At 71.2% G+C, this 111,362-nt stretch carries 110 protein-coding genes and 1 pseudogene (2 of these 111 only partly in view); 40 read left to right on the forward strand and 71 right to left on the reverse strand.

All coding sequences use genetic code 11. The features are described from left to right. Window positions 1-511, reverse strand: partial view of a TIGR03086 family metal-binding protein gene (locus ACIA8K_RS26110; protein WP_396063646.1) — the 5' portion only. It extends 56 nt beyond the left edge of the window; the window shows 511 of its 567 coding nt (coding positions 1-511); it begins with the start codon at window positions 509-511; its stop codon lies beyond the left edge, outside the window. A 64-nt stretch (window positions 512-575) separates the two neighbouring features. On the opposite strand from ACIA8K_RS26110, the gene ACIA8K_RS26115 reads away from it, so the two are divergent. Next, window positions 576-1,181 carry a TetR/AcrR family transcriptional regulator gene (locus tag ACIA8K_RS26115; protein WP_396063648.1) on the forward strand — a complete coding sequence of 202 codons (606 nt, stop codon included), beginning with the start codon at window positions 576-578 and terminating at the stop codon, window positions 1,179-1,181. A 5-nt stretch (window positions 1,182-1,186) separates the two neighbouring features. On the opposite strand, the gene ACIA8K_RS26120 is transcribed toward ACIA8K_RS26115, so the two are convergent. After that, window positions 1,187-1,810 carry a GntR family transcriptional regulator gene (locus ACIA8K_RS26120; protein ID WP_396063650.1) on the reverse strand — a complete coding sequence of 208 codons (624 nt, stop codon included), beginning with the start codon at window positions 1,808-1,810 and terminating at the stop codon, window positions 1,187-1,189. 131 nt (window positions 1,811-1,941) lie between these two features. Between ACIA8K_RS26120 and ACIA8K_RS26125 the strand changes: the two genes are divergently transcribed. From ACIA8K_RS26125 to ACIA8K_RS26140, 4 genes are all read left to right on the forward strand, one after another. Then, window positions 1,942-2,616, forward strand: a complete 675-nt coding sequence (locus ACIA8K_RS26125; RefSeq protein ID WP_396063652.1) for a nucleotidyltransferase domain-containing protein — start codon at window positions 1,942-1,944, stop codon at window positions 2,614-2,616. A gap of 222 nt (window positions 2,617-2,838) precedes the next feature. Beyond that, window positions 2,839-4,245 (forward strand): SDR family NAD(P)-dependent oxidoreductase, encoded by a 1,407-nt coding sequence (locus ACIA8K_RS26130; protein WP_396063654.1) that lies wholly within the window; start codon window positions 2,839-2,841, stop codon window positions 4,243-4,245. A gap of 62 nt (window positions 4,246-4,307) precedes the next feature. Continuing rightward, entirely contained in the window at window positions 4,308-5,147 is an 840-nt protein-coding gene (locus ACIA8K_RS26135) for an MEDS domain-containing protein (RefSeq protein ID WP_396063951.1), read from the forward strand. Then, window positions 5,144-6,052 (forward strand): anti-sigma factor RsbA family regulatory protein, encoded by a 909-nt coding sequence (locus tag ACIA8K_RS26140; RefSeq protein WP_396063656.1) that lies wholly within the window; start codon window positions 5,144-5,146, stop codon window positions 6,050-6,052. Before ACIA8K_RS26135 ends, ACIA8K_RS26140 begins: the two co-directional genes overlap by 4 nt. 93 nt (window positions 6,053-6,145) lie before the next feature. On the opposite strand, the pseudogene ACIA8K_RS26145 reads toward ACIA8K_RS26140, so the two are convergent. After that, window positions 6,146-7,288, reverse strand: a pseudogene (locus tag ACIA8K_RS26145) (glycosyltransferase 87 family protein); the annotation flags it as partial. A gap of 77 nt (window positions 7,289-7,365) precedes the next feature. Beyond that, complete coding sequence (locus ACIA8K_RS26150) at window positions 7,366-8,061, reverse strand: GAF domain-containing protein (protein WP_396063658.1); 696 nt, start codon at window positions 8,059-8,061, stop codon at window positions 7,366-7,368. A gap of 596 nt (window positions 8,062-8,657) precedes the next feature. On the opposite strand from ACIA8K_RS26150, the gene ACIA8K_RS26155 reads away from it, so the two are divergent. Beyond that, window positions 8,658-8,831: a hypothetical protein gene (locus ACIA8K_RS26155; protein WP_396063660.1), complete on the forward strand. Its 174-nt coding sequence runs from the start codon at window positions 8,658-8,660 to the stop codon at window positions 8,829-8,831. A gap of 621 nt (window positions 8,832-9,452) precedes the next feature. Here the strand turns inward: ACIA8K_RS26155 and ACIA8K_RS26160 are convergent. The 4 genes from ACIA8K_RS26160 to ACIA8K_RS26175 form a co-directional block, all read right to left on the reverse strand. Next, on the reverse strand, window positions 9,453-12,179 hold the full coding sequence (locus tag ACIA8K_RS26160) for a lanthionine synthetase LanC family protein (RefSeq protein ID WP_396063662.1): 2,727 nt from the start codon (window positions 12,177-12,179) through the stop codon (window positions 9,453-9,455). Window positions 12,180-12,186: 7 nt separating this feature from the next. Then, complete coding sequence (locus tag ACIA8K_RS26165) at window positions 12,187-12,378, reverse strand: hypothetical protein (RefSeq protein ID WP_396063664.1); 192 nt, start codon at window positions 12,376-12,378, stop codon at window positions 12,187-12,189. Between the two features lie 47 nt (window positions 12,379-12,425). After that, window positions 12,426-14,132 (reverse strand): BTAD domain-containing putative transcriptional regulator, encoded by a 1,707-nt coding sequence (locus ACIA8K_RS26170; protein WP_396063666.1) that lies wholly within the window; start codon window positions 14,130-14,132, stop codon window positions 12,426-12,428. Between the two features lie 193 nt (window positions 14,133-14,325). Next, complete coding sequence (locus ACIA8K_RS26175; RefSeq protein ID WP_396063668.1) at window positions 14,326-14,838, reverse strand: hypothetical protein; 513 nt, start codon at window positions 14,836-14,838, stop codon at window positions 14,326-14,328. Between the two features lie 88 nt (window positions 14,839-14,926). On the opposite strand from ACIA8K_RS26175, the gene ACIA8K_RS26180 reads away from it, so the two are divergent. Beyond that, window positions 14,927-16,423, forward strand: coding sequence for a beta-L-arabinofuranosidase domain-containing protein (locus ACIA8K_RS26180; RefSeq protein ID WP_396063953.1), 1,497 nt, complete (start codon window positions 14,927-14,929; stop codon window positions 16,421-16,423). 51 nt (window positions 16,424-16,474) lie between these two features. Here the strand turns inward: ACIA8K_RS26180 and ACIA8K_RS26185 are convergent, their stop codons facing one another. The 6 genes from ACIA8K_RS26185 to ACIA8K_RS26210 all read right to left on the reverse strand — a co-directional run bounded on the left by ACIA8K_RS26185 (window position 16,475) and on the right by ACIA8K_RS26210 (window position 22,286). Further along, entirely contained in the window at window positions 16,475-16,636 is a 162-nt protein-coding gene (locus ACIA8K_RS26185; RefSeq protein WP_396063670.1) for a hypothetical protein, read from the reverse strand. Between the two features lie 90 nt (window positions 16,637-16,726). After that, window positions 16,727-16,993, reverse strand: coding sequence for a hypothetical protein (locus tag ACIA8K_RS26190; protein ID WP_396063672.1), 267 nt, complete (start codon window positions 16,991-16,993; stop codon window positions 16,727-16,729). 127 nt (window positions 16,994-17,120) lie between these two features. Next, window positions 17,121-18,707 carry an ABC transporter ATP-binding protein gene (locus ACIA8K_RS26195; RefSeq protein WP_396063674.1) on the reverse strand — a complete coding sequence of 529 codons (1,587 nt, stop codon included), beginning with the start codon at window positions 18,705-18,707 and terminating at the stop codon, window positions 17,121-17,123. A gap of 5 nt (window positions 18,708-18,712) precedes the next feature. Next, a complete protein-coding gene (locus ACIA8K_RS26200; RefSeq protein ID WP_396063676.1) occupies window positions 18,713-20,368 on the reverse strand; it encodes an ABC transporter substrate-binding protein in 1,656 nt (551 codons plus the stop codon). Beyond that, window positions 20,365-21,363, reverse strand: a complete 999-nt coding sequence (locus ACIA8K_RS26205) for an ABC transporter permease (RefSeq protein WP_396063678.1) — start codon at window positions 21,361-21,363, stop codon at window positions 20,365-20,367. Before ACIA8K_RS26205 ends, ACIA8K_RS26200 begins: the two co-directional genes overlap by 4 nt. Continuing rightward, window positions 21,360-22,286, reverse strand: coding sequence for an ABC transporter permease (locus ACIA8K_RS26210; protein WP_396063680.1), 927 nt, complete (start codon window positions 22,284-22,286; stop codon window positions 21,360-21,362). The genes ACIA8K_RS26205 and ACIA8K_RS26210 overlap by 4 nt, the downstream gene beginning before the upstream one ends. A 204-nt stretch (window positions 22,287-22,490) precedes the next feature. On the opposite strand from ACIA8K_RS26210, the gene ACIA8K_RS26215 reads away from it, so the two are divergent. From ACIA8K_RS26215 to ACIA8K_RS26225, 3 genes are read left to right on the forward strand one after another with little or no spacing between them, the layout of a single operon-like run. Further along, a complete protein-coding gene (locus tag ACIA8K_RS26215) occupies window positions 22,491-23,318 on the forward strand; it encodes a basic amino acid ABC transporter substrate-binding protein (protein WP_396063682.1) in 828 nt (275 codons plus the stop codon). 11 nt (window positions 23,319-23,329) lie between these two features. Further along, complete coding sequence (locus tag ACIA8K_RS26220; RefSeq protein WP_396063684.1) at window positions 23,330-24,124, forward strand: amino acid ABC transporter permease; 795 nt, start codon at window positions 23,330-23,332, stop codon at window positions 24,122-24,124. A 5-nt stretch (window positions 24,125-24,129) separates the two neighbouring features. Further along, window positions 24,130-24,906, forward strand: a complete 777-nt coding sequence (locus tag ACIA8K_RS26225; RefSeq protein WP_396063686.1) for an amino acid ABC transporter ATP-binding protein — start codon at window positions 24,130-24,132, stop codon at window positions 24,904-24,906. 42 nt (window positions 24,907-24,948) lie between these two features. Here the strand turns inward: ACIA8K_RS26225 and ACIA8K_RS26230 are convergent, their stop codons facing one another. The 3 genes from ACIA8K_RS26230 to ACIA8K_RS26240 form a co-directional block, all read right to left on the reverse strand. Next, window positions 24,949-25,854 (reverse strand): pyridoxamine 5'-phosphate oxidase family protein, encoded by a 906-nt coding sequence (locus ACIA8K_RS26230; RefSeq protein ID WP_396063688.1) that lies wholly within the window; start codon window positions 25,852-25,854, stop codon window positions 24,949-24,951. A gap of 17 nt (window positions 25,855-25,871) precedes the next feature. Next, window positions 25,872-26,429, reverse strand: coding sequence for a TetR/AcrR family transcriptional regulator (locus tag ACIA8K_RS26235; protein WP_396063690.1), 558 nt, complete (start codon window positions 26,427-26,429; stop codon window positions 25,872-25,874). A 508-nt stretch (window positions 26,430-26,937) separates the two neighbouring features. Continuing rightward, window positions 26,938-27,810 (reverse strand): BTAD domain-containing putative transcriptional regulator, encoded by an 873-nt coding sequence (locus ACIA8K_RS26240; protein WP_396063692.1) that lies wholly within the window; start codon window positions 27,808-27,810, stop codon window positions 26,938-26,940. A 151-nt stretch (window positions 27,811-27,961) separates the two neighbouring features. On the opposite strand from ACIA8K_RS26240, the gene ACIA8K_RS26245 reads away from it, so the two are divergent. Beyond that, window positions 27,962-29,164, forward strand: coding sequence for a hypothetical protein (locus ACIA8K_RS26245; RefSeq protein WP_396063694.1), 1,203 nt, complete (start codon window positions 27,962-27,964; stop codon window positions 29,162-29,164). 424 nt (window positions 29,165-29,588) lie between these two features. On the opposite strand, the gene ACIA8K_RS26250 is transcribed toward ACIA8K_RS26245, so the two are convergent. After that, window positions 29,589-31,589: an ATP-binding protein gene (locus tag ACIA8K_RS26250; RefSeq protein WP_396063696.1), complete on the reverse strand. Its 2,001-nt coding sequence runs from the start codon at window positions 31,587-31,589 to the stop codon at window positions 29,589-29,591. Between the two features lie 436 nt (window positions 31,590-32,025). On the opposite strand from ACIA8K_RS26250, the gene ACIA8K_RS26255 reads away from it, so the two are divergent. Beyond that, on the forward strand, window positions 32,026-34,599 hold the full coding sequence (locus tag ACIA8K_RS26255) for an ATP-binding protein (protein WP_396063698.1): 2,574 nt from the start codon (window positions 32,026-32,028) through the stop codon (window positions 34,597-34,599). A gap of 130 nt (window positions 34,600-34,729) precedes the next feature. On the opposite strand, the gene ACIA8K_RS26260 is transcribed toward ACIA8K_RS26255, so the two are convergent. After that, window positions 34,730-35,278 carry a CGNR zinc finger domain-containing protein gene (locus ACIA8K_RS26260; protein WP_396063700.1) on the reverse strand — a complete coding sequence of 183 codons (549 nt, stop codon included), beginning with the start codon at window positions 35,276-35,278 and terminating at the stop codon, window positions 34,730-34,732. A gap of 17 nt (window positions 35,279-35,295) precedes the next feature. Here ACIA8K_RS26260 and ACIA8K_RS26265 point away from each other — a divergent pair, with 17 nt between their 5' ends. Beyond that, window positions 35,296-36,561: an MFS transporter gene (locus ACIA8K_RS26265; protein WP_396063702.1), complete on the forward strand. Its 1,266-nt coding sequence runs from the start codon at window positions 35,296-35,298 to the stop codon at window positions 36,559-36,561. Here ACIA8K_RS26265 and ACIA8K_RS26270 read toward each other — a convergent pair. The 3 genes from ACIA8K_RS26270 to ACIA8K_RS26280 are packed head-to-tail and all read right to left on the reverse strand — an operon-like array spanning window position 36,540 to window position 38,992. Continuing rightward, on the reverse strand, window positions 36,540-37,349 hold the full coding sequence (locus ACIA8K_RS26270) for a metallophosphoesterase family protein (protein ID WP_396063704.1): 810 nt from the start codon (window positions 37,347-37,349) through the stop codon (window positions 36,540-36,542). The genes ACIA8K_RS26265 and ACIA8K_RS26270 overlap by 22 nt on opposite strands. After that, the gene (locus ACIA8K_RS26275; protein ID WP_396063706.1) at window positions 37,346-38,254 is read right to left on the reverse strand and encodes a diacylglycerol/lipid kinase family protein; all 909 of its coding nucleotides are present in this window, start codon (window positions 38,252-38,254) and stop codon (window positions 37,346-37,348) included. The genes ACIA8K_RS26270 and ACIA8K_RS26275 overlap by 4 nt, the downstream gene beginning before the upstream one ends. 60 nt (window positions 38,255-38,314) lie before the next feature. After that, window positions 38,315-38,992: a hypothetical protein gene (locus tag ACIA8K_RS26280; RefSeq protein WP_396063708.1), complete on the reverse strand. Its 678-nt coding sequence runs from the start codon at window positions 38,990-38,992 to the stop codon at window positions 38,315-38,317. A gap of 245 nt (window positions 38,993-39,237) precedes the next feature. Between ACIA8K_RS26280 and ACIA8K_RS26285 the strand changes: the two genes are divergently transcribed. The 3 genes from ACIA8K_RS26285 to ACIA8K_RS26295 all read left to right on the forward strand — a co-directional run bounded on the left by ACIA8K_RS26285 (window position 39,238) and on the right by ACIA8K_RS26295 (window position 42,525). Beyond that, complete coding sequence (locus ACIA8K_RS26285; RefSeq protein WP_396063710.1) at window positions 39,238-41,598, forward strand: Hsp70 family protein; 2,361 nt, start codon at window positions 39,238-39,240, stop codon at window positions 41,596-41,598. Between the two features lie 42 nt (window positions 41,599-41,640). Then, entirely contained in the window at window positions 41,641-41,820 is a 180-nt protein-coding gene (locus ACIA8K_RS26290; RefSeq protein ID WP_396063712.1) for a hypothetical protein, read from the forward strand. Between the two features lie 81 nt (window positions 41,821-41,901). Next, entirely contained in the window at window positions 41,902-42,525 is a 624-nt protein-coding gene (locus ACIA8K_RS26295) for an NAD(P)-dependent oxidoreductase (RefSeq protein ID WP_396063714.1), read from the forward strand. A 65-nt stretch (window positions 42,526-42,590) separates the two neighbouring features. Here ACIA8K_RS26295 and ACIA8K_RS26300 read toward each other — a convergent pair whose 3' ends face one another. Continuing rightward, complete coding sequence (locus ACIA8K_RS26300) at window positions 42,591-43,277, reverse strand: SDR family NAD(P)-dependent oxidoreductase (protein WP_396063716.1); 687 nt, start codon at window positions 43,275-43,277, stop codon at window positions 42,591-42,593. Window positions 43,278-43,394: 117 nt separating this feature from the next. On the opposite strand from ACIA8K_RS26300, the gene ACIA8K_RS26305 reads away from it, so the two are divergent. Next, window positions 43,395-44,006: a TetR/AcrR family transcriptional regulator gene (locus ACIA8K_RS26305; protein ID WP_396063718.1), complete on the forward strand. Its 612-nt coding sequence runs from the start codon at window positions 43,395-43,397 to the stop codon at window positions 44,004-44,006. On the opposite strand, the gene ACIA8K_RS26310 is transcribed toward ACIA8K_RS26305, so the two are convergent. Both ACIA8K_RS26310 and ACIA8K_RS26315 read right to left on the reverse strand, forming a co-directional pair. After that, window positions 43,980-44,570 carry a TetR/AcrR family transcriptional regulator gene (locus ACIA8K_RS26310; RefSeq protein WP_396063720.1) on the reverse strand — a complete coding sequence of 197 codons (591 nt, stop codon included), beginning with the start codon at window positions 44,568-44,570 and terminating at the stop codon, window positions 43,980-43,982. The two genes, ACIA8K_RS26305 and ACIA8K_RS26310, sit on opposite strands and share 27 nt — an antisense overlap. Window positions 44,571-44,583: 13 nt before the next feature. Next, window positions 44,584-45,663, reverse strand: coding sequence for an amidohydrolase family protein (locus tag ACIA8K_RS26315; RefSeq protein ID WP_396063722.1), 1,080 nt, complete (start codon window positions 45,661-45,663; stop codon window positions 44,584-44,586). 83 nt (window positions 45,664-45,746) lie between these two features. Between ACIA8K_RS26315 and ACIA8K_RS26320 the strand changes: the two genes are divergently transcribed. Continuing rightward, entirely contained in the window at window positions 45,747-46,181 is a 435-nt protein-coding gene (locus ACIA8K_RS26320; protein ID WP_396063724.1) for a MarR family winged helix-turn-helix transcriptional regulator, read from the forward strand. A 67-nt stretch (window positions 46,182-46,248) separates the two neighbouring features. Here the strand turns inward: ACIA8K_RS26320 and ACIA8K_RS26325 are convergent, their stop codons facing one another. Further along, window positions 46,249-47,448, reverse strand: a complete 1,200-nt coding sequence (locus tag ACIA8K_RS26325; protein ID WP_396063726.1) for a S8 family peptidase — start codon at window positions 47,446-47,448, stop codon at window positions 46,249-46,251. Between the two features lie 270 nt (window positions 47,449-47,718). Further along, a complete protein-coding gene (locus tag ACIA8K_RS26330) occupies window positions 47,719-48,216 on the reverse strand; it encodes a hypothetical protein (RefSeq protein ID WP_396063728.1) in 498 nt (165 codons plus the stop codon). A gap of 427 nt (window positions 48,217-48,643) precedes the next feature. Here ACIA8K_RS26330 and ACIA8K_RS26335 point away from each other — a divergent pair, with 427 nt between their 5' ends. Beyond that, window positions 48,644-49,105 (forward strand): response regulator transcription factor, encoded by a 462-nt coding sequence (locus ACIA8K_RS26335; protein ID WP_396063730.1) that lies wholly within the window; start codon window positions 48,644-48,646, stop codon window positions 49,103-49,105. 27 nt (window positions 49,106-49,132) lie between these two features. Here the strand turns inward: ACIA8K_RS26335 and ACIA8K_RS26340 are convergent, their stop codons facing one another. Next, window positions 49,133-50,320, reverse strand: coding sequence for a cytochrome P450 (locus tag ACIA8K_RS26340; RefSeq protein WP_396063732.1), 1,188 nt, complete (start codon window positions 50,318-50,320; stop codon window positions 49,133-49,135). A gap of 338 nt (window positions 50,321-50,658) precedes the next feature. Between ACIA8K_RS26340 and ACIA8K_RS26345 the strand changes: the two genes are divergently transcribed. The 3 genes from ACIA8K_RS26345 (at window position 50,659) to ACIA8K_RS26355 (ending at window position 53,465) form a co-directional block, all read left to right on the forward strand. Next, on the forward strand, window positions 50,659-51,729 hold the full coding sequence (locus ACIA8K_RS26345; protein ID WP_396063734.1) for an SPFH domain-containing protein: 1,071 nt from the start codon (window positions 50,659-50,661) through the stop codon (window positions 51,727-51,729). Continuing rightward, entirely contained in the window at window positions 51,726-52,805 is a 1,080-nt protein-coding gene (locus tag ACIA8K_RS26350) for a hypothetical protein (protein ID WP_396063736.1), read from the forward strand. Before ACIA8K_RS26345 ends, ACIA8K_RS26350 begins: the two co-directional genes overlap by 4 nt. Window positions 52,806-53,021: 216 nt before the next feature. After that, window positions 53,022-53,465: a DUF6194 family protein gene (locus ACIA8K_RS26355; RefSeq protein WP_396063738.1), complete on the forward strand. Its 444-nt coding sequence runs from the start codon at window positions 53,022-53,024 to the stop codon at window positions 53,463-53,465. 152 nt (window positions 53,466-53,617) lie between these two features. Here the strand turns inward: ACIA8K_RS26355 and ACIA8K_RS26360 are convergent, their stop codons facing one another. From ACIA8K_RS26360 to ACIA8K_RS26370, 3 genes are all read right to left on the reverse strand, one after another. Beyond that, the gene (locus ACIA8K_RS26360; RefSeq protein ID WP_396063740.1) at window positions 53,618-54,619 is read right to left on the reverse strand and encodes an LLM class flavin-dependent oxidoreductase; all 1,002 of its coding nucleotides are present in this window, start codon (window positions 54,617-54,619) and stop codon (window positions 53,618-53,620) included. Window positions 54,620-54,635: 16 nt separating this feature from the next. Further along, complete coding sequence (locus tag ACIA8K_RS26365; protein WP_396063742.1) at window positions 54,636-54,926, reverse strand: ArsR/SmtB family transcription factor; 291 nt, start codon at window positions 54,924-54,926, stop codon at window positions 54,636-54,638. A gap of 74 nt (window positions 54,927-55,000) precedes the next feature. Then, window positions 55,001-55,423, reverse strand: coding sequence for a MarR family winged helix-turn-helix transcriptional regulator (locus tag ACIA8K_RS26370; RefSeq protein WP_396063744.1), 423 nt, complete (start codon window positions 55,421-55,423; stop codon window positions 55,001-55,003). Window positions 55,424-55,459: 36 nt separating this feature from the next. On the opposite strand from ACIA8K_RS26370, the gene ACIA8K_RS26375 reads away from it, so the two are divergent. Further along, on the forward strand, window positions 55,460-55,945 hold the full coding sequence (locus ACIA8K_RS26375) for a YbhB/YbcL family Raf kinase inhibitor-like protein (protein ID WP_396063746.1): 486 nt from the start codon (window positions 55,460-55,462) through the stop codon (window positions 55,943-55,945). Between the two features lie 53 nt (window positions 55,946-55,998). Here ACIA8K_RS26375 and ACIA8K_RS26380 read toward each other — a convergent pair whose 3' ends face one another. Then, entirely contained in the window at window positions 55,999-56,619 is a 621-nt protein-coding gene (locus tag ACIA8K_RS26380; RefSeq protein WP_396063748.1) for a hypothetical protein, read from the reverse strand. 86 nt (window positions 56,620-56,705) lie between these two features. On the opposite strand from ACIA8K_RS26380, the gene ACIA8K_RS26385 reads away from it, so the two are divergent. Then, the gene (locus tag ACIA8K_RS26385) at window positions 56,706-57,290 is read left to right on the forward strand and encodes a TetR/AcrR family transcriptional regulator (protein ID WP_396063750.1); all 585 of its coding nucleotides are present in this window, start codon (window positions 56,706-56,708) and stop codon (window positions 57,288-57,290) included. Between the two features lie 80 nt (window positions 57,291-57,370). Continuing rightward, a complete protein-coding gene (locus tag ACIA8K_RS26390) occupies window positions 57,371-58,486 on the forward strand; it encodes an NADH:flavin oxidoreductase/NADH oxidase (RefSeq protein ID WP_396063752.1) in 1,116 nt (371 codons plus the stop codon). A gap of 347 nt (window positions 58,487-58,833) precedes the next feature. Here the strand turns inward: ACIA8K_RS26390 and ACIA8K_RS26395 are convergent, their stop codons facing one another. The 3 genes from ACIA8K_RS26395 to ACIA8K_RS26405 all read right to left on the reverse strand — a co-directional run bounded on the left by ACIA8K_RS26395 (window position 58,834) and on the right by ACIA8K_RS26405 (window position 61,987). Beyond that, the gene (locus tag ACIA8K_RS26395; RefSeq protein WP_396063754.1) at window positions 58,834-59,298 is read right to left on the reverse strand and encodes a GNAT family N-acetyltransferase; all 465 of its coding nucleotides are present in this window, start codon (window positions 59,296-59,298) and stop codon (window positions 58,834-58,836) included. Between the two features lie 146 nt (window positions 59,299-59,444). Further along, window positions 59,445-61,478: an alpha-galactosidase gene (locus ACIA8K_RS26400; RefSeq protein ID WP_396063756.1), complete on the reverse strand. Its 2,034-nt coding sequence runs from the start codon at window positions 61,476-61,478 to the stop codon at window positions 59,445-59,447. A gap of 32 nt (window positions 61,479-61,510) precedes the next feature. Continuing rightward, window positions 61,511-61,987 (reverse strand): hypothetical protein, encoded by a 477-nt coding sequence (locus ACIA8K_RS26405; protein WP_396063758.1) that lies wholly within the window; start codon window positions 61,985-61,987, stop codon window positions 61,511-61,513. A gap of 130 nt (window positions 61,988-62,117) precedes the next feature. Here ACIA8K_RS26405 and ACIA8K_RS26410 point away from each other — a divergent pair, with 130 nt between their 5' ends. The 3 genes from ACIA8K_RS26410 (at window position 62,118) to ACIA8K_RS26420 (ending at window position 66,221) form a co-directional block, all read left to right on the forward strand. Then, window positions 62,118-63,131: a LacI family DNA-binding transcriptional regulator gene (locus tag ACIA8K_RS26410; RefSeq protein WP_396063760.1), complete on the forward strand. Its 1,014-nt coding sequence runs from the start codon at window positions 62,118-62,120 to the stop codon at window positions 63,129-63,131. 117 nt (window positions 63,132-63,248) lie between these two features. Then, window positions 63,249-65,717 (forward strand): rifamycin-inactivating phosphotransferase, encoded by a 2,469-nt coding sequence (gene rph, locus ACIA8K_RS26415; RefSeq protein WP_396063762.1) that lies wholly within the window; start codon window positions 63,249-63,251, stop codon window positions 65,715-65,717. A gap of 90 nt (window positions 65,718-65,807) precedes the next feature. Further along, window positions 65,808-66,221: a hypothetical protein gene (locus ACIA8K_RS26420; RefSeq protein WP_396063764.1), complete on the forward strand. Its 414-nt coding sequence runs from the start codon at window positions 65,808-65,810 to the stop codon at window positions 66,219-66,221. Window positions 66,222-66,692: 471 nt separating this feature from the next. On the opposite strand, the gene ACIA8K_RS26425 is transcribed toward ACIA8K_RS26420, so the two are convergent. The 5 genes from ACIA8K_RS26425 to ACIA8K_RS26445 form a co-directional block, all read right to left on the reverse strand. After that, complete coding sequence (locus tag ACIA8K_RS26425) at window positions 66,693-66,998, reverse strand: hypothetical protein (protein WP_396063766.1); 306 nt, start codon at window positions 66,996-66,998, stop codon at window positions 66,693-66,695. After that, window positions 66,995-67,297 (reverse strand): hypothetical protein, encoded by a 303-nt coding sequence (locus ACIA8K_RS26430; protein WP_396063768.1) that lies wholly within the window; start codon window positions 67,295-67,297, stop codon window positions 66,995-66,997. Before ACIA8K_RS26430 ends, ACIA8K_RS26425 begins: the two co-directional genes overlap by 4 nt. 58 nt (window positions 67,298-67,355) lie before the next feature. Next, entirely contained in the window at window positions 67,356-68,516 is a 1,161-nt protein-coding gene (locus ACIA8K_RS26435; RefSeq protein ID WP_396063770.1) for a hypothetical protein, read from the reverse strand. Next, complete coding sequence (locus tag ACIA8K_RS26440) at window positions 68,513-69,697, reverse strand: VWA domain-containing protein (protein ID WP_396063772.1); 1,185 nt, start codon at window positions 69,695-69,697, stop codon at window positions 68,513-68,515. The genes ACIA8K_RS26435 and ACIA8K_RS26440 overlap by 4 nt, the downstream gene beginning before the upstream one ends. A gap of 66 nt (window positions 69,698-69,763) precedes the next feature. Then, the gene (locus ACIA8K_RS26445; protein ID WP_396063774.1) at window positions 69,764-70,369 is read right to left on the reverse strand and encodes a TetR/AcrR family transcriptional regulator; all 606 of its coding nucleotides are present in this window, start codon (window positions 70,367-70,369) and stop codon (window positions 69,764-69,766) included. 64 nt (window positions 70,370-70,433) lie between these two features. Here ACIA8K_RS26445 and ACIA8K_RS26450 point away from each other — a divergent pair, with 64 nt between their 5' ends. Then, on the forward strand, window positions 70,434-71,558 hold the full coding sequence (locus ACIA8K_RS26450) for an FAD-dependent oxidoreductase (protein WP_396063776.1): 1,125 nt from the start codon (window positions 70,434-70,436) through the stop codon (window positions 71,556-71,558). A gap of 90 nt (window positions 71,559-71,648) precedes the next feature. Here ACIA8K_RS26450 and ACIA8K_RS26455 read toward each other — a convergent pair whose 3' ends face one another. From ACIA8K_RS26455 to ACIA8K_RS26475, 5 genes are read right to left on the reverse strand one after another with little or no spacing between them, the layout of a single operon-like run. After that, a complete protein-coding gene (locus ACIA8K_RS26455) occupies window positions 71,649-72,728 on the reverse strand; it encodes a hypothetical protein (RefSeq protein ID WP_396063778.1) in 1,080 nt (359 codons plus the stop codon). After that, on the reverse strand, window positions 72,725-73,708 hold the full coding sequence (locus tag ACIA8K_RS26460) for a hypothetical protein (protein ID WP_396063780.1): 984 nt from the start codon (window positions 73,706-73,708) through the stop codon (window positions 72,725-72,727). The genes ACIA8K_RS26455 and ACIA8K_RS26460 overlap by 4 nt, the downstream gene beginning before the upstream one ends. Before the next feature lie 2 nt (window positions 73,709-73,710). Beyond that, the gene (locus ACIA8K_RS26465) at window positions 73,711-74,037 is read right to left on the reverse strand and encodes a hypothetical protein (protein ID WP_396063782.1); all 327 of its coding nucleotides are present in this window, start codon (window positions 74,035-74,037) and stop codon (window positions 73,711-73,713) included. Continuing rightward, window positions 74,030-74,413, reverse strand: a complete 384-nt coding sequence (locus ACIA8K_RS26470; protein ID WP_396063784.1) for a YbaB/EbfC family nucleoid-associated protein — start codon at window positions 74,411-74,413, stop codon at window positions 74,030-74,032. The genes ACIA8K_RS26465 and ACIA8K_RS26470 overlap by 8 nt, the downstream gene beginning before the upstream one ends. Beyond that, window positions 74,410-74,679, reverse strand: coding sequence for a YbaB/EbfC family nucleoid-associated protein (locus tag ACIA8K_RS26475; protein WP_396063786.1), 270 nt, complete (start codon window positions 74,677-74,679; stop codon window positions 74,410-74,412). The genes ACIA8K_RS26470 and ACIA8K_RS26475 overlap by 4 nt, the downstream gene beginning before the upstream one ends. A 221-nt stretch (window positions 74,680-74,900) precedes the next feature. On the opposite strand from ACIA8K_RS26475, the gene ACIA8K_RS26480 reads away from it, so the two are divergent. After that, window positions 74,901-75,488: an RDD family protein gene (locus ACIA8K_RS26480; protein ID WP_396063788.1), complete on the forward strand. Its 588-nt coding sequence runs from the start codon at window positions 74,901-74,903 to the stop codon at window positions 75,486-75,488. Window positions 75,489-75,611: 123 nt separating this feature from the next. Here ACIA8K_RS26480 and ACIA8K_RS26485 read toward each other — a convergent pair whose 3' ends face one another. Beyond that, window positions 75,612-76,409 carry an SDR family NAD(P)-dependent oxidoreductase gene (locus ACIA8K_RS26485; protein WP_396063790.1) on the reverse strand — a complete coding sequence of 266 codons (798 nt, stop codon included), beginning with the start codon at window positions 76,407-76,409 and terminating at the stop codon, window positions 75,612-75,614. A gap of 73 nt (window positions 76,410-76,482) precedes the next feature. On the opposite strand from ACIA8K_RS26485, the gene ACIA8K_RS26490 reads away from it, so the two are divergent. Continuing rightward, the gene (locus tag ACIA8K_RS26490) at window positions 76,483-76,899 is read left to right on the forward strand and encodes a MarR family winged helix-turn-helix transcriptional regulator (protein ID WP_396063792.1); all 417 of its coding nucleotides are present in this window, start codon (window positions 76,483-76,485) and stop codon (window positions 76,897-76,899) included. Window positions 76,900-77,000: 101 nt separating this feature from the next. Here the strand turns inward: ACIA8K_RS26490 and ACIA8K_RS26495 are convergent, their stop codons facing one another. Both ACIA8K_RS26495 and ACIA8K_RS26500 read right to left on the reverse strand, forming a co-directional pair. Then, window positions 77,001-79,247 (reverse strand): FdhF/YdeP family oxidoreductase, encoded by a 2,247-nt coding sequence (locus ACIA8K_RS26495; RefSeq protein WP_396063794.1) that lies wholly within the window; start codon window positions 79,245-79,247, stop codon window positions 77,001-77,003. 69 nt (window positions 79,248-79,316) lie between these two features. Next, window positions 79,317-80,213 carry an alpha/beta hydrolase fold domain-containing protein gene (locus ACIA8K_RS26500; protein WP_396063796.1) on the reverse strand — a complete coding sequence of 299 codons (897 nt, stop codon included), beginning with the start codon at window positions 80,211-80,213 and terminating at the stop codon, window positions 79,317-79,319. A gap of 58 nt (window positions 80,214-80,271) precedes the next feature. Here ACIA8K_RS26500 and ACIA8K_RS26505 point away from each other — a divergent pair, with 58 nt between their 5' ends. Further along, window positions 80,272-81,384, forward strand: a complete 1,113-nt coding sequence (locus ACIA8K_RS26505; RefSeq protein ID WP_396063798.1) for a glycosyltransferase — start codon at window positions 80,272-80,274, stop codon at window positions 81,382-81,384. Window positions 81,385-81,406: 22 nt separating this feature from the next. On the opposite strand, the gene ACIA8K_RS26510 is transcribed toward ACIA8K_RS26505, so the two are convergent. Both ACIA8K_RS26510 and ACIA8K_RS26515 read right to left on the reverse strand, forming a co-directional pair. Next, window positions 81,407-81,886 carry a sigma-70 family RNA polymerase sigma factor gene (locus ACIA8K_RS26510; protein ID WP_396063800.1) on the reverse strand — a complete coding sequence of 160 codons (480 nt, stop codon included), beginning with the start codon at window positions 81,884-81,886 and terminating at the stop codon, window positions 81,407-81,409. An 81-nt stretch (window positions 81,887-81,967) separates the two neighbouring features. Then, window positions 81,968-82,201, reverse strand: a complete 234-nt coding sequence (locus ACIA8K_RS26515; RefSeq protein ID WP_396063802.1) for a DUF418 domain-containing protein — start codon at window positions 82,199-82,201, stop codon at window positions 81,968-81,970. Window positions 82,202-82,638: 437 nt separating this feature from the next. On the opposite strand from ACIA8K_RS26515, the gene ACIA8K_RS26520 reads away from it, so the two are divergent. After that, window positions 82,639-82,815 carry a hypothetical protein gene (locus tag ACIA8K_RS26520; protein WP_396063804.1) on the forward strand — a complete coding sequence of 59 codons (177 nt, stop codon included), beginning with the start codon at window positions 82,639-82,641 and terminating at the stop codon, window positions 82,813-82,815. 124 nt (window positions 82,816-82,939) lie between these two features. On the opposite strand, the gene ACIA8K_RS26525 is transcribed toward ACIA8K_RS26520, so the two are convergent. The 3 genes from ACIA8K_RS26525 to ACIA8K_RS26535 are packed head-to-tail and all read right to left on the reverse strand — an operon-like array spanning window position 82,940 to window position 85,517. Further along, window positions 82,940-83,587, reverse strand: a complete 648-nt coding sequence (locus ACIA8K_RS26525; protein ID WP_396063806.1) for a response regulator — start codon at window positions 83,585-83,587, stop codon at window positions 82,940-82,942. Beyond that, entirely contained in the window at window positions 83,584-84,693 is a 1,110-nt protein-coding gene (locus ACIA8K_RS26530; RefSeq protein WP_396063808.1) for a sensor histidine kinase, read from the reverse strand. The genes ACIA8K_RS26525 and ACIA8K_RS26530 overlap by 4 nt, the downstream gene beginning before the upstream one ends. Then, window positions 84,690-85,517, reverse strand: coding sequence for a lysostaphin resistance A-like protein (locus ACIA8K_RS26535; RefSeq protein WP_396063810.1), 828 nt, complete (start codon window positions 85,515-85,517; stop codon window positions 84,690-84,692). Before ACIA8K_RS26535 ends, ACIA8K_RS26530 begins: the two co-directional genes overlap by 4 nt. A gap of 462 nt (window positions 85,518-85,979) precedes the next feature. Here ACIA8K_RS26535 and ACIA8K_RS26540 point away from each other — a divergent pair, with 462 nt between their 5' ends. Beyond that, a complete protein-coding gene (locus ACIA8K_RS26540; RefSeq protein WP_396063812.1) occupies window positions 85,980-86,732 on the forward strand; it encodes a GNAT family N-acetyltransferase in 753 nt (250 codons plus the stop codon). 46 nt (window positions 86,733-86,778) lie between these two features. Here ACIA8K_RS26540 and ACIA8K_RS26545 read toward each other — a convergent pair whose 3' ends face one another. Together ACIA8K_RS26545 and ACIA8K_RS26550 are read right to left on the reverse strand one after the other, a co-directional pair. Then, entirely contained in the window at window positions 86,779-87,234 is a 456-nt protein-coding gene (locus ACIA8K_RS26545; RefSeq protein ID WP_396063815.1) for a cupin domain-containing protein, read from the reverse strand. Window positions 87,235-87,299: 65 nt separating this feature from the next. Further along, entirely contained in the window at window positions 87,300-88,340 is a 1,041-nt protein-coding gene (locus ACIA8K_RS26550; protein ID WP_396063817.1) for an SGNH/GDSL hydrolase family protein, read from the reverse strand. A 59-nt stretch (window positions 88,341-88,399) separates the two neighbouring features. On the opposite strand from ACIA8K_RS26550, the gene ACIA8K_RS26555 reads away from it, so the two are divergent. Beyond that, window positions 88,400-89,389, forward strand: a complete 990-nt coding sequence (locus tag ACIA8K_RS26555) for a hypothetical protein (protein WP_396063820.1) — start codon at window positions 88,400-88,402, stop codon at window positions 89,387-89,389. Between the two features lie 181 nt (window positions 89,390-89,570). Beyond that, the gene (locus ACIA8K_RS26560; protein WP_396063822.1) at window positions 89,571-91,382 is read left to right on the forward strand and encodes a LamG-like jellyroll fold domain-containing protein; all 1,812 of its coding nucleotides are present in this window, start codon (window positions 89,571-89,573) and stop codon (window positions 91,380-91,382) included. Between the two features lie 27 nt (window positions 91,383-91,409). Here the strand turns inward: ACIA8K_RS26560 and ACIA8K_RS26565 are convergent, their stop codons facing one another. The 10 genes from ACIA8K_RS26565 to ACIA8K_RS26610 all read right to left on the reverse strand — a co-directional run bounded on the left by ACIA8K_RS26565 (window position 91,410) and on the right by ACIA8K_RS26610 (window position 98,778). After that, window positions 91,410-92,009 carry an HD domain-containing protein gene (locus ACIA8K_RS26565; protein ID WP_396063824.1) on the reverse strand — a complete coding sequence of 200 codons (600 nt, stop codon included), beginning with the start codon at window positions 92,007-92,009 and terminating at the stop codon, window positions 91,410-91,412. A gap of 374 nt (window positions 92,010-92,383) precedes the next feature. Beyond that, a complete protein-coding gene (locus tag ACIA8K_RS26570; protein ID WP_396063826.1) occupies window positions 92,384-92,605 on the reverse strand; it encodes a hypothetical protein in 222 nt (73 codons plus the stop codon). 13 nt (window positions 92,606-92,618) lie between these two features. Beyond that, complete coding sequence (locus tag ACIA8K_RS26575) at window positions 92,619-93,623, reverse strand: GTPase (protein ID WP_396063828.1); 1,005 nt, start codon at window positions 93,621-93,623, stop codon at window positions 92,619-92,621. A 16-nt stretch (window positions 93,624-93,639) separates the two neighbouring features. After that, window positions 93,640-94,299, reverse strand: coding sequence for a GTPase (locus ACIA8K_RS26580; RefSeq protein WP_396063830.1), 660 nt, complete (start codon window positions 94,297-94,299; stop codon window positions 93,640-93,642). A gap of 182 nt (window positions 94,300-94,481) precedes the next feature. After that, on the reverse strand, window positions 94,482-94,967 hold the full coding sequence (locus ACIA8K_RS26585) for a GNAT family N-acetyltransferase (RefSeq protein WP_396063832.1): 486 nt from the start codon (window positions 94,965-94,967) through the stop codon (window positions 94,482-94,484). 142 nt (window positions 94,968-95,109) lie between these two features. Then, the gene (locus ACIA8K_RS26590) at window positions 95,110-96,237 is read right to left on the reverse strand and encodes a hypothetical protein (RefSeq protein WP_396063834.1); all 1,128 of its coding nucleotides are present in this window, start codon (window positions 96,235-96,237) and stop codon (window positions 95,110-95,112) included. Further along, complete coding sequence (locus tag ACIA8K_RS26595; RefSeq protein ID WP_396063836.1) at window positions 96,237-96,626, reverse strand: hypothetical protein; 390 nt, start codon at window positions 96,624-96,626, stop codon at window positions 96,237-96,239. Before ACIA8K_RS26595 ends, ACIA8K_RS26590 begins: the two co-directional genes overlap by 1 nt. A 65-nt stretch (window positions 96,627-96,691) precedes the next feature. Beyond that, window positions 96,692-97,297 carry a zinc-binding dehydrogenase gene (locus tag ACIA8K_RS26600; protein ID WP_396063838.1) on the reverse strand — a complete coding sequence of 202 codons (606 nt, stop codon included), beginning with the start codon at window positions 97,295-97,297 and terminating at the stop codon, window positions 96,692-96,694. 30 nt (window positions 97,298-97,327) lie between these two features. Further along, window positions 97,328-97,795 (reverse strand): DUF427 domain-containing protein, encoded by a 468-nt coding sequence (locus ACIA8K_RS26605; protein ID WP_396063841.1) that lies wholly within the window; start codon window positions 97,793-97,795, stop codon window positions 97,328-97,330. A 50-nt stretch (window positions 97,796-97,845) separates the two neighbouring features. After that, window positions 97,846-98,778, reverse strand: a complete 933-nt coding sequence (locus ACIA8K_RS26610; RefSeq protein ID WP_396063843.1) for a GlxA family transcriptional regulator — start codon at window positions 98,776-98,778, stop codon at window positions 97,846-97,848. A gap of 71 nt (window positions 98,779-98,849) precedes the next feature. Here ACIA8K_RS26610 and ACIA8K_RS26615 point away from each other — a divergent pair, with 71 nt between their 5' ends. Further along, entirely contained in the window at window positions 98,850-99,767 is a 918-nt protein-coding gene (locus ACIA8K_RS26615; RefSeq protein ID WP_396063845.1) for a saccharopine dehydrogenase, read from the forward strand. Window positions 99,768-100,132: 365 nt separating this feature from the next. On the opposite strand, the gene ACIA8K_RS26620 is transcribed toward ACIA8K_RS26615, so the two are convergent. Further along, window positions 100,133-100,516, reverse strand: coding sequence for a hypothetical protein (locus ACIA8K_RS26620; RefSeq protein ID WP_396063847.1), 384 nt, complete (start codon window positions 100,514-100,516; stop codon window positions 100,133-100,135). A 106-nt stretch (window positions 100,517-100,622) separates the two neighbouring features. Next, entirely contained in the window at window positions 100,623-101,165 is a 543-nt protein-coding gene (locus ACIA8K_RS26625; RefSeq protein ID WP_396063849.1) for a DUF4240 domain-containing protein, read from the reverse strand. Between the two features lie 87 nt (window positions 101,166-101,252). Between ACIA8K_RS26625 and ACIA8K_RS26630 the strand changes: the two genes are divergently transcribed. After that, complete coding sequence (locus ACIA8K_RS26630; RefSeq protein ID WP_396063851.1) at window positions 101,253-103,550, forward strand: putative bifunctional diguanylate cyclase/phosphodiesterase; 2,298 nt, start codon at window positions 101,253-101,255, stop codon at window positions 103,548-103,550. 76 nt (window positions 103,551-103,626) lie between these two features. On the opposite strand, the gene ACIA8K_RS26635 is transcribed toward ACIA8K_RS26630, so the two are convergent. From ACIA8K_RS26635 to ACIA8K_RS26645, 3 genes are all read right to left on the reverse strand, one after another. Further along, complete coding sequence (locus ACIA8K_RS26635) at window positions 103,627-104,133, reverse strand: LURP-one-related/scramblase family protein (protein ID WP_396063853.1); 507 nt, start codon at window positions 104,131-104,133, stop codon at window positions 103,627-103,629. A 40-nt stretch (window positions 104,134-104,173) separates the two neighbouring features. Next, complete coding sequence (locus tag ACIA8K_RS26640) at window positions 104,174-105,379, reverse strand: pyridoxal phosphate-dependent aminotransferase (protein ID WP_396063855.1); 1,206 nt, start codon at window positions 105,377-105,379, stop codon at window positions 104,174-104,176. A 162-nt stretch (window positions 105,380-105,541) separates the two neighbouring features. Next, the gene (locus ACIA8K_RS26645) at window positions 105,542-107,146 is read right to left on the reverse strand and encodes a beta-1,3-glucanase family protein (RefSeq protein ID WP_396063857.1); all 1,605 of its coding nucleotides are present in this window, start codon (window positions 107,144-107,146) and stop codon (window positions 105,542-105,544) included. Window positions 107,147-107,370: 224 nt separating this feature from the next. Here ACIA8K_RS26645 and ACIA8K_RS26650 point away from each other — a divergent pair, with 224 nt between their 5' ends. Both ACIA8K_RS26650 and ACIA8K_RS26655 read left to right on the forward strand, forming a co-directional pair. Continuing rightward, window positions 107,371-107,721 (forward strand): DUF6204 family protein, encoded by a 351-nt coding sequence (locus ACIA8K_RS26650; RefSeq protein ID WP_396063859.1) that lies wholly within the window; start codon window positions 107,371-107,373, stop codon window positions 107,719-107,721. 1,094 nt (window positions 107,722-108,815) lie between these two features. Further along, window positions 108,816-110,810 (forward strand): Hsp70 family protein, encoded by a 1,995-nt coding sequence (locus ACIA8K_RS26655; RefSeq protein WP_396063861.1) that lies wholly within the window; start codon window positions 108,816-108,818, stop codon window positions 110,808-110,810. A gap of 62 nt (window positions 110,811-110,872) precedes the next feature. Here ACIA8K_RS26655 and ACIA8K_RS26660 read toward each other — a convergent pair whose 3' ends face one another. Next, window positions 110,873-111,362, reverse strand: the 3' portion of a protein-coding gene (locus ACIA8K_RS26660; protein WP_396063863.1) for a hypothetical protein. The gene runs 158 nt beyond the window's last position; 490 of the gene's 648 nt are visible here — the last part of the coding sequence; its start codon lies beyond the right edge, outside the window; it ends in the stop codon at window positions 110,873-110,875.

Genomic DNA, 111,362 nt, shown 5'->3' on the forward strand with positions numbered 1-111,362 from the left:
GGGCCGGGGCGTCGTCGCCGATCGGGACCTCCGGGCCGAAGGGGAGGCCGTCGCCGCGGAACTCGGGTTGCACTGTGGCCCGCAGGACCGTGAGCGTGTGGGCGCAGGCGGCCGGGTCCGGATTCCAGGGCTGGCCGGTGGCGCGGGCGAGGTCCCAGCCGTGGCCGAGCGCCTCGGCCTGGAGCAGGTCCAGGACCACGCTCGTGGGATATGCGCCGCCGAGTCGAGGCACGTTTACCGTGGCGTCCGGGCGCGCGCTCCGTACCGCGTCGGCGAGGGTGTTGATCTGGTCTTTCGCGGTGCTGGGGTCGGGGTGGGCGTCCGGGTCGGGGCGGTCGGTGCCGGACGGGTCGCGCAGCGCCGCGTCGAAGTAGTGCAGCCAGCCGAGCAGGTGGCCGCGGAGGGTGTGCACGTCAAGGCCGGTGCACGGGGTCGGCAGGGTCTCCTGGTCCGGGGTGATGGAGCTGGTCACGCGGTCCAGATCGTCGAGCACGGTAAAGATCGCAGTCATCGGCGTATCCCTCTGATAGGTGGCTATATCGAGAAGAGTATGCCATCAGGTTAGAATGCTTACCGTGACCTCCTCAAGCCGGCGCACCGAGTACGCCGCCGCCACCCGCCAGGCGATCCTGGACGCCGCCCGGCAGCTGTTCGTCGAGCGTGGATACTTCGAGACCCGGGTCGAGGACATCGCACGCGCGGCCCGGGTCGCCGCCCCCACCGTCTACGCGGCCGGCGGCGGCAAGAGCGGCCTGCTCCGCACGCTGATTGAGGAGGGCACCGGCGACAGCGAGACGAACCTCGACACGATCGTCGCCGCCCACACCGACCCGGCCGCGCTGCTCCGCTTCATCGTCGACGGCACAAGCGCCACCTTCGAGGAGTGGGCGCCGCTGATGCGCCAGGTCACCGACGCCGCCCCCCAGGACCCCGCCGTCCGGGAAAGCCTCGAACTCGCCCGTGCCAGCCTCCGCGACGGCCTCTTCCTGGTCGCGAACCGCCTGGCCGAGCTGGGCGCGCTCCGGGACGGCCTCGAGGCCGTCCCCGCGAGCGACCTGCTGTGGTACTTCCTGGGCAACCAGTCCTATTTCACGCTGACCGGCGACCTCGGCTGGTCAGCTGCGGCCTCCGCCGACTGGCTCCACGACCGCCTGGCCGAGGTTCTCTTCCCGCGCCCGTGACGGGGTCAGAGCACGCCCTGATGCCGCGCCAGATGCCGCTCCAGAACCGTCAGATAACCGGCCCCGTCGTGCGCCGCGAGTAGCCGTGCCAGATCCTCGTGCTCGTCCAGGGCCTCGTCCGGCTTGAGCCCGCCGACGGTGAAAACCTGGTGGAAGAGGCGCAGCTGGCGGTCGCGGAGGAGGTCGTAGAAGTGCGCGGCGATGCGGTTGCCCGAGAGCGAGATGACCGCGCCGTGGAAGTCGCAGTCCGCGACCACGTAGGCGTTCAGATCGTCGCCGTCCAGGGCCTCGCGCTGGTAGCCGAGCGGCGACCGCAGCGCGGCGGTGATCCGGGCCGGGTCGACGCGATCGGCGACCACGCGGGCGGCGGCGGTGCGCTCAAGCGCGCCCCGCATCTCCAGCACGTCGCGGGCCTCGCCGGGCGGAATCGCGGTGACGACCGCGCCCTGCCGGCTCGACAACGTCAGCAGCCGCTCGGCCTCCAGCCGCAGAAACGCCTCGTGCACGGGGGTGCGGCTCAGCTCCAGGGCGGCGCAGATCTGGCCCTCGCTGAGCCGCTCGCCACCCACCAGCTCGCCCCGGATGATGCGCTCCTTCATATATGCATATGCGCGCTCGGCCGCCGTCATCCCGTCACCCTATCGCGGCCGATACACCCCAACCCCAAGATCAAATCCCGTTGAGGGTACGACCCCGACCCCGATTTCCGCCGAGCAGAGGTATTCCCGCCCCGCGTCGCAGATCGGGCAGAATCGGGTGGGTGGACGCGCTGACCGACGCCCGGGACCTGGTGACCGACCGCTTTCCGGACGCCACCTGGGCTCTGCTCACCGGCAGCGTGCTCGGGCCGTACCGGACGCCCGGCTCCGACCTCGACATCGTGGTGCTGCGCGAGACCGGCGCCGCCTACCGGGAGAGCCTCTACTTCCGCGGCTGGCCGGTGGAGCTGTTCGTGCACACGCCGTCCCGGCTGGCCGGCTTCCTCGCGAGCGAACGGGCCAGGCGCAAACCGAGCACGCACCGCATGATCGCCCACGGAGTCCCGCTGCTCGGCGACCCCGGCGATCTGCCGGCGCGGTGCGCGCGGGCGCTCGCGGACGGCCCGCCGCAGCTGACCGGCGCCGAGCTCGACCGCCTGCGGTACGGCCTGACCGACCTGCTCGACGACCACCGCCACGCCACCGACCAGGGCGAACGGGCGGTGATCGCCGCCACGCTCTGGACCGGCGCGGCGGACCTGGCCCTGTCCGCAGCCGGTCGGTGGGTGAGCCACGGCAAGTGGCTCCTCCGCGACCTCCGTGACCTCGACGCTGACCTCGCCGCCCGCTGGCTGGCCGCCCGCGACGACCCGTCCCCCGTCGCGGAGGAGATCCTCGCCCGGGTCGGCGGCCCACTCTTCGACGGTTACCGCGCGGAGGCGCCACCGCCCGGTTGATGAGGGAGCCGCGCCGACGGAGGTGCAGGCCGGTCAGGGGAGCAGCAGCGACCTGCCTGCCGGCCCGCGGCGGCGCCGGGATTGCGTGGGGTCAAGCCTGCCTCTGTGCGTGGTGTGGGAGCTCCGGCCGTACCCGTGAGGGAGGTGGTTCTGTGGGGTTGGGGGTGATGCGCGCGTCACCGGTTTTTCGTGTGACCGGCCCGGCCAAGTACAGTCGCCGTCGTGAACGGCACGGTGACGAACGGTCTTGACCCGCAGCGACTGGCCCTCTGCCTTGAGGTGATCGCGGAGGCTGAGGCGCTTCCGCCGGAGCATCCGGATGCGGTCGCGGTCCGCCGGGCCACGGCCGGCCTGTTCAAGACCACGAAGCTGCAGCGGCGCAAGGAGCGGCGGGACGCGGTGCTGTCCGCGGACCGCGCGGTGACCGAGTCGACCGCGACCGGCGCGCCCGGGCGGATCGACGACGAGACCGCGGGGCTGCCGCTGCAGACCCGGGCGAAGGGTGAGACCGCTGGCGTGCTGAAGCAGCCGCGTGGCTGTTACACCTGCAAGAAGCGCTACACCCAGGTCGACGCGTGGTATCACCAGCTCTGCCCGGACTGTGCGGCGCTCAACCACAGCCGGCGGGACGCGCGCACCGACCTGACCGGGCGGCGGGCGCTGCTCACCGGCGGCCGCGCCAAGATCGGCATGTATATCGCGCTGCGGCTGCTGCGCGACGGCGCGCACACCACGATCACCACCCGGTTCCCGCACGACGCGGTGCGCCGGTTCACCGCGATGCAGGACAGCAGCGACTGGCTGCACCGGCTGCGCGTGGTCGGCATCGACCTGCGGGACCCGGCGCAGGTGGTGGCGCTTGCCGACTCGGTCGCGGCGGCCGGCCCGCTGGACATCCTGATCAACAACGCGGCCCAGACGGTACGCCGCCCGGCCGGCAGCTACGCAGCGATCGTGGCGGCCGAGAACGCGCCGCTGCCGGCCGGTCCGCTGCCCGAGGTGGAGTTCCTCGGCGGCAGGTCCGCGGCGGGCGAGCTGACCGGAAGTGATCAGGCCCCGCTGGTGAGCGCGCACAACGTGACCGCGATGGCGTTGACCGCGGGTTCCACGCTCATCGACGCGGGCGGCCTGGTGCCGGACATCGCGTCCACGAACAGCTGGAGCGACCGGGTGCACGAGGTGCCGCCGATGGAGCTGCTCGAGGTGCAACTGTGTAACGTGACCGCGCCGTTCGTGCTGGTCAGCCGGTTGCGTGCGGCGATGGCCGCGTCCCCGTTCCCGCGCCGGTACGTGGTGAACGTGTCCGCGATGGAGGGCATCTTCACCCGCGGCTACAAGGGCGCCGGCCACCCGCACACGAACATGGCGAAGGCCGCGCTCAACATGCTGACCCGCACCAGCGCCGACGACATGTTCACCGACGGCATCCTGATGACGAGCGTCGACACCGGCTGGATCACGGACGAGCGCCCGCACCCGACGAAGATGCGGATGCGCGACGAAGGCTTCCACGCGCCGCTTGACCTGGTCGACGGCGCGGCCCGCGTCTACGACCCGATCGTCCGCGGCGAACAGGGCGAAGACCTGTACGGGTGCTTCCTGAAGGACTACGCTCCGGCGGCCTGGTAGACGCCCGTGGGTCGGGTGCGCCGACGATATCCTGGACAGATTCGCAGGTGGAGGAGGTGACGATGATGGTGGAGACGCTCCGCCCGGGTGACCACGTGTGCTGGACGGTCGGTACCGACGACGAGCAGCTGCAGGTGACGTCGCGGTACATCCGGGACGGCCTGGCCCGCCGGCACCGCATCGTCTACTTCACGCACGCGATGATGCCGCAGGCCGTGTCCGCCGGGCTGGAGGCCAGCGGTGTTCCGGTCGCGGCGGCGGTCGCGGCCGGCCAGCTGCGGATCAGCTCCTCCACCGGCGGCTACCTCAAGTCCGGCGGGTTCGACGCGGCCGCGATGCCCGCCGCGTGGGCCGCCGAGCAGGACGCAGCCCGGGAGGCGGGCTGGAGCGGGCTGCGCGCGATCGGGGACATGTCGTGGGCGGCCTCGCAGCTCCCCGGCACGGAGGACCTTCCCGCGTACGAGGCCCAGGTCAACAGGGTCTTCGCCGAGGGGTACGCGATGGCGCTGTGCCTCTACGACCGGCGCCTGTTCACGCCCGCGGAACTCACCGGCACAATCTCCGCGCACCCGTGCGCGAAGGGCGCGGACGACGGCGAGCTGTGGGAGCCCGCCCTGCGCATGCGGTACACCACCGACCCGTACCGGCTGACGCTGCACGGCGAGATCGACGCCGCCAACCGGGACGCGGTCGCGGCCATGCTCGCCACGCTTGCCGGGGAGTCCGCCGCCGCCGGCCTGCCCGGTGAGGTCGACCTGTCCGGGGTCGCGGTCTACGACGTCTCGACCGCCACCCGGCTGGTCCATGCGCGCGAGGCCGGCACGATCCGCCTCGTCGGTGCGACGCCGCAGCTCACGAAGTTGATCGGCTTGATCTCGGCGACGGCCGGAGGCCTCGGGTGACCATCGGCCTGTGCCACGAGGCGCTCTTCTACGACAGCGACGCCACGTTCTGTGACGCGCTGCTGCCGTTCGTGCACGACGGGCTGGACGAGGGGGACGCGCTTGTCGTCGCGGCCCGCGCGGACAACGTGACGCTGATCCGCGACGCGCTCGGCACGGACGCGGGCCGGGTCGTCTTCCTCGACCGCGACCAGTGGTACCGGCGGCCCGCGGTGACGCTCGCCGGCTGGACCGCACAGCTGGCGCAGGCCCGGACCCGCGGGCACGCGCGCGTCCGGATCGTCGGCGAGGTCGCGTTCGGTGCACTCGACAAGCACCAGGCCTGGACCAGGTACGAGTCCGCGGTCAACGTGCTGTTCGCGGACGCGCCCGCCTGGATCGTCTGCCCGTACGACACCCGCGCGCTCCCCACCCAGGTCCTCGCGGACGCGCTGCGCACCCACCCGGTCGTCCGCGACCCGGCCCGCCGCGACAGCCCCGGATACCTGCACCCGGCCTCGCTGCTGACGGAGCTGGTCGAGCAGCTGCCGCCGGTCACCGGCCTCCCGCTGCTGGACCGTGTCCTGCACGACGTCACCGACCTGAGCGCGGCCCGTCAGGCGCTTCGCGTGATCGCGGCCGGCTGGCCCGAGGAACTGCTCGAAGACCTGCAACTCTGCGTCACCGAGATCGCGGTCAACGGCTTGCGGCACGGCACCGGCGAGCGCCGACTACGCGTCTGGCGGCACGGCGACTCGGTGGTCTGCGAGGTCACCGACGAGGGCCCCGGGCCGACGGACCCGCTGGCCGGCTATGCGGCTCCGGCCGGCGCCGGCCTGGGCGGGCGCGGGCTGTGGATCGTCCGCCAGCTCTGTGACGCGGTCGCGATCGACGGCGGCCGCATCCGGATCGCGCTCAGCGCCTGAGACACGGGTCAGCAGGCCGCGCAGGCCGAGCAGGAGCAGCGGGTAGACGAAGTAGCCGAACCGGGTGGACGGCGCGAGGCTGAAGATCAGCGACCAGATGACGACCATCTGCAGGACCGCGGCCGACACCGTACGTGCGGGGCGTCGCCACAGGTAGACGGTGATCGAGGCCATCAGCGACACCAGCAGCACAATGATCAGGACCTTGCCGGTGGACTCGGACGCGGCAACCACCTGGCCGGGCATCGGGCTGGCAGCAGTGGTCTGCTGCGGCGTCAACCGCAGCGGGAACAGGACCATGTTGTGCACCAGGTCCCGCGGGCCGGCCAGCATCGCCGGGGCCGTGACGACGCTGGATCCGAGCGCCGCCAGCACGCCCGAGCCGGCGAAGGTCAGTGCCGGCCGCCACCCGCCGCGTGCCAGCAGTAGCGGGACCAGCACGAGCGCGGCCGGCAGCGCGGTCACCTTCATTGCGCACGCCACGCCCAACGCCATGCCGGCCAGGCGGAGGTGCTCGCCGCGCGCGAGCAGTGCCACGCTGAGCACAAGCAGGCCCAGCACCGGCAGGTCGGTGCCGCCGAGGACCAGCGGCAACGCCAGCACGGGGGAGGCGAACGCCGCCGCCAGCCGGCGCAGCGGCCGGTCCGCCCTCAGGTGGCGCAGCGCCGCGTAGCCGAGCAGCGCGGCGGTCAGCGCGAACCAGGTGCGCGGATTGGCGGCCCAGCCGTCCAGTCCCAGCGCGTGCGGCAGACCGAAGATCGACAGCGGCGGCCCGTACGGGTTGAGCGACTCGGGCCCGGTCAGCTGATCCACCGGCAGGTAGGGGCTGCCGTGCGCCAGCAGCAGCCGCCCGGCCCGCTTGATCACGGTGAGCGGGCCCAGCCCTGCGGTCGACATGTCCCGGCCGCCGGTCACCATCCACACCAGCGGCGCCACGACCGCGAGGAGCAACGCGACAGCGGTGGCGGCCGTCCGTGCCGCGGGGCGCCGCCACACGAGCGTGATCCCGGCCGCCAGGACGTAACCACCCGCGGCCCAGCGGCCCCAGGACGCCTGCACCTCCTGCCCGGAGAACGCGCCGACCCCGCTCGCGAACACGGCGGCCGCCGCATATCCGGCTGCCCGCCACGCGACGGAATCGGTGCGCCCGGCGGCATGCACTGCCCAGGCCGTGGCCGGTAAAGATCGCGAAACATTCACGCCAGGAGCATGTCGGCCGGGCTTCGGCCCGCACATCCGTCCGCGGCCGGAGCGATATCCGGCCGCGGACAGACCTCGATCCCTCCGTGGTACGACTTTCGGCCGAGCCGATCTCAGCTACGGTTCTCCCACGCGCGGGTGGCCGTGCTGCGGATGACGCTCAGGCGCAGTTCGAGCTCGTCTGTGACAAGTGCGGCAAGGTGTTCAAGCGCCTGCAACTGGCGCGGGGTGGCCTGGCGGGGCCGGTTGTCGATAACGTTTACCGTGCCGAGGCGGTAGCCGTCGTGGGTGCGGATCGGGGCGGCCGCATAGAAGCGCAGCCCGAGCTCGCCGCGCACCAGCGGATGGGCGAATGTGCGCGGGTCGACGGCCGCATCGTTGATCACATAGGTGTCGTCGCGGGCGATGACCGAGGCGCACAGTCCCGGCTCGCGGCCGACCTCACGCACGCCGACGAGCCCCTGGCAGGCGGCCAGCCACACACGATCGTGCTCGACGAGCGAGACGGTCGCGATCGGGGTGTCGAAGATTGTGCCGGCCAGGAACGCGATCCGGTCGTAGGCGTCCTCCACCGGCTGATCGACGAGCACGTAACGGCGTACCGCGTCGAGTCTGCGTTGTTCGATTTCTTGGGCGGTGTCGAGGTATTCATAAACGTTGCCGCCGGTTGTCACAGTCGCCGCCTCACACAATCGGTTGGTGGATGGCCGCGAGTGTAGAGAGCAATTCAGCGCCGTTTCGGTAATGCGGCCCGCTGACATGCAAACCACGCTTTGCCGTGATTCTCGTGGCCCGATCAGGTGAACCACCGGTCGCGCTCCGTCGCGAACGTGATCCGGTGCGTGCTGATCGTTGACGGTACCCAGGGATCGCCGTTGAGAAACCGCGCGCCGAACGGCGATCCTGTCGGGGCCGTTAATGCGCATCCGTGGGTGGTGCGCCGACCTGCTGCTCGCGATCCGAACTCCCGGCACCACTGTCCTTGCTCGCCGGTAGAAGATCAAGATGAGCATCGAGGCGGCGACTCGCGGCAGTGGAGAGTGGCGGTTTCGAGGCGGTCTCGTCGTGGGATGGGAAGTCGGCCCGCGTCTTGCGGCTTTTGTTCCGTTAGCCAGGGACAAGAGCGTGGCTGCTCGGCGTGATCAAGCTTTAGGTGACGTTCCGTGACGGCCGCGGTGGGTCAGGCAGCCTGGCAAGCAATTGATCGATGCGGCAGGGCTGAATGGTCATCCCTCGAATGTACTGGGGAGTGGTTATCCGGCCCGGATAACCACTCCCCAGTACATTCGATTCTGATCTCTGTTGGCAGGGCTCTGCGGCGAGGCGCTTTATGGTGAAATATCGGGGCGCGCAGTGCCCGACTTTTGGTCACCCTGCGCAAAGGCGACCTGCCGCCATAATGTCGGTGGTCGCGGTGGTCGCGGTGGTCGCGGTGGTCGCGGTGGTCGCGGTGGTCGCGGTGGTCGCGGTGATCCTGGCGAACCCGGCCCCGCCAATGCCGCAGCCAAACCGCCCGGCTCTCACCGTCCAAGCCCTTCGATTCGATGCCGATTTTGACCTTCGCCCCGCCCCCTTGTAAAGCGATCATGCGCCGCACCCCGATATCGGCCGCTCACTGAGGTTCGCGGTCAAGGCGCGAGTCGGGCACTCCGCGCCCGAAATTTCGTTATATGGAAGCCTCTGACGCGCGCACACCCAGACCGAGGAAAATCAGTAATGAGCGATGTTCGCCTTAAGCCCCACGGCAAGGTCGACCGTGCGATTAGCTGGTCATGGTGCTCACCCACGAATCACCGCCGCCCCGCTTGACCCTCACTGACGCGAGTCTCGGCTTCGACGCCGGTCTTTGATTTGTTTTCCGTCTCGCGGCGGTGATGTGGCGCGCCGCGATGCCGGCCGCCCGCTGCGATCCGCTTCAGAACAGCACCGAACGACGAAGGCCGTCACCGGCCCACGCGGCCTTCCGGAGGCAGCGACACGCAGTTCTGACCAGGTGCCTAGAAGGCTGAGCACCTGTCCAAAGGTTCTGTTCGTAACCAACGGCACCGAAGCGAGGAGGGTCGGCGCTTGCGCTGGTCGGCGGACTGGGGGCCTTCCGGAGCTAGCGACAGGACTTCTGACCAGGTGCTTCGGTGCCTTAAGGGCCAGGTGCCCAGAAGGCCAGGTGCCCAGAAGGCCAGGTACCCAGAAGGCCAGATGCCTAGGAGGGCAGGTCCGGGGAGGCCGGGTCGTCGAGGCGGCGGAGGAAGGTCAGGATGCCGGTGTAGCCGGAAGACCAGGACAGCGGCGCGTCCTGCCGGTCCAGGTCGATGAAGCGCGGATCGTCGTCCGCCCCGTGGCTGCGGCGTATCAGCTGGCGTGCCACCTCATGCGCGTCGTCCAGGCAGGAGGCCTCGCCGGTGTGCCGCGCGCAGTCGACCAGGTAGGTGCCGACGCCGGCCAGCCCGCAGCACTGGCTCGGGTTCTGCATCCGCGGGATCCACGACGCGCACACCTCCGCCGCCTCCAGTGCCAGCGCGGCGAACCGGTTGTCGCCGAGCACGTCCGCCGCGCGCAGCATCGTCCCGCCGATGCCGGACAGTCCTTGGCACCAGGAGACCGCGAGCGGCACCGCCTCCCGGCCGCGGGCGCGCACGATCAGGTTCGCGGTCGTGTCCGCGAGCACGCCGGCCCGCTTCGCAGCCTCGTCGCGGATGCCCTGGTCACCGGTCCTTGAGGCATAGCGCAGCAGCAGGTCGAGCACCCCGGCGGTCCCGTGCGCATAGCTGGACGCGGGGTCGGTGCTCGGCGTCTGCTCCCCGGTGACCGACATCCGCACCGTGTCGGCCGCGAGCAGCGCGTCCACGCAGGCCCGGGCGGCCGGCACATCGTCGAGCAGTAGATGGCCGATGCCGCACCCGGCGATGCCGGTGATGACGTCGTCGTGTTCGTCCTCCGTGTCGAACGCCCGCTCCGGCCCGGCCGCGTCCGGATCACCCATCCGCACCCGGAACAGCAGCGTCCCGGTCGACCCGAGGAAGAGACCGGGCGGCCGAGGCGCCCGCCGGTCACCCGCGATCGCGTGTTTCAAAAGATCATCAAGCAGCGGGGGTACGCCGTGCGCCTCCCGATGGTGAAGCAACTCCAGCCCCAGCCCCGCGCTTCCGGTGTAGAGCGTCCCGTCGAACGACGCGAACCCCGGCGCACGCAGCACCCGCGCGGCCGTCTCGTCCAGCACGATGCGAAGCACCTTCCGCCGCAGCTCCGCCACGTCCGGCGTCCGCCCACGCGCCCCGGTCAGGTGCGGCGTGTGTCCGGGTGGCTCGGACGGGTGCCGCATCAGCTCCGCCATGTGCTGCTCGTGAGTGGGCGCCTCGGCTGATTCCGCCAGCTGCGGCGCCTGCGCTGGCATGTGCCGCCTGTGCAGGAGCGGCTCGTTCTCCTGGGCCGTAATCTCCACACGCGACATGCGCTCCGCTATGTGCTGCTCGCGTGTCAGCGGTCTGATCGTCTGCGTGCGAGCCTCCACATAAGACATACCACCGGGGCGCACGGCAGCGGGCGGCAACGGACTCTCGGCGTACCCTCGGCGGCTTTTGATTGGTTCTAGAGGGGCGCCGTCGGCGAGGGAGTGGAGTGCGGCGAGTGCGCGTGGGGCGTCGCCGCTGATCAGGTCGTGCAGCAGGGGGGCCGATGCGCCGAAGAGGGCGGTCAGGGAGGAGCGCATGCGGGCGGCGGCCAGCCCGTCGGTGGTCTCGCCCTGCACCGGCAGCAGGCCGGTCGCGGCGAAGGAGAGGGTCATGCCGAGCGCGTGCGCGTCGTCCTCCGGCCGGGCGGCCGCGCCGCGCATCTGCCGCGATGGAGCGAATCCCATGGTGCCGCCGCGGGGGTGCAGGCCGTGGAGTGCGGAGATGCCGAAGTCGACGAGGCCCGCGCGGTCGCCGGAGAGCACCACGTTCCGCGGGGTGAGGTCGCGCATGATCACGTCGCGGTCGTGCAGCGCGCGGATGATCCGGGCCAGGTCCCGGCCGAGCGTGCCGACCGGCAGGCCGCCGCGGATCAGCGCGCGGGCCTGCAGGTTCTCGTCGCCGAGGTCGGTGCTGACCAGGTATTCGTCGGCGCCGTGGGCGAAGTGGTCGAGGAAGCGTGGCACGCCGTCGACGTCGCCGAGCGCGGCGAGGACGCGGCGTTCGTTGCGGAGCCGGGTGCGGGAGTCGGTGCCGTCGCCGGAGTCGCCGACGAACGAGCGGGCCTGTTTGATCACCACGGGGGCGCCGGTTGCCGTGTCCGTCCCGCGGAACACGTCGCCGTGTGCGGCGCGCAGGATGCCGCGCTCGACGCGGTACCGGCCGGCGAGCAGTTCCGGTTCCGCGGCCTCGTGCCCGAACGGGTCGGTGACCCACTCGGGCTGCCGGTAGTGCAGTTCCGCGGCCGCGTCGAAGCGGGCGCCGTCCGGGCCGGGGATCTGCACGCTCATCATGCCGCGCTCGCCGCGGAACCACTGCGCGACGAACGGGCCGTAGCGGTAGTAGACCGGCGCGTCCGGTGCGACCCGGCGGTCGGAGAGGATGCGCGGGCCGACCCGCCCGCGCAGCAGGCCGGCGAGCGCGAGGCCGAGCTTGCGGACGTGTTCGGGCGCGGGGTAGATCGTGAACGCCTTGCCGACAGTGGCCGGCATCTCCCAGCCCTGGTTCATCACCGCGAGCACGTCAACGCCGGCGGCGAGCTTGAAGGGGTGCCGACCGGCCAGCAGGTACGGCACCAGCACCGCGGCCAGGTCCGGCAGGTCCGCGGCCCGGCACGAGACGTGCAGCTTCCAGCCGTGGTCCGGAAGCCGCACGGCTCGCACCGCGTGCGTCCACTGTGGTGTCGCGGAGACGGTGAACTCGTGGTCGTACGCGCCGGACACCAGGTCGCGGACGTACGGCGCGGACAACCAGCCCGTCATCGCGTCGTCAGGAGATCGTGTGGCCGGTGGCCGCGCAGACGTCGGTTCCCTGCCGGCAGGTGCCGCAGGTAGCGGGGCAGCGGTCGGCCGCGGCGACCGCCTCCTGCACCACGTCGAAGGGGACCTCGGGCTCGCCCATGAGGGCGCCGAACGTACGCGGGGTGAGTTCCTCGAGAGCGGACTGGAGTGCGACTGGCATGGCTTCTCCTCCTCGTCACATTTGTCGCCGGACGGTAACAACGGCCGCTAACTATCCGCTAAAAGCTCCCTGACCAGTGCATGCAGCCGGTACGAGTCCGGCGCCCGCTGCTCCACCAGGTGCTCATCAAGCAGCGTCTCCAGCCCGTCCGCGACCGCGCGGGCGTCGCCACCGCCGTGCGCGGCCACCGCGTCCGCGGTCACGTCCGTGCCCGGCAGGCGGCTGAGCAGCAGGAACAGGCGTCGCAGGTCCGGTGTGAGCGCGCGGTAGGAGGCGGCGAACGCGGCCCGCACCCCGTCGAGCGTGCGGTCGTCCGGCATCCGCCGGAGCAGGTCGTCGATCGTCCACAGGGGATGGCGCCGCAACCTCTCCGCGGCAAGTGTCAGCGCCAGCGGCAGGTGCCCGCACCGGGCCGAGAGCCGCCCGGCCGCACGCGTCTCCCCGGCCACCCGCCGTGCCCCGATCAGCGCGGTGAGCAGCGCGATCGACTCGCCGCGCCGGAACGGGCGCACGGCCACCGACCGCGCACCGGGCAGCGCGAGACTGCGCCTGCTGGTGATCACGGCCAGGCAGCCGGGCCCGGCCGGGAGCAGCGGCCGTACCTGGTCCTCGCCGGCCGCGTCGTCGAGCACGAACAGCACCCGCCGGTCCGCCAGCCGGTCGCGGAACACGGCGGCGCGCGCGTCCAGGCCGGGCGGCACCGCGCGGTCCGGCACTCCGGCCAGGCCGAGCAGCAGCGCCAGCACCTCGGCCGGATCCCGCCGCCCGCCTATCCCACCGAGGTCGACGTGGACCTGGCCGTCCGGATGGTCCGCAGCCAGCAGGTGGGCCGCGTGCACGGCCAGCCGCGACTTGCCGACGCCGGCCATGCCCTCAAGCACCACCACACCGCCGCGCCGGGCCCGGATCGCGGCCAGTTCGCGTCGCCGGCCGACGAAACCGGGCGGGTCCGGCGGCAGCTGGCGGTACGCGGTCGCCCACGCCCGCGGCCGCCCGGGCGCGGCGCCGGGATCCTCACTCATGATCCGCCGGTGGAGATCGCGCAGCGCGGCGGACGGCTCCGCGTCAAGCTCCGCCCGCATCCGCCGGCGTAACGCGGTGAACACGGCAGAGGCCTCACCCCGCCGCCCGGCCCGCCCGTGCACCTCCAGAAGCTGCCTGTGGAACGGCTCGTGCAGCGGATGTTCCGCGGTCAGCAGCACCAGCCGGGTGGTCAGCCCGTCCAGCCGCCCGTCCGCCAGCCGCGCGTCCACGTCCAGCTCGATCGCGTCCAGGCGGGCCCGGTCCAGCGCCAGCGCCACCGGCGTGATCCGGTCGCCGGACAGTCCGTCGAACGCGGGGCCGCGCCACCGGTCCAGCGCGCTCGCCAGCAGCTGGACCACTGTGGCGTCGTCGCCTGCGGCCCGCGCCTCCCGCGCGGCGACCACCTCGGCGCGGAACAGGTCGACGTCCGCCGTGCCGGGCGGCACGTGCAGCAGGTAACCGGGGGCCCGGGTCAGGATCGGCGCGCCGGCCCGATCGCCGCCGGTCAGCCGCCGCCGCAGGTCGGAGACGATGACCTGGAGCTGCACACGGTACGACGTGGGCGGCGACGTGCCCCACAGGCTCTCCGCGAGGGCGCCGACCGACACCACCCGGTTCGCGGCGGCGAGCAGCACGCCGAAAGCGAGCACGCGTTGCGGACCGCCCAGGTCGACAGGTGTGCCGTCGCGTTCCACGGCAGGCGGGCCCAGCGCTCGGAAGAACCACGTCATGCCCCGTCACCTCACGTGTGTCCAAGCTCGACGATTCTGTGACGGGATGCGTGCGTTTCGCAACCGTCAGCGTCATCGAGACGTGGACACACGTGTGTGGGGAGTGCGTTCGGCTCGGCCTGACGTGCGGGTATGCAGCCGCGCGACTGCTGCGGATGCCCCGAAGGGAAGTCGGGGCATCCGCACGGGCCGATCAACTCCAGTTGGCGCCGGTGGGAATCGCGTTCAGCGCGGCCTTGGAGATCGTGACGACCTTGTTCCAGTCGAACCTGTACTTGTCCATCACGGCCGGCGAGGTGATCCAGCGCTTCCGGCCGTTGCCGATCAGATAGATCGCGTCCTGGCCGCTCGCCTTGCCGAGGAAGGAACCGCTCTCCAGCGGCTTTCCGGTCGGGATCAGCTTGATCAGGTCGTTCACCTCGGCCTGCTGGACCCGGAAGAGCTGCCGCCAGGTCTGCGGGTCCGGGATGTGCCGCCGGTAGCCGGCCGGGTCGATCACGTAGACGGCCGGGTTGTCCGAGGACTTGAACTGCCGCCCGGCGAACTCGGGGTGCGGCTTCTGGGCCGGTGCTTTCGCGGCGGTCCGGGTTGCGGCCTCGGCGACCGGGGCCTTCGACACCGCGAGCGCCGGGGTGGCCGGGAGTGCGGCCACGGAGACGGCTATGGCGGTGCCGACGAGCGCGCGGACCAGGCGTTTCGTGTTCACAGTGGCTCCTTTTCTCGTGGTCGCAGACCAGCCTATGAGTGAAATAACCAGCTAAGTACCTTTTGCGCTACTTGTCGGAACTGCGACAATCTGGGCGTTTGCCGGTGGGGTAGGACCGGGGCGGGTATGGTCGCGCCGCGATCGTGCGGGACATCGGGCCTGGGCCGGCAACGGCGAGCAGGTGTTCAAGGACAAGCTCGACTACATCGTGGCCGGCCTCAAGGAGTGCCAGGACGCCTGGGCCGCGCGCGTCGGGCAGGGTGGCGCGTCCGCGCCCTACTACACCTGCCACAAGATCATGCGCGGGCTGCTTGACGCGCACACGCTTGCCGGCAACGCCACCGCGCTTGCCGTCGCGCGCGGCATGGGTGAGTGGGTGCACAGCCGGCTCGGCCACCTCCCGCGGGCCCAACTGGACCGGATGTGGTCGCTCTACATCGCGGGCGAGTACGGCGGCATGAACGAGATCATGGCCGACCTGCATGCGCTCACCGGCAATCCCACGTTCTTGGAAACGGCCCGGTGCTTCGACAACACCGCGCTGCTCGCCGACTGCGTCGCCGGCCTGGACTCGCTCGACGGCCGGCACGCCAACCAGCACATCCCGCAGTTCCTCGGCTACCTGCGGCTGTTCGAGGAATCAGGCGAGACCCGCTACCGCACGGCCGCGGCGAACTTCTTCGACATGGTCGTGCCGCACCGGACCTACGCGCACGGCGGCACGGGCCAGGGCGAGATCTTCCGGAAGCGCGACGTGATCGCGGGCAGCATCGTGAACACGACAAATGCGGAGACCTGCGCGGCGTACAACATGATGAAGTTGGCTCGTGGTCTTTTCTTTCACACTCCGCACGCGCGCTACCTCGACCATCACGAGAAGACGCTTGTCAACCAGATCCTCGGCTCCCGCCGCGATGCGAACAGCACTGAAGACCCGCTGGTAACCTACATGGTCCCGGTCGGGCCGGGCGTGCGGCGCGGCTACGGCAACATCGGCACCTGCTGCGGCGGCACTGGCCTGGAGAACCACACGAAGTTCCAGGACACGATCTACTTCCGTTCGCCGGCCGACGACACGCTCTACGTCAACCTCTTCATCGCGTCCACACTCCGCTGGGATTCCCGGGGTGTGACCGTCACGCAGACCGGCGACTTCCCCCGCACCGACACCTCGACCCTGACCGTCACCGGCAGCGGCCGCTTCGACCTCCGGCTGCGGGTCCCGTCCTGGGCCGCGCTGACTGTTACGCTCAACGGCAGCCCATGCACCACAACCCCCGGCGCCGACGGGTACGCCAGCATCCTGCGCACCTGGCGGACGGGCGACCGCGTGGAACTCCGCTTCCCGTACCGCCTGCGCACCACGCCTACAGTGGACGATCAGTCGCTGCAGTCGCTCTCGTACGGCCCGCTCGCGCTGATCGGCAAATCGTCGCGGACCGACACCCTGCCCATCCCCGGCGACCCGGTGGCGGGAGCGACACCAGGTCCCCGCCCGCTGACCTTCACGGTCAACGGCACCCTCTTCGAGCCCTTCCACCTGGCCGACACCAACCCGTACCACGCGTACTTCCGGCGGGTGTAGCCCTTTGCGAGGCGATCCGCGAGTCATAGACGGCCTCGCACGGCACACGCCTCAGCGCCGGACCGACCCGGCGATCCGGTGGGCGGCCTGGACCGGAGTCAGGTGTGTGGTGTCGATGACCTCGGCCTCGCGGTGCAGCCAGGTGCGGGCGGCCTCGGCGTACGGCTCCAGATACCTGAGCCGGAACGGCGAGGGGACAGGGTGATCGCCCACGATCCGCCGGCGGAGCGTGTCCTGGTCGGCGTGGAGGACGAAGTGTCTGATCGGAACGCCGTGCTGCGCGAGGCCGGTGCTGATCTCACGCTAGTACGCCTCGACCAGCACGGTCATCGGCATGATCAGCGTGCCGCCGGTGTAGTCGAGGACGCGGCGGGCGGTCTCCACGACGAGCGGCCGCCACGGCGGCAAGTGCTGAAAGTTGTCCGTCTCCGGCAGGCCGGGCGTAATGTCCATAAGCGTCTCGCCGACCTTCTCCGCGTCGAACACGCGTGAGTCCGGGATCAGCGGCTGCACGAGCGCACCTGTCGTCGTCTTGCCCGCTCCGTGGGTGCCGTTGATCCACACGATCATGGGGACCGATGGTAATCCCGCAGGTTGTGGGCTGATCACCCGCGGATCGCGCAGGGAGGAGCCTTGGCGACGACCGGTGCCCGCGGGAGCGTGCGGGCAGCACCACCCGCAGAGTGGGAAGAAGGATTTAGGGTTCGGCCTCGAAGAGGGCGTTTTCCCGCCTGATCCGCTGTGCCGCCGGGTCGGGAACAGGCGCTGCCGCAAGCAGCCGCCGCGTGTAGGGGTCGGACGGCGACGACAGTACCTCCCCGGTGGCGCCCTCCTCGACCACGCGCCCGCGGTGCAGCACCGCCACCCGATGCGCGACCGCCCGCACCACCGCCAGGTCATGGCTGATGAACAGGCACGCGAAGCCGTGCGTGCGCTGCAGTTCGGCAAGCAGTGCCAGCACCTCCGCCTGGATCGACACGTCAAGTGCGCTTGTCGGCTCGTCCGCGATGAGCAGCGCCGGGCGTAGGGCGAGCGCCCGCGCGATGACCACCCGCTGCCGCTGACCGCCGGAGAGTTCGTGGGGGTAGCGGCCGGCCGACGAGGCGCCGAGCTTCACGGAGTCCAGAAGGGACGCGACGCGGGCGGGGGCGTCGGTCGTGGGGGAGTGCAGGAGCAGCGGCTCGGCGATGCTGTCGCCGATGGTGCGGCGCGGGTCGAGCGCGGCGGCCGGGTCCTGGAAGACGACGCCGATGCGGCTGCGGACGGCGCGCAGCGCGCGGGCTGAGGCGCGGCTCAGGTCGGTGCCGTCGACGGTGGCGGTGCCGGCGGTGATCGGGCTGAGGCCGACAAGCGCGCGGCCGATCGTGGACTTGCCGGAGCCGGACTCGCCGACCAGGCCGACGACGGTTCCGGCGGGGATGTCGAGTGAGACGCCGTCGACCGCGCGCACGCCACCCCGGTAGTGGACGGACAGGTCGCGCACCGACGCCACGATCTTCTCCGCGGGTGGAGGATCAAGAACAGGGCCGGTCAGCGAGGGTACGGCCGCGAGCAGCGCCCTCGTGTAGGCGTGCGCCGGCGCCGCGAACAGCGGTGTGACAGGCGAGGATTCGACGACCTCGCCGGAGCGCATCACGACGACGTCGTCGGCCAGGTCCGCGACCACGCCCATGTCGTGCGTGATGAGCAGGACGGCGGTGTCGTGGGTGTCGCGGAGGCGGCGCAGCAGCGCGAGAATGCCGGCCTGCACTGTCACGTCGAGCGCGGTCGTCGGCTCGTCCGCGATCAGCACCTCGGGGTCGCAGCTGATCGCCATCGCGATCATCGCGCGCTGGAGTTGGCCGCCGGAGAGCTGGTGGGGGTACGACGCGGCGATGCGCGCCGGATCGTCGAGGCCGACCTCGGCCAGCAGGGAGAGGACGCGGTCTCGCAGCGCGGCACGGCCGGGCCGCCGGTGGGCGGTGACGGCCTCCGCGATCTGTGTGCCGATGGTGTGCACCGGGTTCCAGGCGCTCATCGGCTCCTGGAAAATCGTCCCGATCCGCGCGCCGCGGACCGTGCGCAGCGACGCCGACCCCACCAGCTCGTCACCGGAGAGTCTGATGCTTCCGGCGACTGTCGCGGACGGGGGCAGCAGGCCTAGCGCGGCCATGGCGGTCACCGACTTGCCCGACCCCGACTCGCCGACAAGCGCGAGCACCCGCCCGCGGCGCAACGAGAACGTCACACCGCGGGCGGCCTGCACGGCGCCGAAGGCGACGGAGACCCCGTCGAACTCCAGCATGTCGCTCACTGCTTCAGCGATGCCTTCAGATAGTTGGGGTAGGACGGGAACGTGCCGATGTAGAAGTTCTCCACTGACGATCCGCGCAGGAACGAGTTGCGCGTGTAGAGCAGCGGCACCACAGGTACGTCCTGCAGGATGCGCTTGTCTGCCTGCGCCCACAGCGCCTGCGACGCGGCCGGGTCGACCGCGGCGGTGGCCTGCGCGATCAGCTGGTCGACCTCCGGCACCGAGTAGCGGGACAGGTTGAACCCGCCGCCGCCGATCTCGCTCGACGCGAAGAGCGGCTTGATGTTGCCGTTCGCGGACGGGAAGTCCGGCTGCCACGAGGTGAGCGTCAGGTCGTAGTCGTCCCGCTCGCCGCTTGTCACGTGCTCGAACCAGGACTCGTACTCCTCGGTGCGGATCTCCACCTGGATGCCGGCCAGCGCGAAGCCCTGCTGCAGCGCCTGCGCCTGGCTGCTCCACTGCCCGTCGCTGCGGGTGAGCAGGGTCAGCTTCGGCGCGGTCTGGCCGGCCTCGGCGAGCAGCGACTTGGCCTTGGCCACGTCGCCGGCCGGGTCCGCGGGGTAGAGGTCGTACTCGACGCGGCCGGGGATGCCGGGCGTGATCAGCGTGGTGGCCGGGCTGCCGCCGAGTTCACCGCCGGAGGCGACCTGGTAGGCGCGCTTGTCCGACGCATAGGCCAGTGCCTGCCGTACCCGCACGTCGGTGACGCGCTTGGTGTTGATCACGAGGTAGGCGAGCGCGCCCGGCGACGAGGTGACGATCCGGTCCTTGACGGACGGGTTCGCCTGGGCCTGGGCGAGCTGGGCCGGCGGCACGAAGTTCGCGCCGAACGCGGCCTTGTCGTCGCCGGAGTCGGCGACCAGCCGCTGCGCCGAGACCGTGGTGTCCTGGCCGAGCTGGAAGATGATCTTGTCCGGGCCGGCCGTACGGACCGAGTCGGTCTCCTGCTTCCACGCCGGGTTGCGCTCGAGCACCGCCTCCGAGCCCGCGGTGTAGGACGCGATCTGGTACGGCCCGGACGCGACCGGATGCTGCCCGTAGGTGGCCGGGTCGTCCTTCGCCTTCGGCACCGGCGCGAACGCGGGCATCGACACGATCCACGGCCAGTCACCGTAGGCAGTGTTCAGCGTGAACGTGATCGTCTTGTCGTCCGGCGTCACGATCGAGGCCAGCTCGGCGCCCGAGTACGGCCCCTTGTACGCCTCGCCACCCGCCAGCAGCGACTTGTGGTAGCCCAGCCCGCCGCCCAGCTCCGGCGCGAACGAGCGCTCCACCCCGTACTTGATGTCCTTGGTGGTGATCGCCGACCCGTCCGGGAACGTCAGCCCGTCCTTAAGCGTGAACGTCCAGGTCTTGCCGCCGTCGGTGGTCTTACCGGTGTCGGTGGCCAGGTCCGGCACGACCGCCGGCGGCTTGCCCGGCGAGATGTCCCAGGTGGTGAGCCGTCTCAGCACCAGGCCGCTTGAGGTGATCGCGAGCGACTGGCTCTTCGCCGGGTCGAGGTTGAACTCGCTCGACGAGCTGAGGATCCGCAGCGTGCCGCCCTTCGTGAAGCCGGAGGACTCGGACGGCGACGATGTCGGATTGGCGTTGCAGCCGGTCAACCCCAGGATCACTGTGGCGGCCGCGGCAACGGCATGGCGGGCTTTCATTGACATCCCCTTCTGTTTCCTACACGTGGATCGAGCACGCCGTGAAGCAGGTCCACGGCGGCGTTCGCGGCCACGATCGCGGCGGTCGCGAAGAGCGTGACGCCGATGATCACCGGCAGATCGGCGTTGCCGACCGCCTCCAGCAGCAGCGAGCCGAGGCCGGGCATGCTGAAGACGCGCTCGGTCAGGACCGCGCCGCCGAGCAGGCTGCCGAGATCGAGACCGAAATACGTGACGATGGGTACGAGCGTGTTGCGCAACCCGTGCCGCCGCAGCACCGCGCCCTCGCGCAGTCCCTTGGCGCGCGCGGTGCGCACGAAGTCCTCGCCGAGCACGTCGAGCAGCTGGGTACGGGTGAGCCGGGCGTAGACCGCGGCGGAGATCAGCGCGAGCACAAGCCACGGCAGGATCAGGTGCCAGGCCCAGTCCAGCGGTGATTCGGTGAGCGGCACGTACCCGGAGACCGGCACCATGTTGAGCGTGAACCCGAAGATCAGCAGCCCGAGCAGCCCGACCAGGTAGGCGGGCGCGGAGACCGCTGCCACGGAGAGCGTCATCGCGGCCCGGTCCAGCAGTGAGCCGCGCTTGACGGCCGAGACCGTGCCCGCGGCCACGCCGAGCACCAGCCACAGGATGGCGGCGCCGATGGCGAGCGAGAACGTGACGGGCGCCCGGTCCATGATGAGTTCGGTGACCGGCGCGCTCAGCCGGAACGAGTAGCCGATGCACGGCGCGGCGCACTCGATCGCCGCGGCCGTACTGCCGAACGTGCGGCCCGTGAAGATCCCGCCGAGGAACTGCAGGTACTGGATCGGCAGCGGCTCGTCGTACCCCATGAAGGCCTGTGCGTCCGCGAGGCGGTCGGGGGTGCAGGGCCGGCCGCAGGACATCAGCGCGGGGTCGGCCGGCGCGAGGATCAGCAGCGCGTAGGTGAGGAAGCTGACGACAAGCAGCACCAGGACCATGCCGCCGAGCCGCTTCAGGGCCCAGCTCATCGGTGCAGCTCCCGCAGCTTCGGGTCGAGCGCGTCCCGGAGGCCGTCGCCGAGCAGGTTGAACGAGAGCGTGGCCGCGAACAGCGCCGTACCGGGGAAGAGCAGGTACATCGGGTCGAGCTGCACCCAGGAGATCGCGTCGCCGATCGTGCGCCCCCAGGACGGCGTCGGCGGCGGCACACCCACGCCCAGGAACGACAGCGCCGCCTCCATGCCGATCATCGACGGGATCAGCATCGTGCCGAAGACCAGCACTGTGGGAAGCAGGTTCGGCAGGATGTGCCGCCACAGCACCTGATGCGGCTTCGCGCCGAGCGCCACGGCCGCGACCACGAAGGTGCGGTGCCGCAGCGCGATCGTCTGCGCGCGCACCACCCGCGCGATCGGCGGCCACCCGAAGAAGCCGACCACGAGCACCACGATCAGTAACCGGGGGAGCTCCGGCGGCGCCACCGCGCTGAGCGCGATCATGAAGATCAACGACGGAAACCCGAAGACCACATCCGTGGTACGGGAGGCGAGCGCGTCCCACAGGCCGCCCGCGAACCCCGCGGTGGCGCCGATCGCGACGCCGAGCAGCACCGCGACAAGCGTGGCGCCCACGCCGACGAGAAGTGAGACGCGCGCGCCGTGGACCACGATCGCGAACAGGTCGCGCCCGGTCATCGGCTCGACGCCGAACCAGTGGTCCCCGCCCATCCCGCCGCCGGTGCCGAGCGGCACGCCGCCGCCGGAGACCGCGTCCAGGTCGTAGGTGTACGGGTCGGTGCCGGCCAGGCCGGTGAGCAGCGGTGCGGCGACCGCGGCCGTGATCAGCAGCGCCGCGGTGAGGCCACCGCCGACCGCCCACCGGTCCCGTCGCAGCCGTCGCCAGACCTGCGCCCGTGCCACGGCGGGCGGGTCGGAGAACGCGATCTCCGTCAAGATTCCCCTCCGTCACTCCAATTGCCGGGTAATCCTATGTGTCTAGGGGGAGATGTCCAGACCCGGGAGTGTGCCCGTAGTCACGTTCGTTGTTGCGCTGTCGTGACGGAATGTTGATCTTCTGTGTTGCCGGGCGGAATACGGTGGATTAACCTGTGGCGGCTCCGCGGGCGCGGGCAAGCGGACAGGTATCTGGGGAGAGACATGACAACGCTGGGGAATTCCCGGAAGGCGGCCACCCTGGCCGCCGCAGTGGTCCTTGCGGTCGGCGGCGTGGCCGGCTGTGCGAAGAAGGACACCGGTGGCACCACCGACAGCGGTGTGGCGCTGATCAAGGCGGGCACGCTTACCACCTGCACCCACCTGCCGTACGCGCCGTTCCAGGCGAAGGACGACACCGGCAAGGTCGTCGGCTTCGACGTCGAGGTCGTCGACCTGGTCGCCAAGAAGCTCGGCGTGACCCAGGAGATCATCGACACGCCGTTCGAGGGCATCAAGTCCGGCGCCGACCTCAACGCCGGCAAGTGCGACATCGCGGCCGCGGGCATGACCATCACCGACGAGCGCAAGAAGGTGCTCGACTTCTCCGACCCGTACTTCGACGCCACCCAGGCGCTCGCGGTCCTCACCGGCAGCTCGGTCAAGACCCTCGACGAGCTGGTCGGCAAGCGCGTCGGCGTCCAGGGCTCCACCACCGGCGAGGACTACATCAAGGCGCAGGTCGCGGAGAAGGGCCTCAAGATCGAGGTCGTCTCGTACAAGGACCTCGCGGCGCAGCAGCAGGCGCTCGCCACCAACCAGATCGAGGCGGCGGTCAACGACCTCCCGGTCTGGAACGAGTACATCAAGACCAACCCCGGCAAGGTCGTCGTCGCGGCCGGCTTCGACACCGGTGAGCAGTACGGCTTCGCGGTGAAGAAGGGCAACGCCGAGCTGCTCAAGGCCGTCAACGACTCGCTCACGGCGGCCCGCGCGGACGGCACCTACGACTCGATCTACGCGAATTGGATCGGCGCCAAGCCGGCCAGCTAGACCACACTCAGATGACACTGACTCGACGCCGGCGGCAGCGGCTGGTCCGCTCCGCCGGCTACGTGGTATTCGCGCTGGCCATCCTGGCCGTGGTGGCCGCCGCGGACTGGGGCACCCTGTCCGAGGCGTTCTTCCGGCTCGACGTCGCCCGGAGCATGTTCCCCGAGGCGATCACCGTCGCGCTGCGTAACACAATCCTCTACACGCTGATGGCATTCGCCTTCGGCCTCGCGCTCGGGCTCGCGCTCGCGCTGATGCGGCTGTCGTCGATCCTGCCCTACCGCTGGTTCGCCACCGCCTACATCGAGCTGTTCCGCGGGCTGCCCGCCCTGCTGGTGCTGTTCATGGTCGGCTACGGCGTACCGCTTGCCTTCCCCGACCGGGAGATCCCCGGCGGCGTCTACGGCTCCGTCACGCTCGGCCTCGGGATCACCGCGGCCGCGTACATGGCGGAGACCATCCGGGCCGGCATCCAGGCCGTCCCCAAGGGCCAGCTCGAGGCGGCCCGCACGCTCGGCATGTCACACACGCGCGCGATGATCTCGATCATCCTGCCGCAGGCGTTCCGGATCGTGATCCCGCCGCTGACCAACGAGATCATCCTGCTGACCAAGGACACCTCCCTGGTGTACGTGCTCGGCGTGACCTCGACCACGATCGAGCTGACCAAGTTCGCCGGCGACTCGCTCAACACGCGCGTCAACCCGACGCCGCTTGTGGTGGCCGGTCTGCTCTACCTCGTGATCACCCTGCCCCTGGGACAGGTGGTCCGGTACCTGGAGCGCCGCGCCGCGAGGGAGAGGTGACGCACGTGTCCACAATCGAGATCAGTGCCCTGCACAAGTCCTTCGGGCCGCTTGAGGTGCTGCGCGGCATCGACCTGACCGTCGCCACCGGCGAGGTCGTCTGCGTGATCGGCCCGTCCGGCTCCGGCAAGTCCACGCTGCTGCGCTGTGTGAACCTGCTTGAGCAGCCGACCTCCGGCACCATCCGGGTCGGCGACGTCGAGGTCACCGACCCCGACTGCGACATCGACGGGGTACGCCGCCGGATCGGCATGGTGTTCCAGCAGTTCAACCTGTTCGGCCACCTGACCGTGCGGGAGAACGTGACGATCGCGCAGCGGCGGGTGCTCAAACGCTCGCGCGCCGCCGCTGACAAGATCGCACTGGAGAACCTGGCGCGGGTGGGCCTGGCGGACAAGGCGGCGTCGTACCCGGCGCAGCTCTCCGGCGGCCAGCAGCAGCGCGTGGCGATCGCCCGCGCGCTCGCCATGGACCCGCAGCTGATGCTCTTCGACGAGCCGACAAGCGCGCTCGACCCCGAGCTCGTCGGCGAGGTCCTCGCGGTCATGCGCGGGCTCGCCGCCGAGGGCATGACAATGCTCGTGGTCACCCACGAGATGGCGTTCGCCCGCGAGGTCGCGTCCCGCGTCGTCTTCATGGACGGCGGCGTGGTCGTCGAGCAGGGCCCGCCCGCCGAGGTCTTCGGAAACCCCCGCGAGGAGCGCACCCGCGTCTTCCTCCACCGGGTCCTGGAGCCCACAAGCGTCAGCGAGACCGAGATCGGCGCCCGTCTGACGGAGTGAGCGGATGTGCCGGAGGCGCCCGCGCCTCCGGCACATCACCGGTTAGGTCACCGGCGGATTCGACCGCGAATAGCCCACGAACTCCCAGCGCAGCGGACTCGCCGCGTCGATCCGCACGACGCGGTCGATCTCGAAATCCACCACCCGGAGGGCACCGGGGTACGCCGCGGCGCTCGCCGGATCCCAGTCGACCCGGGCCGTACCCGTGAGCTGCAGGGTGTGGCCGTTCTCCCAGTCGAGGAAGAGCAGGCCGGCGGCCGGATCCAGCTCCAGGTTGCCGAGCGTCATGTAGAACTGGTTGCCTGTGTAGTCCGGCCAGCGCAGCGTGCGTGGCCCGGTCACGGTGACGAAACCCGGCATGCCACCGCGATGCGACGAATCCGCGCCGTGCCCGGCGGAGCGGCTGGCGATGAAGAACGTGTCCGCCGCCTCGATCCAGCCCCGCTGATCGTCGGAGAGCGCGTCGCCAGTGCGCGGATCGCCGCCGCCCGGCCCGCCCGCTGTTCCGGTGACCGTGCGGGTCTGCAGATACTTCGGGCAGTTGCCGAGCACCTGCTCGGTGCGGACCACCAGGCCGTCGCCCTCGCGCCGTGCCACGCCGTTGACCCGGACCCGGCGGCGGGTCTGCGGGTGCAGGGCCAGCACGCCGATGTCCCGCTCCTCCTCGAACGCGTGGCGCAGCGGATCGCCGGGCGCGGGCAGCGCGTCGACGACTATCGTCCGGTCGTCAAGCGGCCGGACGAACCCGGGACGCCCGGCCACCACAGTCGACCAGACCGCGCCGGCGTCGTCCGCGCCCGCGACGACAAGCATCTGCTGCGCCCGCAGGAACGGGACGAACCCGAGCGGGATCTCCGGCCCGAACATCGGCGACCCCCAGCCGGGACCGCCCTCGTGCGCCTTCCGCTGCACCGCCTGCTCACCTGGATGATCTAGAGACAGCGTCATGTGATGCGGCTCCTTCGTCAGCGTGTCAACAGGTCCGGCAACTCGCCGAGCGCCTGCGTGAAAACGGACCGGTCGTCGAGAACCCGGGCCACCACAAGCGCGCCCTCGATCCGTACCAGCGCGGCCCGGGCCCGGCCGAGCGCGTCCTCCTCGCCCACGCCGGCCCGGACCGCGGCGTCGGCCATCGCCCGCACCCACGTGCGCGCAAGCCGCCCCGCCTGGGCCTTGATGTCGTCCGGCGCGCCGGCAAGCGTCATCGTGTCGAGCACACAGGCGAGCCGGCCGTCCCGGTAGCCGAGCGCGAGCCGCCGGGCCATCTCCGCAACGCCGTCCGCGACGTCCGGCGCGGTGACGAGCGGGCGCAGGATCGTGTCGAAATTGGCTTCCATGCTGGTGAGCACGGCCGCGGCCATGCCGTGCTTCCCACTCGGGAAGCGGTGGTAGAGGCTGGCGCGCTGCAGCCCGACGGCCTCGGAAAGCGCGGAGAGTGACGCGCCGGCGTAGCCGTTGGCCCGGAAGACCTCAGCCAGCCGCGCGTAGATCACCTCGTCCTCGACACTCGCAGCTCGCCCCATGCACGGTACTTTACCGAACGTTCGGCAAAACGCCAACTGCTATCGCTGCTGCGTCGACATAGTCGACTAAGTGCGTTAGGCTGTGCCGTGTCTTGATGAGAGCGGGAGGGGGTGGTTGCTCAAAGCCGCTGGTGGTACTCAAAGCTGCTGATAGTGCTCAAGGTCGCTGGTAGTGCCCAGGCCTGTGGTGGTGCCCAGGGCCGCTGGTGGTACTCGGAGCCTGTGGTGATGCTCAGAGCCGGTCTGTGTGGGACCGACCCTGAGCGGTGACTCATTAAGCGGAAAGGATGATGTCTTCTATGTGAAGGACGGGGCTGACGAGAATGGCCGCAACCATGATCGCCATGATGACCTTCTTGATCTTTTCGCGCACAGAATCTCCTTACTTCTGAACAGATTCCGGCATCGCCGGCGCGGGCTCTCAATCGCCTGAGAGTCCGCCGCAGCGCAGTCTAAGATCGCTCCGATGTGGACGGAAGTCCTCGAGCGGGTGATCGATGCGCGGAAATCAGCGATGCCTCAAGAAGGAGATGATCTGGTCGCCGCCCGCAATGAAGACTGTGCCACAGTTGATCGCCGTCAGCTGTGCCTGTCCGCCGCGTTCTTCCCTCGGATCCGATGATTCGTGCGGCGGGCGGGGCGCGGCGGGCGGATCGGCTATCAGCTGTGCGGCGCGCGCCCGCACGGCCTCGCCCGGCCGGGCCTCCACGAGGTCCCACATTCGGGAGGTCGCGTTCGCCACGAACCGGTCGATCTCCGCATGACGGCCGGCGTGCGCCAGCGCCTCCATGCCGATCATGATGATTTCGTCGGTAGGCACCGTCTCGGTGAGCAGCGCGGCGACACCGGCGGCCGCTTCGGCGTGCGCTCCGCTCTCCAGCTGCCGGCGCAGACGCAGGCAGGAAGCGTGCAGGTACTCCCGCGTCAGGCGCTGCGCGGTGTCTGCCGCCCAGTCCGTGCTCAGGCCGGCCAGTGGGTCGCCGCGCCACAACGAGGCTGCGGTCTTGTAGATCTCGACTGACACGGCCGGGGACGGCTCGCGGGCGGCGTCTCGCACCAGCGCGGCGAAGCGGTGGTAGTCCACCTGCTCCGGCGGCACGTGCAGTTCGTACCCACCGAGTCTGCGGTTCAGTACGTCCGTATCGGCGCCGGCGGTGATCAGGGCGTTGCGGACGGCACGCGTGTAACTGGCGAGTGTGTCGCCCGCCTTCGCCGGCGGCTTATCGCCCCACAGGTACCTGATCAGCGCGTCCGTGCCGATCAGTCGCCCGGGTTGCAGCGCGAGCGCGGCGAGGACGCACCGCTGCCCGGCGCGCGCGAGCGGCACCGGCCGGTCCAAGCCGTCCCGGATCTCCACCGGCCCGAGCAGTCTGATGTCCACGATCTGAAGTGTGGCATCGCCGGTCACGAATATTTTTGAGGTCGTCTGACCTGCACCGTCCGGGTTTCCGTCCGGCTGCGCGTCCGGCTTTCCGTCCACCCACCCGGCCGACGCTGTTGCCGTCATGCCACATCGAGCAGGGGGACGGGACATGTCGGAGAAGGACACCTGGCTGGAGATGCCGGCCGGGCCGGGCGCCGGGAGATGGCACACCGCACCGGTGCAGCGACTGGTGCTCGCGGTCTGCCACACGGTCGCCAGCACCCAGCACGTGCTGGACGCGGTCGGGCTGGCCGAGGCGGACGAACGGGTGCAGGTCGTGTTCACCCGCGCGCCGGACGTGCTCAGCAACGGCACGGATGCGCTGCTGGCCTCGCTCGGCGCGGTGGTGATCCCGTGGGAGCAGGCGATCCGGTCGACGTTCGACCTGGCGGTGGCCGCGGACTGCGCCGGGCTGCACGAGCTGCGGGCACCGATCGTGCAACTGCCGCACGGCGTGGTGAGCAACAAGGTCATACCCGGCGACGTGCTTGTGGCGGGGCTGTCCGCGCCGTGGCTCACCTGGTACGGGCGGCTCATCCCGGCCGTCGTCACGGTCTCCCACGAGTCGGCGCTGGACGTGCTGGCCCGGCAGTGCCCGCAGGCGCTCCCGGCCGCCCGGCTCACCGGTGACCTGTGCTTGGATCGGCTCACCGCGAGCCTGCCGCGCCGGGCCGCGTACCGCCGCGCTCTCGGAGTTTCCGCCGACCAGACGCTGGTCGCGGTCAGCAGTACGTGGGGTGAGGGCTCGCTGTTCCGGCGGGCGTGGCCGTCGCTCTGTGACGCGGTACGCGAGCTGCCCCGCGACCGGTTCGCGGCCCGCGCGGTCTGCCATCCGGCGATCTGGCACGGACACGGCGCGCGTCAGGTGCGGGCCTGGGCGCGGAGCCGGCGTGTGCCGGGCCTGCGATTCGTCGAGCCGCTGGACTGGCGGGCGCTGGCCGCCGCCGCGGACGTGTGGATCGGCGACTACGGCTCGCCGACGCTCTACGCCGCCGCGGTCGGAGTTCCGGTGGTGCACCTGCCGGCGCCGGAGGGCTGGGTGGCGCCCGGCTCGGCCGCGGCGGCGCTGGCCCGCACGACCACGCTGCTCGACGCGGACCGGCCGCTGACGGCGCAGCTGCGGGAGGCGGAGCGCCGGCGGGAGGCGGTGGCTGCCGCGGTGCCAGGGCTTGTCAGCACCGCACGTGGGGAGGCGGCGTGGCGGTTGCGCGCCGAGATGTACCGGCTGCTGCGGCTGCCGGAGCCGGACGGGCGGGCGACGGCGCTCCCGGTGGCGGTGCCCGCCCGGTACCGCCGGCCGGTGGCGCTGTGACCGGGCGGTGGCAGCCGCAGGCGGGGGCGATGGGCGCATGGCCGATGGCGTGGCAGCAGTCGGCCGGGTCTCGGCTGCTGCCCGGTGCGGTCTCGCCGTCGGCGGGGGCGTGGCTGGTGCCGGTCGGAGGGGAGACCTACCTGGTCGTGGCGTTGCCCGGCGGAGATCCGCGCTGGGTGCCGGTCGCGGACGTGTTGCTACAGGCCTCGTGCGAGCCGCCGGAGGCATTGCTGGCGCGCTACCCGGGCGTGTCCGCGATCGCGCGGGTAGGTTCCGGTGGCACCGTCGCACTTGTGCACAGGAAAGGGCGCATCGCCGCGAGCGCCCGTTCTGGCATGACCCATGCTGCTTCCGGGATCGCGCCTGCCGCCGGTTTGGCCGCTCACGCCGTACCCGCGGCGGCTCTTCTGCATGTGGTTCTTCGTCACGGAAGCCGGTCGAGCAGTCGTCGCACCTGGCCCGCCTCGACGTCTGCCAGCCGAGTGTAGATCTCCTCCGCCGCGGTCAGATCCCGGCTCGCCTCCGTCGCCCGCCCGGCGGCCAGGTGCAGTTCGCCCCGCCGGTGCAGGGCCTGCGCCCGGCCGCGCGCGGAGCCGAGCCGGTCCATCTCGGACAGTGCGTGATCCAGCTCGCGCCGGGCCGCGTCGTGGTCGCCCAGGACTGTCACGGCGCGGGCCAGCTCGACATGCGCGACCGCCTCGTTGTACGGATCCACGCCCAGCCCGGACAGCAGCGTGATCGTCTGTCGCAGGTAGGTGACCGCATCCGCCGGCTGTCCCGACTCGTTCGCCACCATGCCGAGGCGGAGCAGGCCGAGCGTCGCCGAGCGCACGTCCCCCAGCTCGGTGAAGATGCGGTGTTGGGTGGCGGAGTGTTCCCGTGCGCGCGCGTACTCGCCGCGGGCCAGGGCCACGGCGCCGAGTCCGGCGTGCACACCGCCGAGGCCGGGCCGGTCGCCGATCTCGGTGGACAGCTCCATCGCCCGCCCGAAGAGCGGCTCCGCCTCCTCGAACTGCCCGATGTCGTAATGCGCCCAGGCGAGCCGCTTGACCATCTCCGCCTCGCCGGCCGGGTCGCCGAGCCGGTGTGCGCACTCGGCCGCGATCCGATCGACGATCGTGCGGTCGGCGTGGTGGCGGCGCAGGTGGAACATCGGCCAGCACTCGTCTGCGATCTGCCAGGCGAGCAGCGGGAACGGCATCGCGGCGGCCAGCACGGCCGCGACCAGGTTGTGCCGCTCCGCGTCGAACCAGGACAGCGCCGCGGCCCGGTCCGGCAGATCGGGCAGCGTGGGCCGGGACATCGGCGCAGGCCGGTTGCGGTAGCCGGTGAGTAGTCGTCCGGCGGTGGCGGCGCCGTCGCGGTACCACTCGCAGGCGTGCCGTAGCAGACGCTGCGACTCCGGGTCCGCGTCCGCGCAACCGCGGGCGTGGCGGCGGACCAGGTCGTGCAGGCGGAGGCGGTCACCGTCCGCGCCGGTCTCGTCGACCAGGCTGGCCTCGACGAGTTGGTCGAGCAGTGCGGCGGCCTCGTCCGCGGTGACCTCGAGCATCGCGGCGACGACAGGAACGCCGTTCTCCGCGCCCGGATGCACGCCGAGCGCGCGGTAGCAGCGGGCGACCGGCTCGCTGAGGTCGCGGTAGGAGAGGTCGAAGACCGTGGTCAGCGATATGTCACGGGGCAGGGAGGCGTTGTCGCGATTCAACTCGTCCACCATTCGTCGTACGGGCCAGCGGGGCCGGCTGGCGAGTCGTGCGCCGGACACCGCGAGCGCGACCGGCAGCCCGGCGCACCAGCGCAGCAGTGAGCCGGTGGCCTCCCGGTCGGCGCCGAGCCGCGCGTCACCGATCCGGTGCCGGAGCAGGTCGGTGGCGGCATCCTCGGGCAGCGGGTCGACCGGCAGGAACCGGGCGCCGTCCAGCGCGAGCGCGCCGAGCCGCCACCGAGCGGTGACGATCACGGCGGACGACGCCGATGCCGGTAGCAGCGGCCGGATCTGGGCGGCGGAGACCGCATCGTCAAGCATCAGGAGCAGGCTGAGCCGGGCGGTGACGCTGCGGAACAGCGCGGTACGTTCCGCGGCGGCGACCGGGATCTGCGCGTCCGCGAGGCCGAGTGCGCGGAGCGTTTCGGCCAGGACGTCGGCGGGGTCGGCCGGGCCGGTCGGATCGAACGCGCCGAGCTGGGCGTACAGCTGCCCGTCCGGGTATCGGCCGGCGGCCCGGTGCGCCCAGCGCCGGGCAAGCGCGCTCTTGCCGACGCCACCGACGCCAGTGAGCACGATAACGGGCGGGCCGTCCGGTCCGGGCGCGGTGAGGAGGTCGAGCCGATCCAGCTCTCCGGCACGCCCGGCGAATCCGGCCGGTCCGGCCGGGATCTGCCGCGGAACGGGCAGGACGGGCTGCCGGGTATGAAGTGAGCTCATCCGATCCCCCCGATTGGATTACTCATTTCTCTGCGAGGCTAGTGCATGAGGTATCGACAAATGCCGAACTGATCCGTCTTGACGGCAGGGCTGGGTGGGGGGATGTGCACATCGTGCAGCGCTCCGATGAATGAACCTGAATGAATGTTCCAGTCACGTTGGATCTCCGCCGGGACGATCCACTGAATTCGTCCAGCTGGAGCGTTATCGGCATCAATGGATCGTGCAGATGCGGATGCAATTGCGGCGGGCGGCGTACGCCCGCGATCCACTTCGTTGCCGTGCAACGAATTCCGGTTGTGCGGGGCCGGTGATGATAAGTGAGTCACATCAAGCGCGGCTCTACCAGGGGGGATCATGCGAGTGCACGCTATCGGGGGAACGGTATTTCGACGCGGCGGCCGGGACCGGCTGCCGGGCATCACCGGCGGCTGTCATGCACACCGATGACGCGGAAGGGCGGCGGTCGCTGCGCGCGGACGGCGGCAACGAGGTCTTTCAGGCCGGCGGGGACCAGTACATCCTCGGAATGCCGGGGGAGCGCCCACGGCCGGCGCGGACACTACCCCGGGCCTCGACGCCGCTGATCGGGCGCGACGCCGAGACTCAGGCGTTGCTGACCGGCCACGCGCTGTACCTGATCGACGGCATGCCGGGGGTCGGCAAGACCGCGCTCGCCGTGCACACGGCCCATCTGCTCCGGGAGCGGTATCCGGACGCGGCGTTCTTCATCGACCTGCACGCGCACACCGCCGGCATGCGCGCGGTCACACCGGACGACGCGCTCTACCAGCTGCTGGCTGCGGATGGTGTGGCCCCGGGCCAGATCGCCCACGGTACGGCGGCGCGCGCGGACCAGTGGCGCAGTCGCCTGGCGGGGCGGCCCTGCGTGATAGTGCTCGACAACGCGCTGGACCGCCGTCAGGTCGCGCCGCTGCTGCCGGCCGGAGGAGACAGCGTGGTGCTGGTGACCAGCAGACGGCGGTTGACCGGCCTGATCGCCCAGCACGCCGCGGATCCGCTTGAGCTGGCGACGCTCACCGAGTCCGCCGCGGCCGACCTGTTCGCCAGGCATTCGGGCCGCGACCCGCACGCCGCGGAGTCCACGGCGATCGCGGAGATCGTCCGGGACTGCGGGACGCTGCCGCTCGCGATCTGCCTGATGGCGGGTCAGCTGCGGGCCCGCCCGCACCGGCGCGCGGCCGACCTGCTGAGCGAGCTGCGGCGGGCGGTCCACCGTACGTCCCGGATGTGCGCGGAGGACCTGGCGGTCGGGCCTGCGTTCGACCTGTCCTTCCGGCGGCTGCCCAAACCACAGCGCAGGTTTCTGCGGCGACTCGGCATGCATCCGGGCGCCGATGTGGACGTACCGGCGGCCGCCGCCCTCGCCGACGTCGACCCGGACACGGCGGAGGCGTACCTGGAGGCGCTGGTGCAGGAGCACCTGGTCCTCACCGGCGAGCACGGCCGGTACCAGTTGCACGATCTGATCGGGGACTACGTCAAGTCCCGAGACGCGGGACGGGCGACCGCGGAGGCGGAGCGGATCGCGGCGCTGGTCCGCCTGGCGGACGACTACGAACGCCGCATCCGGGCGGCGGACCGTGCGCTCGTCGTGCCGTACCCGCCGGACCGGGAGCATCTGACGGCGCGGGCCCAGGCGCTGGCCTGGCTGCAACAGCAGCGCGTCAACCTGCTGGCCTGCGCGATGGAGCTGGCCCGCACGGACCGGTACGAGCCGATGGCGCGGCTCACCGCCGGACTGGCGCCGTTTCTGCGCGAGGCCGGGCCGTGGGAACAGGCGATAACGCTTTACCGGGTCGCCGCCGAGTGCGCCTCCCGTGCCGACGCGCCGACCTCCTACGCCGCGGCGCTGCGTGAGCTTGGCGGAGTGCTCTACCTGCGCAGTGAGTACGAAGCCGCAATGGCGGAGCTCGATCGGGCGCTCACGGCGTTGCGCGCGGACCCCGGCGGTGCGGCACCGGCGGAGGAGGCGGCCACCCTCACCCGGCTGGTCGCGGCGCGGCGACAGCACGGTGACCTGGCAGGAGCGCACGACCACCTGGACCGGGCACTGGAATTGTGCCGCGCCGGGGGCGAACGGGTGGGTGAGGCCGAGGCGCTTGTCGAGCTCGGCACGGTGCATCTGCTGTGCGGCAGGCACGACGCGGCGGTCGGCGCGCTCCGCGAGGCACTGGCGATCCACCGGGAGCACGGCAGTGCCCGTGCGTGCGCCGAGACGATGAACAGGCTCGGCGCCGCCCTGCAGGAACGAGGCGCCTACCAGGAGGCGATCGCAGTCCACGAGCATGCGCTCGACCTGTGCCGCATGCTCGCCGACCGGAGAGGCGTCGGCGTGGGCCTGAACTACGTCGGTCATCTGTACTGCCAGCTGGGGGAGTACGACCGGGCCGCCGAGGCGCTGGAAGAGGCTCGTGAGGTGCACCGGAGAATGGCCTCACGATCGGGCCTGGCGAACTGCCTGGTGTATCTCGGACGTGCGTACCGGGGCCTGGACCGGCGTGCGGAGGCCCAAGACGTCACCCGGGCGGCGCTGTCGATCTTCCGGGAGCTGGGCAACCAGCTGGGCTGCGCGAACAGCCTCAACCAAATCGGCATCCTGCACCGGCTCGACGGCGACCGCACCCGCGCCGCGGCCGCGCACCGTGAGGCGCTGCAGATGTTCGTGCGGCTGGACTACCCGGTGGGCCAGGCGGATGTGCTGAACTCGCAGGGCGAGCTGGACCACCAGCAGGGCCGCACGCTGCCGGCCCTCCAGTCGCATCGTCGTGCGCTCGACCTGGCGGCCCGGGCCGGCAGTGGCACGGAGCAGGCGCGCGCGTACGAGGGCATCGGCCGCTGCCTGACCACGCTGGGCCAGGCAGACACCGGCCGTGAGTCCTACCGCGCCGCACGCGGCATCCTGGAACGGCTCGGCGCCCGCCGGATCGCCGCCCTGCTGCCGGACGAGCCCGAGCCGCGCGCGGGCGTCCGGCGGCTGGCCGGCTGACACACGTTCTGGGGCGCATCCGGTGATGCGCCCCAGAACGCCGCTCAGGAGGCGGACCGGACGAACCGGTCACCGGGGAAGTCGGCCGCTTCGGAGAAAGCCATGCGTGGCGCGCCGTCGCCCTGAGGGGTCAGGAACCGGGGCGGGTGCGGTACGTGCGCATCTTGGCGCGGCTGCCGCAGATGCTCATCGTGCACCAGCGGCCGCGCCCCGCCGGGCTGTGGTCGTAGTAGACCCAGCGGCAGATGTCTGATGCGCAGGCCTTCAGCCGGGGCCAGGTGCCGTTCGCGGCGGCGGTGGCGATCGCGGCGGCGACTGTGGCGATCAGCGTGCCCGCCGCGTCACGGGCCGGGGCCGGGATCAGGTGGGCCTCGCCGGTGGCGTCGACGTCGAGCAGCAGTGGGCCGCGCCGCAGGAGTCGGCGGAGCAGGGCCGGGGGCATCTCCGTGCCGGTGTGGGCCAGGCATGCGTCGCGGACCGCCTCGCGGAGGTCGCGGCAGAGTGCCAGGTCGGCGTCGCGGGCCGGGGGAGCGGTGAGGCCGTGGGCCGTGCAGAACGCGTCGAGCGCGGCCGTGTCCGTCAGGGAGTCGTGGCCGCCCTCGATGTCATGCGTGTTCGCCAGGTCTTGCACAAGCGCGAGCGGTCCGGGTGCGGGATCGCGTTTACCCGGTTGCGGCATGTGGAAAAGTTACCACCATGACGGGGGTAACTGGTAACAGAGGTCTGCTGCGCCGGGATCGTGACTATCGCTGGTTCTGGGCCGGGCACACGGTGTCGGTCTTCGGCACCCAGGTGACCGCGGTCGCGTTGCCGCTTGTCGCGGTGTTGACGCTGGGTGGCGGCGCGGGCGCGGTGGCGGCGATCTCGACAGCCGCGTTCCTGCCCAACCTGCTGCTGCCGCTCTTCGCCGGGCATTGGCTGGAGCGACGCCGGCGGCGTACCGTGATGATCGCCGTTGATCTTCTGAGGGCCGGTCTGCTCGCGGTGGTGCCGGTGGCGTGGGCGTGCGGCCTGCTGTCGATGGAGCTGCTGATCGGGGTGGCGCTGGCGACCGGCGCGGCGAGCGTCGTCTTCGACACGGCCAGCTACGCCTACGTGCCGAGCATCGTGGACGACGACGACCTGCCCGCGGCGAACCGGGCGGCGCAGGGCTCGGCCACCGCGGCCCAGGTGGCGGGCCCGGGTCTGGCCGGCGGGCTGGTGCAGCTGGCCGGGCCGGCCGGGGCGATCGTGGTGGACGCGGTCAGCTACCTGGCCAGCGCGCTCGGCGTGGCGGCGGCCCGGCGGCCGGAGCCCGCGCCGGAGACGCCCACCGAGGCCGCGGGGTTCTTCGACGGTCTGCGCCCGATTGTGACCAATCCGTTCCTGCGTGCGCTTACCGTGCATGCGGCCGCCTACAATGCCGGATTCCAGATCCTCACCGTCAACCTGGTGATCTACGTGGTCTCGGACCACGGGGTCGATCCGGGGCTGTTCGGCCTGGCGCTCAGCGCGTCCGGCGTGGGCGCGTTCGTGGGGACGATGTGCGCGCTGCGGGCCGCGGCGGTCCTGGGGTACGGCCGCGCATTCGCCGCCGGACTTGTCTTCTCGACGGGCGTGCCGCTGCTGATCGCGGTGCTACCCGGCGAGGGCGCCACGCTCGCGGCCGGGCTGGCGGTCTGCCAGCTCGCCGCCGGCTTCGGACTCGGCGTGGCGAATGTGCTCTCCGTGACGCTCCGGCAGACCGTCGCGCCGCGCGGCACGCTGGCCCGCACCGGCGCCGGGTACCGCCTGCTCATCTACGGCGTGATCCCGATCGGCAGCGCGGCCGGCGGCGTCCTGGGCGAGGCCGCCGGCAGCCGCGTCGCGGTCGCGCTCGGTGCGGCGGGCATGGCGCTGTCAATCCTGCCGATGCTCACCCGCCGGATGCGCCGGCTGCGCACCCCGGAGGACGCGCAGGCTCAGGCCGTCCGCCACTCGTGATCGGTGCGGACGTAGTCGACGCTGTCGTGGGTCTCGAAGCGGTCGTCGGCCCACCGCCGGGTCGCGACAGTCATCCGGTCGCCGGTCGCGTCGATCAGGCTGTAACTGTTCGGCTCGCCGCCCTTCAACCTGTCGGACAGCGCGGTCCCGCACTGCGACACCACCAAACCGTCCACGATCCCGCTGTACGCCATGTGCAGGTGCCCGCCGAGCAGCAGGTCGGCGCGGCGCCGCAGATGCCGCAGCGCCAGCCCGGACCGGCCGACCAGGCCGCGGCTCAGCCCGGCCTCGTTCAGCAGGAACGGGTGGTGCGCGATCACCACGCGCAGATCGTCGCGCGGCGTCCCGTCGAAGGCCGCGCCGATCGCCGTCAGCTGCCGCATGTTGATCCGGCCGCGGGACCAGTCGTGATGAAGGGTCCAGCTGCGGGCCGAGTTCACACCGACCGCGACCAGGCCGTCCTCCGCGTGGACGACCGCGCCGCGCGGGTCAGAGGTCATGTGCGTGCTCCACCGCCGCCACGGCCTGGCGAACCGCGACCAGAACCGCCAGCCGGGCAGGTCGTGGTTGCCGGGAACGACAAGCGCCGGCGCCGGGAGCTTGTCGAGGAACTCGCGGGCGGCCTCGAACTCCGCCTTCGCCGCGGTCTGGGTCAGGTCGCCGCAGACCGCGATCATCGTGGGGGCGACCTCGCGCAGCTCGGTCAGCAGCGTCTCCGCGACCGCGGGGACGTCCCGGCCGAAGTGCAGGTCGGCGATCTGCGCGATCCGCACGTTGCTCGGCTTCACGCGGCGGCTCCCGGGGCCAGCACGGCCAGCGCGCGCGGCCGGATCTCGTAGCGCAGCGGCGTGGTCAGCTGCGCGATCTCGCCGTCGCTCATCACGCTCATCAGCGCCAGCTTGGATGATCTCACTTCTACAGTCTTACCCTCGTACGCGCGGATCCGCTCGTCCTGCCGCCAGCCGCCGTTGAACAGCTTCGCGACCACCTCGACCAGGTCCCAGCTGGTCCGCTCCAACGTCACGTAGACCGCGACCAGGCCGGCATCAAGCCGTTCCCGCCCGGGAATCGGCGCCGGTCCGGCCGCGAGCGGGTTGCAGGCCACCACGACCGCGCGGGTACGGATCGTGTGCTCCTGCCCGTCCACCACGATGGTGAGCGGCATGCGCGGATAGCGGCGGACCAGCCGCAACGCCTTCTCCACAAGCCGTACCTTGCCGAACACCTTCCCGCCCCGCGACCGCTCCCGGATCCGGCCCAGGTGCGGCAGCATCGCCAGCATCGAGCTGTGCAGGAACGGCTCCCCGTTGACAGTGGCGATGTCGATCCGGTCGACCGGCGCGTCAAGCAGCGCGTCGGCCGCGCCCTCCAGATCGCCCGGTACGCCCAGGTCACGGGCCAGCAGGTTCATCGTGCCGAGCGGCAGGATGCCAAGCGGCACGCCCTCGTGGGCGAGCACCCGCTCCGCGACCGCCCGCACGGTGCCGTCCCCGCCCGCGACGACAAGCGCGTCCGGCTCGTTCGTCAGCAGCTCCCGCACGTCCGCGGTAAGCGTGCTCATGTCAAAGGGCTTGAGGTCGGCCTGGACGCCACGCGCGCGGAACAGCTCGGTCAGCTGATCCTCCGGCGAGGCGTCGGCCCGGGCCAGGAGCGCGCCGGAGCGCGCGTTGTACACCACCGCGACGCGTTTCACGGCTGGAGTCTAGGGCTCGGCGCCGAAGCCCGCCTCTCACGCCGGGGTCGCGTCCGCCTCTCATGCCGGGGTCGCAGCCCGCCGCTCACGCGGGGTCGCGTCCGCCCGTGGCCCGGCCGGTGCACCCGGCCAGCTGCGGCGCCGGGCCAGGACCACGATCAGCAGGACGATCGAGAGCAACGGCATCGGATGGCCGAGCGCCAGCGCCAGCGCGAGGTCGAGCAGCCCGCCGACGACCGCGGCGACGAACACCCAGAGCGGCCCGGTCCCACCACCACGACGCTGCCGGTCGCGGACGGTGCCCCACGGCTTGGCGATGGACAGCCAGCCCTGGAACGCGATCGCGGACGCCATCAGCGCGGTGCCAGCGATCTGCAGCGGCACCGGGCCGGTCACTGCGGACTGCTCCAGCTGCGGCGAGAGCAGGAAGATGCCGACGTAGAGCTGGACCACGGTGATCGCGAACTTGACAAGCACCCACCAGTGCCGGAAGAAGCCCCACGGCGTGGCCGCGGCCAGCATGATGCCGGTGAACGCGGACACGTCAGCCATCGGGCCGAGCAGGCGTCCGTCCGTGGCCAGCGCCATCGTCGTCGAGGCCGCCCGGACGACCGGGTCGCCGGAGACCAGGCCGGTGGCGAGCATGACGCACAGCGCCATCGCCTGCGCCATCCAGCCGGCTGAGCTGAGCACGTGCAGCCAGACGGTGAGCTGGCGCCAGCGTTTACGGTTGTCCACGCCGTTCATCCTGGTCACCGGCGCGGCGCGGGCCATCCGAGACCGCCCCGATCCCGGCCCCGGGTTTCCCCGGGGCCGACCCTGGTGATCAACCCACTTTAAGAACGGCAGCGCCTGGAGGCCTGGGCGGCACCCGGCCGCGGGGCTGTGTGACCGATTGGTCGTCCTCGTCGATTCAAGGGCTGTTCTGCCGGGCGGCGCCGTCTAGTCTGGCCAGCAACGATCTACGGGGGAGGGCTCGACAGGTGCGGCTCGGCATAGATTTCGGCACGTCCGGCACGGTGGCGGCCGGCGCGGACACGACGGTCCTGCCGTCCGGCGTCTGCGCGGCCGGCGACACGCTGATCACCGGGCCCGAGGCGGCGGGCCGGGCAGGCATCACGCCGGACGCCTACGAGCCGCACCCGAAATGCCGCATCGGCGAGCCGTCCGCCCGGCTCGGCGACTTCACGTTCCCGATCGAGAAGATCATCGGCGCTGTGCTGGCCCGCGCGGCCGAGGAGGCCACGCTCGCGTCCGGCGACCAGGTCACCGCGCTGGTCCTCACCCACCCCGCCTCGTGGAGTGCCGACCGACTCCAGGTGCTGAGCGCCGCCGCCCGCACCGCCGGGCTGCCCGCGCCGGAACTGCTTCCGGAGCCGGTCGCGGCCGCCCGCGCGCTGGCCGGCGTCCCGATCCCCGGCAGCGGCCCGATCCTGGTCTACGACCTCGGCGCCGGCGGCTTCTCCGCGACGGTGCTCTCCCGCGGTCTCGACGTGCTCGCCGCCGAGTCCCTGCCGGACGCGGGCGGTCTCGACGTCGACAACGCGCTCCTCGGCTGGCTGGCCGCCTCGATCCCGGCACCCGACGAGACGTGGCGCCGCCTGCTCGCCCCGCAGACCGCAGGCGACCGCCGTACCGCCCGCCGACTCCGCGACGACCTCCGCCGGGTCAAGGAGGCGCTCTCCGGCTCCACCTCGGCCACGCTGCACGTGCCGCTCCTCGACCAGAACCTCCTGGTCACCCGCCAGCAGCTCGACCTCCTGGCCCGCCCGGTCCTGGACCGCACGATCACCGCCGCCCGGGCCGCCCTGCGCACGGCAGGCCTGCCCACCGGCGCCCCGGTGACGGTCCTGATGGTCGGCGGCGCCAGCCGCATGCCGCTCGCCGGCACGCTGCTGCACCGGGCGCTCGAGTCCGTCCCCGTCCTGCTCCCCGACCCGGAGCTGACGATCATCAAGAGCATCATCCAGGGGTACGACTCCGCGAGCGGCCTGCCCGCGGCCGGCGTCGGCCGGGGAGGCGTCGCGGCGGCTGGTCTCGGGGCAGCCGGTTCCGGCAGGCCCTTCGGTGCGGTGTCGGGACCGCCGAGCGCGGCCGGCGGGGGCGGCGCGGGCGTCGCGGGCGTCGCGGGCGATTACGGGGGACCGGCAGTTGCCGGCGTCGTTCCTGTGCCAGAAGGTCCGTTGGGAGGAGTCGACGGCCGTGCGGGGTCCGCGCCCGGCGGGGTGGCTACCGCACCGATGCCCGTGGTTCCGCGCCAGGCGTCGGTGTCGGAATCCCCAGCCTCCGGAGAACCGGCCGCTGCCTACGCCGAGTCGATCGCCGCGCACGGTGCCGGTCCGGTGTCCGGCGCGCCCGCCTCCGGCATACCGCTGCCCGCCTCCGGCACGCCCGGCTGGTCGCCCGCCTCCGCACCGCCCGCCTCCGCACCGCCCGCCTCCGCACCGCCCGCCTCCGCACCGATTGTCTCCGCACCGCTTGTCTCCGCACCGCCTGCCTCCGTGCCGCCCGCCTCCGCGCCGCCCGCCGAGCAGGACCGCAGTGCCGTCGCCATCCGCCGCTGGGCGATCGTCGCCGGTGCCGCCGCGGCCGTGGCCGCGATCGCCGCGACAGCCGCGCTGCTGATCCCGCGGAATGACGACAGCACGCCGGCCCCGGCCGCACTGCCCGCCACCACCGCCACCGATGCCTCCGGGCAGGGTGCGGTCGTCACCGGCGGGCCGCAGACCTCCGCGACGGCGTCTCCCGCTGCTTCCGCCTCGCCCAGCCCGGCCACGACAAGCGCCGCCGCGGCCGCCCCACCGTCCGCGGCCACGTCCGCGCCGGCCGCGCGGAGTGGCACCTTCTCCGTACCCGCGACGCTCTGCCCTGCTGTTCGCTACGACGCGGTGACCGCGCTCGTCCGTGAGCGGGTGAGCGCGCCGGTCCGGTCCGGCAGTGATCCGACAGTGCCGGGTCTGAACACTTGTCAGGTCGACTACGCGAGCGGCGGCTTTCAGGCGCTCGCGATCTCGCTGGGCAGCGAGGCCGAGGGCCGCGACTACCTGACGTCGGTGCGCGGCTTCGAGTCCTCCGGTGGCGGCATTCCGAATGCGAAGCCCACGCTCGTCGAACGGGATGCGGCCGCGCTCGGCGTCGGGCAGGAGGCGTTCAGCTTCTCGTCCGAGTCGCCGGACGGCACCCGCGCCGGGCTTGTCGTCCGGAACGGCAACCTGGTGATGGAGTTCGAGATCTACGGCTACGACGCGCTGGTCAAGGACGCCTCCAAGCGGGTCACGATCACTGACGCCATGGCCCGGGCGGTCCGCGAGACGCTGCCCCAGCTCGCCGTTCCGGGCCGCTGAAGATCACCGGGTAAGCGCGGGTTCCGGGGGTACTCCACGGTCATGAGCGACGTCAATCCTGAGCAGTACGCCGAGTACACCACGCAGGACGGGCCCGGGTCGGCCGACACCGACCCGATGTCAGCGATCCCGGAGCCCGCGGAGACGGCCTCCGCCGAGACCGACCCGCACACGGGTGACCGGCGTAAGCCCGAGCCGGACCGCGCCCAGGGAGCCCACTGAGACTCTGAGACAGTTGACTCATAGATTGGGTCATGGCACGATTCCCCACTGTGAGACGGGCGTCTCACAGTGGGGAGAGCTGTGCGAATCGTTGTTCTGGGTGCCACCGGCGCCACCGGCCGTCACGTCCTGACCACCGCGCTCGACCGAGGCCATGACGTCATCGCGCTGGCCCGGCGTCCGGAGGCGCTGTCCGGACTGGCGCACCCCCGGCTGGAGGTGCGTGCGGCCGACGTGCAGGCGCCCGTCACCGTCGTCGACGCGGCCTCGGATGCGGACGCGCTGATCAGTGTGCTCGGGTTCAGCCGCGGCGGCCCGAAGACTACGCTCTCCGACGGCGCCCGCGCGGCTCTCGATGCCAAGCGGCCGCGGGTGGCGTGGCTGGGCTCGTTCGGCGTCGGCGCGTCCCGGGCCCACTCGAGCGGCCTGCACGAGTGGATCCAGCGGCGTGTCCTCGGGCCGGCCGGCTACGACGACAAGATCCGTGCGGACGAGCTGATCGCCGGCCCGGACACCACGATCTTTCACCCGGTGTCGCTCACCAACGGCGCCGCGACCGGTGCCACCCAGGTGGTGCCGCTCGACGTGCTCGACCGCAGCTGGCGGGTCCTGCCGCCGACGATCTCCCGCGCTGACGTCGCCGCCGCAATGGTCACCGAGGTGGAAACGCCCGCGTACGCGGGCCGTACCGTCGTGCTCTTCTAGCGCGTCAGCGGCCGGGTCGTACCGCGCGGTCATCATGTGGACCGGCCGTCGGTGATCGCGCTCCCTTACCAGCTCAGGGTGCCGTGCTCGTCTGTGAAGGTGCCGGTCGGCCCGTCCGCGGCCAGCGTGGCCAGGCGTACGACAGTCTTCGCGCTCTCCTCCACCGGGCGCCCGATGCCGAACGCGGCGGTCATGTCGGTGGCGGTGGTGCCGGGCTCGAGCGCGTTGAACCTGATGCCCGGCTCGGACTTGGCGTACTGCACGGTCAGCATGGTCGCGGCCGCCTTGGACGCGGAGTAGAGCGCCAACGGCAGGCCGAACTCCGGCCGTTCCGGGTTGGTCACCGCCCAGAACGAGCCGAGGCTGCTGGACAGCGTGACGACAGTGGGGTTCGACGACTTCCGCAGCAGTGGGAGCGCCGCCTCGGTGACCCGGATCAGGCCGACCGCGTTCACATCGAACACGTGGAGCGCGTAGGGCCCGTCGACGGCCTTCTCGCCGAGCACGCCGGCGTTGTTGACAAGCACGTCCAGCCGTCCTTCGGCCGCGTCGACGACGGCCAGCGCGCCGCTCACCGAGGCGTCATCGGTCACGTCGAGCTGCACGAACCGGGCACCCAGCTCGGCCGCGGCCTTCTCGCCCCGCTCGGCGTCGCGTGCGCCGAGATAGACGGTGTGGCCGAGCGCGATCAGCTGCCGGGCGGTCTCGAAGCCGATGCCCTTGTTGGCGCCGGTGATCAGCGTGATGGTCATGGATCCTCCGCGGGTCGAACTTTTTGTACTGATCGGTTGTGGCTCCACCGTAACAGCTTTTGTACTGATCGGTTGGTGGCCCGGCTCACAATGTGTACCGAGCGGTAGAGTGGGTTCATGAGCACTGAGACGCCCACCCTCGGACGGCCGCGCGCCTTCGACGAGGAGACGGTCCTGGACCGCGCCGCCGAGGTCTTCTGGCGGCACGGCTACGACGGGGCCTCGCTGAGTGCGCTCACCGGCGCGATGGGCATCAACCGGCCGAGCCTGTACTCCACGTTCGGAAGCAAGGAACAGCTGTTCCGGCGCGCGTTCGCCCGCTACCACGGGATGAAGCTGGCAGCCGCCCGCGCCGCGCTCGACCAGCCCACCGCGCTCGCCTCGATCGAGGTCTTCCTGCGCTCCAGCGCGGACGGGCTCACCGCCGGCGACCACCCGCCGGGCTGCCTCTCCATCCAGGGCGGCCTGGCCTGCTCGCCGGAGAACGCCCCGATCTCCGAAGCGCTGGCCGCCGGCCGGGCCGACACCGAGGCGGCGCTGCGGGAACGGCTGTCCCGCGCGGCGGCGGAGGGCGACCTGCCGGCCGGCCTGGACCCGCCCGCGCTGGCCCGGTTCGTGATGACGCTCAGCGAGGGGCACGCGGTCCACGCCGCCGCCGGCGCGAGCCGCGAGGAGCTGCAGGCCTCGGTGGACGTCGCGATGCTAGCGCTCGGCGCGCTCCGCTCCTGACGGCCGCCAGGTCCCGACCGCGTCAAGCAGCCGGTCGATGAACGCGTCCGGGACCTCGGCGCGCAGCACGACCGTGCGGAAGTGAAGCGGCCCGACAAGCAACGAGGTCAGGTCGATAGGCGTCGCGTCGGTCCGGAGCTCGCCGGTGGCCGCCGCCACCTCGACCGCCGCGGCGATCCGCTCGGTGACGGCCCGGTTCGATTCCGCGTGCCGGGCCGCCACCACCGGGTCGGTCAGCGAGGACTGCGCCAGCATGAGCGCCACACCTGCGACGGCCGGCACGGACAGCTCGTCGGCCAGCTGCCGGAGCTGGCGGTGCAACCACGGCCGTACCGGCGACTCCGGCTCCTTGAAGAGCGGCAGGTCGGTGCCGCCCATCGCGTCGAGCAGCAGCTGCTCGGCCCGCGCCCAGTGCCGGTAGACGGTGGCCCGCCCGACCCCGGCCAGCTCGGCCACGCGCTGATGGGTGATCGCGCCCGGGCCCTCGTCGACAAGCAGCCGGCGCGCCGCAGCGATCATCGCCTCCCGGCTGCGTGCCGCCCGCGGGTCGTTCGAGTAACTCACCGTGACATCCTACTTATCTGATCATGATGCCGCCGGTCCAGACGTGCGTGATCCGGGCCGTGGCTGCGATGTCCACTGTGGGGTCGCCGTCGACGAGCAGCAGGTCGGCACGCAGACCGGGCGTCACGGCACCACGATCGTCAAGCCCGAAGACCCGCGCGGGTACGGACGTGGCCGCGCCCAACGCCTCCACGGCGGACAGGCCGGCCTCGGTCAGCAGGCGCAGCTCCTCGTGCATCGACGCGCCGAACGCGGGCGAGAACGGCGCGGTCGCGTCACCGTTGGCATCCGTGCCGGCCAGCACCACTGCGCCCTCCGCGTGCAGCAGGCGGGCCGAGCCGAGCGCGTGCACGAAGTCCATCCGGGGCGCGATCCGGAGCGCGCCCAGCACGCGCAGCGGGAGCGTGCGGCCGACAGTGCCGCAGATGCCGCGCATCATGACGAGCGTGGGGGAGACGATCCGGGCGCCGCCCGCGACCGCCTGGATCGGCACGTGCGTGACCACGTCCGCGACCGACGCGGTCCGGTACGTCGCCGCGGTCACCGCGTGCGCGACGGTGAGCAGCCCGCGTGCGTGGGCCGCCTCGACAAGCGCGGTCACGGTCTCGGCGGGCAGCCCTGTGGTACCCGGCTGCCTCGGGTCCTCGACCACGATCTTGATGTAGTCCGCACCCTCCGCGACGCGCGCGTCCACCCAGGACCGCGCCGCAGTCGGCCCCGGCACCGCCGCGTGCGCCGGATAGCCCATCCGCCGGATCGCGGCCGAGCCGGGCGCGACCGCCGGGTAGACCGCGCTGAACAGGTCGGCGACGCCGTCCAGGTGTCGCAGCGGCAGCGTCGAGTCCGGCCGTGGCGAGCCCATGTCGAGCGCTGTGGTCACGCCCCAGCGGGCCAGCTCCGCGAGCTGGTCGCGCCGCTCGACGTGCACGTGAGTGTCGATGAGGCCGGGCAGCAGCGTACGGCCGCGCCCGTCCACCACCCGTGCGTCCGGCGGCGGTGCGGGCACGATCCGGCCGTCGCTGAGGTGCACGTCGCGCGGGGCGGTCAGCGCGGTCCCGTCGAAAACCCGGACGTTCTGGATGGTGGTGCGCATGGAAGCCCCTCAGATAGACAAGCTGCTGGTCTATCTTGAGGTATGGAAGCAAATTAGACAAGCCGCTGGTCTATCCTGACGACATGTCCATTCCGCTACCGCTGCTGCTCTCGATGGCGTTCCGGCTGTTCACCGACCGCCTGCACGCCCGTCTCGCGGACGAGGGGCACGCGGAGATCCGGCCGGCGCACGGCTACGCGATCAGCCGCCTGGTGACCACCGGCGGCGAGACCGCCGTGGAGCTGGCCGGCTACCTGGGCGTGACCAAGCAGGGCGCGGCGCACATCATCCGCGAGCTGGAGACCTGGGGGTACGCCGAACGCGCCCGCCACCCCACTGACGGCCGCGCCCAGCTGATCGTGGCCACCGCGCGCGGCCGGGCGCTTGTCGCACGCGTCGCGGAGATCTGGGCCGAGGAGGAGTCCCACATGCCGGAGCTGGACACGGTTCGCACCGCGCTCCGCTCCTATGTCGACGAGAACGGCGACGGCCGTACCCCGATGCGTCCGGTCTGGTAGTCGTCGCCGGAATCGCAGGTGATCAGGGCGCGGTGCGGCCGGCGCCGGCCACACCGCGCACCCGCTGTCAGAAACCGCCCGTGTACAGCAGCCGGTTCGGTGAACCGGTTCCCGGGCTCGTCACCACGCCGGTCGTCGCCGCCCCGACCACCGCCGCGCTCACCTGAGCCGGCGTCGCGGCCGGGTTCGACGCCAGATACAGCGCGGCCGCGCCCGCCACGTGGGGGGCCGCCATCGACGTACCGCTGATCGTGTTCGTCGCGGTGTCGTTCGTGTTCCAGGCCGACGTGATGTCGATGCCGGGGGCGAACAGGTCCACGCACGTGCCCCGGTTCGGCCAGGAGGGCTTGCGGTCGGCCGTGTCGGTCGCGGAGACGGTGAGCGCCTCGGTCACCCGGGCCGGCGACTGCGTGCAGGCGTCCAGCGCGAAGATCCCGAACAGGCCGTTGCCGGCCGCGATCGCATACGTCACACCGTCCGCGATCGAACGCCGGACCGCGTCGTCGAGCGCGGTGTCAGCGCCGCCACCCAGGCTCATGTTCGCCACCGAGGTGTCCGCGTGGTTCGCCGTGACCCAGTCGATGCCGGCCACGACCTGCGCGGTCGTACCGCTGCCCGCGCAGTCGAGCACGCGCACGGCCACCAGCTGCACGCCCTTCGCCACGCCGTAGGAGCTGCCGCCGACCGTACCCGCGACGTGGGTGCCGTGGCCGTTGCAGTCGTCCGCGGCGCCGCCGTCCACCGCGTCGAACCCGCTCACCGCGCGCCCGCCGAAGTCGCCGTGCGTGGTGCGGATCCCGGTGTCGATGATGTAAGCAGTGACGTTCGACGCGGTGGTGCTGTAGGTGTAGGACGCGTCGACCGGCCGGTTGCGCTGGTCGATGCGGTCCAGGCCCCACGACGGCGGGTTGAGCTGCGTGGCCTGCGTCGTGTGCACCACGTTCGGCTGCACGTAGGCCACGCCCGGCGCCGCGGCCAGCCGTTTGGCCTGCGCCTCCGGCATGCGGGCCGCGAAGCCGCGCAACGCATGCTCGTAGGTGGCGTCCACAGTGGCACCGTGTGCGCGGGCCAGGCTGCGCGCCTTGTCGCGGACCCCTGTCGTGCCGTCGTCAAGCACCACGATGTAGCTGCCCGGGACGACCTCCGCCCCCGGCGCCGCGAGGATCGTGCCCTCGGCCGGCGCGCCCGCGGACGCTCCCGGCAGGCCGAACGAGCCGGCCAGCGCCGCCAACCCGGCCACCAGGCCGAGACGAACACGTTTCGCCATTCGTACCTCCCATGCCGCCGGCCGACCCGGTCCGGCCCGGCCGTCCTTACCGGACCGTAACAGCGACATAGACAGAAAGCTTTTTAAGAACGAAGATTTTCCCGCTTCCGCGGTGCTCACGCCCGCATGCTCCCGCGGGCCGCGGGCCCGTCGTTGGTCACGACAACCTGTGCGGGGGGTGGAACGCCGACTGGACGCCGTCCCGAGGGCGGCGTCCAGTCATCGGCGAAACTGATGGGTCAGAAGACCCGGTAGGTCAGAAGACCTGGGTCAGAAAGGCACTACCTCGGCCAGCAGCGTCGACGTGGACGGGCAGACGAGACCCGGAATCAGTCCGGTCAGCCCGCCGAGCCCACCCAGGCCACCCAGGCCGCCGGTGCCGCCGCTCAGATTGGTGAGCAGGGCCAGCTGCTGGTTGATCTGCGCGAACGTGGTGTCGCAGAGGCTCAGTCCAGACTGGAAGAACGTGATGCTGCTCGGGTCGAGGTGGTAGTTGAAGTCCGGGTTGTACGAGGCCGTCGTCGGCTTCACCCGGCCGAGAATGTGGGTCAGGCCTGCGGGCCCCTCCCCGTCGAGGATGGCGCGCGCCTGGTCGATCTTCAGCTGGTCCACCAGCTTGATGACGAACAGGGCCCCGGAGATGTCACTGACGGTGAAGAACGCGGGCGTGACCGCGGCCTGTGCCGGTGTGGGTGCGACGGCGACGCCTGTGACGGCGATCGTGGCGGCCGCGATCAGGCCGCCGATCCGGGTACGCAGGTTGTGCATGGACTTCCCCTGTCTGAGATTCGGAACCCGTCAGGACTGCGGCGGGCCAAACAGAACGTAGTTGATCGAGAGCAGCGCGTGAGTAGTTTCCGTGTAATCCGGTGCCACACAAGGGTTTCGCGTGGTCGGCGCGACGGATGTGGGGGTTTTGCCCGTGTCCGCGCGGGTCCGGCTCCGGCCGGAACCCGAAGCGGAGCGCCAGCGGAGTCTTCGGGGACCGGAGGTTTGCCCGCGGGAGCATGCGGCCCGTAACCACCGCGGAAGCGGGAATATCTGGCTCTGCGCCTTTGGTCTGGTTTGTTTGTTTCGCGGGAAGGCAACCCGCCTGCAACCCGGATGCACCCGGCCCGCGACCCGGCGCGCGCTTCATCTTCTCTGGGCGGAAAACCCTGGCCGACACATCCCCCGGCCGATTAGGAGGTCACCGATGCGCCAGACGACCATGCCGTATCTGACCAGCGCGTTCATTGTCCCGACGAGCCTCGAGGGCGCGCAGGCGCTCGCCTCGGAGGCGGAGCCGACAGTGCTCGTCGCGGAGGACGACGAGGACGTGCGCGCGCTCATCGAGTTCTCCCTCGAGGCGGCCGGCTACCACGTGATCACGACCGGGGACGGCGTCTCCGCGCTAAGCCTCGCGATGCAGCACCGCCCCCAGCTGATCCTGCTCGACGTGGTGATGCCCGGCCTGAGCGGCCTGGACATCTGCTACGAGTTGCGGGCTAAGCCCCGCACCACGGACATCCCGGTCCTGATGCTCAGCGGCCGGGACGCCGCAGGCGACATCGACCTCGGCATGACACTCGGCGCGAACTACTACATGACAAAGCCGTTCCGCCCCCAGGAACTCGTCAACCGCGTCCAGCGCATGCTCGCCGACCGCACGTGGTGACGGCCGGATCCGAGGCCCACACAGCACCTACCTGAGGCGGTACCGGATCGGCAGCGTCCGGAAGCCGCCGATGAACGTGGTGTCGGTCAGCAGCGCGTCGCCGTCGTACGTGACCGATTCCAGGCGGGGGAGGATCCGGCGGAACAGCGTGCGCATCTCCATCCGGGCCAGTGCCGCGCCGAGGCAGTGGTGCGGGCCGAAACCGAACGCCAGATGCCCGGACGCGTTCGGGCGCGCCACGTCGAACGCGTCCGGCTCCGGGAACTTCTTCGGGTCGTGGTTCGCGGCCGGGTAGGACAGCAGCAGCCAGTCGCCGGCCGCGATGTCGGCGCCCGCGATCCGGGTGTCCGCGGACGCGGTGCGCATCATGTGCCGTACCGGCGAGGAGTAGCGGATCATCTCGTCCACCGCGGAGTCGATCAGCTCCGGGTTCCGCCGCAGTCGCCGCAACTGTTCCGGGTTGGCGATCAGCGCGTGCATCCCGCCGGTGAGCGCCTTCGCGGTCGACTCGTAGCCCGCGGTCGCGACCATCATGTGGTAGCTGGTCGCCTCCACCTCCGGGATCAGCTCACCGCCGATCCGCCCGTTCGACACCGCGCTGGCCAGGTCGCCGGTCGGCTCCGCGCGGCGCGCCCCGGTCAGCGCGCACATGTACCCGAACAGGTTCTGGATCACCCGAGGGTCGCCGTCGCGCGCGAAGAAGTCCTGCGTCAGCGCGATGACCTGCGGATACTCCGCCTCCGGCAGGCCCATCAATTCCAGGATCACCTTCAGCGGGTACGGCATGGCGACGTCCGCGGCGAAGTCGCAGCTGCCGCCCCGCGCCTCGAGTGTGGCAAGCGCGTCGTCCGCGAGCTGATCGAGCCGCTCCTGCAGCGCGGCCAGGCTGGCCGGCCGGAACCAGTCGTTGCCGAACCGCCGGTACGCCGCGTGGTCCTCACCGTCCATGTGGATCAGCGTCCGCGGCGCCGGCCCGGCCTCCCGCGCCGCCGCGATGTCCGACCGGCTGACCACCCACGGCAGCGGCGCGTTCCGGAACAGGTCCGGCCGGCGCTCCACCTCCATCACCACGTCGTGCGCGATGACGGCCCAGAACGGGTCGAAGCCGTCCGCCACCACCCGGTGGATCGGCGCCCGCGCGCGCAGTTCGGCCACCTCGCGGTGCCAGCCGGCCATGTCCGTGTACCGGTCCGGATCGGTGAAGACCGTCGTCATCGTCGCCCCCAGGTCGTCGCGATGTCCGCAGCGATCCTGCCGCCGCCAGTTGCCGAGATCAATGCTTGAATGTCCACCCTGGACTGACGTAGCATCCGCCCGATCCTGAGTGACCACTCAGCGTCGGGGGAGGGCTTCGAGGGGGATGCATGCAACAGTTCCGGGAGGCCAGGATCTTCTGCTGATCGGCCTGCCGGGGTGACGCCGGTCGGCTTCGCCGGGGTGACGCCGGTCGGCTCCGCCGGGGTACTGCCGGTCGGCTCCGCGATGTGACATCGGGAGTTCGACCGGATTTGTTACCGTGCGGCTGCGAAGATCAATCGCCGGGAGGGCCGGTCATGGGGCTGTGGGACAAGATGCGCGGCGAGCTCGTCGACATCATCGAGTGGCTCGACGACAGCCGGGACACGATCGTGTGGCGGTTCCCGCGCTACCAGAACGAGATCAAGATGGGCGCTAAGCTCATCGTGCGCGAGTCGCAGGTCGCGATCTTCGTTACCGAGGGCCGGGTCGCGGACGTGTTCACGCCTGGGACGTACACGCTTGAGACCCGCAACCTGCCGATCCTCTCCACGCTCCAGGGCTGGAAGCACGGCTTCGAGTCGCCGTGGAAGTCCGAGGTCTACTTCGTCGCCATGCGGCAGTTCACCGACCTCAAATGGGGTACGCAGAACCCGGTGATCGTCCGTGACGCGGAGTTCGGCGTGGTCCGGCTGCGCGCGTTCGGCGGCTTCGCGGTCCGGGTCGCCAATGCGGAGCTGCTGCTCAAGGAGCTGGTCGGGACGGATCCCCAGTTCCGTACCGAGGAGGTCCTGGCGTTTCTCCGGCAGTTGGTCGCCACCCACCTGGGCAGCGCGCTCGCCACGGCCGGGGTGCCGCTGCTCGACCTGGCCGCACAGCAGCTCAGCATCGGTACGAAGCTGGCCGGCGTGCTCTCCGCGGAGCTGTCCGGTTACGGCATCGAGGTCCCGGCGTTCCTCATCGAGAACATCTCGGTCCCGCCGGAGGTGGAGGCCGCGCTCGACCGCCGCACCTCGATGGGCGTGGCGGGTGATCTCGGCCGGTACACGACGTTCCAGGCCGCCGAGTCGATGCGGGACGCGGCCAACAACCCCGGCGGCTCCAGTGAGGGCTTCGGGCTGGGGCTCGGCATGGCCGCCGCACAGCAGGCCGGCGCCGCGATGAACAGACCCACCCCACCACCGCTCCCCGGTACAGCCGCCGACTGGTTCGTCGGCGTGGACGGCCAGCAGCAGGGCCCGTTCGACGTGGCCGGGCTGACCGGCAAGGTCACCCGCGAGACGCTTGTCTGGAGGGCCGGCCTGGCCGCGTGGGTGCCCGCCGGCCAGGTGCCGGAGCTGGCCTCCCTCTTCGCCGCCACGCCGCCGCCGTTGCCGCCGCAGGCATGACCCAGACGCAGTATCCGTGCGCCGGCTGTGGCGCCGGCGTCGAGTTCGCGCCCGGGACCACTGTGCTGCGCTGCCCGTACTGCGGCCACGAGACGCCGCTTGCCGGAGACGGCCGGGTCGTCCGCGAGCACGACTTCCGGGCGTTCGCCGCGCTGCCCCGCAAGCCGGTGGGCACGCTCGCCCCGCACGTCTTCACCTGCCGGAACTGCGGCGCCCAGACCACGAGCGACCGGATCTCCGACCGCTGCCAGTTCTGCGGCGCCGCGCTGGTCGCCACGGCCGACGACGGTGAGCAGGTGGTGCCCGAGGCCGTGCTGCCGTTCGCCGTCGAGAAGGCCGCGGTCCGGGACCATCTGCGCGGCTGGGTGAAGAGCCGCTGGTTCGCGCCGTCGAACCTGAAGAAGGTCACCGAGGCCGAGTCCGCGCACAGCACGTACCTGCCGCACTGGACGTTCGACAGCGACACCAGGTCCCACTACTCCGGCCAGCGCGGCGACCACTACTACGTGACCGAGACGTACACCGAGACCGTCAACGGCCAGTCGCAGACCCGGCAGCGGCAGGTACGGCGGACGCGCTGGACGTCCGTTTCCGGCCAGGTCAGCCGCGTCTTCGACGATATTCTGGTGGCCGGCACCACGCATGTGACGCCCGCGCACCTGGACGCGCTGGAGCCGTGGCCGCTCACCTCGGCCGAGCCGTACCGCCCCGGGTTCCTGGCCGGCCACGAGACGCTGCGCTACGACATCGAGCCCGAGGCCGGCTTCACCACCGCCCGCACCCGGATGGACGACCAGATCCGCGACGACGCCCGGCACGACATCGGCGGCGACGAACAGCGCGTCCACGACGTGAACACCGACTACCGCGACCTGCGCTTCAAGCTCATGCTGCTGCCGGTCTGGATCGCCTGCTACCTCCACGCCGGCCACACCTACACCGTGCTTGTCAACGGCCGCACCGGCGAGGTCGCCGGCGAACGCCCCTACAGCAAGCCCAAGATCGCCGCTGCCGTCCTCGCCGCCCTGACCCTGCTCACCGCGATCATCCTGTTCCTCGTGCTGAGAGCCCGATGAGCGACAGCACGGTCCGGCCCGCGACGGACCTGTCATTTCTCGCGTTGCTACCGGCGTCTTCGGATAGATGTCGGCAAGGCTCGGCGCTCCCCGGCCGTACCCTCGGGGCTTGAAAAAGATTTTGATCTATGTCGTGACATGGTTCGGCATTTTCCGCCTCCTGCCCGCCGCGATCGACTCCGGTGGGCAGGAGCCCTGTCGTGCGAGGCTGGACCCATGACCAAGGACGAGATCATCGGGTACGTCTCCGGCCTCTCCGGCGTGCTCGCCCTGCAACCGCAGCCCGGCGACGGCACGCCGGAGATCGCGTGGGGCGACGCGTTCTTCTACTACTCGCCGGACGGGACCGTGCCGGGCAACGTCCAGCCGTTCGCCACGATCGTGACGAAGGACTATCCGGATGACACGCTGTCCAGGCTGGACCGGCCCGGCGTCTTTCGGCTCAACATCGATGTGAGCAGGGATGACTTCGCGCGGCTGACGTCCGCGGAGACCGATCCGAGCGCGGCGGATGTGATCTTCGCGCACCCCGTCTACGGCCGGCTGGGCTGGATCTCCGTGATCAACCCGGGGGAGCGGACGACAGATGCGGCGCGGGAGTTGCTTGATGCGGCGTACCGGACCGCACGGTCACGCTACGAGCGCCGCGCGAGCCGCTGAGCCAGCACCGGGACGCCGCCAGCTGCGCCGGGGTAAGCGAGTCGACGAGCGTGGCGAACCGCCGGCGCTCGTCGGCGATCATGCCGCGGATGTCCACGGCGCGACGCTACCGGACCGGCGGCCAGGTGACCGGCCACCGGTCCGTAGCGTCGTCAGGCCGCCGCGGTCGCGGCCATCGCGGCGCCGGTCAGCTCGACCGACTTCACCCGGGCCGCCGCGCTCTCCGCGTGGTGGGCGGTGATCAGCTCGTCCGCCTGTACGGACGCGGCGAACTCCTCCAGGAAGTCACGCACCTCGTCCGGCGTGCCGACCGCGGTGTACTTCGTCATCTGGGCCAGTTGGCGGCCGTTCGGCGAGGCCAGGAACGCGTCGATCTCGGCGTCGGTGAAGTTCTGGCCGACCGCGCCGCGCGAGATGAACGCCCGGGTACGGTTCCGGTAGGCGCGCGTCTTCTGGTCCTCGGCCTCCTCGTGCGTGTCCGCCGCGATCACGTTCACGCCCGCGATCACGTACGGCTCCGCGAGCTGCGCGGACGGCGTGAACGTCTGCCGGTACACCTGCACTGCCGAGTGCAGCGCGTCCGGCGCGAAGTGCGACGCGAACGCGTACGGCAGGCCGAGCTGCGCCGCGAGCTGCGCGCCGAACAGCGACGAGCCGAGGATGAACAGCGGCACCTCGCCCTCCGGCTTCGGGTAGGACTGCACGCCCGGGATGCGCGACCTGCCGGTCAGGTAGCCCTGCAGCTCAAGCACGTCCTGCGGGAACGACTCGGCGGACTGGTTGTCGCGGCGCAGCGCGCGCATGGTCACCTGGTCGCTGCCGGGCGCGCGGCCGAGGCCGAGGTCGATCCGGTCCGGGAACAGCGTGCCGAGCGTGCCGAACTGCTCCGCGATGACAAGCGGCGAGTGGTTCGGCAGCATGATCCCGCCGGAGCCCAGCTTGATCGTCTCGGTGCGCGCGGCGACGTACCCGATCAGGACGCTCGTCGCGGAGGACGCGATCGTCGCCATGTTGTGGTGCTCCGCGTACCAGACACGCCGGTAGCCGCTGCGCTCCGCGGCGCGGGCCAGGTCCACGCTGGCCTCGAAGCTGTCGCGCGCGGTCTGCCCGCTCGCGATCGGGGCCAGATCGAGCAGGGAGAGTGCGGTGGGCATGGTGTCGCCTTCCGGGTCATAAGTCACTGTGCACGCGTGCGGCGAACGCGCGGATGCGGGCCTCGTCGCGGCGGTAGTAGGTCCACTGACCGCGGCGGGTGGCCTGCACGAAACCGGCGCGCAGCAGGACGGCGAGGTGCGCGGAGACGGTCGAGGCGGAACATCCGGCGCGCTGCTGGATCAGGCCCACGCAGACACCGAGCGGCTCGCCGCCGACCCGGTCGTCGAAGTGTTCAGCCGGGTCCTTCAGCCACTCCAGGATGCTCAGCCGCGTCTCGTTCGCCAGCGCCTTGCACTCGTCAAGCACACGTACCGTCCTTCGGCATTTCGCTAATCTCCGAAATTACGTCACGGAACGTGTGGCTGCCACCATGACGCTGCTCACGGTGTCAGCTTCCGCAGGATCTCCGGGATCCGCTCGGCGATCGCCCGCTCCTCCGGCGTGAGTCCGCGCAGCGCCGTCGCGACCGCGGCCGCCCGGGTGTGCCGCGCCTCCGCCAGCCGCGTCGCCCCCGCCTCGGTGATCACGACGACGACCTGGCGACGGTCGAGCCCGTCCGGGCTGAGCGTGACCAGGCCCTGCTCCGCGAGCAGCCCGATGGTGCGGGTCATCGACTGGTGGCGCACGCTCTCCCGCCGGGCCAGATCCGCGATCGACAGCGCGCCCTCGCGCCCCAGGTAGCCGAGCGCCGCGAGCTGGCCGGCCGGCATCGCCTCCAGCGGCTTGATCCGCCGCACCAGGTCCCCGACGGCCGCCCGCAACGCCTCGGCGAGCTCCAGATCATCTGTAGGTGAGCTGCTCATTGACAAAACAATACAGGCTTGCTGTACGTTGGTGACATGTACAGCAAGACTGTAGATCCATACGCGATCGCGTTCCCTGCCCCCGCCTTCACGCTCCGCAGCCCCGACTTCGCCCCGGGCGCGCCGCTGCCCACCTCCGCCTACGCCTCCGGCGGCGACCGTGCCCCGGCCCTGACCTGGGACGATCTTCCCGCCGGCACGCAGAGCCTGGTGCTGACCGCCTTCGACCCGGACGCACCGATCCCCGGCGGCTTCTGGCACCTGACGGTCAAGGACATCCCGCCGGCCGGCGCACCGTCCGACGGGGTGGCGCTCGCCAACAGCCTCGGCGTGACCGGTTACTCAGGCGTGAACCCGCCGCCCGGCACCGGCACCCACCGCCTGTTCCTCTGCGCGACCGCGCTGAGCGTCCCGGTGCTCGAGCTGCCGCCGGCCGCCGGTCAGGCCCTGCTCCACGTCCTGATGATCCCGCACACCCTCGGCCGGGCCATCCTGGTCGGCACCAGCACGCCGGCCTCGTAAGCCCAGGTCACACCGCCCAGCGGTACCGCACCTGCCAGCGGTTCCCGACCCCGTCAGGCCGTGACCGGGTCCGTCAGGAAGGTGTTGGCGTGTGCGACCAGCTCGTCCGGCAGGTCGCAGTGGAAGCGGAGTTCGGTGATGCCCTCGGCCGGGCCCTTGGGCAGGTGGAGGGTGACCGGGGCGCGGAAGACGACGTCGACGGCGGTCAGACTGCTGATCGCGATGTTGAGGACGTCCTTGTCGCGCTGGATCGTGTCGCCCTCGACGAGATAGCGGCTGCGGGCGCGTACCGTGGCGATGTCTTCCCAGGGTATGGCCAGGTCGAGGGTGTGGCTGTTGCGGATGCGCAGGCCGGACGGGCCGGCCACGTGCGGGTGGGTGAGGATGTTCGCGGCGAGGCCGATCATCCAGAGCAGGCCCCAGATGCCGAGGAGCAGTGCGAGCCCGCGCAGCCAGCCCCAGGTGGGCAGGAAGTGGTGAAGGGCCAGGTCGGCGGCGACGATGTCGATCGCGGAGACCGCGATGAAGACGCCGAGGACCGGGGCGATCGGCCGGATGTAGCCGAACGTGCGTGCGCCGGCCTCGATCGGCGCCGGCCGCCGGAACGTGAGGCGGTAGAGGCTCACCCAGAGGGCGATCTCCCACCGGATGGCCTTTCTGAGCAGCTGAAACATCTCGACCTCCCCGTTTACGTTGCAACTGTAATGTAAAAGCCGGACGGCCGGGTGTCAATACAGTCGTAATGTGAAAGCATGGCTGTGTGCCGAAGAAGGTGGATCATCGGGAACGGCGGGCGCTGATCGTCGACGCGCTCATGAAGGTCGCGGCGCGCGGCGGTCTTGAGGCGGTGAGCCTTCGGCACGTCGCGACCGAGGCCGGCGTCACCACCGGGATGGTGCAGCACTATTTCTCGACAAAAGACGAGATGATGCGGTTCGCTCTCAGTGGGATCGTCGAGCGCACCACGGCCCGCATCGACGCCGCCATGGCCGCGGCGCCACAACCTATGACCCCGGCCGCCACGGTACGGACGCTGCTGATCACGCTGCTGCCGCTCGACGAGGAGCGCCGTGCGGACGGCACGGTCGGGCTCGCGTTCCTGGCCTACTCCGCCGTCGAGCCCACCGCCGCCGACCTGCTGCGCGACGGCACCACGCAGATGGCCGCGTTCCTGGCCGACCAGATCGCGCTCGCCCGGCGGGACGAGATCGACGCGACCGGGGCCGGGGCGGGCCTGCTCGCGCTGATGGAGGGCCTGTCGCTCTACGTGCTCGGCGGCCACTACACCGCCGAGGCCGCGGTCCGCGCGCTCGACGCCCACCTGCGTCTCGTCTTCGGTGACTAGCGTCCTATGCAATTACCCGCGCGTGCAGCTAATCTTCGCCCGGATAGGACGCGGCACGACACACGTACGGTGGGAGCACTGTGACACGACGACTCTTCGAGCCCATCACCCTGCCCACGGCGGACGGAGCGGGGCTGCGCATCCGCAACCGTGCGTTCGTGGCGCCGATGTGCCAGTACGCGATCGACGCCGAGGACGGCGTACCCACGGACTGGCACCTGGTCCACCTCGGCGCGCACGCCTCCGGCGGATTCGGCCTGGTCATGACCGAGGCGACAGGCGTCGAGGCGCGCGGCCGCATCTCCCCGCGCGACGTCGGCCTCTACACCGACGCGCAGCAGGCCGCACACGCCCGGATCGCGGCCTTCGTCCACTCGCAGGGTGCGCTCGCCGGCGTGCAGCTCGCTCACGCGGGCGGCAAGGCGTCGACCTACCCGTCCCTGCCCGGCCACCCCGCCGCCACAGTCCCCGCGTCCGAGCGCGGCTGGCCCACGGTCAGCGCTGCGGACGGCCCGGTGCTCCCCGCGCTCGACGCGGCGACCGCGCTTGACGAGGACAGCATCGCCGAGGTCGTCGCCGCGTTCGCGGACTCCGCCCGGCGCGCGGACGAGGCCGGCTACGACGTGGTGCAGATCCACGCGGCCCACGGCTACCTCGTCCACCAGTTCCTGTCGCCGCTGACGAACACCCGCACCGACGGCTACGGCGGCACCGAGGAGGGCCGCACCCGGCTCGTCCTGGAGATCGCCGCCGCCGTCCGGAAGGTGTGGCCCGCCCACAAGCCGCTCGGCATCCGGGTCAGCGGCACCGACTGGACCGACGGCGGCTGGGACATCGAGGCCACCGCCCGCCTGGTCCGCCGCCTCGCCGACGAGGCCGGCGTGACTTGGGTCGACGTCTCCAGCGGCGGCCTCACCAACGGTGCCACCATCCCGACCGGCCCCGGCTACCAGGTCCCGCTTGCCGCCCACCTGAGCACCGCGCTGGCCGGCACCGGCGTCGTGGTCAGCGCGGTAGGCCTGATCGAGGACGCGCTCCAGGCCGAGACCATCCTGATCACCGGCCAGGCCGACGCGGTCTCCATCGGCCGCGCCGCCCTCCGCAACCCGCACTGGGCCGCCCAGGCCGCCGCCGACCTCGGCGTCCCGGCCGCCGACATCCCCGCCGCCCCGCAGTACTGGCGCGCCCGCTGGTGACGCACTCCTGATCCGGCCGTCCCGGGTCCCGCACGCCGTCGTGCGGGACCCGGGACCGGACTCGCCGTCACGTCGAACCCCAAGATCACTTTCCTAAAGCTGTTCCCACCTCTGTGGGTGGTCGCGGCCCGCACGCTCCCGCGGGCACCGGTCGTCGCCCAAGGGCTCCTCCCTTCCGGCCTCGCGGAGCACCGGCTCAGAACGAAGACCCCATGAAGCCCTCAACGCCGGGCCGGCCGCTGCTGTACCCGCTGGTCAGCGCCGTCGTAGCCGGCCTCGGCAGCGTGAGACCCAGCTCGCAGGCCGCTGTCGTTGCCGTAGGTGCGTCCGCCCATGACCGAAGCCCGTCAGCTGGTGCGCTCGACGGTCCATCTGAACGCCGCGGCCGCATGGGTCGCGCCGTGGCGAAGATAGAAGCGGTGCGCCTCCGTCCGGGCGAGGCCTGATTCCAGGAAGACATAGTCGGCGCCGTGCTCCTCCGCCCACGCCCTCGCGGTCGTCAGCAAGGAGGCACCGACACCCCCGGAACGCCAGTCCGGGTGCACCGCCAGATCCTCGATCGACGCCCGCTGACCGAACCGCACCGACAGAATGTCCAGGTAGACGCTGGCCACACCGACCACCTGCCCCTGAGGCGCGCGGGCCGCGAACAACGCCACGTTCTCGTCGGCGAGTAGCCGGGCGGTGCGCGCGAGGGCACGGTCGCGGTCCCAGCCCGGTGGGCTGCTGCCGGGTGGCGCGATGAGCCACTCCATCCCGGCCACGAACTCGGACTCCGCACCCGCCTGCAACCGCGACACGTCAACGCTCATCGCGCCATCATCCGCCGTCACCGGGAGCGGCGGTGGCGGCAGGCGGCCGCGCCCGACGGCGTAGCGGTCGCGGACAGGACCGTATCGCCCGGGTGTGACAGGAAAGCCCGGCCGCCGCTCGCGGAAACGGCGGCCGGGCACCGTGTTCAGGCCGCGGTCACCTCGAACAGCGCGGCCTGCTGCGGCTTCAGCAGCGGCACCGCGAGGCCCACCTCGGACAGCACCCGGCCCGGCAGCGTCACCGACCCGGCCGCGATCCACGGCGGCGGCGCGTCCTGGGTGACCGGGCCGGTGAGCAGCGGCGTCACCGTGTAGACGAGGTCCGGGTCGAGCCCCGGGAACCGTACCGGTGCGGGCAGTGCCGCTTGTGGGGCGTCGAGCGTGACATACGCGAAGACCGCGTCGCGGCGGTCCTGTGCGACCACGCCGTGCACCAGCTGGGCCGGGTCGGCGGTGTCGGCGCGCACCACGCGCCCGGTGTGCAGCAGCGCGCGCAGCCGCTTGTGCAGCGCGATCCAGTCCGCGATCGCCGCGCGCTCGGCAGGTGTCGCGTGCAGCAGGTTCCACTCGATGCCCGTGCTGCCGAAGAGCGCCGTCACCTGCCGGAACGCGAGGTCTGTGGTGCGCCCGGTGATGTGCGCGTCGCGGTCCCCGAGGTGACCACCAAGATACTCCGGGGGTACGAGCAACGACGTCCACCGCTGGATCGTCTGCCTGTCGAGCGGGTCGTTGGTGTCCGAGGTCCAGAACCGGTCGACCAGCTCGAGGATGCCGAGGTCGATGCGCCCGCCGCCGGACGCACAGCTCTCGATCTCCACGTGCGGGTAGGCGGTGCGCAGCTCACCGAGCAGCCGGTAGAGCGCGGCGGTCTGCCGGTGTGCGATGCCGGGCGTGAGTACGTCCCGGTTGTGGTCCCATTTGAGGAACGCGATCGGGTACTCGTCGAGCAGCGCGGACAGCCGGTCCAGCAGGTACGCGTACGCGGCGGGGTTCGCCAGGTCAAGCACCCGCTGGAACCGCCACGTCGGCGACGAATCGCTGCCGAGCACCCAGTCGGGATGCTGATCCGCGAGCAGGGACGAGGGGCTTACCATCTCCGGCTCGACCCAGAGCCCGAAGTCCATGCCGGCCGCGTGTACCCGCGCGATCAGCGGGTGGAGGCCGGCGGGCCACACCTCCGTGTCCACGAACCAGTCCCCGAGCGCCCGCCGGTCGTCCCGGCGTCCGGTAAACCACCCGTCGTCGAGCACGAACCGTTCCACGCCGACCGCGCCGGCCGCGTCCGCGAGCGCGCCGAGCGTCTCCAGGTCCTGGGAGAAGTAGACGGCCTCCCAGGTGTTCAGCACGACCGGGCGCGGGCGGCGAAGCGTCGACCGGCCGCGGATCCACGGGTGCAGGCGATCGGAGAGCCCGTCGAGGCCGGTGCCGGACCAGGCCGCGACAAGCCACGGCGTGGCATAGGAGGCGCCGGGCGCCAGCGTCACCTCACCCGCGCCGAGCAGCTCACCGGCGCCGAGCACGGCGGGCCCGAGCGCGGACCGCGACGCCCACCCCCGTTTGTCGCCGCTCCACGCCAGGTGTGCGGCCCACACCTCGCCGCTGCGGAACCCGAACCCCGGCTCTCCCACGGCCAGCAGGAACGCGTCGTCGTGCCCGGGCCGGCCGTGTCGCGACTCGCGCATCCACGCGCCCTGGCGCAGCTCGCCGCGCTGCGGGCGGCGCTCGTGCGCCCACAGCCCGGAGAAGTCGAGCACCTCGCGGGCCCGGTCCGGGATCGGCAGCTGCAGGTCGAGCGCGGAGAGCACGAAGTCCGCGGAAGCGTTGTTGACAAGCGTGTGCCGCAGCCGCAGCACCCCCTCGGGCGACAGTTCCAGCCGGGTGGTCACGGTGAGCGGCCCGGCGGCGGTGATGCTGATCCAGTCGTCACCGGCCTCGGCCGACCAGCCGGTGAACCCGAAGGGCGCCCGGCCGGCGAGGAAACCGTCGAGGCCGGGGCGCTCGCTCCAGCCGTCGGCGAGCGACGGCAGCAGCGGGAACCTCAGCGGCACGTCGATGCTGCTCGGCGGCACCGCGGGCACTAACGCGCCGGCGAGCGCGGCGAGCGCGGCGGGGGAGAGGTCGCCGAGGTCGGCGCCCCAGTGGACGATTGCGGGCGGACGTGCGTCGCGGGCATCAAGCACGAGACTGACGCCCGCGGCGCGAAGCTGGCGGATCAGGGCTTACTCCTTGACGGGAATGGACTGCAATTTCGGGGAGTCGACGTCTGCGCCGCGGTGAGCGCACAGGTCAGGGTGCCGCTGCCGCTGCCGCTGCCGCTGCCGCTGCCGCTGCCGGTGGCCGTGAAGCCGTCCGTCGAGGTCATCGCCGGCCCGCACGAAGCCGGGGTGACCTGTGCGGCGGCCCCCGCGATCTTCTGGCCGCCGTGGGACTCGAGCCGCCCAGATCCCTGCGACTGCGCCCCCTGCCTGCCACTGTGGCACAGGTGCGGCCGCCCGGCGGCCGGACGTGTCCGGCACGCCGGAGGAGACGTGCCGGGCCGGAGGAGACGCGCCGGGCCGGACGTGCCGGTGCGCTCGACTGGGTACAGAGACCTGACGCCCGCACATTCGATCGGCAGCAGGTGGACGAGCGCGACCAGCACGCCGAACGGGGCGACGAAGAAGATCACTGCAGACCGGTGCCTGGTCACAGCGCCCCCCTCGCGTGTGTGCACGTGCACACATTTCCGCCCCGAAACACTGGCGTGATGGGTGCGTGAACGTGCACACAGTGTCACGCGGCCGTCCGATGGTCAAGACCGCGCCGCTACGCTGTCCGGCGTGGCAGGCAGGGATCGGCAGAGACGCGCGACGGTGCACGACGTGGCAGCTACGGCGGGCGTTTCGCGCGGCACCGTGAGCCGCGTCCTGAACGGTGGGTACGTCTCCGCCGAGGCCCGCACGGCCATCGAGGCCGCGATCGCCTCGGTCGGCTACGTGCCGAACACGGCCGCCCGCAACCTGGTCCGGCGCCGCTCACAGGCAGTCGGCTTCCTCACGCTCGAACCGCACTCGCTGCTGCTCGAGGACCCGAACATAGGGTCGATCATGCTCGGGGCGAACGAGGCGCTGTCCATCGCGGACCACCAGATGGTCAGCCTGGTCGTCGACTCGGCGCGGGACACCGAGCGTGTCGCCCGCTACCTGCGCGGCGGCTTCGTCGACGGCGCCATCGTGGTCTCCGCCCGCACCCACGACCCGATCACCCGGGTCATCTCGTCGCTCGGGCTGCCTGCCACGTTCGTCGGGCACCCGCCGGACCTGGACCGGGAGATCCCGTGGGTCGGCATCGACAACGCCGGGTCCGCGGAGGCGCTTGTCAGACGCCTCGCCGAGACCGGGCGCCGGCGGATCGGCATGATCGCGGCCGCGCTCGACCGGGACTCCGGGGCGGACCGGCTCGCCGGCTTCACGGCCGCGCTCGGCGCCCGCTTCGACCCCGCGCTCGTGGTGGAGGCGCCGTTCTACGACTACACGGCCGGGGTGAAGGGGATGCGGGAACTGCTGTCCCGCGCGCCCGATCTGGACGGCGTGTTCGCCGCGTCGGACGCGGTGGCGGCAGGTGCGCTCGAGGTGCTGCGGGAGGCCGGCCGGGCCGTACCCTCGGCGGTCGGGCTTGTGGGTTTCGACGACAGCACGTGGGCACTGCGGACGCTGCCGCCGCTGTCCACCGTGCACCAGCCGGCGCGGGAGATCGGGGCGGTCGCGGCCGACCTCGTGCTGCGGCAGATCGACGGGGAGCATCCGGAACCTGTGGTGCTTCCCTCGCCTGTGGTGTGGCGCGCGTCGGCGTGAGCACGCTCCCCGCCACTACCAACGTATATCGCACCCGGGGGCTTGCGGCAAGACCCCGGTGATGCCGCAGAATCGTCCCTCGACGGCTTTCACCTGCGAAAACGGGGTCACAGGACGATGATCGAGCAGTACGTGCGCGGCCTCCACGAGGTCAACCGCACCATGGTCGCGGCGGTCGGCGGCAAGGGGGCGAACCTCGGCGAGCTGATGCGGATCGACGGGGTCCGCGTCCCGGCCGGCTTCTGCGTGACGACCGCCGCGTTCGAGCGGCTCATGACGGAGGTGCCGCCGCTTCCCCACCTGCGGCCGGACGACCGTGCGGCGATCCGTGAGCTGAGCGCCGAGATCCGCCGCACCATCGAGGACATCGCCATCCCGGTGGATCTGGCGGAGGCGGTCACCGGCGCGCTCGACCCAGATGCCGCCTACGCGGTCCGTTCCAGCGCGACCGCGGAGGATCTCCCCACCGCCTCGTTCGCCGGCCAGCAGGACAGCTACCTGAACATCGCCGGCCCGGACGCGATCCTCCAGCACATCAGCCGCGCCTGGGCCTCGCTGTTCACCGACCGGGCCGTGACCTACCGCCTGCGGAACGGCTTCGACCACCGCACGATCACGATGGCAGTGGTCGTGCAGCGGATGGTCGTTCCGCGGTCGTCCGGCGTGCTGTTCACCGCGGACCCGGTGACCGGCAACCGGACGGTCGCCACTGTGGACGCGGGCTTCGGGCTCGGCGACGCGCTGGTCTCCGGCCTGGTCAATCCGGACGTGTTCACGGTCCGCGACGGCGAGGTGATCGCCTCCGCGCACTCCGGCAAGCCGGCGTTGACGGACGCAGAGGTGGTCGCGCTCGTCCGGCTGGGCCGGACGATCGAGGCGCACTTCGGCAGCCCGCAGGACATCGAGTGGTGCCTCGACGACGGCGGATTCCAGATTGTGCAGAGCCGGCCGATCACCACGCTGTTCCCCGTCCCGGAGACCGCGGACGGCGGCAACCGCGTGTTCCTCTCCGTCGGCCACCAGCAGATGATGACCGACGCGATGAAGCCGCTCGGCCTGTCCTGCTGGCAGCTCACCGCGATGGCGCCGATGCTCGCCGCGGGCGGGCGGTTGTTCGTCGACTCCACCCCGCACCTGGCGTCACCGGCCCGCGCCGGCTTCCTGGAGATGGTCGGCAAGGGCGATCCGCTTGTCCGGGACGCGCTTGAGACCATTCTCGACCGCGACTTCATCGCGCGGACGGAGTCGGCTCCCGGTCCGGCGATGCGGCGTCATCTGGACGCGCCCGCCCCGATCGAGACCGACCCGGCCATCGTCACCGAGCTGGTCGCCCGCAACGAGAAGTCGCTTGCCGACCTCCGGCGCGACATTCACGGCCTGACCGGGCCGGCGTTGTTCGACTTCCTCCTGGAGGCGTTCGAGGAGCACAAACGCATGCTCAGCGACCCGCTCAGCATGCAGGTGATCATGGCGGGGATGAACGCGACCTGGTGGCTCAACGATCATCTGGCCGAGTGGCTTGGCAAGACGAACGCGGCCGACACGCTCACGCTCTCCGCGCCCGGCAACATCACCTCGGAGATGGGGCTGGCGCTGCTCGACGTCGCGGACGTGATCAGGCAGTACCCGGAGGCGGTCTCGCTCCTCCAGCACGGCGGCTCCCTCGACGAGCTGCCGGCGCCCGCGCGGGACGCCATCAGGGGTTACCTCGACCGCTACGGCATGCGGTGCGTCGGCGAGATCGACATCACCCGGCCACGGTGGAGCGAGCGCCCGGCCGCGCTGGTGCCGCTGATCCTGGAGCACGTGAAGAACTTCGCGCCCGGCGCGGCACAGCAACGCTTCGCGCAGGGCCGGCAGCAGGCGGCGGACGCGGAGCGGGACATCCTCGCCCGCCTGCGTCTGCTCGACGACGGCGAGGCGAAGGCCGCCGAGACGAAGCAGATGATCGACCGCGTCCGCACCTTCATCGGCTACCGGGAATACCCGAAATATGGCATTATCGCGCGGTACTTTGTCTACAAGCAGGCGATCCTGGCCGAGGCCGAGCGCCTGGTCCGGGCCGGGGTGCTGCACGCGGCCGAGGACGTCTTCTACCTGACCTTCCAGGAACTCCACGACGTCGTGCGCACCCAGAGGATCGACAACCAGCTCATCCGCCGCCGCGAAGCCGAGTTCCGCACCCAGCAGACGCTCACCCCGCCCCGCGTCCTCACCTCGGACGGCGAATCCGTCTCCGGCGCGTACCGCCGCGACGACCTGCCGCCCGGCGCGCTCCCCGGCCTGCCCGTCTCCGCCGGCGTCGTCGAGGGCCGGGCCCGCGTCCTCCTCGACATGGACCAGGCCGACCTCCAGCCCGGCGACATCCTGGTCACCGCGTTCACCGACCCCAGCTGGTCACCGCTGTTCGTCTCGGTCGCCGGCCTGGTCACCGAGGTCGGCGGCCTGATGACACACGGCGCCGTGATCGCCCGCGAATACGGCCTGCCCGCGGTCGTCGGCGTGGATCGCGCCACCCAGCTGATCCAGGACGGACAGCGGATCCGCGTCCACGGCCTCGGCGGATACGTCGAACTCCTGCCGTGACACAGGTGTCTACCCTCGTGGGCGTCACGAACCACGGTTGAAGGGTGATCTGAATTGACCGCCGCACCACGTTCCCTCACCGTCGCCCTGGTGGCAGTCGCCGCGGCGACGACCCTCAGCGCCTGCGGCTCCGACAACAGCGAACTACGGCAGATCCGCCCCGGCGCCGCCGTCTACATCGACGCGTGGGACGAGAAGGGCGACCGCGGCGATCAGGCCCAGGTCGAGCGCAAACCCTCAGGCCTGTGGGTCGTCCCGCTCCAGGCCCACTTCCGCACGGCCAAGTCCAAAGGCTTCAACGTCCGCGTCGAACTCACCGCGCAGGGCCTCTGGCGCGTCGACCCCGAGGGCGCCGAGGTCGGCCGCGACCACGACGACTGCCTCGAGGACGGCGAGGCCTACGCCCAGCTCATCCCCGCCGAATCCGCGATCAAATGGGAACCCGACAACAGCAGCGCCACCAACAACGACGACTGCTTCACCACGCAGCCCCAGAGCAAATAAAGACCAGACCCCCGCAGAGCAGGAAGATCATTCTCCCACTCTGCGGGGTGGTCGGCTGGCACGCTCCCGCGGGCCCATTTTCGATTATTTGATCGTGGAGTATGGACCGAAGGCCGCCGCTACACGAGCCTCGAACTCCTGACCAAGGCCCCGCACCACCACGATCGATATCCCACGACACGACACCAGCCACGCGACCATCACCGAGATCGCCGCCTAACATCAGGACCAGCCGAAACGCGATGATCGCTTCTTACACCACGCTGCTGGACGTGACCCCGCTCCGCTCTAGAGAAACAGGACCTCACACGCCTTAAGGATCATTCAGTGGTACGAAAAGCATGGTCATCGGCGAAGTTGACCTATCTTTCGCACCACTGAATGATCCTTAAGGCGATGGCGAGATTGAGAGCGGTTGGAAACCCGCGAGAGGATGCGGATGAAATGCTCGCCAGTTCGCGCCGGTTGCGATCAAGCCGCTGCGGGGACCACCCACTGATCCGATGGTGGGAGCAGGTAGGTGGCGGACCAGAGGAACGAGCGGGTGAAGGCGCTGGTCCACCGCTCGTCCTGTCGCCACCGTGCGAGCGCGAGCCCGGCCGCGGGCAGGACCCAGACCAGGATCAGCGAGGCCCACAGGAGCGTGTCCGTGGTGGAGGCGAACGCGTCCACGTCCGCGCGGGTGGCCAGGTACGGCGACGCGGTGCGCCGGTAGAGGCCGAGGACCAGCAGGAACGGTACGCCGTAGAGCCAGCCGAAGAACAGCGCCCGCATCATCGGCCCGCCGCCAGCACGGTGATGACCACCCACGCCGTGCCCGCGGTCCCGCCCGCGGTCATCGTGCCGGCCACCACTGCGGACGCGGTCATCCGCCGGGCCAGCGCGGCCAGCGGCAGGCAGATCGCCAGCAGGCCGAGCGCGACCGGGAGCACGAGGAAGGACAGCACGTCGGCCGGGGTGATGCAGGAGCCGAACACGGTGCAGTCGTCCGGGCCGCGGGGTGGCTCCGGCGTGGTCGCGGTCCCGGTGTATAGAGCGGCGAGCACTGTGGCGAACCAGCCGGCCGCGATCAGCACCGTGTTCCCGTAGGACGGTCTCGGCGTGTCCTCGGGCGGCGGCTGCGTCGCGTCCGTTTCAGCCTCCGATGCGGAGCGTGTTGACCACCATCAGGTCGAAGTCGGCGAGCAGCGTGTCCACACCGGGCTCGTTCGGGCGGCTCGCGAAGTACAGAAGGTAGCGGTACTCGCCGACGACGAAGAGGTACTGCACAGTGCGGGTGCCCACCGGTGAGAAGAGATCGTCGGTGGTCACCGAGGAGTGGCGCCGCCCGGTCAGGCCGGAAGCCGTGGTCACCGGCGTCTCCACGATCTCCCCGACGCCCTCTCCGGACGGGAACGGGCTGGCCGTGCCGATCTCGCTCAGCAGGTTGACCCGCAGCCAGGCCCGGTAGGAGAACGCGTCGGTCGCGACGCAGTCCGGGATCAGGTCCGGGCTCTCGGCCAGCCATTGGTTCAGCTGGCCGGAGAGCACGCAGGGCTCGGAGACCCAGCCCGGGGGATAGCGCAGCGCGTAGTCGTAGTCGGCGTTGGCATAGGCGGTCCAGCCCGCGGTCGGGTCCGGCGGGGGTGGCAGCACCACCTGGGACGCGTCCGGCGCGTCCGGGATGGTGAACTGCTTCAGCACCGCGTCCAGCTGCTCCACGGTCTGCGGGAAGATTGGCGTGCTGGTCCCGGCCAGCGCGGTGAACGACTCCTGCTCCTCGGCCGGCACCTGGAAGCCGACGAACCGGAAGTCCAGCCGCAGCCCACTTGCCCGCACCCGGTCCTGGATCTGCGCGGCGACCGCGGCCTGGTCGGCGGTGCACGCGTCAGCGCCGTGCCGGGACACCACGATGATCCGGTTGGTGGCGCGGCCGCGGAACGGGTACCGCCTGTCGAAGTCGTCGATCGCGGCCTGCACGCCGGCCAGCAGCGTGGGCTTTCCGGCGGGCGTCAGCGTACCCACGGCGTCCCTGATCGTGTCTTTGTTGCCGACTCCCGCGTCGACGAGCGACGACGTGTTGCCGGCGTCCCCGCACTCGCCGCCGAACCGGCGCAGCGCAAGCGAATCGGCGTCGCCGGTGTTGCCGGCCGCCGCGCTCACGGCCGCGCCGACCGGGGCGAGATCGCCCGCCGACCCGTCCACCAGGAACGTGATCCGGTGGTCGGGTGTGAGCGACCGGACCGCGGCGAACGCGCCGGCCGTGACCGCGACAACCGCCACGACCACCCCGATGATCACGAGGGTACGCCTCACCGCACTCCTTCCGGCGCGGTCGCCCGCAACGCGGCCAGCGCCTCGTTCATGGCGGTCACCTCGGCGTTGTAGCCGTTCGCGACCCCGGTGAACGCGTCGTGGCCCGGCCCGAGCGGCTTCCCGTCACGGGCGTCGGCGAGCAGCGTCGACGCGGACTCGACCACGTCCCGCTGCAGGTCCTTGAGCAGCAGCGCGCGCCGGTTGAGATCCGCGGCCGCCGCGGTGCCGGTGCGGCCGTCCAGGTCCTCGAACGCGGTGTCGGCCGCGGTGATCCCGTCCCGCGCGGCGGTGAGCCGCCGGTCCGCCACGTCGAGCCGCCCCTCACCGACCGCGGTGACCGCCTCGTTGACCGTGTCCACGGTCGGGTTGAGCACGTCGATCACGGCCTTCGCGTTGCGCAGCACCGGTTCGACGTTTGTGAACCACTCGAGCGCCGCGTTCAGGTCGTCCGCGGTCTCGACGAACATCGGCTCCGGTGCGCCGGACCCGGTCGCCAGCAGGGCCAGCTGCTCCTGCTGGTCGCCGGCCACCCGGTAACCGATCACCCGGAACTCGATGTCCAGGCCGGCCGCCGCGATCCGGTCGCCGATCTCGCGCTGCACGAACGCGGTGTCCGTGTCGCAGGCGTCCTCGCCCTGCCGCGCCACCACCACGATCCGGTTGACCTGCTTGGCGTCCTGCGCGAACGGGCGGCTGAAGTCCTCGATCGCCTGCACGATGCCGCGCTGGAGCGTGGCCACGCCGCCGCCCTTCACCGACTTCGCCGCCGTGGAGATCGTCTCCCGGTTTCCGGTGCCGAAGTCGACGAGTTGTGTGGTGTTGCCGTCCGACCCGCACTCGCCGCCGAAGCTGCGCAGCGCAAGCGAGTCCCGGTCCCCGGAGTTGCCGACCACGGTCCGCAGCGACTCGGTGATCTCCGCGAGCCCGTCCGCGTCCGCGGCCGCCGACGCGTCGATCAGGAACTCGGTCTTGTATGTCGGCGCGAACTGCGGCAGCACCAACGCGACCACCGCCCACCCGCCCGCGGCCAGCACCGCAAGCGCCAGCACCGCGATCAGTGCGACGCGAATGCTGCGCGGCACCTCGAGGTGGAACCGGTTGTGCTGCTGCCCGTGATCACCGATCTGGACGCCGGCCGCCCCACTCGCGTCGACCGCACCCCGCTCGCCCGCCATCGTCATCCCCCGATGAGTGTCCCCGAGGGTGCATTCTTTCAGGACACAAGGGACCCGTCCTCGGCCGAACGGTCAGGCCAGCCGCGCCACGATCAGCCGCAGCTGCTCCCGGTAGCCCTCGATGAACTCCGGCGAGTCCGCGGCCAGCCCGGTGACGTTCTCCGCGAAGTGGGCCAGCAGCGTGGGCGCCACCGCCATGCCGAACAGCGCGAGCTGCAGGTACGCCGGGTCCAGCTCGGGCGCGATCTCCCCGTTCTCCCGCCGGCGGCGAAGATCGTCGACCATCGCCCGCTGGTACGCCGCGTCGCCCTCCTCCCGGTCGCCGGCCAGCGCCTGCCAGATCAGCAGCCGTACCCAGTGCCGCTGATCGCCGCCGACGTGGGTGAACGCGGACACCACCTCGTCGAGCGGCGCGTCCTGCCGGCCCAGCTCGCCGCTGCGCGTCCGCCACCGTTCGGTAAGCGCCCGGTAGAGCCCTTCCTTGCCGTCGAAGTAGTAGGAGATGAGTTGCTGGTTCGCCCCCGCGCGCCGGGCGATCGCGCTGATCCGCGCCCCGGCGAACCCGTGCTCCCCGAACTCGACGAGCGCCGCATCCAGGATCCGCTCCCGGGTGCGCTCGGCGTCGCGGGTGCGATCCGCGCCGGTGGGGGAGCGGCGGCGTTTCGGCTGTTCAGACACGCTCCTGACTGTATCAATCAAACAAATGGTTGACAGAGTCATGTGAGTGGCTGACGCTGACTGCATGACGGTTCTCATCATCGGCGGCGGCATCGGCGGGCTGGCGCTCGCACACGGACTGCGGCGCGGCGGCGTGCAGTGCGAGGTCTTCGAACGCACCCTGGAGCGCACCGACTGGTTGCAGGGCTACCGCATTCACATCAGCCCGGCCGGCGCGCAGGCGCTGAAGTCCTGCCTCGGGCCGGCCGGGTGGGACGCGTTCGTCGAGGCGGCGGAGGGCGGCGGCGGCTTCGGCTTCATCACCGAGCGCGGGGACGATCTCCTCGCACTGCCGGGCGAGCTGATCAACCGGCACGGGCGGCACTACGGGATCAGCCGTACCGGGCTGCGCGAGGTGCTGCTCAACGGATTGGAGGTACAGCACGGCCGGGTGTTCACGTCGTTCGAAGCCCACGGCGAGCGTGTGACGGCACACTTCGAGGACGGGGGTACGGCAGAGGGCGACCTGCTTGTCGGCGCGGACGGGGCGAATTCACGCGTGCGCGCCCAACTGCTCCCGCATGCGGCCGGGCGGGCGGACACCGGGGTCGTGTCGATCGCCGGTCGCGGGCCGGTCGACGGCCCGCTCGCCGCCCGCGCGAACCTGGTCGTCCCGCGTGGCGCCGGGTCGCTGTTCACCGCGCCGTGGCGCGACTACGTGCTCTGGGGCTACAGCGAACCCGCGGCAACGCTGCCGTCCGATGTAGAAACACAGGACGGAGAGGCGTTGCGCGGCCTGGTGACCACGCGGATCCGACGCTGGTCACCGGCGTTGCGTGACCTCGTCGCGCGTAGCGATCCGGCCTCGGTCAACGCGTTCCGCGTCAAGAGCGCCGTCCCGGTCGGCCCGTGGCCCAGCGGCCCGGTCACGCTGCTCGGCGACGCGATCCACAGCATGACGCCGGCCGCGGGTATCGGCGCGAACACCGCCCTCCGCGATGCTGACCTGCTCCGCCGCACGATCCTCGACCAGGAGCCGATCAGCGGGTACGAACGGGAGATGCTCGACTACGGGTTCGCCGCGGTCCGCCGGTCGCTCCGCAACACGCACTCGACCTCCCTGAGCCGCGCGGCGTTCCGTACGGTCCTCCGTGTCACCGCGGCCGTGCCCCCACTGCGCGAGGCCTTCGCACGCGGGCTCGGGCGGTGAGGCGTACCGGTGTGGACCTGACCACCGCGGCGCCGGCGGCCCGCGGGAGCACGCGGGTCCCGGCCACGGCGTGAGCGGGAATATCAGCTTTTATCGGTTTTTAATGGTGCTTTTCCCGGTGAATCCCGCGAGCACGGTCGGGGAGGTGGCTGACTCGGCGATCACCCGCACTGTGACTGTGGCGTCGACGGTGACCTCCACACGCGCGATCTGACCCGGCGCGATGTCGACGCGGACGGTGGCCGGGGTGGTGGTGATCTCCGGTGTGAGGTCGGGGAGCGGCAGGTATCGGTAGCGCTCCTCGACGGCGGCCGGTGCGGGCAGCCGGGGTGTGACGGTAAGTGTGTGCGGGCCCGGCGGCAGGCGGTAGCCCCAGGTGCGGGGGCCGAACGGCACGGCCCGGCCGTCGATCGTCAGGGACGGGGCCGGCACCCAGGAGTGCGGATCGCGTTCCGGGACGCCGAGGCCGGCATGGCCGTTCCAGAGATAGCGGGCGTTGACCGCGCCCGTGACCACGAGCATTCCTGCCTCGGGTGCGTCGCCGTCGCCGAGGAACATGACGTCACGCACGGGCTCGCGTGCCTCGGCGGAGACTGCGACGCGGTAGCTGTGGTTGCGGGCACGCGTGATCCGGCTCCACGCCAGGATGGCGAGGACCGGCGCCACCAGGAGCGCGACGAAGAACGGCACGGCATAACCCGGCCCCGCCTCGCCACCCGGATGCGTGAGGCCGAGCACTGCCGTCACCAGCACGATCGCGAGCACGCCCGCCGGCAGCATTCCCCAGCCGGATCCGGTGCGGCGGCCCGGCGGCGGCGCGAGCACGCCCTGTGCGCCGCCGATCGACGCCGGTGTCCAGAACTCCAGCTCCGCGACCTCCCCGGCCTCGACCCTGACCGTGCGCGCGGACTCGGCCACCCCGTCGTGCCGGACCTCCGCGAGGTGCTCGCCGGGGGCGACCCAGGCCACCATCCGCCCGAGGCCCCACCACAGGGGACGGTCGTCGACGCCTACCGCACGCGCGTGCCCCCAGTACGGCGGGTCGAGGGCGCGGTTGCGGACCCACACCGAGATCCCGGCCAGGCCGACCGGGGGCCGCGGCGCCGGCTCCCCGATCGGCCAGACGGTGACCGGCGCGTCCGGATAAGCCATCGGGTCGCGTGGCTTCACGTCGCCGTGTCCAGAATCGCGTCGATCTCCGCGTCAGTCTTCTTCGGCGGGTCCGCGGTGGCCGCCTTGCCGGTCTCCGCGCCGGTCTGGGCGCCGGGCCCGACCCAGGTCCACACGTCGCCGGCCACGTCGCCGCCGATCCGGGCCAGCGTGGACATCGTGGCGCTGGCGCCGCTGAACTGCACCACGCCCTTGCCGACCTGCGCCTTGAGGATCGCGGGCAGCGCCTTCTCAAGCACCGCGCGCATCTTCCAGAGCACGGAGACGATGCGGTCCACGATCTGCACGGCGCGGGAGAAGCCGCTCGCGGTGGTGTACGTCGTGGCGGTCGCGGCCGCGGCCATCGACGCGCCCGCGGTCGGCACGGCAAGGCTCATCGCGATCGCCCACTCGATGAGCGCCCACTCCACGATCGACGCGATGATGCCGATGATCAGCGCCTGCGCCGCCGCCATGATCTTCGAGAAGATCATCAGGAGTTGGCCGATCGAGCCCGCCTCGGTGCCGGTCGCCTCGACCGCGTCCGCGAAGTCGTGGAACAGCTTCTTCGCGGCGTCCGCGTCCTTGCCCTTCCACTCGATCAGCGCGTCGTCCGCGGCCTGCCGTATCGATGCGGCAAGCGGGGCGAGCGCCTTGCCGATCTCCTCCCACTGCTTCGCGTGCGGTTCCATCCGCTCCGCGTTGCCGGTGACCAGGCTGAGCAGGTCCTCAAGCGGTTGGAAGAAGTCGACGACGAAGGTGAGCCCGGCCGCGATCAGCCAGTTCAGCGGGTCGACCGCGAACGAGATGCCGGTGCCGAGCAGGTCACCCGCGCCCGCGATGATGTCGGCCTTGTCGCCCTCGGTGATGCCCTCGTAGAGCGTCTTGCCGCCGCCCGCGCCCGGGATGACCGAGTCCCAGCCGTAGTCGATGACTTGGCCGGCGTACTTGTTCGCGCTGTCCTCGTCGTTGCTGAGATAGGCGTCGTTGTCGTCGGTCATGCTCAGCTACCGCCCGACAGCTTGTCCTGGAAGCGCTTGAACGCGGCCGCGGTCGCCTCGTCCAGCTTCTCGTGCATGTCCGCGGTCGCGTGGATGGCCTTGCCCTGCGCGCTCAGCGCCTGCGCGATCGTGCGGATGTGATCGTCCGCCTCCATCGCCTTGGACTCGTACATCGGCTGCATGATCAGGCCCAGCGCGCCCCACAGGACCCCCTCCGGGTGCGCGTCCGCAAGCGCGTCCTTGATCTGCTCCGCGCTCGTCGACATCGCCTCGAACACCTGCGCGGTGCTCTTCAGCGTGTCCGTCGGTACCACGATGCCGTCACCCACGGCGCTCCTCCAGCCGGTCCCGGGTGTGCTGCGGGATCGCGTCCTCCACCATCGACCGCACCCGGCCGGTCCCGAGTCGCTCGCCGAGCGCGGTCAGCTTCAGCGCGCGGTCCGCCTGCGCCTCCCGGATCGCCGCCATGATCATTTGTGCCAGGTGGGTGCCGCGCCGCAACGCCGCGTCCGGAATGTCCACCGCCTGCACCGCGCCGTCCGGCCCGACCGCCGCCCGCACCGTACCGTCCTCGGAGAACCCCTCGCCGGTCACCGCGCCGGACTGCGCCGTGAACTCCGCGTACCTGTCAAGCACCTGCTGATTACGCTGCCGCAGGCCGTCCAGGAACGCCATCACCTGCGCCGCGTCGTCGAACTGCCTCACGACCGCCGCCCCAGGATGCCGTCAAGCGTCTCCCGCATGGTGACGCTCATCTCCGCGTCCGCCGCGTGAAGCGTCCGCACCACGAGCGCACCCAGCTCCGCCCCGCTCATCCGGAACGCACGCGGGCTGAACCGCAGGTCACGCACCGTGTGCTGCGGCCCGACCATGACAGTGACCTCATGATTCTCGCTCGTCACCTCGGCCGATGCGGTCGCCACCGCCTCGCGTACCCGCGCGGCCCGCTCGACCATCCCCTCGGGATCCATCCGGCGCCCCTCCGTCCCCGCTGCTCACGGCGTCGCGATCACCATAGGCCCCCGGGTCACCCCCGTCGCCGCGCGGACAAACCTCTTGACCCACATCTTCCCGCTCCCGCGGTGGTCCGGCCCGCACGCTCCCGCGGGCCGCCGGTCCCGCGGTGGTCAGGGAAACCGGTGGTGGTTCGGCCGCGGGCACGGCGCCGCGCGGCACCTGGTAGAAACTCGGCGTGAGCGAACAGCCCCAGTACCCGCAGTATCCGCCGCCCTTCCAGGGCCCGCAGTCCTACCCCGGCCCGCCCGCCGGGGGTTACCAGTTGCCGCCGCCGGCCGCCGCACCGGACGGGCGGTTGCTTGCGGATCCGGGGCATCGGCTGGGGGCCAGGGTCGTCGACAGCATCGTCTACCTCGTGGTGGGCTCGATCCTGGCGGGGATCATCGGCGGCGGGCTGACCGCCCTGGTCGTCCAGATGGTGGGGGACCAGTCCAACCTGGTGCCGATCACCGGGATCGGCACGATCACCCTGGTGCTGCTCGGCTTCCAGTACGTCTACGAGGTCGAGATCCCGCTGCGGTGGAACGGGCAGACGCCGGGCAAGCGGATGCTGAAGATAGCCATGGTGTCGATCGAGCCGTACGGGGTGCTCACCCGCGGCCGGTTGACCTACCGGTTCCTTGTGGCCCTGGGCTTCACCATCCTCTCCAACTGCTACGTCGGTTTCGTGGACGCGCTGTGGTGCCTGTGGGACAAGCCCTACCGCCAGTGCCTGCACGACAAGCCGGCGAAGACCGTGGTGATCCGGCTCCAGACGCCGTAGTGGCCGCCGCCGCTGCCGGTCCGCACACCCTGGGGTTGTGGTGACCGGCGACGGCGCTGGAGCCCGCGGGAGCATGCGGACCGCAACCACAGCGGATGCGGGTATATCTGCATTTTTAGTGCTTTATGGCATTACATCGGTGGCCGTGTGGTGGCCGAGGCGGCGGTTGAGTGCGCCCGTGGCACGGACGACGGTCGCCCGGGGGAGTACCCGGGCGACCAGCGTCTGCGCGCGGTTGAACGCGCGGCCCGGGTAGGAGTTGAGGCGGCCGCGGGCGAAGTCGTCGAGCGTCCTGGTGGCGATGCGTTCCGGGGTGTCGGCGGCCCGCGGGTCGATTGTCGCTGTGGTGCCGTCGAAGAAGCCGGTGGCGACGCCGCCCGGGTGGGAGCCCATCACGCGCACGCCGCTGCCGCGCACCTCGTGGGCGAGCGCCTCCGTGAAGGACAGCACGAACGCCTTGGTGGCCGCGTATCCGGCCTGGTAGGGCATGGGCTGGAAGCCGGCGGTGGAGGAGACGTTGATGATGCCGCCGCTGCCGCGCGCGACCATCCGCCCGCCGATCTCGTAGGTGAGCGCCATCAGGCCGTGGATGTTGAGGTCGACCGACTGGCGGTGCTGCCGGTACGGCCGGTCCAGGAACGGCCCGACCGATCCCATGCCGGCGTTGTTGATGAGCAGGTCGACTGTGGTGTCGCCGAGCTCCCGGACCACCTGGGCAGGCCCGTCCGGCGCGCTGAGATCCGCGGCCAGCGTGCGCACGGCGACGGCGTGCTGTGCGCGGATCTCGGCCGCCAGTTCCTCAAGCGTCCCAGCCGATCGGGCCACCAGGATCAGGTCCGCGCCGCGGCGGGCCAGCTCGTGGGCGAAGGCGCGGCCGATGCCCTTGGACGCGCCGGTGACGAGTGCGGTAGTGCCGTTCATGGCTATTCCCTTCGAGGCTCGAAGCAAACCGTAGCATAAACTTCGAGCCTCGAAGCATCGGTACGATGAGGGTATGGACCTGCTCGCCGTGATCGCCGCCGCCTTCGAGATCGAGATGCGAAGCAACGTGCGGCGGACCGCGTTCCTCGCCGAGCACCGCCTGACACCGCCCACCGCACAGGCGCTGTGGGCGATCGACCCGCTCGAACCGCCGCCGTCGATGAAGGTGATGACGGACCGGCTGCACTGCAACGCGCCGAACCTCACCTTCATCGCGAACCAGCTGATCGACCGCGGCCTGGTGACCCGCGACGTCGACCCGGCCGACCGCCGCTCCCGGGTGCTTGAACTGACCGCCCGCGGCCGCGAGGTCCGCGACGAGCTGATCCGGGAGACGCTTGCGACAAGCCCGTACGCGGTGCTGGACCCGGAGGAACTCGCGCAACTGAACGGCCTGCTGAGCCGGGTGCTGAACGCGTCCGAGGGGTAGGCCCGCCGGGGATCCTCGTCCACCTGCCACGTGGTGACACGCCGGGCGAGCTGAGCCGGCAGCGCGGGTGGGCTCGCCTGCCCACCCGCGCGCTCAGCGGATCAGGCCGCTTCGAGGCGGACCACGATCTCCTTTGAGGTCGGCGTGTTCGACAGCTCCGCAGTGGAGTCGAGCGGCACCAGCACGTTCGCCTCCGGGAAGTAGGCGCCGGCGCACCCGGCCGCGATCGGGTACTCGACCACGCGGAACCCGGGCGCCCGGCGCTCGGTCCCGTCCTTCCACTCCGACACGATGTCCACGATCGCGCCGTCGGCCAGTCTGAGCGCCGCGATGTCCTTGCCGGACACGAAGACCACGCGCCGGCCGTTGGAGATGCCGCGGTAACGGTCGTCCATGCCGTAGATCGTGGTGTTGTACTGGTCGTGGCTGCGCATGGTCTGCAGCATCAGACGGCCCGGCGCGAGGTGACGCTCGACGATCTGGTTGACGGTGAACTGCGCCTTGCCGTCGGCGGTGGTGAAGCGGCGGCCGTCACGCGGCCCGTGCGGGAGCGTGAAGCCCTCGCGTGGCGTCACCTTGGCCTCGTAGTCGTCGAAGCCGGGCACCACCTTCGCGATCACCTCGCGGATGGCGGGGTACGACGCCGCCCACGAGTCCCACGGGAGGTCCGAGGAGAGCGTCGCCTGCGCCAGCCGGGAGATGATCGCCAGCTCGGACAGCAGGTCGGGCGAGGCCGGTGCGAGCCGCCCGGTCGACGCGTGCACGGCCGACATCGAGTCCTCGACCGTGACCGATCCGGCCGGGTCGCGCTCGGTGCGGCCCAGGCAGGGCAGGATCAGCGACACCGTGCCGGGGGTGGCGTGTGTCCGGTTGAGCTTTGTGGACACGTGCACGGTCAGGTCGCAGTTGGCGAGCGCGGCAAGCGTGACCTCGGTGTCCGGGGCGGCGGAGGCGAAATTCCCGCCGACGGCCATGAAGATCTTCGCGCGGCCGTCGCGCATGGCCCGGATCGCGTCGACCACGTCGTACCCGTGTGTTTCAGGCACCTCGATGCCCAGCTCACGGGTGAGGTTCGGGGCCCACGGCGGCGGGCGCTCGACGATGCCCATGGTGCGGTCGCCCTGCACGTTGCTGTGGCCGCGGACGGGGCACAGGCCGGCGCCGGGCTTGCCGATCATGCCGCGCAGCAGTTGTACGTTGACGACCTCGCGGATCGTCGGCACCGAGTCGGAGCGCTGGGTCAGGCCCATCGCCCAGCAGACGATTGTGGCGTCGGACTCCGCCATCAGCGCGGCGACCTGCTCGATCTGCGCCCGTTCGAGGCCGGTCTGCTCCTCGATCACCGCCCAGTCGACTGTGGCGCGAGCGCGCTCGTACTCGGCGAATCCCGCCGTGTAGTCCGAGATGAACGACGTGTCGGCGTGGGGTAGCAGCAGGTGACCGAGCGCCACGAAGAGCGGCAGGTCGCCACCGACCTTGACCGGCAGGTAGACGTCGGCAAGTGAGGTGCCCTTGCCGACCACGCCGTCCGGCTTCTGCGGGTTCTTGAAGCGCAGCAGCCCGGCCTCCGGAAGCGGGTTGACCGCAACGATCGTCGCGCCGGCCTTCTTCGCCTTCTCCAGCGCGGTGAGCATGCGCGGGTGGTTAGTGCCCGGGTTCTGGCCGACCACGATGATCAGCTTGGCCTCGTGCACGTCCTCGAGCGTGACCGAGCCCTTTCCGATGCCGATCGTCTGGGTCAGCGCGACACCTGACGACTCGTGGCACATGTTCGAGCAGTCGGGCAGGTTGTTCGTGCCGTAGGCGCGCACGAACAGCTGATACGCGAACGCGGCCTCGTTTGACGTGCGGCCGCTCGTGTAGAACACCGACTGGTCCGGCTCGACCGCGTTGAGCTGCGCGCCGATCAGCGCGAACGCGTCGTCCCAGGCGATCGGCTCGTAGTGATCGGAGTCCGCCCGCTTGATCACCGGGCTGGTCAGCCGCCCCTGCTGGCCGAGCCAGTAGTCGGACCGCCCGGCCAGGTCGGATATGGAGTGGTCCGCGAAGAACTCAGGCGTGATCCGCCGGAGCGTCGCCTCCTCGGCGACCGCCTTCGCACCGTTCTCGCAGAACTCGAAGTGGCTCCGCTTGTCCGGCGCGGGTTCCGGCCACGCACACCCCGGACAGTCGAAACCGCCGGGCTGGTTCACCTTGAGCAGGGTGAGCGCGCTGCGGCGGACGCCCATCTGCTGCTGTGCGGCGGCCAGGCCGTGCAGGACACCTGGGACACCTGCTGCCGCCTGCTTCGGCGTGCCGACGTGGAGATCACGGTCTCCGACGTCGTCGGTGGGAGCGTTCTTCGCCATGCTCACGACCTTATGCGCGGTGCGCGCCGTTTCGCACTAGTGTGCGGCGGGTTATCGACAAGACGAACCTCAAATTCGAGAAAAAGCCGCGAGGGTACGGGAGAGGAACTCGACACTCCGGCGCACCTGCTCGCCCAGGTCGGCGCCGCCGAACAGGTGATCACCGCCCGGCACCGGCACCAACTCCACAGGCGCGCCCACCGCCCGCAACGCCGCCGCCAACTCCACGCTCTGCCGGTAGCCGACCACCACGTCCTCCTCGCCGTGCACAAGCAGCATCGGCGGCGCGTCCGGGCGCACGTGCGTGACCGGGCTCGCTGCCGCCACCTTCGCCGGGGAGCCGGTCACCGGCGCGCCGATCAGCAGCGACTCCGGCGAGTCGTCCGCGTCGTGGTCGCCTGTCGCGCGCGGGTGCGAGTGGGACTGCATCGTCGCCAGGTTCGACGGGCCGTACCAGACCACCGCCGACTGCACCGCCGAGTCGCCCTCGGTCACGCCCACAGTGCCCTCGTCCAGGGACAACGCCAGCAGCGACGCCAGCAGCCCGCCGGCCGATTCACCCCACACCCCGATCCGCGACGGGTCGATGCCCAGGTCGGAGGCGTAGAAGCGCAGGTACCGTACCGCCGATTTGAGGTCGTGAAGTGGCGCCGGGAACGCGGCCTCGCCGCTCAGCCGGTAGGCCGGAAGCGCCACCGCCAGCCCGGCCGCAAGCGCCTTGCCCACGTGGTCCTCGCCGGCCAGCCAGTCGGGCACGATCTTCGGCGAGCCGTTGAGCCAGCCGCCGCCGTGCACCCACAGCACCACAGGCGCCGGGCCGTCCGCGTCCGCCGGCACCAGCAGGTCAAGCAGCAACGGCCGGAACCCCTGCTCCTGCGCCACGAACGCGTCCCGATACTCGATCCGGTCCCCCCGGCGCTCGCCCGCCGGTGGCGCGCCGAACCGGTCCCTGCCCGCATCAGCCATGTCCCGATCCTGCCACGGCGCGCGGTGAACCTCGGCCGCCCCTGCTCGTCTGTAAAGCATGCGCATCCTGTTTTCCGCACCGCCCCAGACCGGCCACCTGCTCCCCGCCCTGCCCACGCTCCACGGGCTTCGCGCGGCCGGCCACGATGTGCTGCTCGCGGGCTATGGCGGGAACCCCAGGGCGTACGACATCACAGGTCTTCCGGTCGTCGAGGTCGGCGACGGCATGACCGTCGACCAGGCCTATGCGGCGCTGCCGACCGGGAGCCGCTTCGAGACCGCCGCCGTGCTGGACGGCGAGGCGATCTTCCGCCGCCCGGCCGCGGCCAACGCGATCCTGCTCCGCCCCACGATCACCCCGCTCCTCGACGTGGTCCGCCGCTGGCGCCCGGACGTGCTTGTCTACGACCCGTTCCAGGGCGCGGTCCCGCTGGTCGCCGCGATCACCGGGCTGCCCGCGGTCGAGCACCAGTTCGGCCCGATCAACGGCCGCTCCCTGTCCGGACTGCTGGCCGGCGAGCTGGCGGACGTCTATCGGGAGCACGGCCTGGACGGTCCTGAGCGCGCGGTCAGCATCGAGATCGTCCCGCCGAGTCTGCACGCGCCGGACCCGGACAGCTGGCAGACCCGCTACGTCCCGCTGCACGGCCCCGCCACGATGCCCCACGACCTGCTCACGCCCGGTGACCGCCCGCGCGTGCTTGTCTCGTTCGGCACGATCGTCCGCGCCGATGAACGCGACCGCCGCCTCGGCACCCTGCTGCCGCTGCTCGCCGACACGGACGCGGACTTCCTGCTCCCCGGCGCCGACCTCGGCACGCTGCCCGCCAACGTGCGCCCGCTGCCCTGGATCCCGGTCACCGAGGTGCTGCGCCACTGCCGCGCGGTCATCCACCACGGCGGCGCCGGCACGCTGATGGCCGCGGTCACCTCCGCCACCCCGCAGTTGATCGTCCCGCACCACGGCGACCAGCCCTACAACGCCGACGTGGTCACCAAGGCCGCCGTCGGCCTCACCGCCCCGACCACCACCGACATCGACGCCGCCCTGCTCGCCACGCTGCTCCACGACGATTCCCTGCTGCACAACGCATCGGCGCTCCGCGACGAGAACGCCCGCCAGCCGGCCCCGGCCACGCTTGCCGAGCGCTTCGAGTGGCTCTGCGCCTGACGGTTCTGGACTGTCCGAGCGGCTATTCCAGGCCCGCGCGGAGTGCGCGCATCGCGTAGTGGGCGCGGGACTTGACGGTGCCGACCGGGAGGCCGAGTCGCTGGGCGATGTGGGACATGGACTCGCCGTGCAGGTGCAGGTCCACCAGGAGCGACCGGTGCGACTCGCTCAGGCGGGACAGCGAGGTGCGGAAGGCCTGGGCGGCGAGCGCGGCGCCGATCTCGTCGGTGCGGGATGGGAGCCACTCCAGCGCGACCGGGGAGACCTCGGCCGGGCGGGCACGGCGCAGGCGGGCCGCGTCGATGACCAGGCGGCGTGCGACCGTCAACAGCCAGCGCCGGGTGCCGGTCTCGTCGTCGGGGAGCGTGTCGAGATGCCGCCAGGCGCGCAGCATCGTCTCCTGGAGCAGGTCCTCGGCCAGGTCGGGGTCGCGCGTGAGGGCGCGCAGGAACCGCAGGACGTCCCGGGCGTGGGTGTCGTGGAGCGCGGTCATCGTGGTCATGGTCCGACCGTAGGAACCTGCGATCGCGGCCCGAATGACAAACGAATGCCGCTGTGGGGGACGCGTGCCTCCGGCAGATGGTCATGAACGTTCCCGGCTCTGCGCCGCGGCGGGGTCCGGTGGCGGTGCGGGTGCCGTGGTGCGGCGGCCGTAGGACACCCGCCGGACAAGTGTTTCGAACGGGCCGCGCAGGCCCCGGCGACGCATCAGGTCCGCGGCCAGCACTGTGGACAACCAGGTCGCGGCCGCGACAAGCGCGGTCCCGGTCACGGACAGCGTGCCGGACAGGTCGAGCCGGAACGGCGTGAACAGCACGCCTCAGGTGACCGACTGCATCAGGTAGCACGCCGGCGCGCCGCGCGAGCACCCGCCTGGCGCTTGTGGGATGTCGGCGGGCGATCTGGGCCACGCCGTATCCGAAGAGCAGCCCGAAGAGGGGGAAGGCCCGGCCGTCCACGAAGGTGGCCAGCAGCCACGTCACCGCCGCGTCAACCGTGGGCACGTCCTGCGGATATCCGCCGAGCACAGTCGTACCCCGGAGGAAGTAGTGGGTGTTGGCAAGCGCGATGAAGAGCAGCATGAAACCGCGGGCCAGGTCTGGCCCGAGGGCGCGCTCCTGGGCGCTCGTCGGCCCGTCGATCTGCATGAGGTGACGGTAGGGAAGCGTCGATGTGGGTCGCATCGGCCAGAAGTCGATGGCCGCATCTACCAAAGAGCCGTTTGGCCGATGCGGGGCGGGGGATATTCAGATCATGGGTTTCCTGAGCAAGCTCAAGAAGAGGCGGGACGACGAGCGCGAGCGTCGCAGGACCGAGGCCACGCTGAAGGCGGCCTCCCTCGGCGCCACCCCGGAGCAGGCCCGGCGGGCCGGTGACCGGGCGGCGAACGGCACGACGAACGCCGCCATCCTCGGAGCGATCAGCAGCTGACCCCGTTCGAGAGGCGGGCACCCCCGGGTGCCCGCCTCCTCAGCCTGCCGCCTCGAGCACCTGTTTTGATCTCGACGATGCCGCGCTCGACACCGCCAGCCGGAATGAGCTGTCGAACCGCCCGTCACGTGACCAGGCCGTTGCGGTAGGCGTAGACGACCGCCTGGACGCGGTCGCGGAGGCCGAGCTTGGTGAGGATGCGGGAGACGTAGGTCTTGACGGTCTCGTGGCTGATGACCAGGGCGGTCGCGATCTCGCTGTTGGAGAGGCCGGTGGCGAGCAGCCGCAGCACCTCCAGCTCACGGGCGGTCAGCGGCACCGAGGGGGAGGCGTCGGCCGGGCGGATGCGGGCGGCGTACCTGCCGACGAGCTGGCGGGTGACCTCCGGGGCGAGAAGTGCGGCGCCGGCCGCCACCGTGCGGATGCCGTGCAGCAGCTGGGCGGGCGGTGCGTCCTTGAGGAGGAAGCCGCTCGCGCCGGCCCGGAGCGCCTGGTAGACGTACTCGTCGAGGTTGAAGGTCGTCACGACGAGCACTTTCACCGGATAGTGGACCCCCGCCCCGGCCAGCAGCCGGGTCGCCTCGATGCCGTCGAGTCCGGGCATGCGGACGTCCATGACCACCACGTCCGGCCGCAGCGAGGAGGCGAGGTCGACAGCTGCCCGGCCGTCTCCGCACTCCGCGACGACCTCGAGGTCCGGCTGGGCGCCGATGATGGTGGCGAACCCGGTTCGGATCAGGGGCTGGTCGTCGCAGATCAGCACGCGGATCATGAGGCACCGCCGGCCGGCAGCCGTGCGTCGACTGTGAAACCACCGCCCGTCACCGGCCCGGCGGAGAACGTGCCGCCCAGCGACTCGACCCGTTCGCGCAGCCCGTCGAGCCCGCGTCCGCTGCCGCCGGGTGACGCGGCCCCGGACCCCGACCCGTCGCTGCTGATCCGCACGTGTACCTCCGACATCAGGGTGCGCACCGTGACCACAGTCCGGCCGCCGTGGTCGTATTTGAGCGCGTTCGTCAGCGCCTCCCGCACCACCCGGTAGACGAGCACGTCGTCCGGGACGGCTCCCTCCGAGATCAGCTCCACCGGCTGGCCGGCCCGCCGCGTCTGTGCGACAAGCGCCCGCAGTTCGCCGCCGTGGCCGGGATTGAGCAGGTCGAGCAGGTGCCGCAGGTCGGTGATCGCCTGACGGCCGGTGTCGGTGACCGCGGTAAGCGTCTCGTCAAGCCTGTCCGGCACGGCGGTCAGGTACCGGGCGGCCTCGGCCTGCACCACCATCGCTGTCACATGGTGTGTGACGACGTCGTGCAGCTCGCGGGCGATGCGGGTGCGTTCGGCCTCGCGGGTCGCCTCGGCGATGAGCCGGCGCCGGTCCGCCTCGGCCGCCCGGGTCCGCCGCAGCCACGCGCCGACCGCCCACATCGCGGCAAGCAGCGCGTAGAGCAGCGCATAGTCGGCGAGGCTGTCGGTCGGGCCGAGCCGGGCAAGCGCGACGCCGAGGACCAGGAACGCGGCGGTCGCCACGATCACTGTCGCGGCCCGGTGCACGCCCACGTAGGCGCCGGCGCTGATCAGCGCGATCGGGAGCGCGATGCCGCCGACCGTGTGGTAGCCGAAGAGCTGGTCGAACGCGAAGCCGGTGCAGACCAGCGCGAGGCTCAGCGCGGGCCACTTCCGGCGCAGCGCGAGCGGCAGGCACTCGACCGCGATCACCAGCACGCCGAGCAGGTCGTAGTCGCGGGTCGGCATCAGGTCGCCGATCCTGGTCCCGTGCCGGTGCCAGGCCGGGACCAGCGCGGCGGCGGTCAGCAGCAGCGCGAACGGCAGGTCCCGGACCGTGACGTCGAGCCGCCGCCACCGGTCCCGCAGTGCGATCACCCGGCGAGCTTAGAAGACGCCACAGACCAGCGAGGCGCGACCACTGTGCCGCGCCGGTGCGCCATCCACAGGAACACGGCGGTGACAAGCACGCCCACCAGCACTGTCGACAGGCTCGCCTCCGGCCCGAACGCGCCACCGGTGATCCACGCGTTTCCGCTTGTCGACGCGTCGAGCAGGCCCTTCGGCGTACCGTTTCCGGACACCTCGGTGCTGAAGATCGCGGACGCGGTCACGTTCCACCCGAAGTGCAGGCCGATCGGCAGCCACAGACTGCGGGTGGCGATGTAGGCCGAGGTCAGCATGCCGCCGCCGGCGACCGCGACGCAGAACGCGCCCCACAGGTCCGCGTTCGGGTTCGTCAGGTGCACCGCGCCGAACACGGCGGCGGACAGCACGAACGCGAGCCAGGTCCCGAGCAGCCGCTCCACGTGCCGGAACAGCACGCCACGGAAGAGCAGCTCCTCGGTGACCGCGGCCCCGGCCATGAATCCGGCCAGTCCCACCGCATTCGCCGGCTCGTCGCTCAGGCCGTGGATCGTGTAGGCCCCGTTGGCCGCGATGTTGCCGATGACCGCGGCGAACAGCGCCGTGCCGAGCAGCAGGCCGCGCGTGATCCCGGAGCCGGCCGCCCGCGGAAGCGCCTCGGTCACCTCGCGCTTCTCGGTCCAGCGCACCACCCAGTAGTAGACAAGCGTCGCGAGCACCGCGGTGACCACGCCGACCCCGAGCGTCAGCCACACGTTGTCCTGCGCCACCAACAGCGCCTGACCGCCGACGAATGAGACCGCGGCGACCGCGATGAGCTGCACTACAAACCGCATGACGAGCCTTTCGCACGATTCGCGGCCACCGATGGCCGCGAGCTGCGACAAAAGCTACGGATCGTCGCGCCGCACGTCGTCACGCCGCGGAGGACACTTGCGGTAGCTCTCCCGAGCGACAAGCCGACAACGGATTTCCCGCTCCCGCGCTGGTCCGGCCCGCATGCTCCCGCGGGCTCGCCGCCCGCCGGGGACCGGTTCAGAGCAGAAGAACGGCGGCCGACAATCGGTGCGAAGTCAATTCGGCCGGTGTGCGGAATCGTGGCGGTGCTTCGCAATCAGGTGCCAGTAAACGAAGCCGGCAAAGCGCAGCGACCGGGCGATCGAGTGGTAGAACAGATCCTTCACGACCCCTATGACGGTGCACGCGGACAACGGCTCGACGAATGTGACCCGGGATATGGGGTGTGTGTCCTGCGTCATAGGAGCGCACTTCCGGCCGGGCCCGCGCATCCTGGCCGCATGACCGACGCACTACTCGACGATCTGGCCCCGCAACTGGCCCTCAATCGCACCTACTGGCTCGGCTGGAACGGCGGCTCCGGCGACCCGGACGCGGACCTGCCCGTCTACCGCACCGGCATCCCGCACGCGCTGCTCAACGGCGTGGCCCGGGTACGCGGCCTGCCGATCAAGGAGGCGATCGAGGAGGCCCACGAGCGCCTGGCCGGCACCCGCTGGATCTGGTGGGTCGGCGCGGACAGCGATCCCGGCACCGCGGAGGCCCTCGAAGCCCACGGCGCCACCGCGGCCGGCAGCGTACCGATCATGGCCCGCGACCTGACCGCGCTGCCCGGCGTGCCCACCGTGGACGGCCTGACCATCGGCGAGCCGGGCGACCTGCACGACTACGTGCGCGGCTACGCGGCCCCGAACGGCCTGCCGGAGGACGCGCTTGACCTCGTCACCGAGCGGGAGGCAGGCTACCGGCCGCCGCGCGGCACGCTGGTCCGGCTGGCCGGGCGGATGGACGGCCGTACCGTCTCCACCACGTCCGTGCTTATCGACGGCGACGTTGCGGGCCTGTTCTGCGTGGCCACGCTTGCCGCCTACCAGCGGCGCGGCATCGCCTCCGCGCTCACCGCCGTGGCGCTGCGCACCGCCCGGGACGCCGGCGCGCGCGTGATCACCCTGCAGGCCAGCAGCCAGGGCGAACCTGTGTATCAGCGTGCGGGCTTCCGTACCGTCGGCGATTATCGGTTCTTCCGGTTCTGAACTGTGGTGTGCCGCGGTCCCGGGGGAGGCCGCGGCACACCGCGCGTCACGGCAGTTCGCAGCCCGGGGCCGGGGCGTCCCGGGAGAGCGGCGCGCCGATCGGCAGCGCGTAGAGCACGTCCAGGATCACCTGCTCGGAGCCCCGGTTCATGCCTATGTGGACGTGGCCGGGCCCGTCCGGCTCGACGATGAACTGGCCGGCGCGGTAGTAGTCGCGCGGGCCCGGTACATCCTCGGAGCACGTCGCGTCGTAGTGGTGGAGCTGCCCCTGCACGACGCGGGCGTAGAGCATCCCGTCGTGGTAGTGCCAGCCGGTTGCGGAGTCCTCGCCAAGGTAGACCAGGCGGTGGACGTAGTGCTTCCCGAACGCGTCCCACTCAGCGAGGATCGTGCCGGAAACCTCGCCGGTCGCCGGGGTGGCCTGTGCCACCCCGGCCGTGCCGAGCGTGAGGGCCGCCGCGGCCGCCGCGATGACCGCGGTACGCCGTGCGTGTCGCTTCATTCTCACGTGCTCCTCCTAGATGGGGGACCTGACACCGGGGTTAGACGTGCGCGACGGCCCGAGGTTCACCACCGCAGCGGAAGACCGTCCACGAACGTCAAAAGCCGCTCGGCGATCAGCCGGTGGTCCGCAAGCGACGGATGCCAGTGACAGCCGCCGTAGTCCAGGCCCTCGCCCGGGTAGTGCCACAGCCGGACCAGGTCGGCACGCTCGGACACCACGCGCGCGGCCTCCTCGGCGAAGCCCGGCGCACCGTCCGTGCTGCTCACCACGATGACGGCGCGCTCGCCGTACCGGGCCCGCAGCAGGTCCAGGAAGCCGTGGTACGCCTCGCGGTACGCCGTGGCGCGGGACTCCGGCGTCCACGGCTCACCCGGGTTGATCGCTGTGGAGAAGTCGTTGATGCCCAGACCGACCACGACCAGCTGCGGCCGCCACGAACGCGGCCGGGCCCACACGTCCCCGTTCACGGCCAGCAGCGCACGGTCGTAGTAGGTGCGGTAGCTGGTCCCGGGCTCGCCGCCGTTGTAGTTGCGGACCATGCCACGCCCGGAGAACGCGTTCAGCTGGTAGTCCGCGCCAAGAGTGCGGGCGGACAGCGCGCCGAAGCTCCGATCAGCGTTCGTGGTCCGGTTGACCTCGTCGCCGGTGCAGTCGCGGGTGGTGGACTCGTTGCCGTACCCGGCCGTGTAGGAGTCGCCGATGAACTCGATCTGCCGCGGGCGTGCCCTCGGCGCCGGCAGAATGTCGCCGGTGAATCCTTTGAAGGCCCCCGACGCCCACGGGCTCTCCGTGCGTTTCACCACCCTGACCGTGTGCGTGCCGGGCGTCAGCCCGTCGACGCGGTGGGTGACCGCACCCGGCATCACAAGCGTTGCGACAGTCACCCCGTCGACCGCCACGTCATAGTCGTTGGCCGCGTCGTCAAGCACGATGCCGACACCCGTGCCCCGGAACCGGCCCTCGAAGTAAACGCCCGGCCAGCTGTACCGCAGCACGCCGCCGTCCGCGACGACCCGCCCGGCGGTGTGGACCTGTGCCCTGGGCGGCGCCGCGGTGGACGGCGCGACGGCGAGCGATGCGATGACCAAAAGATTGATGAACATAAATCTAGAGGGTACGCCGTGCCGCCGCCCCGATCCGCCCGGCATGGAAGGATGATCTGGTGAAGTCGGCGCTCGCGGTCCTGGTAATGCAGCTCAGCGGCGTGATGCTGTTCAGTGGCGGGTTCGCCGCCCCGGGGCCGGAGCCGGTGTGCACGGTCGGGGACGGTCGGCTCGCCGAGCTGTCCGGGCTCGCTGCCACCGCGGACGGCTACGTCACGGTCAACGACGGCGCTGACGACCCGGCCGCCCGCCGGATCTTCTTCCTGGACGCGGCCTGCGACGTGGCACGCGCGGTCGCCTACCCGTCCGAGCCGCGCGACACCGAGGATCTCGCGCTCGCCCCGGACGGCACGGTCTGGGTCGGCGACATCGGCGACAACGACAGCGTGCGTGAGACGGTCGGCCTGTGGCGCCTCGCCCCCGGCGCCAAGCAGCCCGAGCTGCGACGCCACACCTACCCGGACGGCGCGCACAACGCGGAGGCGCTGCTCCTCGACGGCGACGGCACCCCGATCATCGTCACCAAGGACCCGATCCGGGCCGGCCTGTACGTCGCGGACGGTGACGTGCTGCGCAAGGCCGGCTCGTTCCGCATCCCGGACACGTCGACAGCCAACCCGTTCGGCTTCGCCGGGCGGCTTGTGGTCACCGGCGGCGCTGTCTCACCTGACGGCACCCGGGTGGTCCTGCGCACGTACGCGGACGCGTTCGAGTTCCCGGTCGTGGACGGCGACGTCGTCAAGGCCGTCACCGAGGGCACCCCGGAGCGCATCCCGCTGCCGAACGAGCCGCAGGGCGAGGCGATCACCTACAGCCCGGACGGAAAGGCCCTGCTCACCGTCTCCGAGGGCGACGACCAGCCGATCCTCCGCTACGCCTCGGTCGTTCCGGCACCGTCGCCCTCCGCGTCCCCGTCGCCGTCCCCCTCCGCCGAAGCGGCACCGGCTCAGGACTCCACCACCGCCCGGATCGTCGTGGCCGCCGGTGCGGGCGTGCTTGTGCTCGGCGCGCTCGCGTTCGGTCTGGCCCGGCGCCTCCGGCGGCGCTGACCTGCAACAAACCTGCACACCCGAGTTATTGACCGGCGTGTATCACCGGGTGAAGTATCCGACGTAGAAGATCCGTCCCGGAGGCCGCCGGAAACGCCCCGTGGACGCACGCCGTCTCCCGTGCCGGAGACCGTTTCCACGTCCGGCGGCGCTCCGCGTTGCGACAAGGAGAAACCCACCCATGGCTCCAGTTCCCCATGCCCTCGCACGCCGCCGGCTGGCGGTCGCCGGAGGGGTCGCCGCGCTTGTCACCGCCGCGCTCGCGGTGACCGTGACAGGTGCGGACGCGGCCACGGTGTTCACCGCCGACTTCGAGAGCGGCAGCACAAGCGGCTGGTCGAAGTCCGGCGGCACCTGGACCGTCACCGCGGACGGCTCGCAGACGCTCCGGCAGACCAACGCGGGAAGTGAGAACGCGCGCGAGTTCGCAGGCGACGCGTCCTGGACCGACTACACCGTGTCCGCGCGGGTCAAGCCGCTGTCGTTCGGCTCCGGCGGCGTCGTCGGGCTGCTGGCGCGCGCCACCAGCTCGACCACCTACTACCGGCTGGCGCTGCTGCCCGGCAACCAGGCCCAGCTGCAGGCCGTGAACAGCGGCAACGTCACAGTGCTCGGCACCGCGTCCCGGACGGTCGCGACCGGCAGCTGGTACACGCTCAGTCTCACTGTCACCGGCGGCACGGTGAGCGGCAGCGTGGACGGCGCTGCCGTCGGCTCCGGGACCAGCACTGTCGCGTCCGCCGGGCGGATCGGGCTGCAGACGCTGTTCGCGTCCGCGGGCTTCGACGACGTCACGGTCACCACCGGTGGCGGCAGCACGCCCACGCCGACCACGCCTGCTCCGACAACTCCCGCCCCGACCACCCCGGCCCCGACGACGCCGCCGGTCACCACGCCGCCGCCCGCGGGGAATGCGCTCTACGCGTCACCGACCGGCAGTGCGACCGCGGCCGGGACGATCGCGGCGCCGACAACCGTCGCGTCCGCGATCACCCGGATCGGCGCGGGCGGCACCATCTACCTGCGCGGCGGCACCTACAGCTCGTCCGCGACCCTCACGATCGCGGCCGGTAACAACGGCACGTCGTCCGCGCGGAAGACGCTCCAGGCGTACCCCGGCGAGACTCCGGTGTTGAATTTCTCCGGCCAGGCCGAGGACCCGGCGGCCCGTGGGCTCGCGGTCAACGGCAACTTCTGGCGGGTGTACGGGATCGTCGTCGAGCGCGCCGGTGACAACGGCATCTTCGTCGGCGGCAGCAACAACATCATCGAGCGCGTGATCACCCGCTACAACCGGGACAGCGGCCTGCAGATCTCCCGGATCGCCGCGGACACGCCGAACAGCGCGTGGCCGGCGAACAACCTGATCCTCAGCTCCGAGTCGCACGACAATGCGGACTCGGACGGCGAGGACGCGGACGGCTTCGCGGCCAAGCTGACCGCCGGGCCGGGCAACGTGTTTCGCTACACGGTGTCGCACAACAACATTGACGACGGCTGGGACCTCTACACCAAGTCGGACACCGGCCCGATCGGCACGGTCACCATCGAGGACTCGCTCGCCTACAGCAACGGCACGCTGTCGAACGGCACCACGAACGGCAACGGCGACCGCAACGGCTACAAGCTCGGCGGCGAGGACATCGGCGTCAACCACACGGTGCTGCGCAGCGTGGCCTACAAGAACGGCAAGCACGGGTTCACCTACAACAGCAACCCGGGCAGCATGACGATCTCGAACAACCTGAGCATCGACAACACCGAGCGCAACTTCAACTTCGACGCCGGCAGCTCGGTGTTCCGGAACAACACGTCCTGCCGCAGCGGCAGCGGCACCAACGACCGGATCATCGGCAACTCGGACAGCTCCAACCAGTTCTGGTCCGGGTCCAACGGCTCCCGGTGCGCGAACTACACCGGCGCCCTGGCCTGGTCCTTCGCCTCGGACGGGCGGCTGGTCATGACGCTCGGCGGCCGTACCGTGTCGCTGTAGCACCACGGCCTACCCGACCGCTCGCCCTCAGATGACCGCGTGCCGGTATCTGAGGGCGAGCGGCGTCAGATCCGGCTCGCCGAACTCCCCGCGGAGCGCGTCGAAACGGCCCGGCTTGTCCGCTCCGAACCGCAGGATCGACGCGGCGAACGACTCGGCGGTGTTGAACACCGGCGGCGTCTTCTTGCTGTGGAACTTGTCCGCGTACATGACCAGCCGCTCCTCGGGCGTGGTCGCCAGGTAGTCGGCCGGTGGCAGCGGCAACCCCTGCGCCAGCACGTCCTCCCGGCTGATGCCGACCCCGGTGTGATGCGCGCAGATCCGGCACAGCGCGTCCGGAAGCCCTTCCTCGCGCAGCAGCTCCTCGCCGCGCAGCCCGTGCGTGACGTAGTTGCGGCCGTCCAGCCGCCCGTCCACGCCGTAGAGCCGGTAGACGCCGATGTCGTGCAGCAGACAGCCGGCCCGTACCAGCGGGCGGTCGAGATCGTGGTCCTTCAGCCCGTCCATCAGCTGCTCCGCGATCGCGCAGACGATCTCACAGTGCGTCCACACCGTCTCGAACGCCTCGGCACTCGGCGCGTGCCGCTCGTGCAGGCCCCGGATCTCACTGTCACTCGGAATGATCACACCCCATTCTCGGCCATCCGCGTACGGCGCCGCCGCGCTGGTCAGAGGTTCTGTGCGATCCGCGACCGCAGTTGCCGGTGCCGTGTGCTGAGCTCGGTGGTGTCCGGCAGGTAGGGAATGCCGTTGTGGTCGGTCCAGGACTCGCGGCCGACGTACTCGTCGATCTCGGCGCGGGCGAACTGGTCGAAGTACTCAAGCGCAGTACGTACAGTGGTTGCGGCGTTGACCGAGTCTCCGAGCTACCGGAGGATCGCCGCCTCGATCAGCGCGGCCGCGCAGGCCTCCTCGTAACCCTTGACCTCGCGTGACCGCCGGATGTTCCCGACCACGATGAGGTGCCAGAGCAGGCCCTGCTGGCCCCGGGCATAGTCCCGCTAGGTGCGATGCACCCGGTCCAGCGCGCTGTGGGCGCTGTTGAGCTCGTCCCGCGCGCGTGACGGGTTCCGCGCCGCGTTGTCGATGTGCGCCCTCGCGGTCTCGTACTCGCGTCCGGCGTGGCCTTTCAAGGTCTCCTGCGTGTCCGACACGAAGTCGTTGATGGTCCGGTAGATCCGGTGTGCCTTGAGGGTCAGTTGCAGGGCGGTGTTCAGGTCCATCAGCTGCTCCGAGTCATCTGCCGAGGAAGACCGAGACGGCCACGCGGGCGACGTCGCCGGCCGTGCGGGAGCCGGTCCAGCGGGTTACGGCGTCACCGAACCGGTCGCTGATGCTGCGTTCGTGCGCGGCGGCGGCCTTCACGGTCTCGTTGCTGCCCCGGTCACCGGCCTCGGACACCTCCTTCCGCCGGACGAAGTACCGATACTCGTCCGCGGTGAGCTGGTGGATCCGGGCCTCCAATTCGGCGATGTGCTTCCGCTCCCGCGCCGACCGTTTGCGCTGCTTCTCGACGGCGCGGGCGGCGGCGGTGCTTACCGCGTCGCGCCACGGCGGCAGTGTGTCGCCGGGCAGCCCGGCCAGGACCGCGCCAAGCACGCCGTATAGGTTCCAGCCGCTCAGCGCGTCGTACGGCACGACCTGCGCGAGCGTGAACGCGTGGTTGCGGGTTCCGGCGCGGAGATCGGACAGCAGGGCGGCGCGGGCCTCCTCCACCCGGGCCCGGCCCTCCGGATCGAGCGGGCCGCCGAGCCCGGCCATCTCGACAGGCATCAGCTCGCCGTCGATTTCCACGTTGAGCATGCTCAACCGGTTGAACGCGATGACGATGCGTTCCGCCGGGACGCCGCACCCGAGCAGCAGCGTGACGGTGCGCAGCGTCGGCAGACTCGCCGGGCGGGGCGGCGTCGTGACCACTATGAAACCGTGCGCGCCCTCGACCCGCCGCCGGTACATGTCACGGTATTCGCGGTCCCGTTCCTTGGTGTCGCCGAGCCCGGGCAGATCGACGACGTCGAGGTGCTCGCCGTGCGACTCCCACTCGTACAGTTCGTCCTGTGCTGTGCCGCGGGAGAAATGGCCGACCGCGCCGACGTCCGCGCCGAACAGCGTGTTGATTGTCGTCGTCTTTCCGGCGCCGATGCCGCCGCAGACGATGACGCACGGTTTCCGTTTAGTCGGAAGGCTTGCGCGGTGCTGGTCGATGACGTCGCGGATCTGTTCCTGGCTCGGTGCGGTCATGTTCCGTACCTCCTTTTCAACGCAGTGTCCGCAGGGCGCGGCCGAGCAGGGGGTGCACATTCCACCCGGTCACGGCGTCGTACGGGACCACCTGGTGGCCACCGAACAAGGCGCCGGTAGCGTCCCGCAGACTGCTGACGAACTCTGCGGCCGCGCGGTCTGCCGCCGCCCTAAACTCAGGCTTGGCTGGTCCGTCCTGTCCGATCTCCAGCGGCACCAGGTCGTGGTCGGTCTCCACGTTGATCAGCGTCAGCCGGTTGAGTCCGAACACGATTCGCTCGGGCCGGACACCGTGTTTGAGCAGCGCCTTCACCGCCCGCAGCGTCGGTAGTGAGGCCGGCCGGGGTGGGGTGACGACAACGATGAACGCGTCGGCGCCGCGCAGCCACCGGCGGTAGGACGATGTCGAGGTCTGGTCGCGGTCCTTGGAATCACCAAAGCCGGGCATGTCGACCAGGACGATGTGCCGCCCTCGCGTACCCCATTTGTAGTATTGCGGCCGGTCGGTGCCGCGGGCGAGATGTCCGACCGCGCCGACCTGCCGGCCGAACAGCGTGTTGATTGTTGTCGTCTTTCCGAGCCCGGTGCCGCCCGAAATGATGAATGTAGGCTTGCGTCGTCTGCACCGATATCTACGAACATCATCGATGAATGCGTCTCGCGCCATGTCGGTCATGTCGCCACCATCCGTCGGCGGATTCCGGGGCACCCGAAACATACGCCGGAAGTCATGTCGGAATGGTGCGGATAACGGTCTGAATCACATGACCGTACGGATCCGGCCGGTGCCTGATCGGCATGCGTGACGGGGCGACGGGGACTCGGACGCCCGGCTCGGAACCCGGGAATCTGCCCGGCTTAGAACTCCAGGTACATGAGGTGCAGGCCGACGCGGCCACGCGTGGGGTGGGCGAACGACCGCGGGACCGTGCCGAGGATCTCGAAGCCGTGGCGCTGGTAGAGGCGCACCGCAGTGGTGTTCGACTCGGCCACCGCGTTGAACTGCATGCCGGCGTAGCCGTGGCCGCGTGCCCAGTCGAGCGCGAAACGGCACAGCGCGTCACCGACGCCCCGCCCGCGCGCGCCGGCCGCGACCATGAAGCTGGCCGTCGAGACGTGGGCGCCGGGACCGGACCGGTTCGGGCCCATCTTCGCGGTGCCGAGCACCTGCCCGTCCTCGGCGGCGACCGCGGTCAGCCCGGGAGGCGCCTCGATCCACACGGCTCTGGCCTGCTGCTCCGTCATGTCCGGGTCGAACGGGAACGTCGCGGCCTCGCGCACCACGTCGTGGATGATCGTCCAGACCTGTGTCCAGTCGCCGTCGTCGTATTCACGTACCTGCACGGTCTGACTCTAGCGTTGGTCTTTCCTGGCCGGACGCGGAACCGGTGCCCGCGGGAGCGTGCGGGCCGGACCACCGCGGAAGCGGGAAAATCTGGTGGTAAGGGGTGTGCGGGCGCCCGCTTGAGGGCGGGCGCCCGGGGTGTCAGCTTCCGTCGATGCCGAAGATGGCGAATTCGAGCGCGTCCGCCTGCTGTGCCACCTGGTAGCACCGCGCGGCGAGCTGCTGGGTGGACGTGCCGGCAAGCGGCGTGAACGACTGCGTGACGATCTGCGGGACGCCGGTCGGGCCGGTGACCAGCGCGACCCGCCCGTAGCCGGGATGTCCGGCGGCGCGCAGCAGCGTCTCCGGCGTGATCAGCGGCGAGGTCGGGCCGACGTCGGCCTCCATGCCGCACAGCGTCACGCCCTCGGCGAACGGATCCGTGCCGTCGATCAGAAAGATCTGGACCACGTGGGTACGCCCGGCGGGCAGCGGAACCGTGATGTCCACGTGGTTGTCGTGCTCGGCCCAGCCCGCGCCGAGCCGTTCCGCGATCGTCGGCATGCGCTGCTTGAGGCGGCCGATCCTGCCCGACGCGACCGCGGCCGGCGCGAGGCCGGAGGAGGCGTTGGCCGGGTTCGGCGGCAGTGGCGCGTCGGTGAGCAGCCACTCCTTGATCAGGTCGTCGAGGCCGACGTCGGAGTCGCGGCCCTCCTCAAGGAAGTCGATGGCGCGCTGCAGCGTAACCGGGCGTCCCCAGCCGGCGACAAGCGGGTGGCCGCCGAGCGCGGCACGCCAGGCGGGGGCGTAGGCGCCGACGTAGCAGGCGCCGAGCACCATCAGCCGCAGCCCGGGGGAGACCGTCGCGGTGTCCACGTCGGAGAGCGTGACGAGCGTGCCGTCGCAGGTCTCCAGGCTGCCGTCGGCGCCGCCGTGCGAGCTCCAGTAGATGCCGGCCGGGACGAGGTCGTCGAGGCCGCGGCCGGCGACCGCGTCCAGCAGGTCGTCGCGGGTGGCCTGGGTGTCGACGACCACTGTGTAGCCGGCCCCGCGAAGCACTGCCACGTCGTCGTCGATCTCGGCGAGCTCCGCGGCCATCATGCCGGGGTCCTGGGTGCCGGCGGTCTTGTAGCCGAACAGGAACAGGAACGCCTTGCCGTCGCCGATCCCGGCTGCGGTGGGCGCGTGGACCTTGCGGGCGGCCGGGTCGTCGCTGCGTGCGTCCCCGGTCCAGTGCTTGGGGCCGGGCTTGCGGTCCGCCCAGTCGGCGGGGACGAAGACCTCGGTCATCAGAAGTCGTCCCGCTCGGAGTGCTGCTTCTCAAGCGTGTCCGCGGTGGTGGCAAGCGCGCGCAGCGGCAACGCGAACTCATCCGGATCCAGCGTGGACAGCGGTGCCTGGTGGATCAGGAAGTAGTCGCCGTCCGCGTCGGTGGCGAGCGCGCCGATGGTGAAGTCCTCGTTCTTCCGGAGCGCGGCCCGCGGCGACATCTCGTCCGCCTTGCAGACGTAGCTGCGGAACTCCACCCAGTCCTGCTCGCAGTACGAGAAGTGACGGACCGAGATCTGCTGGGAGCGCCCGGACTCGTACTGCCAGATGAGCGCGAACCCGTGATCGTCCTCCTTCGTCAGGCGGTAGGCGGTGCGCGCGTGCTCGCGAAGCTCGTGCCATGTCGGCATGTGGTGTGGTCCTTCTGAACGGTGATCGGACGGCGCAGCCTAACGTGCGCCGATCGACGGATCGTCTACAACGTCGACGCGTCAAGCACCAGCCGGTAGCGGACGTCGGCCGCGTCCAGGCGCGCGAACGCCGTACCCATCTGATCCGCGTGGATGATCTCGGTTTCCGCCTCGATCCCGTGTGCGGCGCAGAAGTCGAGCATCTCCCGGGACTCGGCAAGGCCGCCGATTGACGAGCCGGCCACCCGGCGGCGCCAGGTGATCAGGTGCCCGGCTGGGACGCTCAGCGGTGCCGGGGGCGCGCCGGCCATCACCAGCGTGCCGTCCACATCGAGCAGGTCGAGCAGCGGCGCCTGGTCGGTGACCGCGGAGACGGTCGAGATGATCAGGTCGAGCGCGGCGCGGGGCGCGTCCGCCACGGTGTGCAGCGCGGCCGCGCCGAAGCGGCGGGCATCGGCCTCCCGCGCGTGATCGCGGCTGAGCACTGTGACCCGCGCGCCCATCGCGGCGGCCAGCTTGACGCCGAGGTGGCCGAGCCCGCCCAGCCCGGCGATCGCGACCCGGGTGCCGGGGCCGGCCCGCCACTCACGCAGCGCGGAGAACATGGTGAGGCCCGCGCACATCAGCGGTGCCGCGCCGGCCAGGTCAAGCGTGGCCGGCAACGGCAGCACGAAGTCCTTCGGACAGCTCGCTCGCGTTCCTCACCACCCGCTCGTCCCCGGCCCGCCCTTGAACGGCCCGGCGATCCCCTCGGTGATCCAGCCGCCGTAGAAGTCGCCCTCCTGCGCGCGTACCACCTCGCCGTCCACCCGGCACTCGTCGACCCGGCTCGGATAGAACGCGACCGCGCCGGTCATCGCGCCGTACCCTGGCGTCGGCTCCTGGTAGGACCAGCCGGCCTGCGCCACCCGCGAGCCCGGCGTCACCAGGTCCCAGTAGCTCGCCCAGCCCTTGAACTCGCAGAACGAGCGGCCCTCGCCCGGCTGCAGCAGCCCGTCCGTGATGTCGGCCCGCGGGATGTAGTAGACCGGCGGATGCGACGTCTCCAGCACCCGCCAGCAGTTCACGCTCTCCGCGACAAGCACGCCGCCGTGGGCGACGGTCACCCGCGCGCCGGTCCGCTCCAGGCGCGGCGGTCGCGGGTAGTCCCACACCGATTCCACAGTCATGATCCGAGGGTACGGCGCACCGGTGCCAGGTCCGGCAACCGCGCGACGGCTCACGGCCTGAATGTCCGCCGGTACGCCTCGGGTGGCAGTCCGAGGTGCGTGGTGAAGTGGCGGCGCAGGGTGGTGGAGGTGCCCATGCCGGTGCGGCCGGCGATCTGCTCGATGCTCAGGTCCGTGGTCTCGAGGAGCTCCTGCGCGTGGCGTACCCGCTGGGTGAGGAGCCAGCGCAGCGGGCTCGTCCCGGTCACCGCGTGGAAGTGGCGGGCCAGGTTGCGCGCGCTCATCCCCGCCTGCCGGGCCAGGTCGGTGACGCTGAGCGGCCGGTCGAGGCGGGCCAGCGCCCAGGGGAGCAGCGCCCCGAGCACGTGGTCGCGGCCGTGGGTGACCGGCGCCGGAATGAACTGGGCCTGGCCGCCCGGCCGGTGCGGGGGTACGACAAGCGTGCGGGCCAGCGCGTTCGCGACCGCGGTGCCGTGGTCGGCGCGAACCAGGTGCAGGCAGAGGTCCATGCCGGCGGCCTTCCCGGCGGAGGTGAGCACATCACCCTCGTCGATGTAAAGGACGTCGGGATTGACCCGTACCGCCGGATGCCGTGCTTGCAGAAGATCTGTGTGCGCCCAGTGCGTGGTGGCCCGGCGGCCGTCCAGGAGCCCGGCTGCGGCGAGCACGAACGCGCCTGTGCAGAGCGACGCCACCCGGGCGCCGGCCGCGTGCGCGGTGCGGACCGCGTCGACGAGCGCCGGCGAGACCGTCGAGAGGTCGCCGATCGACGGCACGATCACTGTGTGCGCGCCGGCCAGCGCGTCCAGGCCGTGCCGGATCCCCGCGGTGAGCCAGCCGCCGACCCGTGCGCCGTCGTCGCCGCAGACGGTCAGGTCGTACCACGGTCGTGCCAGGTCCCGGTCGACGCCGAACACCTCGCAGGCGGCGGCCAGCTCGAACAGCGGCGTGCCGTCCGTGACGGCCACGGCGACGGTGGTCATGTCCGAAACTGTACGGGTCGCGTCGTTCCGGACACTGTCCCGCGCCGGCCACACCCATCAGGCTTGTCGTCATGACGAAGCGAGTAGCCGTCCTCGGCAGCACCGGCCACACCGGCGGATTCGTGATCGCGGAGCTGCGCCGGCGCGGCCTGACGCCGATCCCGTGCACCCGTGACACCGACCTGGACCACGCGTTTCAGCAGGCCGACGCCGTGATCAACTGTGCGGGCCCGTTCGTTGCCACAGCCGCGCCCGCAATCGACGCGGCGATCCGGGCCGGGCTCCCCTACCTGGACGTGACAGCGGAGATCGAGGTGGTGACCGACACGCTCACCGCCTACGCGGACGCGCCCGTCCCGATCGTCCCCGCCGCCGCGTTCTTCGGCGGCCTCGCCGACCTGCTGGCCACCGCCACACACCTACCCCACACCGAGAAGATCCTCATCGGGTACGCGCTGAGCAGCTGGCATCCCACGCCGGGCACCCGGGCCACCGGCCGTGTCTCCGCCCAGCGCCGCGACGGACGCCGGATCGCCTACACCGGCGGCCGCCTGCGCCTCCTCGACGGCGACGCCCCGCACACCGAGTGGACGTTCCCGCCCCCGATCGGCACGCGGCAGGTGATTGGCGAGTTCACCATGGCGGACAGCGCCACCATCCCCACCCACCTGGACACCCCCGAGATCGCCACGTTCATGACCACGAACGCGGTCGCCGACCTGCGTGCCTCAGGCGCGTTCACCGACCACGGCCAGTCGTTCCTTGTCGAGGTGGTCACCCGCTCCGCGTCCGGGGAACGGCGTGCAGTCGCGCGCGGCCACGACATCTACGCGATCACCGCACCCCTTGTCGTCGAGGCGGCCACCCGTCTCCTCGCCGGTCACGGCGCCACCCCGGGCGTAGCCTCCCTCGGCGCCCGCTTCGACCCCGCCGACTTCCTGACCGCGATCGGCCTGGACTGTTTCGACAGCTCAGGGTCGCCGGTGTGACATCGGTGCACGCCCTGCCCAACCGTCCCACAGCCGCTTCCGGCCGGTTCCGGGAGCCGGATCGGCGACAGGAACGGGGACGGGAGCGGGGTGGCACGGCAGGCTGGGCGGGGGTGATGGACGCGATGACCGTGGAGTTCCAGGTGCTTGAGGACGTCGTCGTGCGCATCGGTGGGCGTGCGGCCGGCGCCGGCCGCCGGGCGCTCGAGCTGTTCCGGGACATGGGGGACCGGCACGCCGAGGGCCTCGTGCTCGCCCACCTGGGCGATACGCACGAGGCCGCCGGTGAGGTGACCGCCGCCCGCGGGGCCTGGCGCGCCGCCGAGCGGATCCTCGACGACCTCGGCCACCCGGAGGCCGAATCGCTACGCGCCAAGCTCCGCGCAGCGCCTCAGGCCGTGCCCGTTGTCCGGCCCGCAGACGGCGATCGCGATGACGCGCCAGTCCGGCGCGTACGCGTCGTTCTCCACGCCCTGGACGCGCACCGAGGTCAGCGCCGGGCTCGGCACCATGTCGGTGATCGACACGACGCCGCCGCCGTTGACGATCCGGCCGGCGGCGCCGTGCACGAGCGTGCCGGCCGGGCAGACCGCGACGCTTGACTTGGTGTCCGAGTCGGTGATCGACGGCGTCGAGACCACTGTGGCGCCCGGCACTGCCTGCGCGGTGGACGGCACGCCCAGCATGGCGGCGCCCAGCACAGCCAGCATGATCAGCGCGCGTCGCCGTACCCCCTGATGGGTTGTCATTGTCTGTTGTCCCCTCCTGTGGCGGCGCCCAGCCGTGGGTCGCCGGTGATGAGCCAAGGGTCGGCCCCGCCACGTGAGGGATCCTTCGGTGAAGCGTGAATGCCGTCTAGGACGGCCAGCCCGCGCTGTTGTTGCCGGACTCGCGGGAGATGCCGGAGCCGGTGTCGGGCCAGTCGCCGTCGACGCGCTCGCTGTGCAGGTGGGCGAAGAAGTAGCACATCGACTCGCACTCGCCGTCCAGCACCGCCATCCGCGGATCACGCCGGACCGCCTGGTAGAACTCGCGGCCGAGTGCCACGATGTGGCCGCGCGCGTAGAGGAAGCCGTCGTCGGAGCCGTCGGTCACCTCGTGGATGTCGGCGCGGTCGAGGTCGTAGAGCGCGCGCTCCACGACCCGGTCCAGCGCGGTCAGCTCCGCGGGTGAGAGGTCTGCGCTTGCGGCCCGCAGCCGCTCCAGGAACCGGTCAAGCCAGGCGTCGATCGCGTAGAGCTGCTCGCTCTCCGCGTCGGTGGACGGGTCGCGGGTCAGCAGGGCACGCCGGAGCGCGGCCGGCTCGTCGCCCAGCTCGGCCCACGCGCCCTCGACCAGCGCCCAGAACCGGTCCTCTTCCTCAGCGGTCGGGAGTCGTCCCGCGGATGTCTCAGTCACACGCGCACGCTAGCGCCGACCCCCGACATTTTCGGCCGGTGGGCGAAACCGGCTAAGACAGGTGGCGTCGGTGCCGATCGGGGCGATATGACCCCAGTGCGTCCGCTGGCGCGCACCGCCCCTGAGCGCCCACCGGCGCCCGCGGATCAGGGCCCGCTGCCGGCGAGTGACGGGACCCTGACGTGGCTGCTTGTCGCGGCCGCGGTGATGATCGTGGGACTGGCCGTGGCCGGGCCGGAGGCGTTGCGCGCGCCGCTGGGTCTGGCCGGCACGCTTGCCGGGATGGCGGCGGTCGGCTACGGCACGTTCCGGGTCGCGCTGCCTGAGGACCGGGCGCCGTGGCGGCACCTGTGCCTGGCCGGCCTGCTGTTCCTGGCCGGGTTGATCACGCGGGTGACGGTGCCGGGCGCGGCCGTCTCGCCGCCGACCGCGGCGGCGCTGATCCCGGACGCGTTCGTGGTGCCCGGCTATCTGGTGGCGGCGTACGCGTTCGCCGACCTGCTGAGCCGCCGCCACGCCGACCGGGACGACCCCGCCTGGGTGGACGCGGCACTTGTCGGCGTGGCGTCCGCGTTCATGGCGTGGACCTACCTGGTGGCACCGTCGATCGCGCAGACCGGGCTGCCCGCGCTGCGGTTCGCGAACTCGTTCTTCCCGGTCATCGACGTGGTGCTGATCGTGCTTGTCGCGCAGCTCGCACTGGCCGGCGGCGCCCGCGCTCCGGCGCTCTGGCTGCTCATCCTCGGCGCGGGCAGCCTGTTGAGCGGCGATCTGCTCTACACGATCCGCGACGGCGCGCTTGCCGACATCTCGCCGCACCTGGTCGATGTGCTCTACACGACCTCGTTCCTGCTGTTCGGGGCCGCGACCACGCACCCGTCGATGCGCACGCTCACCGAGCCGCAGCAGACTGTGGTAAGCGCGCTGTCCCCGCTCCGGACGGCGGTGATCGCGCTTGTGGTGCTGGTCCCGGTGATCGTGACCACCGTCGAGCCGATCGGCGGTGTGCTGGATGGCGTGGTCCGGGCCACGCTCTGCGCGCTGCTTGTGTTCGCCGTGCTGTTCCGGGTGGTCAGGTCGAACGACTCCCGGGCCCGCGCCGAGAGCGCGACCCGCAGGCGTGCCACCCATGACGCGCTCACCGACCTGCCGAACCGGGAGCTGCTCACCGAGTCGATCACGGAGTGGAGCGAGGCGGCACTCGAGAACGGCAAGCAGATCAGCCTGCTCTTCATCGACCTCGACCGGTTCAAGATGATCAACGATCACTGGGGGCATCACGTCGGCGACGAGCTGCTCTGCGCGGTCGCCGGCCGGCTCAGCGAGCACGTGCGCGGCGCGGACCTGATCTGCCGGATCGGCGGCGACGAGTTCGTCATCGCGTTCGCCAGCCCGTCGCACACAGTGCTCGCGGAGGCGGTCGCGGCCCGGGTGCTTGACCTGTTCGCCAGGCCGTTCGATCTGTCGGTCGGCAGCGTGGTCGTCTCCGCCTCGATCGGGGTGGCGCGCACCGGTGGCGGCGCGGAGGCGCTGGAGCTGATCCGGGACGCGGACACCGCGATGTACAAGGCGAAGGGCTCCGGCCGGAACACCTACGCGCTCTTCGACTCCTCACTGCGCGACGAGGTCCGGGACCGGCTGCAGCTGGAGCAGGCGCTGCGCGGCGCGCTCGAACGCGGTGAGCTGTACGCGACGTACCAGCCGATCATCGCGCTGGACAGCGGTGAGCTGGACGGCTTCGAGACGCTGATGCGCTGGGAACACCCGGAGCTGGGCCCGGTCACGCCGCTGCGGTTCATCCCGGTCGCGGAGGAGACCGGCCTGATCGTCGAGTCCGGCGCCTGGCTGCTGCGCGAGTCCGCCGGCCAGGTCGCCGCCTGGCGTAGGGAGCACGGCCGTCCGCTGCACATCTCGGTAAACGTGTCAGTCCGCCAGCTGCGCGATCACGACCTGGTCGGCGTGGTCCGCGACGTGCTCGCCGACACCGGCCTGCCACCGGACGCGCTTTGGCTGGAGATCACCGAGTCCGGCGTCATGGAGGACACCGAGACCGCGCTGGCCGCGTTGAAGGCGCTGCACGACCTCGGCGTCACGCTTGCGGTAGACGACTTCGGCACCGGGTACTCGTCACTCAGCTACCTGAATCTGCTGCCGGTCGACATCGTGAAGCTGGACCGCTCGTTCGTCAGCGAGATCGGCAGCAGCGCCGCGAACGAGTCGATCGTCCGCGCCGTGCTGGCCATGGCGGACGCGCTCGGCCTGCGCGTGGTGGCCGAGGGCGTCGAGACCGCGCCGCAGCGCGACTGGCTGCGCGCCCAGGGCTGCGACCTCGCTCAGGGCTGGCTGTTCGGCAGGCCGGTGCGCGCCACAGAGACAGTCATCTGACCGCGCCTCTGTCTATAGAGCCGGTGGGCAGGGCTTCGCGGTGGGAGCGGTGACGGCGTACCGCCACCGCTTTCCGCTAGTCCTTGTCCTTCTCTTCCTTCTTCTTCTCCGCGCGCTCCAGGGCGAGGTCGAGCGCCAGCACCGCGCCGATCACCAGCAGCGGCTCCTCGCCCGCGGTGACCTCCACCGCGTACGTGTCGCGGATGGTCAGCCAGCGCTTGGAGACCTCGGCGACCTGGGTGCCGCCGCGCTCGATGACGTACTCGTGGTCGAGCAGGTCACCCTTCATCTCCAGGTCGTCCGGGCCCGGCACGTCGATCGTGAACTTCTCCCGGAACGGCGTGAACAGCTTCTTCTTGACCTCGGCGGCCTTCTCGCCGCCGATGCGGATCTCGTAGGTCGGCCGCAGCGCCACCAGGTGCCGGTGCACGCTCGCGACCTCCTGCCCGGTCAGGTCCTCGATCACGACCTTGTCCCGGACGCTGAGCACCTTGCCGTCGACGTGAAGCACCTTGTTGCCGTCGCCGTCGAGCACGTCGAAGTCGTCACCGATGGAGAAGAACTTCTCACGAATTACGAACATGACCGATTCTTACCCGGTCTGCGGCCATCTCCACCATCAGCTACTGACGGTAGGTGGAGAGGAAGATCCCGAGCCGGTTTATCGCGTCGTCAAGCACATCAGGCGGAGCGAGGAAAACCATCCGGATGTGGTCCGGCGTGTCCAGGTTGAAGCCGCTGCCGTGCGAGAGCAGCAGGTTCTGCTGTTCGAGCAGGTCGATTATCAGCTGCTCGTCGTCGCGGATCTTGTGCACGGCCGGGTCGAGCCGGGCGAAGAGGTAGAGCGCACCGTCCGGCCGCACGCAGTCCACGCCCGGGATCGACGTGATGCCCTCCCACGCGTGCCGCCGCTGCTCGTGCAGCCGCCCGCCGGGCTCGATCAGCCGCTCGATGCTCTGATACCCGCCGAGCGCGGTCTGCACCGCGTGCTGGGCCGGCACGTTCGGGCAGAGCCGCATGTTCGCAAGCAGCTGCAGGCCGTCGACGTACTCCGAGTCGCCCCCGGTGAAGCCGCTCATCGCAAGCCACCCGGAGCGGAAACCGGCCGCCCGGTACGTCTTGGACAGCCCACCCATGCTGATCACAGGTACGTCCGGCGCGAGCGCGGCCGCCGTGTGGTGCACCGCGCCGTCGAACAGGATCTTGTCGTAGATCTCGTCCGCAAGCACCATCAGCCCGTGCCGGCGGGCCAGGTCGAGCATCCCGAGAAGCGTCTCCTTCGCGTACACCGCGCCTGTCGGGTTGTTCGGGTTGATGATCACCATGGCGCGCGTGTTCGGCGTGATCTGGGCGGCCATGTGCTCGAGGTCGGGCATCCAGCCGTTCGACTCGTCGCACCTGTAGTGCACCGGCCGCCCGCCGCAGAGCGTGACCGTGGCGGTCCAGAGCGGGTAGTCCGGGCTCGGGACCAGCACCTCGTCGCCGGTGTCGATAAGCGCCTGCATGGTCATCGAGATCAGCTCGGACACGCCGTTGCCGAGCATCACGTCGTCCGGCTGCACCTCTGTCACGCCGCGCGACTGGTAGTACTGCGCGACCGCGACCCGGGCGGAGTAGATGCCACGCGCGTCGCTGTACCCCTGCGCGGCGGTCAGGTTCTGCACCACGTCCGCCATGATCGGGTCGGGCGTGTTCATGCCCCACGGCGCGGGGTTGCCGAGGTTCAGCTTCAGGATGCGATGACCCGCCGCCTCCAGCTCCTGAGCCCGCCGCAGCACCGGCCCTCGGATGTCGTACCTGACGCTCTTGAGCCGTTGCGCCTGCTTCACCGCTGATCTCCTCCCGACGAACCCGGACAGCCTACGCTTCCGCACCGCCGGAGAGCGCGCGTTCCACGGAGCCGTCCATCGCACCGGTGACACCGGCCGCCCTGACCAGCTGCCTGCCGCGACGCTTCACCGGCGGTGTCGCGGCAGGCATGCCGGAGCCGGTCAACCGGCCCGGTGCCACTTCTGGTTGGCGGTGCCGGCGCAGTCCCAGAGGTGCAGGCGGGCGCCGTCGGTGTTGTTCCAGTCCTTCAGGTCCACGCAGCGGTTCGCGGCCACGTTGACCAGGTCGCCGGCGGCGGAGAGGACGAACTGCTGGGCTCCGGTGCCGTTGCAGGTGTAGAGCTGGACGGCGGAGCCGTTTGCCGTCGCGCCGGAGGCCACGTCCATGCACTTGCCGCCGGCCTGCACCGTGTTGCCGGTGAACGTCCACTTCTGGGCTGCGGACCCGTTGCAGGTCCACATCTGCAGCGGCGCGCTGTCGACGAAGCTGCCGTTCGGCACGTCGATGCACCTGCCGTTCCAGTCGCTGACGATCGGCACGCCGTTGCCGGCCGGTGGTGGCGTGGTGCCCCCGGCGCCGAACGGGGTCAGGATGATCGACGCCGAGCGCGGGTCACCGTCGTGCACAAGCGATTCGAACGCGCCGACGTCGTCGAACGCGAACGCGTACGCCTTACCGTCCACCATCTGCTGGTGGATGATCCTGGCGTAGTGGTTGGGCGTGGCGTTCCGGTAGAACTGCGCCGCGTCAAGCGACGGCTGGGTGTCGATCGTGCCGAGCGTGCCGCGGTTCAGCGCGGCGCACAGCGTGCGGGCGATCGGCCCGACCACCTGGTCGTTCGGCGCGAACAGATCCCGGTCACAGCCCCAAACCGACGCTGACGACGGCTTGTTGAACGAGGCCACGGCCGCGCCTGAGGTGTTGGTGAAGGTCATGACGTTCCCGGAGGTACGCCCGAAGTACCTGATGCCCGGCTGGTCCAGGAACGGCGTGACAGTCAACGTCTTGCCGCTGTAGGCATTCCACGCCGACGTGATGTACGAGTCGAGGTAGGTGGTGCTCAACAGTCCCGCCTCAGCGGCCTTGCCCGGTGCGAGCGCGCGCAGCACCGTACCGTCGGAGCGGGTTTTGATCGTGTTGGCCCATCCGGCCTGTGCCCGGATCGCGGTGAACACCGCGTTGCGGCCGTCGCTCACCAGGTTGCCCTCGCGCTTCGTGGCGCCGCTCGCGCCGGTGACCGTGACCGCGTGCGGGACGGAGATCATGTCCACCTGTGTGCTGTTGAGCCACAGCCCGTCGTTGTTGTAGGTGAACTCGCTCCAGTCGAACAGGATGGTGTGGTTGGCGTCCCCGCTGTTCCACGGCGCCGGCTGGACGAACCCGTCCGGGGTGAGGAACAGCTTGAGCTTCTCGCCGAAGGAGAAGTAGATGCGCCCGGAGAAGCCGCGCGGAAACTGCACTGTGGTCGAGCCGCCGTTGCCCGGACCGCCGATCGCCACGTCCGGCGCGGGCGAGGGCGGGATCGACCCGGCCGGCCACGGGGTGAACGTGCCGGCCTGGTTGACGTAGCCGAGCCGGCCGGTGCTGAGGTTGGTGCCGATTACGTAGAGGTAGACGCCTTGGCCGCGTCCGGTGGTGTTGGCGACGGTGACCGGGAGCAGCGCCGGGCCGACCGCGATGGCGGGCGGGACGGCGGCGAGGACGATTGCCGGGATGCTCACCGCGACGGCGGCGAGCAGATGCACGAGCCTTCTTCTGATCTGCACGGAGGACTCCTCGGAGCGGGCCGACAGAAACCCGTAACTCGCCGCCGACGTGCACGGAGAGCGCTCTCAGCTTGAAACTGTAAACAAAGTGTGTCAATAGGCGGCCATCACTTCAATCTTGAAAATGACGTGGACTGCGAGTCGTCCAGGACGCGCGAGACTCCGGAACGGGCCGAGGGGATAATCGAGTGCGGCCGCGATCCAGGGCTCTATAGGGTCGCGCCATGAGCCGTGGAATCAGAGTGACAGTGCGTGGCGCCTTCGACGGCCTGACCCCGGAGCAGAAGGCCGCGCTGCTTGCCGACGCCGCCGAGCACGACTTCCTGAAGACGGCCTACACCCCCGACGGCTACCTCGCCTACGACGTGGCCGCCCGCCCGTTCTTCACGTTCCGCTACCTGATCGAGGCGGACGACGACGAGGACCTGGAGCTGACCGCGCTGCTCGGCGAGGAGCGCGCGGCCCGGTGGCTCGACGCGCACGGCTACGCCTACAAGAACCTGACGGCGGCGGCCGTCGACCCCGCGCAGACGCCGCTCGGCGCACGCCAGCGGAAGGCCGCCACCCGGCAATAGACGATTGCTCTCCCACTCCCGGCGTGGCCCGGCCCGCACGCTCCCGACGCAGTTGCCCACTCGCGTCCGGCGACCGAATGGGCTGGGGCGTGGTGAGTGGTTTCGGCTGGTCGTTATGGTTGTGGAGGGCGAGAGCAGCACTGCCGTCGTCTCGGCGGCTTTGGGTCGTGACGGCTTTGGTTCGAGGCGGCTTTGGGTCGGGGCGGCCGCGGGTCGAAGCGGCTGCGGTCTGCGCGGTCGCAAGGGCTGGCACCGAGGCCGGGAGTTTCGCAGGTGTGCGGGCTGGTCGCGGCACTCCGGCAGGTCTCAGGTCGGGCATGAAGACGGAGCCATTACCGGATCCGTATATGTCAGGACGCAGGCGACGCTCACGACCCGGCTCATCTGGTGATCCGCGGTCAGTGTCCAGGTTCGAGCGCTACGCGCCCGACATTTCGTCATCTGGGTACCTGCCTCTGCGTTTCGTCCTGACGCCGAAGGGTCAGGAAGGCCCACGTGAAGATCCTTGCGGTTCTGGTGGCCCTTATTCGAGCGCGATAAGGGCCACCAGAGCCGCAAGGATCTTGCATCCCGCCAGATGGACGCGAGATCCCGAACAGCGAACCCATCGCGGCGCGGAGTGCCCGAGCTGCCGTTGTCTCTGGCGCGGCGGCACGCGAGAGCCAAGATCGACTAACCCTGCGGCAACTCTCGGCTTCGGTGCTGGTCCTTGCGACCGCCCAAGGTGAGTTCGTCCGGCTTACCGGCCGCGTCCGCTGTCTCGGTGCCGGCCCTTGCGACAGTCCAGACCGCAGCCGCCCAGACCAGCCGCCGCTTAGACGATGACCGTGCTACCCCCGCGTGCCGCGAGACCGCCGACCAGCCGGAACGACTCGCCAGACCCTCGGCTCGCTGCCAGCCCTTCGATCGTGAGACCCCAGACCGCCGCACGCCAATGGGCAACAGACTCGCTCCCGCGGGCAAACCTCAGCGCCGGGCTCCGCTGGCGCTCCGCTCGTCGCTCGGAGCCGGTTCCGCCGCTGGTCACCGACCCCCTGTCGCGGCGATGCCGGAGGGATACCCGGGTGGGTCCGGACAACGGCTATCGTGTTGCGGTGGCGCACCTCTGCATAGATTTCGGCACGTCCAGCACGGTGGCGGTAGTGGACGGTCCCCGGGGCGTCCACCCGGTGCTGTTCGACGGAGCGCCCTCGCTGCCGTCCGGCGTCTGTGTGGACCCGGCCGGCCGGCTGCTCGTCGGGCCGGATGCCGCGCACGCGGCCCGCACCTCGCCGGAGAGCTACGAGCCGTACCCGAAACAGCGCATTGACGAGCAGTCGGTGCTGTTCGGCGGCGTGGAAGTGGCGGTGCCGAACCTGTTCGCGGCAGTGCTCCGGCGGGTGGCCGAGCAGCTGCCTGTGACACCGCAGCGGGTGACGATCACCCATCCGGCCGCGTGGGGCGGCCGACGCCGCGCTGTCCTCCGGGAGGCCGCGAAGCAGGCGGGGTGGCCGGTGGTGCGCCTGGTCAGCGAGCCGGTCGCGGCGGCGTCCTACTTCGCGCACACGGCCGGCACCACGATCCCGGTCGGCGGCAGCGTGGTCGTCTGCGACCTCGGCGCCGGAACCTACGACGCGTCAGTCATCCGCCGCACCGAGAACGGGTTCGCGCTGCTGGCGACGTCCGGGCTGTCCGACGGCGGCGGCCTGGACCTGGACGCGGCGATCGTCGCGCACCTCGGCGCGGTCTACGCGCAGAAGGACCCGGCGGCCTGGGAGCGGCTCACCGTGCCGGCCACCGCGGCGGACCGGCGTGCCTCGCGGGCACTGTGGGCGGACGTGCGGACCGGCAAGGAGATGCTGTCCCGGGCCTCGGCCACGCACATCCACCTGCCGCTGCTGGAGACCGATGCACCACTTGGCCGCGAGCAGTTCGAGGCGCTGGCCCGGCCGGTCATCGACCGTACCGTGGCAACCACCCGCCTGGTGCTCCGCGAGGCCGGGGTGGAGGCGTCCGGGCTGAGAGGCGTGCTGCTTGTCGGCGGCGCCAGCCGAGTGCCGCTTGTCGCGTCCATGCTGCACCGTGCGCTGGGCGTGGCGCCGGCCGTGATCGAGCAGCCGGAGCTGGCGGTGGCGAACGGCGCGGTCACGGCCGAGGACGTGAGCCGCACGGACCCGGAGCTGACCGCGCCCGTGACGCGGGACCGGGTGACCGCCGCAGGCGCTGTCTCCGGACCGCCCGCCACGCCACGGCAGGACCGTCCGGCGCCGCCTGCCGGCCACGGTGCGGCGGACGTGCCGTATGCCCCGCCGGCCGCCGGCATGGCACCGTCCACACCCCCGCCGGCCAGCATGGCACCGTCCACACCCCCGCAGAGCGTGCCGGCGCAGCCGCTCCCGCCGCGGGTGGACGACGGGAACGGGCTGGCGCCGACCCGGCCCTATTCGCGGTTCGAGGTGCCGGCCGGTCCGGGCCTGCCGGGGACCAGGGCGTCCGGGGCCGCGCCAGTGCCCACCGGCCTGCCGCCGAAGAAGCGTCGCAGCCCGGCCGTGCTCGCCGCCGTGCTTGTGCTCGCCGCGGCAGGAGCCGAGTATGTCGTGTACGAGAACCGCGGCGGGGCCGGGGGATCCCCGCGGGCGGGTGCGACCAACGGCGTCCCCAGTGGGGCCCCGACCGGCGGCACTCCCGGCGGTACGTCCGGCACCGGCCTGCGGAACAACAAGGGAGAGCTCCTCGACGAGCGGGTCGTGCAGGCCGTCAAGGCGGCGAACCCCGATGACCCGGACGCGTACCTCGAGCTGCCCGGCACCGACTACAGCGGACCCGGCCCGTTCAAGATGGTCGTCGACTCCGCGAACACGTCCGGCGGGCACCTGAAGCTCCGGATCCGCGAGGCGGCGGTGCAGGAGGGGGCCGCGAACAGCGACGGGGTGGGTCCGTTGTGGATCGCGTTCGCGGACGAGGCGGAGATCAGCACGATCAACGGCGGCGCGTACGCCCTTACTGACTTCGCCGCCGCGATGGCAGATCCCGACGCTGCCGACCGAACGCAGATCTGGGAGGTCACGTTCAACAAAGGACTCGGGATCACCGCCATGCACCAGCTGTAGGACGTCGACTCAGCGGGCGGCCACCACGAGCGCGAGCTCAGCCGGCCACGACGGGCGGAAGCTCAGCCGGCCACCACGAGCGGGAGCACGCCACGCAGGCCCGGGGCGGCGACAGCGGCGACCCGGGCGCCCTCGGAGCCGGGCAGGATCTCGTAGCGGCCCGGGGCGAGCGGCGCGTCCGGGACCGGCCAGTTCCACTCGTCCGCCGCCACGGCCCCGGCGAACGTCGCGGCACCGTCGCGGACCTCGATCAGCGTGCGGATCAGGCCGGCGTCGTTACGCCAGGACAGGTCGCCGAGCAGCTCGGTGACTGTCTCGCCGACCCGGCGGTGACGGTCCTGGGGATCGGTCGCCGGGGCCAGGAGCACCTGGCAGAGCGCACGCATCGCGTTGCCGCGGGCCAGCGCGGGCGGCTCGACCGGAGAATCGGCAGAGGCGGCCGGCCCGGGACGGCGGGTGAGGGCCTTGGCGAGCCGGAGCAGCGGGCCGTCGCGCCAGACGACGTAGTCACGCGCGACATCATCGGCCGGCGCCACCTCAGGCCCAGGGCGG

It is taken from the genome of Catenuloplanes sp. NPDC051500 (assembly GCF_044454585.1).
In the GTDB taxonomy this organism is placed as follows: Bacteria; Actinomycetota; Actinomycetes; order Mycobacteriales; family Micromonosporaceae; genus Catenuloplanes.

What these genes read in the sequence shown, in the direction of transcription:
- ACIA8K_RS26425 (WP_396063766.1), bottom strand. Translation starts at nt 66,998, where the DNA reads ATGATGCGGGCGCTGTTCTTCGGCTGGCTCTACGGCGTACCGTTCCTG.
- ACIA8K_RS26615 (WP_396063845.1), top strand. Translation starts at nt 98,850, where the DNA reads ATGACGAAGCGAGTAGCCGTCCTCGGCAGCACCGGCCACACCGGCGGA.
- rph (WP_396063762.1), top strand. Translation starts at nt 63,249, where the DNA reads ATGATCGAGCAGTACGTGCGCGGCCTCCACGAGGTCAACCGCACCATG.
- ACIA8K_RS26220 (WP_396063684.1), top strand. Translation starts at nt 23,330, where the DNA reads ATGACACTGACTCGACGCCGGCGGCAGCGGCTGGTCCGCTCCGCCGGC.
- ACIA8K_RS26545 (WP_396063815.1), bottom strand. Translation starts at nt 87,234, where the DNA reads ATGAAGCGACACGCACGGCGTACCGCGGTCATCGCGGCGGCCGCGGCG.
- ACIA8K_RS26610 (WP_396063843.1), bottom strand. Translation starts at nt 98,778, where the DNA reads ATGACCACCGTCGCCGTGGCCGTCACGGACGGCACGCCGCTGTTCGAG.
- ACIA8K_RS26265 (WP_396063702.1), top strand. Translation starts at nt 35,296, where the DNA reads ATGACGGGGGTAACTGGTAACAGAGGTCTGCTGCGCCGGGATCGTGAC.
- ACIA8K_RS26330 (WP_396063728.1), bottom strand. Translation starts at nt 48,216, where the DNA reads ATGCACAACCTGCGTACCCGGATCGGCGGCCTGATCGCGGCCGCCACG.
- ACIA8K_RS26195 (WP_396063674.1), bottom strand. Translation starts at nt 18,707, where the DNA reads ATGCTGGAGTTCGACGGGGTCTCCGTCGCCTTCGGCGCCGTGCAGGCC.
- ACIA8K_RS26340 (WP_396063732.1), bottom strand. Translation starts at nt 50,320, where the DNA reads ATGACGACGGTCTTCACCGATCCGGACCGGTACACGGACATGGCCGGC.
- ACIA8K_RS26605 (WP_396063841.1), bottom strand. Translation starts at nt 97,795, where the DNA reads ATGACTGTGGAATCGGTGTGGGACTACCCGCGACCGCCGCGCCTGGAG.
- ACIA8K_RS26590 (WP_396063834.1), bottom strand. Translation starts at nt 96,237, where the DNA reads ATGACCGAGGTCTTCGTCCCCGCCGACTGGGCGGACCGCAAGCCCGGC.
- ACIA8K_RS26535 (WP_396063810.1), bottom strand. Translation starts at nt 85,517, where the DNA reads ATGCGGTTTGTAGTGCAGCTCATCGCGGTCGCCGCGGTCTCATTCGTC.
- ACIA8K_RS26525 (WP_396063806.1), bottom strand. Translation starts at nt 83,587, where the DNA reads ATGATCCGCGTGCTGATCTGCGACGACCAGCCCCTGATCCGAACCGGG.
- ACIA8K_RS26350 (WP_396063736.1), top strand. Translation starts at nt 51,726, where the DNA reads ATGACCCAGACGCAGTATCCGTGCGCCGGCTGTGGCGCCGGCGTCGAG.
- ACIA8K_RS26380 (WP_396063748.1), bottom strand. Translation starts at nt 56,619, where the DNA reads ATGTTTCAGCTGCTCAGAAAGGCCATCCGGTGGGAGATCGCCCTCTGG.
- ACIA8K_RS26215 (WP_396063682.1), top strand. Translation starts at nt 22,491, where the DNA reads ATGACAACGCTGGGGAATTCCCGGAAGGCGGCCACCCTGGCCGCCGCA.
- ACIA8K_RS26165 (WP_396063664.1), bottom strand. Translation starts at nt 12,378, where the DNA reads ATGCCAGTCGCACTCCAGTCCGCTCTCGAGGAACTCACCCCGCGTACG.
- ACIA8K_RS26595 (WP_396063836.1), bottom strand. Translation starts at nt 96,626, where the DNA reads ATGCCGACATGGCACGAGCTTCGCGAGCACGCGCGCACCGCCTACCGC.
- ACIA8K_RS26510 (WP_396063800.1), bottom strand. Translation starts at nt 81,886, where the DNA reads ATGACCACGATGACCGCGCTCCACGACACCCACGCCCGGGACGTCCTG.
- ACIA8K_RS26120 (WP_396063650.1), bottom strand. Translation starts at nt 1,810, where the DNA reads ATGACGGCGGCCGAGCGCGCATATGCATATATGAAGGAGCGCATCATC.
- ACIA8K_RS26135 (WP_396063951.1), top strand. Translation starts at nt 4,308, where the DNA reads ATGATGGTGGAGACGCTCCGCCCGGGTGACCACGTGTGCTGGACGGTC.
- ACIA8K_RS26370 (WP_396063744.1), bottom strand. Translation starts at nt 55,423, where the DNA reads ATGAGCAGCTCACCTACAGATGATCTGGAGCTCGCCGAGGCGTTGCGG.
- ACIA8K_RS26440 (WP_396063772.1), bottom strand. Translation starts at nt 69,697, where the DNA reads ATGACGATGGCGGGCGAGCGGGGTGCGGTCGACGCGAGTGGGGCGGCC.
- ACIA8K_RS26570 (WP_396063826.1), bottom strand. Translation starts at nt 92,605, where the DNA reads ATGGACCTGAACACCGCCCTGCAACTGACCCTCAAGGCACACCGGATC.
- ACIA8K_RS26235 (WP_396063690.1), bottom strand. Translation starts at nt 26,429, where the DNA reads ATGGGGCGAGCTGCGAGTGTCGAGGACGAGGTGATCTACGCGCGGCTG.
- ACIA8K_RS26580 (WP_396063830.1), bottom strand. Translation starts at nt 94,299, where the DNA reads ATGACCGACATGGCGCGAGACGCATTCATCGATGATGTTCGTAGATAT.
- ACIA8K_RS26630 (WP_396063851.1), top strand. Translation starts at nt 101,253, where the DNA reads ATGACCCCAGTGCGTCCGCTGGCGCGCACCGCCCCTGAGCGCCCACCG.
- ACIA8K_RS26230 (WP_396063688.1), bottom strand. Translation starts at nt 25,854, where the DNA reads ATGACGCTGTCTCTAGATCATCCAGGTGAGCAGGCGGTGCAGCGGAAG.
- ACIA8K_RS26490 (WP_396063792.1), top strand. Translation starts at nt 76,483, where the DNA reads ATGGACCTGCTCGCCGTGATCGCCGCCGCCTTCGAGATCGAGATGCGA.
- ACIA8K_RS26170 (WP_396063666.1), bottom strand. Translation starts at nt 14,132, where the DNA reads ATGACGTGGTTCTTCCGAGCGCTGGGCCCGCCTGCCGTGGAACGCGAC.
- ACIA8K_RS26205 (WP_396063678.1), bottom strand. Translation starts at nt 21,363, where the DNA reads ATGAGCTGGGCCCTGAAGCGGCTCGGCGGCATGGTCCTGGTGCTGCTT.
- ACIA8K_RS26190 (WP_396063672.1), bottom strand. Translation starts at nt 16,993, where the DNA reads ATGATCGTGTGGATCAACGGCACCCACGGAGCGGGCAAGACGACGACA.
- ACIA8K_RS26290 (WP_396063712.1), top strand. Translation starts at nt 41,641, where the DNA reads ATGAGCGACGTCAATCCTGAGCAGTACGCCGAGTACACCACGCAGGAC.
- ACIA8K_RS26520 (WP_396063804.1), top strand. Translation starts at nt 82,639, where the DNA reads ATGGGTTTCCTGAGCAAGCTCAAGAAGAGGCGGGACGACGAGCGCGAG.
- ACIA8K_RS26395 (WP_396063754.1), bottom strand. Translation starts at nt 59,298, where the DNA reads ATGAGCGTTGACGTGTCGCGGTTGCAGGCGGGTGCGGAGTCCGAGTTC.
- ACIA8K_RS26260 (WP_396063700.1), bottom strand. Translation starts at nt 35,278, where the DNA reads ATGCCGCAACCGGGTAAACGCGATCCCGCACCCGGACCGCTCGCGCTT.
- ACIA8K_RS26650 (WP_396063859.1), top strand. Translation starts at nt 107,371, where the DNA reads ATGAGCCGTGGAATCAGAGTGACAGTGCGTGGCGCCTTCGACGGCCTG.
- ACIA8K_RS26475 (WP_396063786.1), bottom strand. Translation starts at nt 74,679, where the DNA reads ATGGATCCCGAGGGGATGGTCGAGCGGGCCGCGCGGGTACGCGAGGCG.
- ACIA8K_RS26250 (WP_396063696.1), bottom strand. Translation starts at nt 31,589, where the DNA reads ATGAGCTCACTTCATACCCGGCAGCCCGTCCTGCCCGTTCCGCGGCAG.
- ACIA8K_RS26500 (WP_396063796.1), bottom strand. Translation starts at nt 80,213, where the DNA reads ATGGCTGATGCGGGCAGGGACCGGTTCGGCGCGCCACCGGCGGGCGAG.
- ACIA8K_RS26300 (WP_396063716.1), bottom strand. Translation starts at nt 43,277, where the DNA reads ATGACCATCACGCTGATCACCGGCGCCAACAAGGGCATCGGCTTCGAG.
- ACIA8K_RS26460 (WP_396063780.1), bottom strand. Translation starts at nt 73,708, where the DNA reads ATGACCGACGACAACGACGCCTATCTCAGCAACGACGAGGACAGCGCG.
- ACIA8K_RS26320 (WP_396063724.1), top strand. Translation starts at nt 45,747, where the DNA reads ATGTCCATTCCGCTACCGCTGCTGCTCTCGATGGCGTTCCGGCTGTTC.
- ACIA8K_RS26325 (WP_396063726.1), bottom strand. Translation starts at nt 47,448, where the DNA reads ATGGCGAAACGTGTTCGTCTCGGCCTGGTGGCCGGGTTGGCGGCGCTG.
- ACIA8K_RS26160 (WP_396063662.1), bottom strand. Translation starts at nt 12,179, where the DNA reads ATGACGGGCTGGTTGTCCGCGCCGTACGTCCGCGACCTGGTGTCCGGC.
- ACIA8K_RS26550 (WP_396063817.1), bottom strand. Translation starts at nt 88,340, where the DNA reads ATGTTCATCAATCTTTTGGTCATCGCATCGCTCGCCGTCGCGCCGTCC.
- ACIA8K_RS26540 (WP_396063812.1), top strand. Translation starts at nt 85,980, where the DNA reads ATGACCGACGCACTACTCGACGATCTGGCCCCGCAACTGGCCCTCAAT.
- ACIA8K_RS26505 (WP_396063798.1), top strand. Translation starts at nt 80,272, where the DNA reads ATGCGCATCCTGTTTTCCGCACCGCCCCAGACCGGCCACCTGCTCCCC.
- ACIA8K_RS26485 (WP_396063790.1), bottom strand. Translation starts at nt 76,409, where the DNA reads ATGAACGGCACTACCGCACTCGTCACCGGCGCGTCCAAGGGCATCGGC.
- ACIA8K_RS26375 (WP_396063746.1), top strand. Translation starts at nt 55,460, where the DNA reads ATGTACAGCAAGACTGTAGATCCATACGCGATCGCGTTCCCTGCCCCC.
- ACIA8K_RS26200 (WP_396063676.1), bottom strand. Translation starts at nt 20,368, where the DNA reads ATGAAAGCCCGCCATGCCGTTGCCGCGGCCGCCACAGTGATCCTGGGG.
- ACIA8K_RS26495 (WP_396063794.1), bottom strand. Translation starts at nt 79,247, where the DNA reads ATGGCGAAGAACGCTCCCACCGACGACGTCGGAGACCGTGATCTCCAC.
- ACIA8K_RS26245 (WP_396063694.1), top strand. Translation starts at nt 27,962, where the DNA reads ATGTCGGAGAAGGACACCTGGCTGGAGATGCCGGCCGGGCCGGGCGCC.
- ACIA8K_RS26315 (WP_396063722.1), bottom strand. Translation starts at nt 45,663, where the DNA reads ATGCGCACCACCATCCAGAACGTCCGGGTTTTCGACGGGACCGCGCTG.
- ACIA8K_RS26360 (WP_396063740.1), bottom strand. Translation starts at nt 54,619, where the DNA reads ATGCCCACCGCACTCTCCCTGCTCGATCTGGCCCCGATCGCGAGCGGG.
- ACIA8K_RS26355 (WP_396063738.1), top strand. Translation starts at nt 53,022, where the DNA reads ATGACCAAGGACGAGATCATCGGGTACGTCTCCGGCCTCTCCGGCGTG.
- ACIA8K_RS26560 (WP_396063822.1), top strand. Translation starts at nt 89,571, where the DNA reads ATGGCTCCAGTTCCCCATGCCCTCGCACGCCGCCGGCTGGCGGTCGCC.
- ACIA8K_RS26345 (WP_396063734.1), top strand. Translation starts at nt 50,659, where the DNA reads ATGGGGCTGTGGGACAAGATGCGCGGCGAGCTCGTCGACATCATCGAG.
- ACIA8K_RS26620 (WP_396063847.1), bottom strand. Translation starts at nt 100,516, where the DNA reads ATGACAACCCATCAGGGGGTACGGCGACGCGCGCTGATCATGCTGGCT.
- ACIA8K_RS26635 (WP_396063853.1), bottom strand. Translation starts at nt 104,133, where the DNA reads ATGTTCGTAATTCGTGAGAAGTTCTTCTCCATCGGTGACGACTTCGAC.
- ACIA8K_RS26305 (WP_396063718.1), top strand. Translation starts at nt 43,395, where the DNA reads ATGAGCACTGAGACGCCCACCCTCGGACGGCCGCGCGCCTTCGACGAG.
- ACIA8K_RS26575 (WP_396063828.1), bottom strand. Translation starts at nt 93,623, where the DNA reads ATGACCGCACCGAGCCAGGAACAGATCCGCGACGTCATCGACCAGCAC.
- ACIA8K_RS26255 (WP_396063698.1), top strand. Translation starts at nt 32,026, where the DNA reads ATGCACACCGATGACGCGGAAGGGCGGCGGTCGCTGCGCGCGGACGGC.
- ACIA8K_RS26335 (WP_396063730.1), top strand. Translation starts at nt 48,644, where the DNA reads ATGCGCCAGACGACCATGCCGTATCTGACCAGCGCGTTCATTGTCCCG.
- ACIA8K_RS26450 (WP_396063776.1), top strand. Translation starts at nt 70,434, where the DNA reads ATGACGGTTCTCATCATCGGCGGCGGCATCGGCGGGCTGGCGCTCGCA.